The 114,074-nt window shown below is 59.1% G+C and carries 104 protein-coding genes, 2 tRNA genes, 2 pseudogenes and 1 riboswitch (1 of these 109 running past the window's edge); of the genes and pseudogenes, 60 read left to right on the plus strand and 48 right to left on the minus strand.

Annotation, left to right across the window (positions count from 1 at the left end; genetic code table 11):
- Window positions 1–689 (minus strand): ABC transporter transmembrane domain-containing protein (locus tag KUL77_RS03570; RefSeq protein WP_297143733.1); only part of this gene is annotated, 689 nt, incomplete at its 3' end.
- A gap of 51 nt (window positions 690–740) precedes the next feature.
- Here KUL77_RS03570 and polA point away from each other — a divergent pair.
- The 3 genes from polA (at window position 741) to KUL77_RS03585 (ending at window position 5,299) form a co-directional block, all read left to right on the plus strand.
- Window positions 741–3,491 carry a DNA polymerase I gene (gene polA / locus KUL77_RS03575; protein WP_297143735.1) on the plus strand — a complete coding sequence of 917 codons (2,751 nt, stop codon included), beginning with the start codon at window positions 741–743 and terminating at the stop codon, window positions 3,489–3,491.
- Window positions 3,492–3,854: 363 nt separating this feature from the next.
- A complete protein-coding gene (locus tag KUL77_RS03580) occupies window positions 3,855–3,989 on the plus strand; it encodes an entericidin A/B family lipoprotein (protein ID WP_297143737.1) in 135 nt (44 codons plus the stop codon).
- On the plus strand, window positions 3,989–5,299 hold the full coding sequence (locus tag KUL77_RS03585) for a tryptophan--tRNA ligase (RefSeq protein WP_297143739.1): 1,311 nt from the start codon (window positions 3,989–3,991) through the stop codon (window positions 5,297–5,299). The genes KUL77_RS03580 and KUL77_RS03585 overlap by 1 nt, the downstream gene beginning before the upstream one ends.
- 87 nt (window positions 5,300–5,386) lie before the next feature.
- Here KUL77_RS03585 and KUL77_RS03590 read toward each other — a convergent pair whose 3' ends face one another.
- Genes KUL77_RS03590 through pdhA form a run of 3 tightly spaced genes read right to left on the minus strand, consistent with a single transcriptional unit; the run spans window position 5,387 to window position 8,784 of the window.
- Entirely contained in the window at window positions 5,387–6,718 is a 1,332-nt protein-coding gene (locus tag KUL77_RS03590) for a dihydrolipoamide acetyltransferase family protein (RefSeq protein ID WP_297143741.1), read from the minus strand.
- A gap of 9 nt (window positions 6,719–6,727) precedes the next feature.
- Entirely contained in the window at window positions 6,728–7,714 is a 987-nt protein-coding gene (locus tag KUL77_RS03595; RefSeq protein WP_297143743.1) for an alpha-ketoacid dehydrogenase subunit beta, read from the minus strand.
- Complete coding sequence (gene pdhA, locus KUL77_RS03600) at window positions 7,711–8,784, minus strand: pyruvate dehydrogenase (acetyl-transferring) E1 component subunit alpha (protein WP_297143745.1); 1,074 nt, start codon at window positions 8,782–8,784, stop codon at window positions 7,711–7,713. Before pdhA ends, KUL77_RS03595 begins: the two co-directional genes overlap by 4 nt.
- Before the next feature lie 314 nt (window positions 8,785–9,098).
- Here pdhA and KUL77_RS03605 point away from each other — a divergent pair, with 314 nt between their 5' ends.
- The 4 genes from KUL77_RS03605 to KUL77_RS03620 all read left to right on the plus strand — a co-directional run bounded on the left by KUL77_RS03605 (window position 9,099) and on the right by KUL77_RS03620 (window position 18,657).
- Window positions 9,099–10,601, plus strand: coding sequence for an oligopeptide:H+ symporter (locus KUL77_RS03605; protein WP_297143747.1), 1,503 nt, complete (start codon window positions 9,099–9,101; stop codon window positions 10,599–10,601).
- Window positions 10,602–10,898: 297 nt separating this feature from the next.
- The gene (locus tag KUL77_RS03610) at window positions 10,899–14,162 is read left to right on the plus strand and encodes a TIM-barrel domain-containing protein (RefSeq protein WP_297144071.1); all 3,264 of its coding nucleotides are present in this window, start codon (window positions 10,899–10,901) and stop codon (window positions 14,160–14,162) included.
- 78 nt (window positions 14,163–14,240) lie between these two features.
- A complete protein-coding gene (locus KUL77_RS03615) occupies window positions 14,241–17,213 on the plus strand; it encodes a TonB-dependent receptor (RefSeq protein ID WP_297143748.1) in 2,973 nt (990 codons plus the stop codon).
- A 91-nt stretch (window positions 17,214–17,304) separates the two neighbouring features.
- Window positions 17,305–18,657 (plus strand): Gfo/Idh/MocA family oxidoreductase, encoded by a 1,353-nt coding sequence (locus KUL77_RS03620; protein ID WP_297143750.1) that lies wholly within the window; start codon window positions 17,305–17,307, stop codon window positions 18,655–18,657.
- Between the two features lie 17 nt (window positions 18,658–18,674).
- Here the strand turns inward: KUL77_RS03620 and KUL77_RS03625 are convergent, their stop codons facing one another.
- Complete coding sequence (locus tag KUL77_RS03625; protein ID WP_297143752.1) at window positions 18,675–19,145, minus strand: MarR family transcriptional regulator; 471 nt, start codon at window positions 19,143–19,145, stop codon at window positions 18,675–18,677.
- An 85-nt stretch (window positions 19,146–19,230) separates the two neighbouring features.
- Here KUL77_RS03625 and hppD point away from each other — a divergent pair, with 85 nt between their 5' ends.
- From hppD to nhaA, 3 genes are read left to right on the plus strand one after another with little or no spacing between them, the layout of a single operon-like run.
- Entirely contained in the window at window positions 19,231–20,316 is a 1,086-nt protein-coding gene (hppD, locus tag KUL77_RS03630; RefSeq protein WP_343231530.1) for a 4-hydroxyphenylpyruvate dioxygenase, read from the plus strand.
- A 20-nt stretch (window positions 20,317–20,336) separates the two neighbouring features.
- Entirely contained in the window at window positions 20,337–21,632 is a 1,296-nt protein-coding gene (gene hmgA, locus KUL77_RS03635) for a homogentisate 1,2-dioxygenase (RefSeq protein WP_297143754.1), read from the plus strand.
- A 36-nt stretch (window positions 21,633–21,668) separates the two neighbouring features.
- Complete coding sequence (nhaA, locus tag KUL77_RS03640; protein ID WP_297143757.1) at window positions 21,669–22,886, plus strand: Na+/H+ antiporter NhaA; 1,218 nt, start codon at window positions 21,669–21,671, stop codon at window positions 22,884–22,886.
- 2 nt (window positions 22,887–22,888) lie between these two features.
- Here the strand turns inward: nhaA and KUL77_RS03645 are convergent, their stop codons facing one another.
- The gene (locus KUL77_RS03645) at window positions 22,889–23,836 is read right to left on the minus strand and encodes a universal stress protein (RefSeq protein WP_297143760.1); all 948 of its coding nucleotides are present in this window, start codon (window positions 23,834–23,836) and stop codon (window positions 22,889–22,891) included.
- Window positions 23,837–24,013: 177 nt separating this feature from the next.
- Between KUL77_RS03645 and KUL77_RS03650 the strand changes: the two genes are divergently transcribed.
- Window positions 24,014–26,917 carry a TonB-dependent receptor gene (locus tag KUL77_RS03650; RefSeq protein ID WP_297143763.1) on the plus strand — a complete coding sequence of 968 codons (2,904 nt, stop codon included), beginning with the start codon at window positions 24,014–24,016 and terminating at the stop codon, window positions 26,915–26,917.
- An 82-nt stretch (window positions 26,918–26,999) separates the two neighbouring features.
- Here the strand turns inward: KUL77_RS03650 and KUL77_RS03655 are convergent, their stop codons facing one another.
- From KUL77_RS03655 to KUL77_RS03670, 4 genes are all read right to left on the minus strand, one after another.
- Window positions 27,000–27,284, minus strand: coding sequence for a hypothetical protein (locus KUL77_RS03655; protein ID WP_297143766.1), 285 nt, complete (start codon window positions 27,282–27,284; stop codon window positions 27,000–27,002).
- Between the two features lie 78 nt (window positions 27,285–27,362).
- Window positions 27,363–27,731, minus strand: coding sequence for a hypothetical protein (locus KUL77_RS03660; RefSeq protein WP_297143769.1), 369 nt, complete (start codon window positions 27,729–27,731; stop codon window positions 27,363–27,365).
- Window positions 27,732–27,854: 123 nt separating this feature from the next.
- The gene (locus KUL77_RS03665) at window positions 27,855–29,126 is read right to left on the minus strand and encodes an aspartyl/asparaginyl beta-hydroxylase domain-containing protein (RefSeq protein WP_297143771.1); all 1,272 of its coding nucleotides are present in this window, start codon (window positions 29,124–29,126) and stop codon (window positions 27,855–27,857) included.
- 53 nt (window positions 29,127–29,179) lie between these two features.
- Window positions 29,180–30,076 (minus strand): phosphoribosylaminoimidazolesuccinocarboxamide synthase, encoded by an 897-nt coding sequence (locus KUL77_RS03670; protein WP_297143774.1) that lies wholly within the window; start codon window positions 30,074–30,076, stop codon window positions 29,180–29,182.
- Window positions 30,077–30,145: 69 nt separating this feature from the next.
- Between KUL77_RS03670 and KUL77_RS03675 the strand changes: the two genes are divergently transcribed.
- Both KUL77_RS03675 and rpe read left to right on the plus strand, forming a co-directional pair.
- Complete coding sequence (locus tag KUL77_RS03675; RefSeq protein ID WP_297143778.1) at window positions 30,146–30,526, plus strand: DnaJ domain-containing protein; 381 nt, start codon at window positions 30,146–30,148, stop codon at window positions 30,524–30,526.
- Entirely contained in the window at window positions 30,523–31,200 is a 678-nt protein-coding gene (gene rpe, locus KUL77_RS03680; protein WP_297143781.1) for a ribulose-phosphate 3-epimerase, read from the plus strand. The genes KUL77_RS03675 and rpe overlap by 4 nt, the downstream gene beginning before the upstream one ends.
- On the opposite strand, the gene KUL77_RS03685 is transcribed toward rpe, so the two are convergent.
- On the minus strand, window positions 31,160–33,268 hold the full coding sequence (locus KUL77_RS03685) for a hypothetical protein (RefSeq protein ID WP_297143784.1): 2,109 nt from the start codon (window positions 33,266–33,268) through the stop codon (window positions 31,160–31,162). The genes rpe and KUL77_RS03685 overlap by 41 nt on opposite strands.
- Window positions 33,269–33,544: 276 nt before the next feature.
- Between KUL77_RS03685 and trpE the strand changes: the two genes are divergently transcribed.
- From trpE to KUL77_RS03725, 8 genes are all read left to right on the plus strand, one after another.
- Complete coding sequence (gene trpE / locus KUL77_RS03690; protein ID WP_297143786.1) at window positions 33,545–35,020, plus strand: anthranilate synthase component I; 1,476 nt, start codon at window positions 33,545–33,547, stop codon at window positions 35,018–35,020.
- Between the two features lie 117 nt (window positions 35,021–35,137).
- Window positions 35,138–35,350: a hypothetical protein gene (locus KUL77_RS03695; RefSeq protein ID WP_297143790.1), complete on the plus strand. Its 213-nt coding sequence runs from the start codon at window positions 35,138–35,140 to the stop codon at window positions 35,348–35,350.
- Between the two features lie 121 nt (window positions 35,351–35,471).
- On the plus strand, window positions 35,472–36,149 hold the full coding sequence (locus KUL77_RS03700; RefSeq protein WP_297143792.1) for a response regulator transcription factor: 678 nt from the start codon (window positions 35,472–35,474) through the stop codon (window positions 36,147–36,149).
- A complete protein-coding gene (locus tag KUL77_RS03705; RefSeq protein ID WP_297143795.1) occupies window positions 36,146–37,498 on the plus strand; it encodes a sensor histidine kinase in 1,353 nt (450 codons plus the stop codon). Before KUL77_RS03700 ends, KUL77_RS03705 begins: the two co-directional genes overlap by 4 nt.
- 74 nt (window positions 37,499–37,572) lie before the next feature.
- Window positions 37,573–38,151, plus strand: coding sequence for an aminodeoxychorismate/anthranilate synthase component II (locus KUL77_RS03710; RefSeq protein ID WP_297143799.1), 579 nt, complete (start codon window positions 37,573–37,575; stop codon window positions 38,149–38,151).
- A 2-nt stretch (window positions 38,152–38,153) separates the two neighbouring features.
- Window positions 38,154–39,191, plus strand: a complete 1,038-nt coding sequence (trpD, locus tag KUL77_RS03715) for an anthranilate phosphoribosyltransferase (RefSeq protein ID WP_297143802.1) — start codon at window positions 38,154–38,156, stop codon at window positions 39,189–39,191.
- A 41-nt stretch (window positions 39,192–39,232) separates the two neighbouring features.
- The gene (gene trpC / locus KUL77_RS03720) at window positions 39,233–40,021 is read left to right on the plus strand and encodes an indole-3-glycerol phosphate synthase TrpC (RefSeq protein ID WP_297143804.1); all 789 of its coding nucleotides are present in this window, start codon (window positions 39,233–39,235) and stop codon (window positions 40,019–40,021) included.
- Window positions 40,018–40,740, plus strand: coding sequence for a haloacid dehalogenase-like hydrolase (locus KUL77_RS03725; RefSeq protein ID WP_297143807.1), 723 nt, complete (start codon window positions 40,018–40,020; stop codon window positions 40,738–40,740). The genes trpC and KUL77_RS03725 overlap by 4 nt, the downstream gene beginning before the upstream one ends.
- A gap of 8 nt (window positions 40,741–40,748) precedes the next feature.
- On the opposite strand, the gene KUL77_RS03730 is transcribed toward KUL77_RS03725, so the two are convergent.
- Both KUL77_RS03730 and crp read right to left on the minus strand, forming a co-directional pair.
- Window positions 40,749–41,219, minus strand: coding sequence for a GNAT family N-acetyltransferase (locus KUL77_RS03730; protein WP_297143809.1), 471 nt, complete (start codon window positions 41,217–41,219; stop codon window positions 40,749–40,751).
- A gap of 25 nt (window positions 41,220–41,244) precedes the next feature.
- Complete coding sequence (gene crp / locus KUL77_RS03735) at window positions 41,245–41,925, minus strand: cAMP-activated global transcriptional regulator CRP (RefSeq protein WP_297143813.1); 681 nt, start codon at window positions 41,923–41,925, stop codon at window positions 41,245–41,247.
- Between the two features lie 129 nt (window positions 41,926–42,054).
- Here crp and speD point away from each other — a divergent pair, with 129 nt between their 5' ends.
- Complete coding sequence (gene speD / locus KUL77_RS03740; protein ID WP_297143816.1) at window positions 42,055–42,846, plus strand: adenosylmethionine decarboxylase; 792 nt, start codon at window positions 42,055–42,057, stop codon at window positions 42,844–42,846.
- 140 nt (window positions 42,847–42,986) lie between these two features.
- On the opposite strand, the gene coq7 is transcribed toward speD, so the two are convergent.
- A complete protein-coding gene (gene coq7, locus KUL77_RS03745) occupies window positions 42,987–43,631 on the minus strand; it encodes a 2-polyprenyl-3-methyl-6-methoxy-1,4-benzoquinone monooxygenase (RefSeq protein ID WP_297143820.1) in 645 nt (214 codons plus the stop codon).
- A 179-nt stretch (window positions 43,632–43,810) separates the two neighbouring features.
- On the opposite strand from coq7, the gene rplM reads away from it, so the two are divergent.
- The 6 genes from rplM to maiA all read left to right on the plus strand — a co-directional run bounded on the left by rplM (window position 43,811) and on the right by maiA (window position 47,514).
- Window positions 43,811–44,239: a 50S ribosomal protein L13 gene (gene rplM / locus KUL77_RS03750; RefSeq protein WP_297143822.1), complete on the plus strand. Its 429-nt coding sequence runs from the start codon at window positions 43,811–43,813 to the stop codon at window positions 44,237–44,239.
- 13 nt (window positions 44,240–44,252) lie between these two features.
- A complete protein-coding gene (gene rpsI / locus KUL77_RS03755; RefSeq protein WP_297143825.1) occupies window positions 44,253–44,645 on the plus strand; it encodes a 30S ribosomal protein S9 in 393 nt (130 codons plus the stop codon).
- A gap of 21 nt (window positions 44,646–44,666) precedes the next feature.
- Window positions 44,667–44,741, plus strand: a tRNA-Gln gene (locus KUL77_RS03760).
- A gap of 104 nt (window positions 44,742–44,845) precedes the next feature.
- On the plus strand, window positions 44,846–45,595 hold the full coding sequence (locus KUL77_RS03765; RefSeq protein ID WP_297143828.1) for a 2OG-Fe dioxygenase family protein: 750 nt from the start codon (window positions 44,846–44,848) through the stop codon (window positions 45,593–45,595).
- A 197-nt stretch (window positions 45,596–45,792) separates the two neighbouring features.
- Window positions 45,793–46,797, plus strand: coding sequence for a fumarylacetoacetate hydrolase family protein (locus KUL77_RS03770; protein ID WP_297143830.1), 1,005 nt, complete (start codon window positions 45,793–45,795; stop codon window positions 46,795–46,797).
- A gap of 54 nt (window positions 46,798–46,851) precedes the next feature.
- The gene (maiA, locus tag KUL77_RS03775) at window positions 46,852–47,514 is read left to right on the plus strand and encodes a maleylacetoacetate isomerase (RefSeq protein WP_297143831.1); all 663 of its coding nucleotides are present in this window, start codon (window positions 46,852–46,854) and stop codon (window positions 47,512–47,514) included.
- Window positions 47,515–47,521: 7 nt separating this feature from the next.
- Here the strand turns inward: maiA and KUL77_RS03780 are convergent, their stop codons facing one another.
- Window positions 47,522–48,619 carry a PilT/PilU family type 4a pilus ATPase gene (locus KUL77_RS03780; protein ID WP_297143832.1) on the minus strand — a complete coding sequence of 366 codons (1,098 nt, stop codon included), beginning with the start codon at window positions 48,617–48,619 and terminating at the stop codon, window positions 47,522–47,524.
- A gap of 68 nt (window positions 48,620–48,687) precedes the next feature.
- On the opposite strand from KUL77_RS03780, the gene KUL77_RS03785 reads away from it, so the two are divergent.
- From KUL77_RS03785 to KUL77_RS03820, 8 genes and pseudogenes are all read left to right on the plus strand, one after another.
- On the plus strand, window positions 48,688–49,938 hold the full coding sequence (locus KUL77_RS03785) for an OmpA family protein (protein WP_297143834.1): 1,251 nt from the start codon (window positions 48,688–48,690) through the stop codon (window positions 49,936–49,938).
- Window positions 49,939–50,218: 280 nt separating this feature from the next.
- Window positions 50,219–50,434: a YdcH family protein gene (locus KUL77_RS03790; RefSeq protein WP_297143836.1), complete on the plus strand. Its 216-nt coding sequence runs from the start codon at window positions 50,219–50,221 to the stop codon at window positions 50,432–50,434.
- A 176-nt stretch (window positions 50,435–50,610) separates the two neighbouring features.
- Window positions 50,611–51,006, plus strand: a pseudogene (locus KUL77_RS03795) (CBS domain-containing protein); the annotation flags it as partial.
- Between the two features lie 94 nt (window positions 51,007–51,100).
- The gene (locus tag KUL77_RS03800) at window positions 51,101–51,916 is read left to right on the plus strand and encodes an ABC transporter permease (protein ID WP_297143838.1); all 816 of its coding nucleotides are present in this window, start codon (window positions 51,101–51,103) and stop codon (window positions 51,914–51,916) included.
- Window positions 51,906–53,255 carry an ABC transporter ATP-binding protein gene (locus KUL77_RS03805; RefSeq protein WP_297143840.1) on the plus strand — a complete coding sequence of 450 codons (1,350 nt, stop codon included), beginning with the start codon at window positions 51,906–51,908 and terminating at the stop codon, window positions 53,253–53,255. Before KUL77_RS03800 ends, KUL77_RS03805 begins: the two co-directional genes overlap by 11 nt.
- Entirely contained in the window at window positions 53,252–54,478 is a 1,227-nt protein-coding gene (locus tag KUL77_RS03810; protein WP_297143842.1) for a hypothetical protein, read from the plus strand. The genes KUL77_RS03805 and KUL77_RS03810 overlap by 4 nt, the downstream gene beginning before the upstream one ends.
- Entirely contained in the window at window positions 54,475–55,596 is a 1,122-nt protein-coding gene (locus tag KUL77_RS03815; RefSeq protein WP_297143844.1) for a glycosyltransferase, read from the plus strand. The genes KUL77_RS03810 and KUL77_RS03815 overlap by 4 nt, the downstream gene beginning before the upstream one ends.
- A gap of 79 nt (window positions 55,597–55,675) precedes the next feature.
- A complete protein-coding gene (locus KUL77_RS03820) occupies window positions 55,676–56,524 on the plus strand; it encodes a glycosyltransferase family A protein (protein ID WP_297143845.1) in 849 nt (282 codons plus the stop codon).
- 117 nt (window positions 56,525–56,641) lie between these two features.
- On the opposite strand, the gene KUL77_RS03825 is transcribed toward KUL77_RS03820, so the two are convergent.
- Window positions 56,642–57,580, minus strand: coding sequence for an electron transfer flavoprotein subunit alpha/FixB family protein (locus KUL77_RS03825; RefSeq protein ID WP_297143847.1), 939 nt, complete (start codon window positions 57,578–57,580; stop codon window positions 56,642–56,644).
- A complete protein-coding gene (locus KUL77_RS03830) occupies window positions 57,580–58,326 on the minus strand; it encodes an electron transfer flavoprotein subunit beta/FixA family protein (protein ID WP_297143850.1) in 747 nt (248 codons plus the stop codon). Before KUL77_RS03830 ends, KUL77_RS03825 begins: the two co-directional genes overlap by 1 nt.
- A 188-nt stretch (window positions 58,327–58,514) precedes the next feature.
- On the opposite strand from KUL77_RS03830, the gene rfbB reads away from it, so the two are divergent.
- The 6 genes from rfbB (at window position 58,515) to KUL77_RS03860 (ending at window position 63,323) form a co-directional block, all read left to right on the plus strand.
- Window positions 58,515–59,570, plus strand: coding sequence for a dTDP-glucose 4,6-dehydratase (gene rfbB / locus KUL77_RS03835; RefSeq protein ID WP_297143852.1), 1,056 nt, complete (start codon window positions 58,515–58,517; stop codon window positions 59,568–59,570).
- Window positions 59,567–60,457, plus strand: a complete 891-nt coding sequence (gene rfbA / locus KUL77_RS03840) for a glucose-1-phosphate thymidylyltransferase RfbA (RefSeq protein ID WP_297143854.1) — start codon at window positions 59,567–59,569, stop codon at window positions 60,455–60,457. Before rfbB ends, rfbA begins: the two co-directional genes overlap by 4 nt.
- Window positions 60,454–61,011: a dTDP-4-dehydrorhamnose 3,5-epimerase gene (gene rfbC, locus KUL77_RS03845; RefSeq protein WP_297143856.1), complete on the plus strand. Its 558-nt coding sequence runs from the start codon at window positions 60,454–60,456 to the stop codon at window positions 61,009–61,011. Before rfbA ends, rfbC begins: the two co-directional genes overlap by 4 nt.
- Complete coding sequence (gene rfbD, locus KUL77_RS03850) at window positions 61,008–61,904, plus strand: dTDP-4-dehydrorhamnose reductase (RefSeq protein WP_297143858.1); 897 nt, start codon at window positions 61,008–61,010, stop codon at window positions 61,902–61,904. Before rfbC ends, rfbD begins: the two co-directional genes overlap by 4 nt.
- Before the next feature lie 70 nt (window positions 61,905–61,974).
- On the plus strand, window positions 61,975–62,694 hold the full coding sequence (locus tag KUL77_RS03855; protein ID WP_297143860.1) for a CoA transferase subunit A: 720 nt from the start codon (window positions 61,975–61,977) through the stop codon (window positions 62,692–62,694).
- 2 nt (window positions 62,695–62,696) lie between these two features.
- Window positions 62,697–63,323 (plus strand): CoA transferase subunit B, encoded by a 627-nt coding sequence (locus KUL77_RS03860; RefSeq protein WP_297143862.1) that lies wholly within the window; start codon window positions 62,697–62,699, stop codon window positions 63,321–63,323.
- A 283-nt stretch (window positions 63,324–63,606) separates the two neighbouring features.
- On the opposite strand, the gene KUL77_RS03865 is transcribed toward KUL77_RS03860, so the two are convergent.
- From KUL77_RS03865 to KUL77_RS03885, 5 genes are all read right to left on the minus strand, one after another.
- Window positions 63,607–65,271, minus strand: a complete 1,665-nt coding sequence (locus tag KUL77_RS03865) for an electron transfer flavoprotein-ubiquinone oxidoreductase (protein ID WP_297143864.1) — start codon at window positions 65,269–65,271, stop codon at window positions 63,607–63,609.
- Window positions 65,272–65,340: 69 nt separating this feature from the next.
- Window positions 65,341–65,973, minus strand: coding sequence for an ABC-type transport auxiliary lipoprotein family protein (locus KUL77_RS03870; RefSeq protein ID WP_297143866.1), 633 nt, complete (start codon window positions 65,971–65,973; stop codon window positions 65,341–65,343).
- Entirely contained in the window at window positions 65,970–66,896 is a 927-nt protein-coding gene (locus KUL77_RS03875; protein ID WP_297143868.1) for an MlaD family protein, read from the minus strand. The genes KUL77_RS03870 and KUL77_RS03875 overlap by 4 nt, the downstream gene beginning before the upstream one ends.
- Window positions 66,896–67,663 (minus strand): ATP-binding cassette domain-containing protein, encoded by a 768-nt coding sequence (locus KUL77_RS03880; protein ID WP_297144073.1) that lies wholly within the window; start codon window positions 67,661–67,663, stop codon window positions 66,896–66,898. The genes KUL77_RS03875 and KUL77_RS03880 overlap by 1 nt, the downstream gene beginning before the upstream one ends.
- Window positions 67,664–67,719: 56 nt before the next feature.
- Window positions 67,720–68,835, minus strand: a complete 1,116-nt coding sequence (locus KUL77_RS03885) for an ABC transporter permease (RefSeq protein WP_297143870.1) — start codon at window positions 68,833–68,835, stop codon at window positions 67,720–67,722.
- Window positions 68,836–68,917: 82 nt separating this feature from the next.
- Between KUL77_RS03885 and KUL77_RS03890 the strand changes: the two genes are divergently transcribed.
- Complete coding sequence (locus KUL77_RS03890) at window positions 68,918–70,150, plus strand: threonine/serine exporter family protein (RefSeq protein ID WP_297143872.1); 1,233 nt, start codon at window positions 68,918–68,920, stop codon at window positions 70,148–70,150.
- 59 nt (window positions 70,151–70,209) lie between these two features.
- On the opposite strand, the gene KUL77_RS03895 is transcribed toward KUL77_RS03890, so the two are convergent.
- From KUL77_RS03895 to KUL77_RS03910, 4 genes are all read right to left on the minus strand, one after another.
- Complete coding sequence (locus KUL77_RS03895; RefSeq protein ID WP_297143874.1) at window positions 70,210–70,584, minus strand: H-NS histone family protein; 375 nt, start codon at window positions 70,582–70,584, stop codon at window positions 70,210–70,212.
- Between the two features lie 100 nt (window positions 70,585–70,684).
- Window positions 70,685–72,394, minus strand: a complete 1,710-nt coding sequence (locus tag KUL77_RS03900) for a proline--tRNA ligase (RefSeq protein WP_297143876.1) — start codon at window positions 72,392–72,394, stop codon at window positions 70,685–70,687.
- 56 nt (window positions 72,395–72,450) lie between these two features.
- Entirely contained in the window at window positions 72,451–72,720 is a 270-nt protein-coding gene (locus KUL77_RS03905; protein ID WP_297143878.1) for a DUF4124 domain-containing protein, read from the minus strand.
- Window positions 72,721–73,125: a DUF4124 domain-containing protein gene (locus KUL77_RS03910; protein ID WP_297143881.1), complete on the minus strand. Its 405-nt coding sequence runs from the start codon at window positions 73,123–73,125 to the stop codon at window positions 72,721–72,723. It abuts the gene before it with no gap.
- A gap of 75 nt (window positions 73,126–73,200) precedes the next feature.
- Here KUL77_RS03910 and pssA point away from each other — a divergent pair, with 75 nt between their 5' ends.
- The 6 genes from pssA (at window position 73,201) to bfr (ending at window position 75,966) form a co-directional block, all read left to right on the plus strand.
- Entirely contained in the window at window positions 73,201–73,980 is a 780-nt protein-coding gene (gene pssA / locus KUL77_RS03915; RefSeq protein ID WP_297143883.1) for a CDP-diacylglycerol--serine O-phosphatidyltransferase, read from the plus strand.
- Window positions 73,977–74,264 carry a hypothetical protein gene (locus KUL77_RS03920; RefSeq protein ID WP_297143885.1) on the plus strand — a complete coding sequence of 96 codons (288 nt, stop codon included), beginning with the start codon at window positions 73,977–73,979 and terminating at the stop codon, window positions 74,262–74,264. The genes pssA and KUL77_RS03920 overlap by 4 nt, the downstream gene beginning before the upstream one ends.
- The gene (gene rimI, locus KUL77_RS03925) at window positions 74,261–74,743 is read left to right on the plus strand and encodes a ribosomal protein S18-alanine N-acetyltransferase (RefSeq protein ID WP_297143887.1); all 483 of its coding nucleotides are present in this window, start codon (window positions 74,261–74,263) and stop codon (window positions 74,741–74,743) included. Before KUL77_RS03920 ends, rimI begins: the two co-directional genes overlap by 4 nt.
- A gap of 35 nt (window positions 74,744–74,778) precedes the next feature.
- Window positions 74,779–75,132: a 6-carboxytetrahydropterin synthase QueD gene (gene queD / locus KUL77_RS03930; protein ID WP_297143888.1), complete on the plus strand. Its 354-nt coding sequence runs from the start codon at window positions 74,779–74,781 to the stop codon at window positions 75,130–75,132.
- An 80-nt stretch (window positions 75,133–75,212) separates the two neighbouring features.
- Window positions 75,213–75,416: a (2Fe-2S)-binding protein gene (locus KUL77_RS03935; RefSeq protein ID WP_297143890.1), complete on the plus strand. Its 204-nt coding sequence runs from the start codon at window positions 75,213–75,215 to the stop codon at window positions 75,414–75,416.
- Window positions 75,417–75,492: 76 nt separating this feature from the next.
- Window positions 75,493–75,966, plus strand: a complete 474-nt coding sequence (bfr, locus tag KUL77_RS03940; protein ID WP_297143891.1) for a bacterioferritin — start codon at window positions 75,493–75,495, stop codon at window positions 75,964–75,966.
- A gap of 7 nt (window positions 75,967–75,973) precedes the next feature.
- Here the strand turns inward: bfr and KUL77_RS03945 are convergent, their stop codons facing one another.
- Complete coding sequence (locus KUL77_RS03945; protein ID WP_297143893.1) at window positions 75,974–78,241, minus strand: ATP-binding protein; 2,268 nt, start codon at window positions 78,239–78,241, stop codon at window positions 75,974–75,976.
- Window positions 78,238–79,938 carry an EAL domain-containing response regulator gene (locus KUL77_RS03950; protein ID WP_297143895.1) on the minus strand — a complete coding sequence of 567 codons (1,701 nt, stop codon included), beginning with the start codon at window positions 79,936–79,938 and terminating at the stop codon, window positions 78,238–78,240. The genes KUL77_RS03945 and KUL77_RS03950 overlap by 4 nt, the downstream gene beginning before the upstream one ends.
- A gap of 258 nt (window positions 79,939–80,196) precedes the next feature.
- On the opposite strand from KUL77_RS03950, the gene erpA reads away from it, so the two are divergent.
- Together erpA and nudC are read left to right on the plus strand one after the other, a co-directional pair.
- Entirely contained in the window at window positions 80,197–80,562 is a 366-nt protein-coding gene (gene erpA, locus KUL77_RS03955) for an iron-sulfur cluster insertion protein ErpA (protein ID WP_297143897.1), read from the plus strand.
- Window positions 80,563–80,564: 2 nt separating this feature from the next.
- Window positions 80,565–81,482: an NAD(+) diphosphatase gene (gene nudC, locus KUL77_RS03960; protein WP_297143899.1), complete on the plus strand. Its 918-nt coding sequence runs from the start codon at window positions 80,565–80,567 to the stop codon at window positions 81,480–81,482.
- Here nudC and KUL77_RS03965 read toward each other — a convergent pair.
- From KUL77_RS03965 to purD, 5 genes are all read right to left on the minus strand, one after another.
- Window positions 81,479–83,383, minus strand: coding sequence for an MFS transporter (locus KUL77_RS03965; RefSeq protein WP_297143901.1), 1,905 nt, complete (start codon window positions 83,381–83,383; stop codon window positions 81,479–81,481). The genes nudC and KUL77_RS03965 overlap by 4 nt on opposite strands.
- A 47-nt stretch (window positions 83,384–83,430) precedes the next feature.
- A complete protein-coding gene (gene pnuC, locus KUL77_RS03970) occupies window positions 83,431–84,024 on the minus strand; it encodes a nicotinamide riboside transporter PnuC (RefSeq protein ID WP_297143903.1) in 594 nt (197 codons plus the stop codon).
- A 3-nt stretch (window positions 84,025–84,027) separates the two neighbouring features.
- Window positions 84,028–86,196, minus strand: a complete 2,169-nt coding sequence (locus KUL77_RS03975) for a TonB-dependent siderophore receptor (protein ID WP_297143905.1) — start codon at window positions 86,194–86,196, stop codon at window positions 84,028–84,030.
- Between the two features lie 62 nt (window positions 86,197–86,258).
- A riboswitch (TPP riboswitch) is annotated at window positions 86,259–86,354 on the minus strand.
- A gap of 49 nt (window positions 86,355–86,403) precedes the next feature.
- Entirely contained in the window at window positions 86,404–87,525 is a 1,122-nt protein-coding gene (locus KUL77_RS03980; RefSeq protein WP_297143907.1) for a phosphotransferase, read from the minus strand.
- 15 nt (window positions 87,526–87,540) lie between these two features.
- Window positions 87,541–88,827: a phosphoribosylamine--glycine ligase gene (purD, locus tag KUL77_RS03985; protein WP_297143909.1), complete on the minus strand. Its 1,287-nt coding sequence runs from the start codon at window positions 88,825–88,827 to the stop codon at window positions 87,541–87,543.
- Between the two features lie 118 nt (window positions 88,828–88,945).
- On the opposite strand from purD, the gene KUL77_RS03990 reads away from it, so the two are divergent.
- Together KUL77_RS03990 and KUL77_RS03995 are read left to right on the plus strand one after the other, a co-directional pair.
- Window positions 88,946–89,164, plus strand: coding sequence for a hypothetical protein (locus tag KUL77_RS03990; protein WP_297143910.1), 219 nt, complete (start codon window positions 88,946–88,948; stop codon window positions 89,162–89,164).
- A 16-nt stretch (window positions 89,165–89,180) separates the two neighbouring features.
- On the plus strand, window positions 89,181–91,604 hold the full coding sequence (locus KUL77_RS03995; protein ID WP_297143913.1) for a diguanylate cyclase: 2,424 nt from the start codon (window positions 89,181–89,183) through the stop codon (window positions 91,602–91,604).
- Between the two features lie 39 nt (window positions 91,605–91,643).
- Here KUL77_RS03995 and purH read toward each other — a convergent pair whose 3' ends face one another.
- From purH to KUL77_RS04050, 11 genes and pseudogenes are all read right to left on the minus strand, one after another.
- A complete protein-coding gene (purH, locus tag KUL77_RS04000) occupies window positions 91,644–93,230 on the minus strand; it encodes a bifunctional phosphoribosylaminoimidazolecarboxamide formyltransferase/IMP cyclohydrolase (protein ID WP_297143915.1) in 1,587 nt (528 codons plus the stop codon).
- Between the two features lie 27 nt (window positions 93,231–93,257).
- Complete coding sequence (gene fis / locus KUL77_RS04005) at window positions 93,258–93,518, minus strand: DNA-binding transcriptional regulator Fis (protein ID WP_297143916.1); 261 nt, start codon at window positions 93,516–93,518, stop codon at window positions 93,258–93,260.
- A gap of 117 nt (window positions 93,519–93,635) precedes the next feature.
- Window positions 93,636–94,145: a DUF3426 domain-containing protein gene (locus tag KUL77_RS04010; RefSeq protein WP_297143918.1), complete on the minus strand. Its 510-nt coding sequence runs from the start codon at window positions 94,143–94,145 to the stop codon at window positions 93,636–93,638.
- Window positions 94,142–95,071, minus strand: a complete 930-nt coding sequence (prmA, locus tag KUL77_RS04015) for a 50S ribosomal protein L11 methyltransferase (protein WP_297143920.1) — start codon at window positions 95,069–95,071, stop codon at window positions 94,142–94,144. The genes KUL77_RS04010 and prmA overlap by 4 nt, the downstream gene beginning before the upstream one ends.
- A 56-nt stretch (window positions 95,072–95,127) precedes the next feature.
- Complete coding sequence (gene accC / locus KUL77_RS04020; protein WP_297143921.1) at window positions 95,128–96,495, minus strand: acetyl-CoA carboxylase biotin carboxylase subunit; 1,368 nt, start codon at window positions 96,493–96,495, stop codon at window positions 95,128–95,130.
- Between the two features lie 6 nt (window positions 96,496–96,501).
- A complete protein-coding gene (gene accB, locus KUL77_RS04025; RefSeq protein WP_297144075.1) occupies window positions 96,502–96,981 on the minus strand; it encodes an acetyl-CoA carboxylase biotin carboxyl carrier protein in 480 nt (159 codons plus the stop codon).
- Between the two features lie 26 nt (window positions 96,982–97,007).
- On the minus strand, window positions 97,008–97,448 hold the full coding sequence (gene aroQ, locus KUL77_RS04030) for a type II 3-dehydroquinate dehydratase (RefSeq protein WP_297143923.1): 441 nt from the start codon (window positions 97,446–97,448) through the stop codon (window positions 97,008–97,010).
- 176 nt (window positions 97,449–97,624) lie between these two features.
- The gene (locus tag KUL77_RS04035; RefSeq protein ID WP_297143925.1) at window positions 97,625–100,798 is read right to left on the minus strand and encodes an efflux RND transporter permease subunit; all 3,174 of its coding nucleotides are present in this window, start codon (window positions 100,796–100,798) and stop codon (window positions 97,625–97,627) included.
- 38 nt (window positions 100,799–100,836) lie between these two features.
- A complete protein-coding gene (locus tag KUL77_RS04040; RefSeq protein ID WP_297143927.1) occupies window positions 100,837–102,027 on the minus strand; it encodes an efflux RND transporter periplasmic adaptor subunit in 1,191 nt (396 codons plus the stop codon).
- Between the two features lie 175 nt (window positions 102,028–102,202).
- A complete protein-coding gene (locus KUL77_RS04045) occupies window positions 102,203–102,598 on the minus strand; it encodes a phasin family protein (RefSeq protein ID WP_297143929.1) in 396 nt (131 codons plus the stop codon).
- A gap of 182 nt (window positions 102,599–102,780) precedes the next feature.
- Window positions 102,781–103,281, minus strand: a pseudogene (locus KUL77_RS04050) (RNA pyrophosphohydrolase); the annotation flags it as partial.
- 120 nt (window positions 103,282–103,401) lie between these two features.
- Between KUL77_RS04050 and KUL77_RS04055 the strand changes: the two are divergent.
- A tRNA-Met gene (locus KUL77_RS04055) sits at window positions 103,402–103,478 on the plus strand.
- Between the two features lie 96 nt (window positions 103,479–103,574).
- On the opposite strand, the gene KUL77_RS04060 is transcribed toward KUL77_RS04055, so the two are convergent.
- The 3 genes from KUL77_RS04060 to KUL77_RS04070 are packed head-to-tail and all read right to left on the minus strand — an operon-like array spanning window position 103,575 to window position 104,916.
- Entirely contained in the window at window positions 103,575–103,925 is a 351-nt protein-coding gene (locus KUL77_RS04060; protein ID WP_297143931.1) for a transcriptional regulator, read from the minus strand.
- On the minus strand, window positions 103,906–104,202 hold the full coding sequence (locus KUL77_RS04065) for a DUF6516 family protein (RefSeq protein WP_297143933.1): 297 nt from the start codon (window positions 104,200–104,202) through the stop codon (window positions 103,906–103,908). The genes KUL77_RS04060 and KUL77_RS04065 overlap by 20 nt, the downstream gene beginning before the upstream one ends.
- Window positions 104,203–104,250: 48 nt before the next feature.
- Complete coding sequence (locus KUL77_RS04070; RefSeq protein ID WP_297143935.1) at window positions 104,251–104,916, minus strand: glutathione S-transferase family protein; 666 nt, start codon at window positions 104,914–104,916, stop codon at window positions 104,251–104,253.
- A gap of 68 nt (window positions 104,917–104,984) precedes the next feature.
- Between KUL77_RS04070 and KUL77_RS04075 the strand changes: the two genes are divergently transcribed.
- The 3 genes from KUL77_RS04075 (at window position 104,985) to KUL77_RS04085 (ending at window position 111,288) form a co-directional block, all read left to right on the plus strand.
- The gene (locus KUL77_RS04075; RefSeq protein ID WP_297143937.1) at window positions 104,985–106,586 is read left to right on the plus strand and encodes an NAD(P)/FAD-dependent oxidoreductase; all 1,602 of its coding nucleotides are present in this window, start codon (window positions 104,985–104,987) and stop codon (window positions 106,584–106,586) included.
- A 187-nt stretch (window positions 106,587–106,773) separates the two neighbouring features.
- Window positions 106,774–109,578 (plus strand): bifunctional [glutamate--ammonia ligase]-adenylyl-L-tyrosine phosphorylase/[glutamate--ammonia-ligase] adenylyltransferase, encoded by a 2,805-nt coding sequence (glnE, locus tag KUL77_RS04080; protein WP_297143939.1) that lies wholly within the window; start codon window positions 106,774–106,776, stop codon window positions 109,576–109,578.
- Between the two features lie 45 nt (window positions 109,579–109,623).
- Window positions 109,624–111,288, plus strand: a complete 1,665-nt coding sequence (locus KUL77_RS04085; RefSeq protein ID WP_297143940.1) for a M28 family metallopeptidase — start codon at window positions 109,624–109,626, stop codon at window positions 111,286–111,288.
- Here KUL77_RS04085 and KUL77_RS04090 read toward each other — a convergent pair.
- The gene (locus KUL77_RS04090; protein WP_297143941.1) at window positions 111,285–112,229 is read right to left on the minus strand and encodes a mitochondrial fission ELM1 family protein; all 945 of its coding nucleotides are present in this window, start codon (window positions 112,227–112,229) and stop codon (window positions 111,285–111,287) included. The genes KUL77_RS04085 and KUL77_RS04090 overlap by 4 nt on opposite strands.
- A 115-nt stretch (window positions 112,230–112,344) precedes the next feature.
- Between KUL77_RS04090 and KUL77_RS04095 the strand changes: the two genes are divergently transcribed.
- The 3 genes in view from KUL77_RS04095 to KUL77_RS04105 are tightly spaced (at most 48 nt apart) and all read left to right on the plus strand, a layout consistent with a single transcriptional unit that may run on beyond the window.
- Window positions 112,345–112,935 (plus strand): malonic semialdehyde reductase, encoded by a 591-nt coding sequence (locus KUL77_RS04095; protein ID WP_297143943.1) that lies wholly within the window; start codon window positions 112,345–112,347, stop codon window positions 112,933–112,935.
- 48 nt (window positions 112,936–112,983) lie between these two features.
- Window positions 112,984–113,688 carry a YceI family protein gene (locus tag KUL77_RS04100; protein ID WP_297143944.1) on the plus strand — a complete coding sequence of 235 codons (705 nt, stop codon included), beginning with the start codon at window positions 112,984–112,986 and terminating at the stop codon, window positions 113,686–113,688.
- 4 nt (window positions 113,689–113,692) lie between these two features.
- Window positions 113,693–114,074, plus strand: partial view of a pirin family protein gene (locus KUL77_RS04105; protein WP_297143945.1) — the 5' portion only. Its footprint extends 323 nt past the window's final position; the window shows 382 of its 705 coding nt (coding positions 1–382); it begins with the start codon at window positions 113,693–113,695; its stop codon lies off the right edge, out of view.

A 114,074-nucleotide genomic window follows, 5' to 3' on the forward strand; every position in this document is an offset into this window, starting at 1 on the left:
ACAATCCGCCCGGTCATCACCGAGCGCGCATCGGCTTGGGTCTGTGAGACCTTACCCATACGCGGCACAAACCAGCGCATCAACAGCGCATAGCCCAGCAGCCAGCCCAAGAATGGCAGCATCAAGCGAATATCGGCGCTGGCCGCCACCAACAGCGTGCCGCCGAAATACACCAGCACATAGTTGCCAATATCAAACAATTTGACCACGGTCTCACGTACGGCCAGCGAGGTTTGCATCAACTTGGTGGCGATGCGCCCGGCGAACTCATCTTGGAAATAGCCCATCGACTGCCGCAGCAGATAACGGTGCACATTCCAGCGGATACGCATGGGGAAATTACCCAGCAGGGTCTGGTGCTGCACGGTGGAGTTCAGCCACACCAGCAGTGGCAACACCAGCAGCGCCAGCAAAGCCATGCCGACAAGTTTGGGTCCCTCGGCGCTTAAAAAATGCGTGACACCCAGCGCGTTCATACGATCCACGAGCTTGCCGATATAGGCATACAGCGCTACTTCACCCAAGGCAAACGCAGCCGAGGTGGCCGCCATCAGCAACAGCCACGGCTCTGCACCGCGCGTGAAGTGGCGACAGAACGCGAACAGCGTGCCCGGCGGCTGCGCCGGAGGGTCGTTGGGGAAGGGGTTTAGGCGGGTTTCAAACCAGCGCAGCATAGTGAACTCGGTCAAACGGCAATGGATGACCATTGTGCCAGCGCTGAGCCGCGTAGAATCTCCCTTATGAAACGCTTAGTCCTAATTGATGGTTCGTCGTACCTGTACCGCGCCTTCCACGCGCTGCCGCCACTCTCCAATGCTGAGGGTGAGCCAACGGGCGCACTGTTTGGCATTGTGAATATGCTGCGCGCGCATTTGAAAGATGCGCCGGAATACATCGCTTTTGTGCTTGATGCCAGCGGGCCCACCTTCCGTGATGCGCTTGATGCTAACTACAAAGCCAACCGTCCGCCGATGCCCGACGACTTGCGGGCACAGGTCGAGCCCATGCAGCAGATCGTGGCGGCACTGGGCCTGCCTATTTTGCGCGTAACAGGCGTGGAGGCCGACGATGTCATCGGCACACTCGCGCTGCAGGCGGCGGCCGAGGGCATTGATGTCACCATTTCTACCGGCGATAAAGATTTTGCCCAACTGGTGCGGCCGCAGGTGCGGCTGATGAATACCATGACCGGCAGCATGATGGCCACAGACGATGCGGTGATCGCTAAATTTGGCGTGCGTGCCGACCAGATCATCGATTACCTCGCGCTGATGGGCGACAAGGTGGATAACGTCCCAGGTGTCGAAAAATGCGGGCCGAAGACGGCAGCAAAATGGTTAGGCGAGTACGCCACATTGGATGGGGTGATCGCGCATGCCGAGGCCATCACCGGCAAGATTGGTGAAAACTTGCGCTCTGCACTGCCGCGTCTGCCGCTTAATCGCGAGCTGGTCACCATTAAGACCGACGTGGCGCTGGAGCAGGCCCCGACGGAGCTGCAGCTGCGTGCGCCCGATACCGACGCGCTGCGCGCGCTATACACCCGCTACGGCTTTCATCAAGCGCTGAAAGAATTAGACGGCGCGGCCGCTGCGCCAGGTGTCAAGCCGCCCAGTGCGGCGCGTGGGTTTGTCGCTACCGTGAAACCTGTGTCGCAAGCGCTAGACCCAGCGCTTGCCGCTGCGGGTGAGTATGAAACGGTACTCATCCCGGCGCAGCTGGATGCGTGGGTGCAGCGCTTGCACGCAGCGGCTGAATTTGCCGTAGATACCGAAACCGATTCGCTCGACGCATTGCGCGCGAATTTGATCGGCATCAGCTTCAGCGTTGAAGTGGGCAAGGCGTGCTATATCCCGCTTGGGCATCACTATCCCGGCGCACCCGCGCAGCTGCCGCGTGAGCAGGTCCTCAGCGCACTACGGCCCGTATTGGAAGACGCAAGCAAACGCAAAATTGGCCAAAACGGAAAATATGACCTGCATGTGCTGCAGCAGCATGGTGTTCATATGCAGGGCTATGCCGATGACACGCTACTAGAAAGCTTTGTGCTCGATGCAGGCATTGCCCGCCACGATATGGATTCCCTCGCGCAGCGGCATCTTGGCTATACCACTATCAAATACGAAGAGGTTGCGGGCAAAGGTGCAAAGCAATTGCCGTTCTCGCAAGTCGCGGTGGATGTGGCGGCGCGCTATTCCGCAGAAGATGCCGACATCACCTTGCGCTTGCACCGCGTATTGAGCGCAAAGCTGCAGGCCGAGCCAACCTTGCAAGAGGTGTATCGCACGATCGAAATGCCACTGGTGCCAGTGCTGGCGCGCATCGAAGACAACGGTGTATTGCTCGACCTAGACGAATTGCGCAAACAGTCGGCGGAGCTTGCGCGGCGCATGCTCGCTGCAAAGCAGCGTGCTACAGAACTTGCCGGGCGCGAATTTAATTTAGATTCGCCCAAGCAATTGGGCGCACTGCTGTTTGATGAGTTGAAGCTGCCTGTGTTGGTGAAAACCCCCGGTGGCGCGCCTTCCACCAATGAAGAAGCGCTGGAAGCGATCGCCGATCAGCACGAGCTGCCGCGCCTGATCCTCGACTATCGCGGCTTCGCCAAACTACGCAGCACCTATACCGAAAAATTGCCGGAGATGGTGAACCCCAACACCGGGCGCGTGCACACCAGCTACCACCAAGCCGGTGCGGCCACTGGGCGGCTGTCGTCAAGCGATCCCAATTTGCAAAACATCCCCGTGCGTAGCGAAGAAGGGCGGCGCATCCGCAAAGCGTTTATCGCGCCCGCGGGGCGTAAGATCGTGGCGTTCGACTATTCGCAAATTGAACTGCGCATCATGGCGCACCTCTCCGAAGATGCGGCGCTGCTCAGTGCGTTTGCACACGGCGATGATATTCACCGCGCTACTGCCGCCGAAGTATTTGGTAAAGCCTTGGCCGATGTGAGTAGCAACGAACGCCGTGCCGCCAAGGCCATCAACTTTGGTCTGATCTACGGGATGGGCGCGTTTGGCCTTGCGCGTCAGCTGGGTGTATCGCGCGGTCAGGCGCAAGACTACATCACGCTGTATTTTTCACGTTACCCAGGCGTGCGCGACTATATGGAACGCACCCGCGAGCAGGCGCGTGCGCAAGGTTATGTGGAAACGGTGTTTGGCCGCCGCCTGCAGCTGGAATATATCCACTCACGCAACGCCGCGCAGCGCGCTGGGGCTGAACGCGCCGCGATCAATGCGCCGATGCAAGGCACCGCGGCCGACATCATCAAGCGCGCGATGGTGGCCGTGGATGCTTGGCTTGCAGCGCATGCAGCACAGGCCAAAATGCTGATGCAGGTGCACGACGAACTGGTGTTCGAAGCCGAAGAAGCCTTTGTGCCCACCCTGTTGGAACAGGTGAAAGCGCAGATGGCGGGTGCGGCGGCGCTGCGCGTTGCCTTGGTGGTTGATGCCGGAATCGGCGATAATTGGGACGAGGCGCACTGAGGTTTCGTTTGCAATCTTAAAACTGTGATGCAAGTGGTTAAATTTCGTTAATTTGCATTTTGCAATGAATGAAAAGTGAACCGAACGGTTTTTTAACCGAAATCTTCACGAACCATCAAGGAAAAAAGTGGTCTTATACACGTAACAGGTGCAACGCCTGTTACTGGTCGATCACCGCCCCTCCCCTGGTGTGATCACCCCGGAAGATTTAGGTTCTCCCCAACCGATCTTCCTCGGCCCCGCAGCCCCCCCCTGGCTGCGGGGCTTTTTATTGCCTGTGATTCAGCTTTTCGTTGGTTTTCCTGTCGAAAGCCGGAGACAGCTGCCTTACCATGGGCAGACCATCATCTTGGGAAGACGATAATGAAGCAAACACTGAAGTTTGCCGCACTGGCGCTGGTCTGCATGGCGTTTCTGGCGGCATGCAATACGGTTGCAGGGGCCGGGAAAGATATCAAGAAAGTGGGTGAAAAAATCGAAGGCGCGGCGAAGAAGTAATGAGCAAAACCCGCGTTCTGACCGGCATTACGACGTCCGGCACCCCCCACCTTGGTAATTATGTTGGCGCCATTCGTCCGGCCATTGCCGCATCGCAGGCTGCCGATGCCGAGAGTTTTTATTTTTTGGCCGACTACCACAGTCTGATCAAGGCCCAAGACCCAGCGAAGACGCAGCGCTCTACGCTGGAGATTGCGGCGGCGTGGTTGGCCTGCGGTCTTGATCCACAGAAGGTGTGGTTCTACCGGCAGTCGGATATTCCAGAAATCCCGGAACTCACTTGGCTGCTGACCTGCGTCGCAGGGAAAGGTATTTTGAACCGCGCCCACGCCTACAAAGCCGCCGTGGATAAAAATCGCGCCGAAGGCGAAGACGATGATGCGGGTGTCACCGCAGGTCTGTTTATGTATCCGGTGCTGATGGCGGCGGATATTTTGATTTTCAACGCCAATAAAGTGCCGGTAGGGCGCGACCAAGTGCAGCACATCGAAATGGCGCGCGATTTTGGTCAGCGCTTCAACCATATTTATGGTGAAGAGTTCTTCGCCCTGCCAGAAGCGGCGGTGGACGATAACGTAGCCACTTTGCCCGGCCTTGATGGTCGCAAAATGAGTAAGAGCTACCACAACACCATTCCGATGTTCGTGCCGCGCGCCGAGCTGAAGAAGCTGATTGCGGGTATCCTCACCGACTCACGCGCGCCAGGCGAGCCGAAGAGCACCGAAGGCTCAGCCTTGTTCCTGCTGTATCAGGCGTTTGCGACAAAAACAGAAACGGCCGCATTTGCGCAAGCCTTTGCCGATGGCATTAGCTGGGGCGATGCCAAGCAGCAGCTGTTCGAAAAGATCGATGCCGAAATCACCCCGCTGCGCGAGCGTTACGAAGCACTGATGGCAAAACCTGCCGAGATTGAGGTGATTCTGCGCGACGGCGCGGCGCGCCTGCGTGCGCAGTATGCAACGCCCACAATCGCGCGCCTGCGCGAAGCGGTGGGCTTGCGCGATCTGTCCACAATTCAAGTAGCAGCAACCAAGGTGGGTAAGCGCGACGCAGCGGCATTGCCGGTGTTTAAGCAGTACCGCGAAGCCGACGGCCAGTTCTATTTCAAGCTGGTATTGGGCGAGCGCGTGCTCCTGCAAAGCGCAGGCTTTGCCTCGCCGCGGGATGCGGGGGTGCGTATCGCCTCGCTCAAGCACGGTGCGCTTGATGATGCGACGGATTTCGTATTGGGCGAAGGCGTCACCTCTGACGAGGTCAACGCCGCGCTGGAAGCCTTCGTGGCGGCGCAGCTAGAGAAGTCTGCGCAATAGCGTTGTGATAAAGCGCTAGCGCGTGTTAGCGCTCAGAAACAACAAAGCCGGGCGAACCCGGCTTTGTTGGTGTGGCGCTAAATTTGTTTACTGCGGCAGCGCTAGATCGTCGAGCAGCGCACGCAGGAAGCGTGCGGCTTCACCGCCGGTAATGGCGCGGTGGTCAAACGTCAGGCTGATCGGCAGGCGGCGGTGCACTTCAATCCCGCCCATCACGGCGACGACGTCGTGCGACAGTTTGCCCGCACCGATGATCGCCACGCACGGCGGCACCACCACCACGGTACCGTAGCGCCCGGCGAACACACCGAAGTTCGACAGCGAGATGGTGTAGCCCGACAGCTCACTGGCCGGAATCGAGCGATCTTCCACCTGCGTGCGCAGGCGGTTGATGCCTTGACGCAGGCCCGCACCGTCCAGCAGGTGCGCGTTGCGCAGCGCCGGTACGAACAGCCCATCGGGGGTGTCAACGGCGATACCTAAGTCCACATGCGGGTGCTTGGTGAGGCTGAGGTTTTCATCGTCAAACCACGCATTGAGCGACGGCTCGGCTTTGCAGGCGGTGACAATGGCGCGAATCAGGCGGCCAGTGATGTCTTGCTTGCCCAGCCAAGCGTGCAGATCGGCGTCGTCCACAATCGTGGTTTGCACCACGCGGTCGCGCGCATCGGCCATGACGCGGGCCATATTGCGACGCACGCCCTTGAGCTGCTCCGGCTGGCCGGTAGCGGGTGCGGCGCCCGGAGGGGTGGTGCGCATCGGCTTGCCTGCTTGCGAGAGCGTGCTGCGCGTAGCGGCGACGGGGGCTGCAACTGTAACGGCAGCTGCTGCTGCAGGTGCTGCGGCAACCGGCGCCGCGCTGAGCGAAGCCGGATTGGCAGCGGCTTGCTTCACGTCATTCATGGTGACGGTGCCATCCGGGCCGGTGGGGCGCACGCGGGACAGATCCACGCCCAGCTTGCGCGCGGTGGCGCGCACGGCGGGTACGGCCTTGACGCCGCCACTGGCGACGGCAGCCTCGGTGATCACCGCATTGCCGACCTGCATTGCGCCGACCACGGTACCCGCGTCTTCTTTTTCGGCCTTGGCCGGTGCCGCAGGAGCAGGCGCGGGTTCTGGTTCGTCGTGGCCGCCGTGATGGTGGCCGGTGTCTTGGCCTTCGGCGCGCTGTGGCAGGCTCGGGTCAATTTCGAACTCGACGAGCAGCTTGCCGGTGATGATCACATCGCCCGCAGCACCCGCCAATTTGATGATCTTGCCGGACACCGGCGAAGGCACATCCACCACCGCTTTCGCGGTTTCCATCGAAACGAGATTTTCATCCAAACGGATGACATCGCCTTCTTTGACATGCCATTCCACGATGGTGGCGTCTGGCAAGCCTTCACCGAGATCAGGGAGTAGAAACTTCTTGGTCATGGGGTGTCCTTACGAATAGGCCAAGCTGCGCTTGGCAGCGGCAATGATTTTGTCCACGCTCGGCAGGTATTTCATTTCCAGCCGGAACAGCGGAATGTGGGTGTCGTAGCCGGTCACGCGTTCAACGGGTGCCAAGAGGTCGAACAGGCACTCGTGGGCGATACGCGCGGCGATCTCGGCGCCGTACCCTGCCGTGCGCGGGGCTTCGTGCACGATCACACAGCGGCCGGTTTTCTTCACCGACTCGGCAATGGTGGGGAAGTCCAGCGGGGTGAGGGTGGCAACGTCGATCACCTCGGCGCTGATACCTTCTTTCGCCAGCGCGTCGGCCGCTTCTAGGGTTTCCTTCACCTGTGCGCCCCAAGTAACGAGGGTGATGTCGGAACCGTCGCGCAGCACATAGCACACGTCCAGCGGCAGGGCTTCGCCGTCATCGGGCACCAGTTCTTTGTACTGGCGGTAGATGCGCTTGGGCTCCATGTAGATCACCGGATCCGGGTCGCGGATCGCCGCCAGCAGCATGCCGTAGGCGCGCTGCGGGCTGGACGGCATCACCACGCGCAAGCCGGGCACGTTGGTGAAGATGGCTTCGTTGGCTTCGCTGTGATGTTCCGGGGCGCGAATACCGCCGCCCCACGGCACGCGCAGCACCATTGGGCAGGTCAGGCGGCCACGCGTGCGGTAGCGCATGCGTGCGGCGTGGCTGATGATGAAGTCCACCATTGGATAGACGAAACCGTCGAACTGGGCTTCGGCCACCGGCAGCATGCCTTGGCTGGCCATGCCCACGGTGAGGCCAGCAATCGTGGTTTCGTCCAGCGGGGTATCAAGGATGCGCTCCGGACCGAACACGGCCGACAGGCCTGCAGTGGCGCGGAACACACCGCCGTTCACGCCCACGTCTTCACCCAACACCACCACGCGCTCATCAGTGCGCAGCTCATAGGCGAGGGCTTGGGTAATTGCTTCAATTAGCGTAATGGGTTGTGCGCTCATGCTCGGCCCTCCCGTGCCAGTGCTTCTGCCCGTTGGCCCTGTAGATCCTCCGGCAGTTCGGCATAGAGGTAGTCAAACATGGCTTCCACCGGTTGCACCGGGGTGTTGAGATAGGCGTTGATTTCGTCGTCCACACGCTTGCCGCATTCTTCCACCCAAGCCTTTTCGGTGGCTTCGTCCCACAAGCCGAGGTCGGTGAGGTATTTGCGCAGGCGGATGAACGGTTCTTTCAGCCAGGCCGCTTTCACTTCCTCTTCGCCACGGTAGCGGCGCGCGTCGTCGGCGGTGGTGTGGTCGTGCAGGCGATAGGTCATGAACTCGATGACGCTGCCGCCGCCGCCTTCACGCGCCAGATCCAGCGCGCGGCGCATGGCTTCGAGCACTGCGATCATGTCGTTGCCGTCCACCTGCAGGCAGTGCAAGCCGCCGGCCAAGCCCTTTTGTGCCAGTGTTTCGGCGCCGGTTTGGGCGGCGCGCGGCACGCTGATCGCCCAGCCGTTGTTCACCACGCACAGCACCAGCGGCAGCTTGTAGGCGCCGGCCGAGTTCACGGCCGCGTAGAAGTCGGTCTTCGACGAGCCGCCGTCACCGCAAACCGCAACGGCGACATGGTTCTGCTGGCGCAGCTTGAAGCTCAGGGCCGCGCCCGAGGCCATCAGCATCTGGGTGGAGATCGGCACGCACCAAGGGTAGTCCTTGGGGGCCGCTTCAAACACGTTGCCGCGCTCGTCGCCGCCCCAGTACAGCAGCACGTTGCGCGGCAGCACGCCGCGTTCAAACTGCGCGCCGTATTCGCGATAGCTCGGCGCGAACACGTCATCCGGCTGCATCAGGGTGCCAATACCGATATGCGTGGCTTCGTGGCCAAGGCAGGCGGCATAGGTACCTAGTTTTCCGGTACGCTGCAGAGCGATGGCTTTGCCGTCGAAGGTGCGCAGGAACAGCATCTTCTTGAACAGTTCCACCAGCACGCTGTTGTTTGGCACCGCTGGCGGCAGCGGGCCATTGAGCGTACCGTCGGGTTTGAGATATTGCAGATATTCGATTTCGAATTTCGCGGCAGTAGTCATGGTTGCCTTTGAGTTGGAGCAATCACTCAATTATACCGGTGCCCTCGGTAGAAGCCGTTGCGCACTGCGGCATTGCAGCATGTTTGATCGTTATCAAAGACGTGAAGGCGGGAAGATGCGATAATCGCGCGAGAGGCTTGTTTTACGCGCTGCGCATAGGCAGGGAAATGCGCGCATGTTGCGCTGCAATAATTTTGTTCTATGCGGAAAAGGTTTGACGCCTGCCGCTTTTCTCAGCCATGCTCCTTAGGTTCCGCGCCCAACGTAGGTGCGGTGCATCCACTTCAATACCTGACGAGCACGGGGGATACCGCATGAGCGGAGCCGCTACAACAACACCGGCCACACCGCCGGAATTCAAACAAGTGATGGGCCATCCGCAGCCGCTGTGGATGCTGTTCATGACCGAGTTCTGGGAACGCTTCGCGTTCTACGGCATGCGCTGGGCGCTGGCGCTGTATATCGTGGCGCAGTTCTTCGGTGGCGATAGCGCCGGTGAAGCCTCGGCCAGCAAGCTGTACGGCGCGTATTTGGCGCTGGTCTATGCGGCGGCGCTGTTCGGTGGTTATGTGGCCGATAAAGTCATTGGCTATCAGCGTTCCATTTTGCTGGGCGCGGTGGTGATGGCGGCTGGCTTGTTCATGGTGGTGGTGCCCAACGAAACCATCTTCAAGGTGGGCTTGGCCACAATCATCGCCGGTAACGGCTTGTTCAAGCCGAATATTTCCACCATGGTGGGGCAGCTGTACGCCACCGGCGATGAGCGCCGCGATTCTGGCTTCACCCTGTTCTATATGGGCATCAACTCCGGTGCATTTATCGCACCGCTGCTCACCGGTTGGCTGGCTGAACATATGTTTGGCGGCTCGTCGGCGATGCCTGCGTATAAGGCGGTGTTTATCGCCTCCGGCGTGGGCATGCTGATCAGCTTGGTGTGGTTCTGGATTGGCCGTGCGCGCTTGAAGGGCATTGGCGCACCGTTGCCGGGAGCGGAAGGCATTGGCCGTGTGCTGATGGTGGCGCTAGGTGTCGTGGTGGCCATTCCGGGGATTTATTTCCTGCTGAGTATCGACGCCAATAATCTCCAGATTCTGCTCACTGCATTGTTTGTGGTGCTGTGTGTGTTGATCCTGCGCGAAGGTTTTGCCAATGGCGCTGTGGCCCGCGACAAGGCCATCGCGATGTTGATTATTTTTGCCTTCAACGTGCTGTTCTGGATGTTCTTCGAACAGGCTGGTAGCTCGTTCAACTTCCTCGCGCAAAATATCGTGCAGCGCGATTTTGGTGGTTGGACCTTCCCAGTGGGCTGGTTCCAGTCGGTGAACTCGCTGGCCATCATCACCTTGGCGCCGCTGATCGCCATTATTTGGGTGAAGATGGGCAAGGCCAATCCATCGATTCCGCGCAAGTTCGGCCTTGGCATCATCTTCAACGGCCTTGCGTTCCTGTTGCTGATGGTGGCGCTGTCGAGCATGGTGGATCCGCAGACCATGAAGATCCCGTTCTGGACGCTGTTTATGGTCTATGTGATCCAGTCGGTGGGTGAGCTGTGCCTGTCGCCCATCGGTCTGTCGATGGTGACCAAGCTGGCGCCGGTGCGCTTGATTGGTTTCGGTATGGGCGGCTGGTTCCTGTCCACCGCGATTGGTAACAATCTGTCGGGTATTTTCGCCAGCAGCGTCAGCGGCGAAGGCGGCATGACCACGGCCTCGGCGCTGTCGGGCTATACCTTCGGGTTCTGGGTATTGCTGGGCGCAGGCGTGCTGCTGTTCCTGATCGCACCGCTGATTCAAAAGCTGATGCACGGCGTGAAGTAAGCGCGAATAGATGTTGCAGTGCAGCGACGGCGGCCTTCGGGCCGCCGTTTGCATATTCAGCAGAAAATGTGAATGGGGAAGCGAAACTTTTCAAGGTAAATAAGTTTCGTTTTGTTAAATATTTCTATAATTTGCGTTGTTTTTTATTGACATCTTTCGAAACGTTTCTCTAGAGTGCGACTGTTCGTTTCGCCCACGCTAGAGTGCAGGAAGAAGATGTCTGTGAAATCGCCAACCTCTCGTTTCCTGTTGAAGCGACTTGCGCTCGCCTGTTTATGCGTTCTTGCTGCGCCCGCGATGGCCGATAGCGTCGGGCGCCTAACCAGCGTAGCCCCTGCAACAGAGCGCGCAAGCTGGGATGTTGTGACGGATAGCGGCGCGCTGTTGCGCATCGACGTGCTGCGCGATGATCTGATCCGGGTGCAGGCCGGGCGCAAGGGCGCGTTGACCGGCGAGGGCAGCAAAGCCGCCTCGATCGTGCTGGCGCAGCCGGTCGAGCAGGCGGGCGCGACGCTGGAGGAGGATGCGCACGAAATCCGCATCCGCACCGCAGCGCTGGTGCTGCATATCCAGCGCGCGCCGCTGACGCTGTCGCTGGAGCGCATTGAAGGCGGTAAGGCCATCCCGCTGTGGCGTGAACTGCAGCCGCTGGACCTGGCCGACAAGCAGAGCGTGCAGGTCCTTTCCAGCAGCGCCGACGAGCGCTTCTTCGGCGGTGGCCAGCAGAACGGCAGCTTCCAGTTCAAGGGTCGCGAGCTGGCGATTTCCTATTCCGGCGGCTGGGAGGAGGGCGATCGCCCGAGCCCGGCACCGATGCTGCTGTCTTCCAAGGGCTGGGGCATGCTGCGCAATACCTGGAGCGATGGCGACTACGACCTGCGCCAGTCGGATGCAGCCAGCCTGCTGCACGCCGAAGACCGCTTCGATGCGTACTACTTCGTTGGCAAGGACCTGCACGCGCTGCTCGACCGCTATACCGCGCTGACCGGCCGCGCTGGCTTGCTGCCGCGCTGGGCGCTGTCCTATGGCGATGCCGACTGCTACAACGACGGCGACAACCAGAAGAAGCCCGGTACCGTGCCCGCCGGCTGGAGCGATGGCCCCACCGGCACCACTCCCGACGTGGTCGATTCCGTTGCCAAGAAATATCGCGAGCACGACATGCCGGGCGGCTGGATCCTGCCCAACGACGGCTACGGCTGCGGCTATACCGACCTGCCCAAGGTGGTGAAGGGGCTGGCCCAGTACGGCTTCAAGACCGGGCTGTGGACCGAGAACGGGGTCGACAAGATCGCCTGGGAAGTGGGTACCGCAGGCAGCCGCGTGCAGAAGCTCGACGTGGCTTGGACCGGCAAGGGCTACCAGTTCGCGATGGATGCCAACAAATCCGCGTTCGACGGCTTGCACGACAATTCCGATTCGCGACCGTTCCTGTGGACGGTGATGGGCTGGGCCGGTATCCAGCGCTATGCGGTGGCCTGGACCGGCGACCAGAGCGGCAGCTGGGACTACATCCGCTGGCATATCCCGACCCTGATCGGTTCCGGCCTGTCCGGCTTTGCTTATGCCACTGGCGACGTCGACGGCATCTTCGGTGGCAGCGCCGAGACCTTCACCCGCGACCTGCAGTGGAAGGCGTTCACCCCCGTGTTGATGGGCATGTCCGGCTGGTCGGCGAACGACCGCAAGCACCCGTGGGCGTTCGATGAGCCGTATCGCAGCATCAACCGCGACTACCTGAAGTTGAAGATGCGCCTGACCCCGTACATGTACGGGCTGGCACGCGAAGCGGCGCAGACCGGCGCGCCGATCGTGCGCGGGCTGATGTGGGACTTCCCGAATGATCCGCAGGCCTTCAGCGAGAAATACAAATACCAGTACCTGCTTGGTCGCGACCTGCTGATCGCGCCGGTGTATCGCAGTCAGGCGGCGAGCCGTGGTTGGCGGCGCGGCATCCACCTGCCGGCCGGGCTGTGGTTCGACTATGCCGATGGTCGCCAGCTGAGCGCGCCTACTGGCGGTCGCGACATCGACTACAAGGTCGAGCTGAAAGACCTGCCGGTCTTCGTGCGCGCAGGTAGCATCCTGCCGATGTATCCGTCGATGAATTTCGACGGCGAAAAACCGCTGGACGAGGTGACCTTCGACCTCTATCCGCAGGGCGAATCGCGCTACGCGCTGTACGAAGACGACGGCAGCAGCCGCAAGTATGAGCAGGGCGCGTTCAGCACCCAGCAGGTCACGATGAGCGCACCCGCGCAGGGCAGCGACCCGGTGCAGGTGACGCTAAGCCCGGTGGAAGGCCAGTACCAGGGCCAGCTGACGCAGCGCCGCTACGCCCTGCGCGTGCTCAGCCGCAGCGCGCCGAAGGCGGTCACGCTGGGTGGCCGCGCGCTGCCGCAGCTGGCGGACAAGGCGGCGTTCGAGGCCGCCGCTGAAGGCTGGTATTTCGACGCGCAGGATCGTCGTGGCAGCGTGCATGTGCGCACTGCGGCGGTCGATATCCGCCAGCCGCTGCAATTCGCGCTGGCGATTCCCGTTGCGAAGGCGGTGGCCGATGACGCGTTCCCGGCCGCACCGGAGCTGGGCCGCGCGCTGCCGGCCGATAGTCTGCTGGTGGTTGCCCGTCCGGCCGAAGAGCCAGGCCATCCGCTGGAAAACGCGTTTGATGACGACCCCAAGACCTGGTTCCGCAGCGTGCGCAATCAGGCGGTGCGCAGTGGCGCGCACGAGTGGAGCGTGGCCTTCGGCGAGCGCAAGCTGATCGACGGCATCGAGCTGGCGCCGCGTACCGACCAGCACTGGAAACACGGCCAGGTCCGCGACTACGAAATCTACATGGCCGACAGCATGGGCGAATGGGGCGCACCGATCGCCACCGGCACGCTGAAGCTGGCGCAGGGCACGCAGACGATCCGCTTCCCCGCGCACGCCGGGCGACTGCTGCGCTTCCGCGTGCTCAGCGTGCAGAACCCGGACGGCGAGTCCGCCGCCGCCAATGACCCGATGGTGACCGCGGCGCAGGCCGGCAGTGCGCGTGCATTCGACGCGCAGCAGCCGCGCGACGTCGGCCCGATCACCCTGTCGCGCTTCCACATCTTGGAGCAGCAGGTCGACGTGCGCCCGCAGCTGCAGCGCTATCTGTCCGAACTGCTGCCGGTGGCGGACACCACCACGGCGCGCGACAAGGCGTTCGGCAACGTGGCCGAGATGCGCATGAACGGCCTGCTGTTCCGCCGCGGGCTGGGCGTGGGTGCCAACAGCCGGATCGACCTCGCGCTGTCCGGCAGCTGGAAGCTGCTGCGCGCCGATCTTGGCATCGACGATACCTGCCGCGCTGCTGGCGGCATGCAATTCCAAGTCTGGGGCGATGGCCGCCTGCTGTACGACAGCGGGTTGGTGAAAGCGCCGGGCGTGGTCAAACCCGAACTGGATGTTCGTGGTCTGCACACTTTGAGCCTGCGCACGCTGGGCGCGCAGTCACCCAAGGTATGTGGAAACTGGGCCAATGCGGCCTTGATTGGGCAGGAGGGCGACACCGCCAGCATTGTCACGCCCTAAGCCCCGCTGTTACTCCCCGACATCTTGTTTCAACCACCCCCATTTTCAGCCGTTCGGCTGATGAATAAGGATCGCTTTATGTCTTCGCACCGCCACCAACGTCGTATCGCCCTGAACGCTTTAACCGTTGCCATGTTCGCTGCCCTTGCTGCAGGCCCGCTGTCTGCGCAGCAGGCCAGTTCCGAGGCGGGGAAAAAGTCGGATCAGGTCACCGAGCTTGAGCGCGTTCAAGTTACCGGCTCCAACATCAAGCGCACCGATACCGAAACCGCCTCACCGCTGCAAATTGTAACGGCCAAGGAAATTGAAAACATGGGTGCGCGCACCCTGCTGCAGGTACTCGATAACCTACCGGCGGCGCGTCCGGCGCAGCAGGACTCGAAGTCGCTGTTCACCGGCTCCGACGGCGCTTCGCAGGCCAATCTGCGCGGCCTTGGCGCGCAGGGCACCTTGGTGCTGCTGAACGGTCGTCGCCTGTCCTACTACGGCGCGCCTGCGGGTTTCCAAACGCAGTTCGTCAACATCGACGCGATCCCGGCCGCCGCCATCGAGCGCATGGAAGTGCTGACCGATGGCGCGTCCGCCGTGTACGGCACCGACGCGGTGGCGGGCGTGATCAACGTGATCACCAAGCATGAGTTCCAAGGCTTGGAAGTGAACGTCACCAGCGACGTATCTTCACGCGTCAGCGCTTATGGCGAGCATCAGGCCAGCATCACCGGCGGCTTCGGTAACCTCAGCGATGATCGCTACAACGTCTATGCCAGCGTCAATTTGTACCGCCGTGATCCGATCACGCTGGGCGATTGGTACGACAAAAAACCGGCTCAGTTCTACGTCAATAACCCGAATTACATCAAAAATTTCCGCTTTGAAGACGGCAGCGCTCCGGGCGTGTTCAACCCCGGCAGCTATTACGCATTTGATGCCACCGGCAAGCAAGTGTGGGAAGCCGCGCCGGGCTGCAATAACGTTGCAGCCGTGTCTGGCGGCAACCGCTGCGTGTGGCAGACATGGATGAATAACGAGATCGACGGCGGCGCCAAATCCGAACGCATCACCGCCTATGTCAACGCGCATTTCTTGGTGGGTGAAACCAGCGAAATTTTTGCCGAAGCCACCTATACCGATATCGATCTAACCGCCAATGGCGGCACCCCGCGTACCTTCTACAGCACCGCAGGCAGCCCCAGTACGTGGTATTCGGCCAATACCGGCACCACGGTCAATAGCTTCCTCACCCCGTTTCTTGGGCCGAACAACGTTTACAACCACGCCAGCGACGAAATGAAGGCGATGATGGGCGGCGTGGTCGGCCTGTATTACTTGCTGCAAGACGTCGGCGGCAACCACTTCGGTCAGCGCAATACCGACAAGAGTTACCGTGTCCTCGGCGGCGCGCGCGGTTTCTTTGGTGACTGGAGCTGGGAAACCGCACTGGCCAGCGCCGGTACGCATTCCACCACCTACCAGACCGTCAACGTCAATCTGAAAGGATTTGAAAAAGCCTTCGGCCCGTACACCGTAGATCCGACCACCGGCCGCGTGATTATCGGTGACAACCCGGCGTACAAGTTCGGCGAAATTAGCGAAGCCAATGCCGCGCTGATCCGCGAGGCCTTCCCAACCTTCGACATTCAATCGTGGACGCGCCTGCACACCTTCGACGCCAAGGTAGAAGGCCCACTCGCCGAATTGCCTGCGGGCGAAGTGCGCGCGGCATTCGGTATCAACGCCACCCGCGAAACCTTCTTCACCCCCGGTAATAAAGATGCCGCCGACGGCTTGATCACTCAGCAGGGCGGCTCGTGGTTCAACGGTGCGCGCAATACCTACGCGCTGTTTTCAGAAGCCGTAGTGCCGCTGACCGAAAAGCTCGAACTCGATGCCGCGCTACGCCTCGACAAATACCCGAACTTCAGCGCTAACCTCGCACCAAAAATTGGCTTGAAATATCAGGCAACATCTAACCTCATTCTGCGCGGCACCTATTCGCACGGCTTCCGCGCGCCCAGCCTGGCCGAGTCCGGCAGCGGCGGCGTGTATGCCCAGCTGGGTGGTTATCGTGATGAGATCCGCTGCAATGAAACCAATGCCATTGCCAATCTGCTACGGCAGTCGAGCCATGCGGGTGATAAAGATCTAGGCAACTCGCTGCTCAATGCCGATTGCGGCCGCACCGTGGCGCGCATGACCCAGCCGAACCAAGATCTGCAGCCGGAAAAGGCCAAGATCGCTACGCTTGGGTTTGTATATGAACCGGCCAAGTGGCTGTCGGTCTCGGCGGACTACTGGTTCATTTACCGCCGCAACCAGATCGCCGCGCCCGACTATAACCGCCCAGAAGATGTGATCTCGACAACACGCGGTGAGATCACCGACGCCGATCGCGCCAACCTTGCCGCGCTGCAAGCGATGTGCGCCGACCCAAGCAGCGGTGTCACCTGCCCCAGCGTATTGCCGGGCTATAGCGTGGGCAACGTGCTGAGTGTGGTGGGGCAGTACAAGAACCAGGGCAAGACCTTGGTGGATGGCTTCGACATCGATGCGCGCAGCCGCTTCTCGCTGGGTGAGTGGGGAAGTTTGAATATGGGCCTCGCCGCCACCATCGCCCGCCGCAGTCTTGCCTATTACGACAATGACACAGGCTGGAGCTACGGTAACGCGATTGGCTATTACGGAAACTCACGCCTGCGCGCCACCTTCAATACCGACTGGAACTATCAAAACTTCACCACCAGTCTGTTTGTGAACTATGTTGGCCCCACCAAGTGGGCTTGGGATCAGATCGACGAAGCCGATAACAACACCGGCACCTGCACAGGCAGCTATGTAGCGGCGGCTCCCGGCCAGTGCGATGGCGCGCCGTCGTGGTGGACAGCGAACCTGTCGCTGAACTGGAAAGCCACAGACAAATTGAACGTGGGCTTCACCGTGAAGAATATGTTCAACCGCCTGCCGTTCTACGATCCGAACGATTGGATGGCCTTCTCCAGCTATGCCAACAACTTCGGCCGCGGTTATAGCCTCACCGTGGGTTATAAGTTCTAAGCCTACACTTGTTTTACATTGAGTCGGCCCCGTCTCGTGCGGGGCCGCTCTGCATTGATGCGCTTCTTTTTGTAATAGGAATACCAACACCATGAAACGTAGAGAGTTCATTGCCGCCGGTGCAGCACTCGGGGCCAGTGGCCTGCTGCCCGCCTTCGCCAAAAAGCGTGATCGCGTGCGTGTGGCCATGATCGGTACCGGCATGCGCGGGCAGTCGCAGCTTGGGCCGCTGCTCAGCCGTGACGACGTAGAGTTGGTGGCGATCTGCGACACCCAACGCGTGATGCTGGATCAAGCGCAGGCGATCATCGAGAAAGCCGGGCGCCGCAAGCCGAAGGAATACGGCGGTAATGGTGATGTCAACGCGTGGAAAAAGTTGCTGGCACGCACCGATCTCGACGCCGTGTTTATCGTTACGCCGTGGGAATGGCACGCGCCGCAGTCGATCGCGGCGATGGAAGCCGGTATTGCCGTAGCCTGCGAAGTCGTGGCCGGGATCACCCTGCAAGACCACTGGGACGTGCTGCGCACCCAGCAGCGCACCGGCACTCCTTACATGTTGCTAGAAAACGTTTGCTACCGCCGCGACGTGCTGGCCGTGTTGCAAATGGTGCGCGCCGGGCTGTTTGGTGAATTGATCCACATGCAGGCGGGCTATCAGCACGACCTGCGCGGGGTGAAGTTCAACTCGGGCAACCCCAACGAGCCCTATAACAGCGGCGTGGAATTCGGTGACAAGGGCTTCTCCGAAGCGCAGTGGCGCACCCAGCATTCCATTACCCGTGATGGCGAGCTCTACCCCAGCCACGGCATCGGCCCCTGCGCGATGTATGCCAATATCCATCGTGGCAACCGCTTCACCCACGTCAACGCGTTCTCCACCAAGGCGCGCGGGCTGCACGATTACATTCTCAAGCACCCCAAGGGCGGCCCCAATCACCCGAATGCGCAGGTCAAGTTCAAGCTCGGCGACATCGTCACCACAACGCTGCGCTGCGAAAACGGCGAGACCATCATCTTGCAGCACGACACTTCGCTGCCGCGTCCGTATTCGATCGGTTTCCGCGTGCAGGGCACCGACGGTATTTGGATGGACCTCAACCGCGGCCTCCATATCGAAGGCAAGAGCCCTCCGCACAAGTGGGAAGATGCGCAAAAGTATTACGACGAATACGACCACCCGCTGTGGAAGAGGTATGCGGAAAAGGCCGCAGGCGCGGGCCACGGCGGTATGGACTGGTTCGTGGTGCATGCTTTTATCGAAGCATTGAAGGCGGGTGAGCCGATGCCGATCGATATTTACGATGCGGTGGCGTGGAGCGCCATTACCCCGCTGTCGGAGCAGTCCATCGCCGAGGACTACAAGACCCTGGCCTTCCCCGACTTCACCGAAGGTAAGTGGAAGACGCGCACGCCGATTTTTGCGTTAGACGGCCGCTACTAACGGTAACGGTTGGCACATTAGACAGCGCGTGATGCGCTGTCTTCCGCGTGCAGCTCCAGCTCATCCAGGCGATCCAAGAGGCGGAACAGCAGCGTGCGTTCCGCCTCGCTCATTTTATCGAGGATGAGTTTTTCAAAGCCCATGGCCAATGGCACGATCTGGTCGTAGATCACATAACCTTTTTCTGACAGCCGCAGCACCGAGCGGCGACGGTCGTCTTCGTCGAACTCGCGCAGCAGTCGGCCGGTTTCTAATAGTTTGGCCACCGCGCGGCTCACCGCCACCTTATCCATCGCGGTGCGCTGCGCCACTTGGTTGGCGGAAAGATCCGGGTAGCGCCCCAAGATGGCCATCACCCGCCATTCGGTGACACTCAGCGCAAAGCGCTGCGAATACTCGCGCGCAATCGCTTCAGAGGTGCGGTTAGACAGCACGCTGAGGCGGTAGGGCAGGAAATTTTCGAGTTCCAACGTGGCGCGATTTGACATGGATAAATGATGTTTAAGGACGGGGACTTGAAACAGTTGCAAGTGTAACCATAGAATGCAGATTGTTGCCGCTCAGGAGATCCGCATGAACGCAGCCCCTAATCTTGGCATGCAGCCCACCACATTCGACAACCCCATGGGCATTCACGGCTTCGAGTTTGTCGAATATGCCGCGCCCAAAGGCCAGTCTGAAGCTATGGCCAGCTACCTACGTACGCTGGGGTTTACCGCGATTGCCAAACACCGTAGCCGCGCCATCACTCTGTTCCGTCAGGGTACGATCAATTTCCTGTTGAATGAAACAGAAAATTCGTTCGCCTCCGATTTTGCCGAAAAACACGGGCAATCGGCATGTGGGTTTGCCATTCGCTTCAAGAAGCCTACCAGCGAAGTGCTGGCACATGTATTGGCCAATGGGGGGGAGGAGGTCAGCTTCAAGCCCGAAACTGCGGCGGTGCAAACGCCGGTGATCAAAGGCATTGGCGATTGCATGCTGTATCTGATCGACGATAGCAGCAACGACATCTATACCGATTACGTGCCGCTACCGGGTGTGGATCAGCACCCAGTGGGCTTTGGCCTGACCTTCATCGATCACCTCACCCACAACCTTTATGTGGGCAATATGCAGAAGTGGTCGGACTATTACGAGAAGCTGTTCAACTTCCGCGAGATCCGCTATTTCGACATCAAGGGCAGTAAAACCGGCCTGCTGTCGAAGGCCATGACCGCGCCCGACGGCGTGGTGCGTATTCCGCTGAATGAGTCGTCCGACGACAAGAGCCAAATCAACGAATACCTGCGCGCCTACCACGGCGAGGGCATTCAGCATATCGCGCTGTTCACCGACGATATTTATGACTCGGTGGAAAAAATGCACGCGGCGGGGGTGCAGTTCCTCGATACGCCGGACACCTATTTCGATGTGATCGACCTACGCATTCCCGGCCATGGCGAAGACGTGCCACGGCTGCGTAAAAATTCGATCCTGATCGATGCCGACATGGAAACCAAAAAACGCCTGCTGCTGCAGATCTTCACCCAAAATGCGTTTGGCCCGATCTTCTTTGAGATCATCCAGCGCAAGGGCAATGAAGGGTTTGGTGAAGGCAACTTCCAGGCCTTGTTCGAATCCATCGAACGCGACCAGATCAAGCGCGGCGTGCTGTAATTTCCCAAAAGGATCAAACGATGCAATCCAACGGCTATCAAACGGGGTTTGGCAATGAGTTTGCCACCGAGGCGCTGCCAGGCACGCTGCCGGTGGGGCGCAATTCGCCACAGCATGTCGCGCATGATCTGTACGCGGAACAGCTCACCGGCACCGCGTTCACCGCGCCGCGCTATGCCAACCGCCGTAGTTGGCTGTACCGCATCCGCCCTGCGGCGGTGCATGGTCGTTTTGAACCGTTTGAACAGCCGCGTTTTCATAACGACTTTGGCACTGGCCCGGTCACGCCCGAAAAGCTGCGCTGGAGCCCGCTGCCCATGCCCGAGCAGCCGGCAGACTTCATCGAAGGCTTGTTCACCGTGGGCGGCAACGGTGGCCCGGCGGCGGCGAGTGGTGTTGGCATTCATGTGTATGCGGCCAACCGCGATATGCACGAGCGCTTCTTCTGCAATGCCGACGGTGAATTTCTGATCGTGCCGCAACAAGGCCGCCTGCATATTGAAACCGAGCTGGGCGTGCTGGATGTGGAGCCGCAGGAAATCGCGGTAATCCCGCGCGGGATTCGCTACCGCGTCACCCTGCCCGATGGACAGGCGCTCGGCTACGTTTGCGAAAACTTCGGCGCGCTACTGCGCCTGCCCGACCTTGGCCCCATTGGCAGCAACTGCCTTGCCAACCCACGCGATTTTCACTACCCCAATGCGGCCTATGAAGATGTGGATGGCCAATTTGAACTGCTGACCAAATTCCAAGGGGGGCTGTGGCGCAGCGACATTGGCCATTCGCCGCTGGATGTGGTGGCGTGGCACGGCAACTACGCGCCGTACAAATACGACCTGCGCCGCTTCAACGTGCTTGGCTCAATTAGTTTTGACCACCCCGATCCGTCGATCTTCCTCGTGCTGCATTCGCCCAGCGATACGCCCGGCACCAGCAATGTGGATTTTGCGATCTTCCCGCCGCGGATTTTGGCGATGCAAGACACCTTCCGCCCGGCGTGGTTCCATCGCAATGTGGCCAGCGAGTTTATGGGACTGGTGCACGGCATTTACGACGCCAAGGCCGAAGGCTTCCTGCCCGGCGGCTGTTCGCTGCACAACTGCATGACCGGCCACGGCCCGGATGCCGCTACTTTCGAGAAAGCCAGCGCGGTAGACACCAGCAAGCCGGACTATGTGAAAGATACAATGGCGATCATGTTTGAAACGCGTGCGGTCATTCGCCCTGTGGCGCAGGCGTTAGACGCGTCGCACCGGCAGATGGATTACCCAAACGTGTGGATGGGGCTGCGCAGGCGCTTTACACCCGGCGCGTAACCTTCTGTACAAGTGGAGTCGTTATAATCGGGCGTAATGAATAGTTCCCCGAGCGTTTTAGCGCGCGCTGAGCGTTTTTTCAGCGCCTTTTTTCGAATGCAGTCAGCCAGTGGTGTTTTGCTGATCGCAGCTTCGATATTGGCGATGATCGCTGCCAATTCATCACTGGCCGAAACTTATGTCGCGCTACGCGATACGCCGGTGGGTAGCGGCACGTGGGCAAAGTCACTGCATTGGTGGGTCAATGACGTACTGATGGTGATCTTCTTCCTGCTGGTTTCGCTCGAGATCAAGCGCGAAGTGGTGTCCGGCCAATTGTCCGACCGTGATCAGCTGATGTTGCCGGTGGTGTGTGCGTTTGCAGGTGTCGCCGTGCCAGCGCTGCTGTTTACCGCGCTCAACTACGGCAACCCCGAGACCATGCGCGGCTGGGCCATTCCCACGGCCACCGATATTGCTTTTGCGCTGGGGGTGCTGGGGCTGCTCGGCAAGCGCGTGCCACTGGGAATGACGCTGTTGCTCTCCACCATCGCTGTGGTGGATGACTTGATCGCCATTGTCATCATCGCCTTCTTTTATTCGCAGGGTCTGCATTGGGGCATGCTGCTGGGTGCAGCCGTGGTGGCCTTAATCATGCTGGCTCTGAATCGGCGCAAAGTCACCTCACTGGTGCCGTATCTGCTGCTGGGCGTGCTGCTGTGGTTCTTCGTACTGAAATCGGGCGTGCATGCGACGGTGGCGGGCGTGATCACCGGCTTGATGATTCCGCACGTGGACAAAACCAACGCTATTGACGATGCGGTAGAGCATTCGCCACTGGAGACACTGGAGCACGCGCTGCACCCTTGGGTGGGCTTCGGAATTCTGCCGCTGTTTGCCTTTGTCAATGCGGGGTTGGCGCTGGCAGGGCTGCGCGCCGAACATTTGATGGCGCTGCTCCCGGCCGGTATTTCGCTTGGGTTGGTACTCGGCAAGCCGGTGGGCATTGTGGGGGCGGCCATGGCCATGCGCGCGCTGGGGTTTGCGCGCTTCCCGCAAGGTATGGATCTGCGCAGCATGCTGGGCATGGGCATGCTGTGCGGCATCGGTTTTACGATGAGTTTGTTCGTATCGTCGCTGGCGTTTGCCCAGCAGCCGTTGGAATTTACCGAAAGCGTGCTGGGTGTGCTGGGTGGGTCACTGGTGGCTGCGGTGCTTGGCATGTTGTGGCTGTCGTGGACATTGCCGAAGACGCCTACAGTTGCGCGCCCCTAGGCTTAGCTGCGCTGCGGGCGCACGATCAATAGGTCGGTACTGACCGTTTCCAGCAGGCGCTCGGCCACGCTGCCCATCAGCTTATCCATCAAGGCGGTACGGCCATGCGAAGCGATCACGGTTAGGTCGGTGGGGGTTTCGCGTGCGTGTTCGCGCAGTAGCCGCACGGGGCCGCCGGCGCGAATGGCACTGGTCCAGCCGCTGTCGGCTTGGTCTAAAGTCGAGGCAAGGTAATCGCTAGCTTGCTGCTTGGCTTGCTGCTGCAGTACGGAAAGTGCCTGCTCACGGGGCGCGTCGTTTAGCGCAAGCGTGGCGAGGGGGATGGTGTAACCGTGCAGCAGCGTGCGCCGCGTGGCATCTGCAAACCAACGGGAGCATAGGCGCAGCGCATCGCTGGCGTCTTTCGAATAATCGCTGGCAAGGGTGATTTGTTGGTACGGTGCGCGCACGCGCTGATTGACCGCAAGTACCGGCACTGAGGCGTGGCGCGCCAGCCAGCGCAAAGTCGAGCCGGGGTCCATCCGCATCACTGCTTCGCTGCGCGAATTGCCGGTAATGATTAATCCACAGCCATGGCGCTGAGCAGTTTCCGCGGCCACCGGCCCCGGAAAGCCAATTTCCACCACCACGTCCACCGGAACACCCGCATCTGCAAAGACCTCGCGTGCCTGTTGCAGTAACAGGTCCTTCGGTGAAGGCGCCGCTGCGTGCGCGTCGTCGGCCTCTTCTTGCGCGGCATTGGGGCGAGCGAGTAGAACGTCATGCGACATCGCAACCGCTACCACCAGCTTGGCCTGCCAGTACTGAGCCAGTTGAATGGCGCGCGCCTGCGCACGGTCCGAACGCGCCGAGAGGTCGGTGGCAAGAAGAATGGCAGAGGGCTTGGCGGGGAAGTCCATGTAGAGCAGGCACTGTTGAGGGTAGGGGCCAGTGTAGCTTGCTTGTGTCATTGGTTGGAGATCGGGAATTGTTAGCGGGCGCTTAACATTTCGTGCGACCTGTGCTAAAAGTCACTTGTGCTTTCAGGGGGCACTTAAGAGGTCAGCAAGTGCTCAGTTTGCATAGTGTGCAAAACACGGACTGTTGTTCTTCATCATTCCTAATCAGTAACTGGGGAGTTACATCAAATGAAATCGAATAGATTGCGTGATGCGATCATGGCTGTCTTGATCGGCAGCATTGGCTTTATGGGTACGGCTGCTGCACAGCAGGCGGATACGAAAGAAACCGCAAGCCAAGAAGCCGCTAGCCAAGCGAAGACGCTCGATACGATCACGGTGACCGGGTCGCGCATCAAGAGCCAAACATTCACGGCGTCCAGTCCCATCACGGAAGTGAACGCGGAAGAGTTCAAGGTTTACGGTGCTACCACTGTTGAAGATTTGGTCAACCAGTATCCGCAGATCGACCTGAGCTTCGACAACTTCGCAAATAACGGATCCTACGGTCACGCGACCATTTCGATGCGCGGCCTGGGTCCGGAACGTACCTTGACCTTGGTCAACGGCCGCCGTTTACCGGCCAGCCGCAACGAAGTGACCGACCCGTCGATTATCCCGGCGGCGGCGATCAAACGAGTGGACATCCTGTCGGGCGGTGCCTCGGCAGTGTACGGCGCGGACGCCGTGGCGGGTGTGGTCAACTTTATTTTGGATGACAAGTTCGAAGGCGTGAGCCTCAACTACGGCTACTCCGCGTACCAGCACAATAACGACAATAAGGAAATTCAAGCGCTTAATGATGCGCGCGGCTTCCCTTACCCAACCGGCAACTCCGGCTTTGACGGCATCAGCCGTAGCGCCGATTTGGTGATTGGCGGCAGCTTTGCCGACAATAAGGGTCACGCAATGGGGTGGCTGACGTGGCGCGAGAACGATGCGCTGTACCAAGGGCAGCGCGACTACTCCGCTTGCGCGGTGTGGTTCGATACCCCCGCTTGCGGTGGTTCCGGTACAGCCGATCCGGGGCGCTTTACGGTGGCCCAGTACGCCAATGGTGCGGTGGTTCCGTGGGCACAAAAGGATAAGAACGCCAACTACATCTACAGTGGCGGTCAGTACGTTAACGGCACCTACGTATATAACTACGCACCGATCAACTTCTATCAACGCCCTGATAAGCGCATGACCGCAGGCCTGATGGCTAGCTATGAAGTCAACGAGCACTTCACCCCGTATATCGAAGCGATGTTCCTTGAGCGCACGTCGGATATGCAGATTGCTGAATCTGGTGCCTTTGGTATGCCGATCGTGGTGGACTGCACCAATCCGCTGATTGGCACACTGTGTGCCGATGCTGGTGTGACCACCGCGCAAACCCGCATTACCATGTGGAAGCGTAACGTGGAAGGTGGCCCGCGCGCGCATCGCTCCGAGGACAGCACCAGCCGCATCACGGCCGGTGTCCGCGGCTACATTCTCGATTCGTCGTGGAGTTACGACGCTTCGGCGGTGTTTGGCCGGACTTCGACTGTTGATATTGGTAACAACGACTTCCTGAACACCCGTATCGCTGCTGCCGCAACGGGTTGTAACGATCCTGTTTATGGCACCTTCCCGGGCTGCCAACTGTGGAATATCTGGACCGATAGCATTACTCCGGAAGCTGCGGCTGCGATGGCGGGCACCAGCTTTAGTATTTACAAGACCACGTATCGGGCACTGTCTGCCGAAGTCAATGGTTATCTTGGCTGGGGCTTCCCGAGCGCTGATGGTGAAGAGATCGGCCTAGCTGTGGGTATGGAGCGTCGCGACTACTCCTACACCACCGAATATGACGGTGACTCGCGTGCCGGCAACTTTGCCGGTGCCGGTGCTGCGGACCTGCCTGTGGATGCACGCAATACGGTGACCGACTTCTTCCTCGAAGCGGCATTGCCGGTTTATGTGGGTGAAGGGCTGTTCAATCGTCTTGACGCTTCGCTGGGTTATCGCTACTCAGACGACGACACCTCAGGCACCTATGACACCTATAAAATGGGTCTGAGCAGTGCGCTTTGGGACAATAAGCTGTTGCTGCGCGCCGGTTATAACCGCGCCGTGCGTGCTCCTGGGCTGAATGATATGTACTACCCGCAGCGTATCGCCCTAAGCGGTAGTGGTACTGATCTTTGCGCTGGTCCGGCCCCGACCTACACAGCGGCTCAGTGCGCCCTGACGGGCGTTCCGACCTCGATGTACGGTCTTGTGCCGAAAAGCACGGCGAACCAGTACAACGTCAGGACGGGCGGCAACCCAAGCCTGAAGCCGGAAGTGGCCGATACCTACACACTCGGTTTCGCCGTTGAGCCGATCAAGGACTTGAACCTGTCGTTGGACTGGTACAACGTCAAGGTCGAAGGTGCGATCGCAGGTATTGGTTACAACACCATCCAGATCCTGTGCATGGAGCAAAGCCTGTACTGCGACCGAATCCATCGCGATGCTCGCTCGGGTCAGTATGACCTGTGGGTGGGCTTGGCTTCGGATCCGGGCACCGGTCACGTCAACAACCTCGCCGGTAACCTCGGTGTGTACAAACGCTCCGGTCTTGATTTTTCGGCAGCTTATTCTTTCGATCTCGGTCCGGGTCGTTTGAATACCAGTTTGGCGGGTAACTTCATTCTGAAGGACTTCACCCAGACACTGTCCAGTGCACCGAGCACGGCTTACGACTGTAAGGGCTTGGTCAATGACACCTATATGTGCCAATCACCCAAGTGGCGCCATATCGCCTCGGCGCGTTACTCGTGGGGGCGCTACACCGCAGGCCTGCGCTGGCGCCATATCGCCAGCATGGACTACAAGGACGTAGATGGCACCCAGTTGTCGGATGTCATTTGGCTTGGGAAGGGCGTGCCTTCGTTCAACTACATCGATCTGAGCGGCAGCGTGAATGTTGGGCCGGCGGTGGTGAACTTTGGCGTGAACAACGTGTTCGACAAAGAGCCGCCTTTCGTCGGTGACAGCGGTCTTGCCGCCAACGCCAACGCCTTGGGCGGATACGACCAAGTGGGTCGTTATATCTTCGGTAGCATTACGCTGAAGTTCTGATCAACGCGGTAATTGTTTTAATGTAGAAAAAGGCGGCGGGTTTCGACCCGCCGCCTTCTTTTGTAGCGGCCTTTCGGCTAATTCAACCGCCTTGCCCATCTTTGGGTATCGGCTTGCTGTCCATCTCACGCTTAAGCTCCTTACCCGCTCTTTCGCGGGCCTCCCATTGCTCTGGCGTCAAGCACACGCGTTTCTTCATGCGGCTGCCGGTGACCTCTTCGGATTGGCAGACCTTGCCGTTTTGTTTATCGGGTTTGCTGGGCTCGTGCTGTTCTGCTGCTTGCGGCATAGCGTGTGCGGTTCCAAGTGACAACAGCGCGGTGATTACTGCGGCCAACAAGATGCGATAGCTGGGTTGAATAGACATGGTTGAATCCTTAGAGACATTGAGTGATAGGGCCGGTGCGGCGTATGTCGCGTTGCGCACGCAATCATCCCCATGTGGTTACCGTATGCGACGTACTCGTAACGTCACGCCGCTGGGGGTAACCAAGACATAGCCGGAAAGAAGGCCTTTACGCACCTCTACAGGGTCACCTGGCTTCACATGGCCGCCGCTGCTTGACTCTGTCATCGTCCAAACCTGCCCGTTTTCAAGATTGAAACTGCGCTGCCCGCCGCTGGCATAGTCAACCGTGGTGATCCGGCTCTCGACATGTTCTGGAGAGGCAGATTGGCTTGGAGTGAGTGCAGCATCTCGCGGCTTATCTAAGCCAAAAGAGGCGCGTGCCTTGGCCTTTGCGGCTTCGATCACTTCAGGTGGTGGTGGATATGCCTTGTCGTAGCAGGCCAGTCGCGCAGCAGGTTCGGGCACGTTGGCGCAGTGATGAGGTGCCTGCTGTGCAGCAAGCGGAAGCGCGAATAGTGTGAGAAGCGAAGGTATAAGGAAGCGCATCATCATTATCCGTTCGGTGAATTAGCAGATTGCCCTGTCGGATCACACATTGCTGCCTTGTCCGTGCCAGTCGCGCATGGCTTCTTCCAGCGCAACTACGGCCTCACGCTCCGCGTGTGATAACAGGGGGTTCCAGACGTCGAACATTAAGATGACGCGAAGCTGCTGGCTGTCGTTGCGGGCCTCGTGCTCTAGAGTGTCGTCAAACACCCAGCATTTGCCTTCGCGCCATGGTTTCCAGTCGTAGCCCACCCGAAAGTTACAGCCCTCCGGTACCACCAGTGGCAAATGCGCAACTAGGCGTGCGTTGGTCTCACCTGTGTGCGGCGGAATATGGGCGCCGGGTGCAAGTGCAGAGAACATGGCATTCGGGCAAAGCCCGGCAATTCTTGCGGTGTCCACCATCGCGAGCACTTCGGCCGTGTGCGGGCATTGTGCGAGGTGTTCGTGAACCGGTGCGCCATGCGAATACAGGTGAAAACCGCTCCAGTTGCGTGAATGATTGAGCTTGTCCCACTGGTTAACTGGATCGCCCGGCTTGTACTGGATATAGGGCACGAACTCTTCGCCACGGCTGGCGAGCATGGCCTGTAACTCTTCTTTGATGGCGTCTGTGCGCGCTTCCACTGCTTGCATCCACGGGAATAGCGCATCGTCGTAATAAGTGATTGCGGGGAGACGCGGTATCTGCAGGCGGTTGCACTCTGAATGATAGGGGCGTGTTTTTCCGGCCAAGATAGACGCCGCCTCATCCCAGCGGCCTTGTAGGGTTGCATCCATCGTGCCGCGTTGTGCCGCCACCTTTTGGCGAAGAAAGTCGAAAAGGTCTTCGGAGTTACGCCGCACTATATCGCGCGCGTGCTGTAAGCGGCGCTGTAGTGCGCTGGGCCACTGTGGTTCGGGCGGGGCAACCTTTAGCACGTCACGGAACATCGTTGCCGCTAAGGGGACATTGCCCTGTCGCTCCATGAACTCAGCTTTCCCAAGTAACCCAGGCAGGAAGTAAGGATCGCTGATTAGTGCCGCATTGATCGCCTGCCATTCCGCATCCACATTGCCAGCATCGCGGTGCACGCGGCTTAGCGTGATATGGATCATTGGGTCTTGCGGCGCGTGGTTGCGTGCGGTGTCTAGCATCTGCAGCGACGCCGCTAAATCACCGCGTTGATACGCGTGGACGCCAAGGCTAAACAAAGCTTGCACATTGCCCGGATCGCGCGATAGCACCTGCTCCCACGCGCACTCTGCATCCCCCCAACGCCCGGTTGCTGCAGCGTTGCCTGCCGCCTTGATAAGGCTCTCTAAGTTGTCCACAAATTCCCCGGAAATGTGTTGCGTATCGCGATGATACTTAACCCCGGGTCATCCTAGCATGACCCAATCCCCGCCAACTTCTCCAACGCTTCTGCGTACTTGGCGCGGGTTTTTTCAATGATCTCGGCGGGCAACTTGGGGCCGGGTGCGGTTTTGTTCCAATCCAGCGTTTCCAGATAATCGCGCACGAATTGTTTGTCGTAACTGGGCGGGCTGATGCCAACGGCGTAGTGCTCGGCTGGCCAGTAGCGGCTGGAGTCGGGGGTGAGCATTTCGTCCATCACATACAGCTTGCCGTCTGCATCCGTGCCAAATTCAAATTTGGTGTCGGCCAAAATAATGCCGCGTTGCGCCGCATAGTCGCGGGCGAAGCTGTAAATGGCGAGCGTGGCATCACGTACGGCTTCGGCCAGCTCGCGGCCAACTAAATTCACTGCGGCGGCGAAGTCGATGTTTTCATCATGATCGCCTACTGCGGCCTTGGTGGATGGGGTGAAGATCGGTTCGGCCAGTTGTTGCGCCTGTTGCAGGCCTGCGGGCAGTGCGATGCCGCTGATCGCACCGCTGCGCTGGTAGTCTTTCCAGCCGCTGCCGATGATGTAGCCGCGCGCGATGCATTCCACAGGAACAGGTTTGAGTTTTTTCGTCACCACTGCGCGCTTGGCGTACAGCGCAGCGTTCACACCCGTTGGAAGCACGCTGGCAACATCCGTGCCGGTGAGATGGTTGGCGATGATGTGCTGGGTTTTATCGAACCAAAAATTGCTGATCTGGCAGAGCATCTCGCCCTTGCCGGGGATCGGGTCGGGCAGCACCACATCAAATGCAGAGAGGCGGTCGGTGGCCACCATCAGCAGGGTGTTATTGCCAAGGTCGAATACGTCGCGCACTTTGCCGCGGTGGATCAGGTTTAGGCCGGGGAGATCAGATTGCAGCAGGGTGGTCGGCATAAGGGGAGGAATAGAGGATCGGGTTGCATAGTGTAAGCCCGTTAGGCATTTGCCCTGTAAACTGACGCCATGCGCCGCTGGTACGGACAATTTTTAGGCTTTCTCGCAGGCTGGATGCTGCTTCGGCACCCGGTGGGGGGCTTTTTGGGGTTTTTGATCGGCTATGGCTTTGATCACGACTGGTTTTCATCCCAGCGCAGCCGCCCATCACACGATCAGCAAAACGCCCCTCCGCCCGGCAACGCCGATATCGACTGGGCTTATCAAGTCTTCGAGCTGCCTGAAAATGCCAGCGATGCCGACATCGACCGTGCCTACCGCCGCCTGATGAGCCAATACCACCCCGACCGCGTGGCAGGGGCCGCCCCGGACATTATCAAGCTGGCGGAACAAAAATCCCGCGAGATCAACGCGGCTTACGACCGCATCCAGAAATTGAGGAAATCATGAGCACGCAATCCACCGTCATCGCCCCGTCGATCCTGTCCGCCAATTTCGCCAAGCTGGGTGAAGAAGTGGACAACGTGCTGGCCGCCGGCGCCGACTGGGTGCATTTCGACGTGATGGACAACCATTACGTGCCTAACCTCACTATCGGCCCGCTGGTCTGCGAGGCGCTGCGCAAGCATGGCGTGACCGCGCCGATCGACGTGCACCTGATGGTAGAGCCGGTCGATGGCCTGATCCCGATGTTCGCCGATGCTGGCGCCAGCCATATCAGCTTCCACCCCGAGGCCAGCAAGCACGTGCATCGCAGCGTGCAGCTGATCAAGTCGCGCGGCTGCCAGGCCGGGCTGGTGTTCAATCCGGCCAGCTCGCTGGACGTGCTGGAGGTGATGCTGGATGAGATCGACTACGTGCTGCTGATGTCGGTCAACCCCGGCTTCGGCGGGCAATCCTTCATCCCCTCCGCACTGAAGCAGCTGCAAAAAGTGCGCGCGATGATCGACGCCAGTGGCCGCCCGATCCGACTGGAGATCGACGGTGGGGTCAAGCCCGATAACATCGCCGAGATCGCCAAGGCCGGTGCCGATACTTTCGTCGCTGGCAGCGCGATCTTCGGCAAGCCGGACTACGCCAGCATCATCGCGCAGATGAAGCAGGCGGTGGCTGCCACGCGCTGAGGTAGCCGTTAAGCCCTTCTGTGTTCAAGGTCTGTGCGGCCTTGTTCCAGTTGAGGTCAGCGCCGCCAGCGAGTTTTTCAAGCACGGCGACAATGGCAAGCTCGACTTCCGGAAGCTGCAAGTCTTTTGGTAGTTGGCTGCGTTGTTTGATCGCTTCAAAAACGGCGGCGTTGGCTTCTGCGTAACTGAGTTCGGGTGTTGCGCCATGGGCGCGCTGCCAGCGCTCACTGCTCAGTACGCTGTTGACGTGTGATTGAAGTAAATACGTCGCACGGCCGATCAATTTCAGGTTGCCCGGTTGTACCGCCGTCATGGTATTGCCCACGGTGCGGCCAAGCCGCGCCATCACCGCCGTAGAGTGCGCGTTGAGTAGCATCTTCAATGCCAGTGTGCGGCCTAAGTTCAGCGGGTCATTGGTCTTGGGAAGGTCTAGGGTGATGCGGCGCACAGACGGTGCCAGCGTTTGAATGGCGGCAAGGTTTGGTGCCGATGCGGCATGCTGGCCCACAGAGACCACGATCAAATTCGCTTTGGCCGCGTTGAAGGCTTTGATCCAGTCGGAGGTGAGCGTGCTCACGGATTCGTCGGGATACGTGAGGTACACGCCGAGATCACCTGCAGCGGGGGCGATGCGCTGGCGGTTATTGGCCGACCACGACAGGTCATACAGTGTTTGCTGCTCACCGCCTGCGCGCTGCAGGCTGCGTAAGGCAGTATCCAGCAGCGATGGGTCATCGACTTGGGTTTCGAAGGCAGGCTTGTACTGACGGGCATCAAGGCCGTGGAAGGGGCGGTGCAGCAGGGCGTCCCAAGCGCGTTCGCGGCTATCGGTGGGGCTAACGACGCGAATCCAAGAGCTAGGGGTAAGCGCCGAGGTTGGATCCAGCGGAGCAAGGCGGAATGTCGGCGCGCGCTCAGTGACATCCACAAACACGGGCATCAGCGCTGCATTAGCAAGATAGGTGGCACGGTGCGCCTGCTGATAAGTGGCAGCTTCTGTGCGCGTCCACGCTTCGACCTGCTCCGCGCTTGATGCGACGGTGCGCTGCAAAGTTTGGAACGAGCGCAACCGTGATTCCAGCGTATCGCTATGCGCGAACCCCAAGCGTTTGGCGGTGGCCGTATCAAGCTGCGGCAGTAATAGCGCACGCAGCGCATCTTCTAAAACCAGCCCCAGCGCATACAGACTTGTCGTGGTGGCTTGCATGCGGGTTGAGCCGGTGATGGCTTGCGGGCCAGTGGGCAGTGCAATCTTTTGAATGCGTGGGTCGTCCAATACTTTGCGGCTACGGTCAAACGGGCGCAGCACGTCGTCGGGGTTGTTGTACACAAACCAAACCCGATCTGGCGTTGCTCCTGCTTGCTCGGCGGCGGCCAGTGCAGTACCAATCACCGCCGAAGTTTCGCCGCCTTCGGTGACCGCGAACACCACATCTTCTTTACCAATGCCGTTATCGTGTAGCTGCAGCGCACCGATCAGCTGCAAGTCTTCAAAGCCTTCCAGTGAACTAATCAAAGCGCGATCACCGCCGGTGATTTCACCGCGCACGCGATTTAGTAAATCGGGCGGCAATTTCTTCGCAAGCGCAGGCCAGGCGGGGTCTGCTTGTAAGCGCAGCCAGAATGGCCGCCAGATGCCGCTTTCCAGCGTTTCTGCGAGCCGCCCGGTGGAGCCTGTGCCATAAAAATAAATGCGATGGCCGTTGCGCAGTGCATTCTGTACGGCCGCAGACGCCGCATGCAGTTTGGCCATGCGCGCAGGATCTTGCGCCACTTCTTGAAAGGTGCGTGCTACGTCTTCATCCACCGAAAAAAGCTGCTCAAGCGCGGCTTGCGGATCTGCTTGCGCTGCGCTGCTGAGGTTCCATGTTTTTGGATGACGCTGCTCGGTGAGCAGCGTATGCAGCTGAAATTGGGTGCGCTTATGAACGAATTCATCTGATGCGGGCGAAGGCGGTAGCCCTAAGCGATCTGCCGCAGCGCTAGAGCTAAGGCTGGCTACGCCAAGCGATAGGGAGCAGGCGATCTGCACAGCGAGGCGGGACATCGGTTGTGCTTTGTGATTCATGGGAGCACCTAAGCCGAAAAGTAGGCTGAATAATTTATTCCAAACATGTAATTACATGTAATTTTGCATTTTTGCAAATCACGTTGCGTCATGCCGCGCGCTTAAAGAAGGCAATAAAGCGATATACACATGCCTTGCTGCGATTGCGAAACGCTGCGCTTTACCAGTACAGTGAGGGGATGAACCGAGTGATTCCTTCTTTCGAGCATGGCTGGCGATGGTGGCGTGGCAATGCCGCCGCAATCGCTCATACGCCTGTTTTGAAGGACGCACCGCATGATGACGCACGCCCAGTTCAACCAATACGCCGCTGACGGCTACACCCTTATTCCCGTTGTGCGCGAGGTGCTGTCCGACCTCGATACCCCGCTTTCGGTATATCTGAAGCTCGCCGACGGCCCACATACCTATCTATTTGAATCGGTGGAAGGCGGCGAGCGTTTTGGTCGCTATTCGATCATCGGTTTGCCCGCGCGCCGCGTGTATGAATTTCGCGGCCATACGCTGCAAGTGCGTGAGCACGGGGATGTCATCGAAACCCGCGAGGTGGCTGACCCACTTACGGAAGTCGAGCGCTTGCGCGCCGCGCATAAAGTGCCGCAGTTGGCCGGACTGCCGGGCTTCAACGGCGGCTTGGTGGGTTGGTTCGGGTTTGAATGTATCGAATACATCGAGCCTCGGCTAAAAGCCAACGCGAAGCCAGATGAATTAGGCACGCCCGATATCTTGTTGATGCTGAGCGATGAATTGGCGGTGTTTGATAGCCTCAAAGGCCGGCTGTATCTGATCGCCCATGCTGATCCGAACCAACCGCAGGCATGGGCGCGTGCAAATCGCCGCTTAGATGCGTTGACGCATCGTATTCGCCACGGCGGTGCGCCTTACCCGGAAACGTTGCAGCCTGCGGCACTGGATGAAGCGGATTTCGTGAGCGGCTTCACCCATGATGGGTTTATCCATGCGGTTGAGAAGTCCAAGGAATACATCCGTTCGGGGGATGTGTTCCAAGTGGTGCTGAGCCAGCGCATGAGCGTGCCATTTCATGCGCGCCCGGTGGATGTGTACCGCGCCTTGCGCGCGCTGAACCCTTCGCCCTATATGTATTTCTTGGACACTGGGGCGACCCAAGTGGTGGGCTCGTCGCCAGAAATTTTGGTGCGTCAGCAGGCCGGAGCGGTAACGGTGCGGCCGATTGCAGGCACGCGCCCGCGCGGTGCCACGCATGAGGAAGATCTGGCGCTGGAAGCGGAACTGCTGGCCGACCCGAAAGAACGCGCCGAGCATTTGATGCTGATCGACTTGGGGCGCAATGACGTAGGGCGCGTCAGCACTGCGGGTAGTGTGGCCGTGGGCGAGCGCTTTGTGATCGAGCGCTATAGCCATGTGATGCATATCGTGAGTGAGGTCACCGGGGCGCTGCAGCCGGGGTTGAGCTATGCCGATGTGCTGCGCGCCACGTTCCCCGCAGGCACGGTTTCTGGCGCACCGAAAATCCGCGCGCTGGAAGTCATTCGCGAGCTTGAGCCCATCAAACGCAATGTTTATTCCGGTGCGATTGGCTATATCGGCTGGCACGGTGATGCCGATACCGCCATCGCCATTCGCACCGCTGTTATTCAAGACGGACGCCTGTACGTGCAGGCAGGCGCGGGCATCGTGTACGACTCGGACCCGCAGAAAGAGTGGGAAGAAACCATGAACAAAGGCCGCGCACTGTTTCGCGCCGTGGCGCAGGCAGCGAAGGGGTTGTAAAGCCACTCGCAAGATTAAAAAAAGTTCATCCTGTGGAAACCTTGCGGTGAGGTGCACTGGCGCATCCTGATCCTGCGCTGGGGATAGGCCCCACCGAAATCAACCAAGGACACTGCCATGAACACCTTTCGTAATGCACTGGTCGCCGTTGCTTTGACTGCACTGGCGGGGACGGCATTTGCCACAACGCCGACGACACCGGCCGCTGCACCAGCGGCTAAAACTACAGCCGCGACAGCGCCAGCAAAGACATCTGCAAAGGCCGTGCATCACAAGAAGCAACATAGCGCCCCGGCTGCGGCCAGCGCTGCAGCCCCCGCTAAGAAGTAATAAAAAGTCGCGCTGGTTGACCCGCTTAATGGGTCGCCCGTTTCTCCGTCGTGCGCAGTTGCGCAAGCCATACCCCGCAGACCTACCGCTGCGGGGTATGCTTTTGTAAGGAGAATCGACGATGCGCATACTGCTGATAGAAGACGATGGCCACACCGCGAGCTTTATTAGCAAAGGTCTGCGCGAAGAAGGGCATGCCGTTGATCAGGCCAGTGATGGAAAACAAGGGCTGTTTTTAGCCAGCACGGAGCCGTATGACGCGGTGGTGCTGGATCGCATGTTGCCAGGGCTCGATGGGTTAACCCTGCTGCGTACGCTGCGCGGCGCAGGCAGCCGTGTTCCCGTGCTGCTACTCACGGCACTAGGGGATGTCGAGCATCGTGTGGAAGGGCTGCGTGCGGGTGCGGAAGACTACTTGGTAAAACCCTTCGCGTTTGCTGAGCTTAGTGCAAGATTGGAAAGCCTTATGCGACGTGAGCGCGGTGGTAGTGAACGGCAGGAAACACGCCTTGTGGTGGGGGATTTGGCGCTAGAACTGCTTGCGCGTGAGGCGCGGCGTGGCACGACGAAAATTGAACTTCAGCCACGTGAATTTCGTCTTCTGGAATATCTGATGCGCCACGCCGGGCAGGTGGTGACACGTACGATGCTACTGGAAGCGGTGTGGGACTATCATTTTGACCCGCAGACCAATGTCATCGATGTGCATATCAGCCGCTTACGGCAAAAAATCGACCACGGCTTCGACAAGCCAATGCTGCAGACCGTGCGCGGCGCGGGCTATCGGTTGGCCATATGACACGGTGGCGCGTTTCTGCAACAACGCGCCTCGCGCTGGCGGTAGCAGCAGGGTTTTTGCTGTCCAGTATTTTGCTTGGCACCAGTGTGTACTACGCCGTGTCCACACAGCTGCTGCAGGATGCGCGCGTGCTGGTGCGCGCCGACATGGGGGCGCTGCGCGATATTTATCGCAGTGGCGGAGGCACGGCACTGCTAGGCGAACTCAATGCACGCATTGAAGACGAAGGCGACCCCGATGCTGTCTATGCCATGGCGGATGCAAAGGGTAGGGCGCTGCTGGGGCGTTTGCCTAAAACTTTAGCGCCTGATGTGCATCGCCACTGGGTTGAGTTCAATGAAGAAAATCCCGATGGTGGTGCACCGCTACGCGTGATCGCGGTTGAACAGCGGTTGTCGCATGGTGAAACTGTTTTGGTTGGGCAGCGTCTACGCGCGCAAGATCGGTTTTTATCGTTGATGCAAAAAACGGCGCTGATGGCGCTACTGTTTGCCGCGGCGCTTGGGGCACTGGTGGGGTGGATCACCTCGCGCTGGGTTGCGCGGCGTCTGCGTCACCTAGATGCCACCGCCGCGCGCGTCGGATTGGGGGAGCTAGGGCTGCGTGTGCCGCTGGATCATAGTGGCGATGCGTTTGATCAGGTAGCGCATCGGTTCAATATTATGTTGGACCGAATTGAAGAACTTCTCGATGGTGTGCGTCATGCAACGGATCATATTGCGCATGATTTGCGTACGCCGCTTACGCGCTTACGTAATCGCTTAGAGCGCGTGCGCCAACGAGTATCCGAGCCCAATGAACAACGAGCGCTCGATCAAGCGCTGTTGGAGACGGATCAATTACTGCAGACGTTTTCTGCACTCTTGCGCTTGGCCAGAATCGAGGCCCAACCGCTCGCTGAAACTGCGCCGCTTTTGGATTTCAAAAGGCTCATTGAAGACGCGGTGGAGATGTATGCCCCGGTGGCCGACGAACGTGCGCTTCAGCTAGTGACGGCGTTGGCGCCGGTGTGCCTGCGCGGAGACCGTGATCAGCTCTTCCAGCTAATTACCAATCTTCTGGATAACGCGCTGAAATTTGCACCTACAGGAAGTGCGATACAGGTTGAATTGCACGTGCTTCAAGCCAATGTGCAATTAGTGGTGGCCGATCGTGGGCCGGGCATTCCGGAGGCCGAGCGGGAGCGTGTGTTTGACCGTTTTCAGCGGATCGAGCCACACCGCGGCACGCCGGGCTTTGGGCTGGGCTTAAGTCTGGCGCGTGCGATTGCCAAGCACCACGGTGGACGCATCGAATTGCACGACAATGCCCCCGGGCTGCGCGTCGATGTCATATGGCCATTGCCATAAATTCCGCCACGAGCGTTTGCTTGCGTTATCCTGCAAGGCCCTACGTGAGCCGCCTGCCATAAGCGCAGATCACCATGCTTTTGATGCTCGATAACTACGACAGTTTTACCTACAACCTTGTGCAGTACCTGCAAGAGCTCGGCGCTGATGTTCGCGTGGAGCGCAATGATGCGCTGAGCGTTGCACAAATCGCGGCGCTGGCGCCAAGCAAAATTGTGATCTCCCCGGGGCCGTGCACACCCAATGAGGCCGGTGTTTCGCTGGACGTGCTGCGTGAGCTTGGGCCACACATTCCAATTTTTGGCGTCTGCTTGGGCTATCAGGCGTTAGGCCAAGTCTATGGTGGGCAGGTCGTGCGCGCGGGGCGCATCATGCACGGCAAAACCTCGCCCATCCATCACAACGGAGGCGGTGTGTTTGCCGGGCTACCAAGTCCGTTTGAAGCCACGCGTTACCATTCGCTGGTGGTGGAAAAAAACAGCGTGCCAAAGTGTTTGGAAGTCACCGCGTGGACGGAAAATGCCGACGGCAGCGTGGAGGAATTGATGGGCCTACGCCACCGTGAGTTCCCGGTGGAGGGCGTACAGTTCCACCCCGAATCCATCCTTACCCAGCACGGCCACGCCATGCTGAAAAACTTTTTGGAGCGCTGAGCGTGGGCATCACACCACAAGAGGCGCTACAGCGCGCCATCGAGCACCGCGAAATCTTTTTTGATGAAATGGTCGATCTGATGCGTCAGATCATGCGCGGTGAGGTGAGTCCGTTAATGACCGCGTCGATTTTGACGGGGCTGCGGGTGAAAAAAGAAACTGTAGGAGAAATTGCTGCAGCCGCAACGGTATTGCGCGAATTCGCGCGCCCTGTTGCTGTGGCCGATCGGCACAATATGGTGGATATCGTCGGCACCGGTGGCGATGGTGCGCATACCTTCAATATCTCTACCGCTTCCATGTTTGTGGTGGCGGCAGCGGGGGCCAAGGTTGCCAAGCACGGCAACCGCAGCGTGTCGTCGAAGTCGGGAAGTGCAGATGTGCTGGAAGCACTCGGTGCGAAAATCGAGCTGCAGCCCGAGCAAGTGTCCGCCTGCATCAATGAAATTGGCATCGGTTTTATGTTTGCGCCGGTGCACCATCCGGCGATGAAAGTCGTGGCGCCAGTGCGTCGCGAAATGGGCGTGCGCACCATCTTCAATATCCTTGGCCCACTCACCAATCCTGCCGATGCGCCAAATACGCTGATGGGTGTGTTCCATCCAGACCTAGTAGGCATTCAGGTGCGCGTCTTGCAAGAGCTCGGCGCGCAGCGCGCGCTGGTGGTGTGGGGGCGCGACAATATGGATGAGTTGTCGTTGGGGGCGGGTACGCTGGTGGGTGAATTACGCGACGGCAAGGTGCGCGAGTATGAGCTGCACCCGGAAGACTTCGGCATTGCGATGGCGCATAGCCGCAATCTGAAAGTATCCGATGCGCAAGAGTCGAAAGTGATGCTGCTAGATGCGCTGGAAAACCGTGATGGGTTACCGCTGCAGATCGTGGCCTATAACGCCGGTGCCGCGCTGTACGTGGCGGGCGTGGTGGAAGACATTGCCGAAGGCATTACCCGTGCGCGGCAAGTGATTGCTAGCGGCGCGGCGCGCGCCAAACTGGGCGAGTATGTCGCCATGACCCGCGCTTTGGCCGCAGCGTCGTGAAACTCGTTACACTGCGCATCCCTTGAGGCGGTGATGGCCCCATGCACGACGTGTTGAAGCGCATTCTTGCGCGCAAGCAAGAAGAAGTAGCCGAGCGCCGCGCTCAGTTGGCGTTAGACGCGGTAAAAGCGCGCGCAAACAGTGCGTTGCCACTGCGTGGTTTTGCTGATGCGGTAGCGGCCAAAATTGCGGCAGGCCAATCGGCGGTGATCGCCGAGGTAAAAAAAGCCAGCCCCAGCAAAGGTGTGATCCGTGCGGAGTTTGATCCTGCGGCCATCGCCCGCAGTTACGAAGCAGGCGGCGCGGCGTGTTTGTCGGTGCTCACCGACGTGGATTTTTTCCAAGGTAGCGATGCCTATCTGCAACAAGCGCGTGCGGCCTGCGCACTGCCGGTGTTGCGCAAAGATTTTATCGTTGACGAATACCAGCTTTATGAGGCGCGTGCGCTGGGCGCGGACTGCGTGCTGTTAATTGCCGCGGCGCTGGATGATGTGCAGCTGGCCGAGTTTGCATTCATTGCTGCCGAATTGGGTATGGATGCGCTGGTGGAAGTGCACGATATTGATGAATTGGAACGCGCCTTACCGGTGCCTGCGCGCCTGCTGGGAATCAATAACCGCAATCTGCGCACGTTTGAGGTGTCGCTGCAAACCACACTGGCGCTAAAGAGTGCAGTGCCCGCAGACCGCATCTTGGTAACGGAAAGTGGCATCTTGGCGCATGAAGACGTGGCGCTGATGCGCTCGGAAGGGGTGCATGCCTTCCTCGTTGGCGAAGCCTTTATGCGTCAGCCGGAGCCGGGGCAGGCGCTTCAGGATCTATTCGCATGAGTGAGGCGTATCCGTCGCCAAGTGCCGATGCGCCGTTGGTGGTGTTTGACTTTGACCACACCCTCTACGACGGTGATTCTGGCAGCCATCTGTTCAAGTGGCTGATCGGGCGCGCGTGGTGGCGACGCGTGTTGGCGCTACTCATCGCACCTGTCGCGGGGCCGTTGGTGGCGTTTTTGCCCACGCGTCGCCGCGGTATTTCGGCGTTTGTGTGGGTGGGTACGTTCGGAATTTCTACACGCACAGAACTTGACGCGCTGATCGATCGCTACGTACAAACGCACGCCCCCGCGATCCGCGCGCGGCTGCTACCGCAGGCGCTCGAAGTATTTCAAAAGCATCGCGCAGCGGGGGATCGTGTGTTGGTGGCCACCGGCGCGCCACCGGAGCTGGCACGTGCCATTTTAGCCTTCGTCGCCCACCAAGACGTGCCGGTGATCGGTACGCTGCTCGGGCCGAAGCTGGGTGCGATGGGGGTGCTGCGCCACTGCCATTACGCGATGAAGATGACGATGATCCGCGAAGCGGGTTACGCCCAGCCGGTAGCCAGCGCTTATTCGGACAGCAGTGCCGATTTGCCTTTACTGCAGGCCGCGCAGCAGCCGGTGGTGGTAAACCCCAAGGCCGGGCGCGTGGCGATGTTCCAGCGCGTGCTGCCGCAAGGTACGCCTATTTTGAACTGGGGCTGCCCCGGCCGCGCTGGCGCAAAAGCCGCGTAAGGGGAGGCTTAGGCCGAGCCGAGTGGCTTGACGAAGCGCACCGAGCTGCCGCTGTAGCCGCAGGCACGATAAAACGCATGTGCCTCCACGCGCTGCACACCCGATGTCAGTTCGATGCGCGCCGCGCCCCCGCTGCGTGCGCGACGTTCGGCTTCTTTGAGCAGATGGCGGCCGACACCTTGGCCTTGTGCACTCGGGGTGACCACCAATGCAGTTACGCGGCAGGTCGTGGTGCCAAGCGGAAGGTAATACATAAAATCGAGCGCCACCAATCCACAAACCGCGCCCTGCCTGCGCGCCACCACAAGGGCTTGGCGGTCATTGGCCAGAATCGTGCTGATCCGTTCGGCGGCGTCATGAATGTCGCAGGGGTAGCCAAGCTCGGCCAGCAGGTGCGCCACATCATCGGCATCAGCGGGCACGGCATTGCGTAAATCCACGTCCAACGCGCGGTGGCCGGGAGAAAAAGCGTGGCTCATGCGCGCGAACTCCTAAACCGTTGAATTACCGGGTACCGTACACGACAACGGTCTTGCCGCGCGCGTGCAGTTTGCCGTCCACCTGTAGTTTTTTCAGAACGCGCCCGGCCATCTCCCGCGAGCAGCCCACCAGCCGCGCCAGCTCTTGCCGGGAAACACGTAGCTGGGTGCCCAGCGGGTGGCTCATTGCATCGGGTTCTTTGGCCAGGTCAAACAGGGTGCGGTAAATGCGGTCAGATACGTCCAAAAAGGCCAAGCGCCCGGCCTTGCGGCTGGTATCCAGTAGGCGCTGGCTGATTTGCGCGCCAATGGAGTACAGCAGGCGCGTGGCATCGTTGGCTTGGGCAGCGAGCAGGGTTTGCAGGCGCTCATAACTGATTTCTGCCAGTTCGCAGGCCGTGCGTGTGCGCAGCGCAACGTCGCGCTTCTCGCTTTCTACAAACAGCCCCATCTCACCCACGAACTCGCCCGCGCCGATATAGCCCAGCACCAGCTCACGCTCGTCACTTTCGCGGGCAATGATGCTCACCGAGCCAGAAATGATGTAATACACGGTGCCAGCGGGATCACCCGGATGAAACACGTCGGTTCGCGCCGGGTATTTGCGACGGTGGCAGTTGGTGATGAACCGCTCGACGGTGGCAAGGTCTGCGCCGAGAGGGCTGGCAGTGCGCGGCATGACGGGCTTCGAGAATTTATTGCTCATTCGGGATTGGGCACTCTTGAATGCGCTAGCTTAGGCCGAAAACGTGACCAAGAGCAAACTCTGCCGCGCGCATGGGGGCGGTTTGTCGCATAATGCGCCTCTTGTCTTGTTTCCGTTGGATCCAATGCCGTGGTCAAACCGCTGCCGCGCCTGAAACTTCAGGGCTTTAATAACCTCACCAAGTCGCTCAGCTTCAACATCTACGACGTGTGCTACGCCGCGTCGGAAGACGAGCGCAGGCGCTATATCGAATACATCGATGAAGAATATAACGCCGACCGGCTAACCCAGATTTTGACCGATGTGGCTGAGATCATTGGCGCCAACATCCTCAATATCGCGCGCCAGGATTACGACCCGCAGGGCGCGTCGGTCACGATTTTGATCTCCGAAGAGCCGGTGATCGACAAGGCCGACGCCAAAGGCGTGATTTCCGACGCTGTGGTGGCGCATCTGGATAAATCGCACATCACCGTGCATACCTACCCGGAAACCCACCCGGACAATGGCATTGCCACCTTTCGCGCCGATATCGATGTGTCTACCTGCGGCGTGATCTCGCCGCTGAAGGCGCTGAACTACCTGATCGAATCGCTCGAGTCCGACATCGTGGTGATGGATTACCGCGTGCGTGGTTTTACCCGCGACGTGAAGGGCAAGAAGTTCTTTATCGATCACAAGATCAATTCGATCCAAGACTATCTAGCGAAGAACATTCGTTCGCGCTACGAGATGCTCGACGTCAACGTTTATCAAGAAAACATCTTCCACACCAAGATGCACTTGAAAGACTTCGACCTTGATCAATACTTGTTCGAAGAAAAGGCGCGCAACCTGTCATTCAAAGAGCGCATGAAGATTGAAGCGCGGCTCAAGCGCGAGATCGAAGAGCTCTACCACGGCCGCAATTTGGTTGATTGACGACGTTGAGGTTGTGTCACCAAGGGCGTTTGCCATTGAGCGACACGCCGTGAATACGTCCATGTAGGCTTCTCGGCGGCATCCATGCCGCCGAAAGTCGCTCAATGGCAAACGCCCTTGGCGACACATTGGTGTGCATTTCAAAGGCGGTAGGCAACGGCTTTCATTACTTTTGAAGCCCCAGCCATCAGCGTAGGAATAGGCGGCGGTAGTGTGCGCGCACCTGCTGCTTGCGCGTTGTCGGCGTGACGCACTTCGTCGTCTTTCATTACGCGCAAAATAGCGCGGCTGCGCGTGTCGGCTTCGGGTAGCGTTTCAAGGTGCTCGGCTAAATGCGCTTCCACCTGACGCTCGGTTTCCACCACAAAGCCAAGATTCCAGCCATCGCCGCGCAGGCCAGCGGCAACGCCAATGGCGAAGCTGCCTGCATACCACAGCGGGTTGAACAGGCTGGGGCGGTCGTTGAGCTCACGCAGGCGGTCGGCGCACCAAGCGAGGTGATCGGTTTCTTCCTGCGCGGCTTCCAGTAAATGTGCGCGGGTAGCCGGGTCGCGTGCTACGGCGGCTTGGCCGATATACAGCGCCTGCGCGCACACTTCACCCACGTGATTGATGCGCATCAAGCCGGCCGCGTGCTGGCGCTCGGCAGCGTTCAAGGCGGGGTCGGGTTCGGTAAGCCCTGGGTTTTCACGCTGCGCGCGTGGCTGCCCGCATACGGTCATTAGCGCGTTTTGCGCGGAATCAAGCAGACGGTCGAGCGGGCTGAGCTGGCGTAAGGTGTCCATAGCAGGGATTCTAAGCAGGAAGTTCCGGGTAGGAAACCCGCCGCTTGCATCCGCTGAAATGGGCTGCTATAGTTCCGCCTCTTTCCTGCCCGTGGGCTGGAAATACAACGCGAGGCAACGTTCCGGCTAATCAGCATTAGCGGAATTCGCCCGACTAAGCACCCCTAATCGAGTTTTTTATGAAGACTTTCATCGCCAAAAACGAGACCGTCCAGCGTGACTGGTACGTCGTTGACGCCGAGGGTAAGACCCTAGGTCGTCTGGCCGCAGCATTGGCCTATCGCCTGCGCGGCAAGCACAAGCCCGTTTTCACCCCGCACGTTGACACCGGCGACTACCTCGTCGTGATCAATGCTGACAAAATCGCGGTGACCGGTAAGAAACTGCAGGACAAGATGTATCACCGGTTCACCGGTTACATCGGCAACCTGAAGACCGAATCACTGGCACAGGCGCTGGAGCGCCACCCGGAACGCGTGCTCGAAATCGCGGTCAAGGGTATGTTGCCGAAGGGCCCGCTGGGCCGCACCATGTACCGCAAGCTCAAGGTGTATGCCGGTGCCGAGCATCCGCATACCGCCCAGCAGCCGCAGCCGCTCGATATCTAAGGTCAGACCAATCATGGCTATCACTCAGAATTACGGCACCGGTCGCCGCAAATCCTCCACCGCTCGCGTATTCCTGCGCAAGGGCAGTGGCACCATCACCATCAATGACCGTCCGCTGGACGAGTTCTTCGGTCGCGAAACGGCACGCATGATCGTGCGTCAGCCGCTGGAATTGACCAAGAACACCGAATCCTTCGACGTGTACGTCACCGCTGCTGGCGGCGGCACCACCGGTCAGGCCGGTGCGATCCGTCTCGGTATCGCCCGTGCACTGGTCGAATACGACGAAACCCTGAAGTCCGAGCTGCGTAAGGCTGGCTTCATGACCCGCGACGCCCGTGAAGTCGAGCGTAAGAAAGTGGGTCTGCATAAAGCACGTCGCGCCACCCAGTTCTCCAAGCGTTAATCGCGATACAATTTGCTGCATAGCCCCGTCGCCAAGCGGTAAGGCACCTGACTCTGACTCAGGCATTCGGTGGTTCGAATCCATCCGGGGCTGCCATATACAAAGTTGTACTTTCTTCAGAACCCGCCGTCAGGCGGGTTTTGTCGTTTTGATTGCAGGCGTGGTGCGACAATACGGAACTGTTGAGAAGTGAGAGTGCAATGCCCGCCGTCGCCAGTTTTTCACCGCCTGTACTAGCGCTTACGCAGTTGGATACCGCCCTGCGCGAACGCGGCTATGTGCTGCTTGCGCCCGCTGATGTGGCCACATTTGCAGGCGTGCGCCTACAAGCGCTGGATGCGCTGACACCAAGCTGGAGCGCGCTATGTCTGGATCACTATTTGAAAGATGGCGGACGTTACCGCAAGCGTCGGCATTCCTGCTTTATTGTTGAAAACGGCGTGTTGCAGCCGGTGCCGCACCGGATGCATTACCAGCCTTTGGAATACAACGCCCTACACGGCGGGATGGAGCGTTGGTTCGAGCCAGTGGCTCCCGAAACCGCGGCCCAGCCCGCATGGCGCGCCCTGATCTTGGCGCTCACCGCGGCCTGTCAGCGGCAAAAGCCAGCAGCGCGCTGGTACGTGGAAGCGCATCAGTTCCGCATTGATACCAGTGATGGGGTGGGCCGCCCCACACCGGAAGGCGCGCACCGCGATGGTGTCGATTTTGTCGCCGTGCTGTTGGTCGCAAGGCATGCCGTGAAAGGTGGCGAGTCACGGGTATTTGAAGCACAGGGGCCGAATGGGCAGCGCTTCACCTTAACCGAGCCATGGTCGCTGCTGCTGATGGACGATACGCGGGTGATCCATGAATCCACCCCGATCCAGCCACTAGACGCCGAAGGCGGCTACCGTGACACCCTTGTGCTGACCTTCCGCGCTGCGGGATTTTTGGGTGAAAATGCGTAATTAGCCCCATGGCAACACTTTCCTACCCATGGCCTTAACGCGGACTTTCGGCGGCATGGATGCCGCCGAGAAGCCTACATGGATGTATTTACGGCGTGTCCGCATTAAGGCCATGGGTAGGGAAGTGGTGCAGCGGGATACGCTACTTTGAATATCAAGTTACAATTGCAACTAATAACGAAAGTATTGAGGTTGATATGAAGCTGGGTTCACTCAAAGAAGGCGGGCGCGACGGCACGCTGATCGTGGTGTCGCGCGATTTGACGCGCGCCGTGCGTGCTACAGACATTGCGGCCACCTTGCAGCGCGCGTTGGAAGATTGGGAAGACGCGGCGCCGCGGCTCAATGCACTTTACGAAGATTTGAATGCCAACCAAGCGACGGGCGCGTTTGATCTTGATATGCACGCACTGGCTGCGCCGTTGCCGCGTGCTTACGAATTTGTCGATGGCAGCGCCTACCTGCCGCACGTCGAGCGCGTGCGCCGCGCGCGTGGCGCGCAGGTGCCAGAGAGCTTCTACGTCGACCCTCTGATGTACCAAGCCGTAAGCGCAGGCTTTCACGGCCCGCGTGATTCGGTCAAGGTGGTGAGCGAAGACTATGGCATCGACCTTGAAGCCGAAGTGGTGATCGTGACCGACGATGTGCCGATGGCGGTCACTCCCGACCAAGCCGCCGAGCACATTCAGCTGATCGGGCTGGTGAACGACGTGAGTTTGCGCGGGCTGATCCCGCCGGAATTAGCCAAAGGCTTCGGCTTTTTGCAGTCCAAACCGCGCAGCGCGCTTAGCCCGGTCTTTGTGACCCCAGATGAGCTGGGCGAAGCCTGGCAAGACTGCAAAGTGCATCTGCCCATGCTGACCCATATCAACGGTAAGTGGTTTGGTGCGCCGCTGGCAGGGGTGGATATGCAGTTCAACTTTGCCCAGTTGGTGGCGCACGCGGCCAAGACTAGGCCGCTGTCGGCAGGCACCCTCGTCGGCTCGGGCACGGTGGCAAACGAAGACACTTCACTTGGTGCTTCTTGCTTTGCCGAGCAGCGCACCGTAGAAACCCTACGTGATGGCAAGCCCAGCACGCCGTTTATGGCGTTTGGCGACGTTGTGCGCATCGAAATGCTGGATCAGGCCGGGCATAGCGTGTTTGGCGCGATCGAGCAAAAAATTGAACAGCAGCCGCTGCCACGCGGCGCAGGCGGTTGATTTCAGGCCATTAGCGGCGCGCCACGCCCGTCGTGGTGCGCTAAGGTGTCTTCTATGAGCGAGCCGTTGACCCTGTATTCCTATTGGCGCTCCAGTGCAGCCTACCGGGTGCGTATTGGGTTGAATCTAAAGGGGCTGGAATACAACATCGTTCCGGTGCATTTGGTCCAAGGGGGCGGGCAGCAGCACGCGGAAAGCTATCGCCAAATGAATCCGCAAGAGCTGGTGCCAACACTTAGCCACGGCCAGCGTCAGCTCACTCAGTCGCTGGCCATCTTGGAATATCTCGACGAAGTTTGGCCGGAGCCTTCGCTACTCCCGGCCACCGCACGCGAGCGCCAGAGGGCGCGTGAATTGGCGCTGCTGGTGGCCTGCGATGTGCATCCACTGAATAATTTGCGGGTGCTGCAGTATTTTGACCGCGAGTGGAACGTGCCGCAGCCGGAGCGCGATGGCTGGGTGCGGCACTGGATCGAAACCGGGTTTGCGGCGCTGGAAGCCATGTTGGATGGGCACCCGTCAACCGGTGAGTTTTGCGAAGGGAATGCGCCAACACTAGCCGACTGCTGCCTAGTTCCACAGGTCTATAACGCTAGGCGCTATGGCGTTGAGATGGGCGCGTATCCCACGATTGCGCGCATCGAGGCGCACTGCCTCACACTGCCGGCCTTTGATGCGGCGCGCCCGGAACATCAGCCGGACGCGCCTGCGGTGTAGCGCGAGGTTAGAACACGTCGGCGTAAGGGTCGTGTTCGGCGCCAGAGCCTTCGGATAGGCGGAACTTCAACGCGAGGCCATCGCGTGAATCGGCCGCTTTGAGCGCCTCTTCCATTTCGATACGGCCTTCCTTGTAGAGCCGGAACAGGCACTGATCGAAACTCTGCATGCCGTCTTGCAGCGAGTTTTCCATCGCCAATTTAACTTCATGCACTTGGCCGCGGCGCAGTAGGTCGCGGATCATCGGCGTGTTGATCAGTACCTCGGTGGCGGGCATGCGGCGCCCGTCAACGCCCACTACAAGGCGCTGGCTCACCACGGCCTTTAGATTGAGGGCGAGGTTCATCAGCACGTTCTTGTGCGCACCTTCGGGGAAGAAGTTGAGCACGCGCTCGATGGTCTGGTCGGCGTTATTCGAGTGCAAGGTGGCAAGGCAGATATGCCCGGTTTCAGCGAACGCGATCGCCGCCTCCATCGTCTCCGCGTCGCGGATTTCGCCGATGAGGATCACGTCGGGTGCTTCACGCATCGCATTTTTTAGCGCAGCGTGGAAGCTGTGCGTATCCAGCCCCACTTCGCGCTGGTTAACGACCGAAAGTTTATGCCGGTGCAGGTATTCGATCGGGTCTTCGATGGTCAGAATATGGCCGGGGCTGGTGCTGTTGCGGTGGTCGATCATCGACGCCAGCGTGGTGGATTTACCCGAGCCGGTAGAGCCAACGATCAGCACCAATCCACGCGGTGCCATGATGATGTCCTTCAGCACCGGCGGCAGCTGCAGCTCTTCAATTGTAGGAATGACGCTGCGGATGGTACGAATCACCATGCCCACCTCACCGCGCTGCTGAAACACATTCACGCGGAAGCGGCTGCAGCCGGGTACCGAAATCGCCATGTTGAGCTCTTTTTCGCGCTCAAACTCGTCGATTTGCGCCTGATCCATTAGAGAATAAGCAATGGCTTTGCATTCCCCGGGTGCCAGTGGTGCATCGCTCATGGGCTGCAGGATGCCTTCCACCTTGATGCCAACGGGCGCACCGGTGGACAAAAACATGTCAGAGGCGTCTTTTTCCGCCATAAGCTTGAAGTAATAGTTGATATCCATTCTTGTCCCCAAATCATCATTGACGTTGCATCAGCGGCGGCGAGTTTCCACAATGGGGCATCTGCCGGATGAAACGACTTCCCATGCCAATTAGCTTCGCACAATTTCGCGTCACGCTGTATGCCCCCCTCGTCAGCACTGCGCTGTTGGTCACAGGTTGCGCCACACTGCCGCCGCCAACAGCCGAGTTGAGTGCGGCGCAGCAAGCGGTGATGCGCGCCGAGGCCGTGGATGCCGACCAGTACGCGCCGGAGGCGCTGCAACAGGCGCAGACAGCGCTACAGCAGGCGCAGGCGGCGTTTACACGCGGCAAGAACGACGATGCGCGCGGCGCGGCTGTGGAAGCCTCAGCCAGTGGCGATATGGCACGTGTGCGCAGCGAAGCGGCGCGGGTGCGGGCGGAATACCAGCAACGTTTCGATGAAGTGGCCACCCTGCAGGCGCGTTTACACCAAGAAGTGGCGCAAACAGGCGGCGTTCCGCTGGATATTGCGGTGGCGGGGGCGAGTGATGAGCAGAAACTGCAGGCCTTGGATGCCGACCCTCGCTTGAATCCGTTTGCTCAGTTTGAACGATTACAGGCGCGGCAGGCGGTGGCGGCACTAGCAACCGTGAAGCGCCGTGATCTAAATGCCGCACTGACGCTGGCGCAGCGCCGTGTTGAAGTAGCAGGGCTGGCCGCACGCGTAGAAGCCACGCGGCGCGAGATTGAACGGCTTGAGCGTGAGCGTAGCGAGCTATTGGTGGAGGCGAGCCGTCGCGATGCCGATAAGGCGCGCGCTGAAACGGAGAAACTGCGCCTGCAGGCGCAGCTGGACGCAGAAGAGGCCGCCCGCCAGCAGGCGCAGGCCGAACAAGCCCAACAGCAAGAAGAAGTGCGCGCGGCACGGGCGCGTGAAGAAGCATTGGCCCGTAAAGAAGCGGAACTGGTCTCGGGGGCGAAATTGCCGCCGATGCAGGCAACCGATCAAGGCAACGTATTCACCTTTTCAGGTGCGGCCTTTGCCAGCGGAAAAGCGCAGCTCACCAAGGCGGCCGCCGCCAGCGTCAAGGCGCTGGGGCTGTATGTGAACGCGCTGCCGGGGCGCACGGCGCAGGTGGTTGGGCATACCGATAGCCAAGGCGACGCAGCGGCGAATCAGAACCTATCAGAGCAGCGCGCGCAGCAAGTGCGTGCGGGGCTTGTGGCAGCGGGCCTGAAGCGTGATCGGGTCACCGCACGCGGGGCAGGATCGGCCGAGCCGGTTGCCGACAACACCACGGCTGCAGGCCGCGCGAAGAATCGCCGGGTGGAAGTGGTTGTGCAAAATAATCTTTGAGAACAATAAGTTAACTTCTTGGGAAGGAAAAGTTTAGGCGCACTGTTTTTGTTGCAAAAAGGCTTGCCAAGCCTCCGCAACAGGCGTAGGGTCAGATACCCGGACGGTCTCATTTTCCTGCACCGTTCGGCCGGAGGTCGGCCGATGCCAGATGTGTTCGACAATTTCGAAGAATCGCTTTCAAAAACGCCCCGCGCGCTCGTGTGCCGGGGCGTTTTTGTTTCCCCACGCGCAGCGCCGAATTCCGGCAAGCGCATTCTTGAGTCAGGAGGTTTTCATCATGTTCGAAGCGCAACCGCAGGCTGATGTCGAGGCGTTGATGAAGGTAAACAGCGAATTTCGCCAACTGTACTTCAGGCACAAAGAGCTGGATAAGCAGGTGATGGATGCAGAGCTTGGCGTACTGCCAATTGATGACACCACGTTAGGCCAGATGAAACGCGAAAAGCTTGTGGCCAAGCAGCGTTTGCTGCAAATGTACGAACGCGCAAATTAAGCGCACGCGGGGCGGCGCAATGCCGCCTTGAGCTTCGCCTGCGGGTGGTGGCGGTGTCCTCGTTCGCCGTCGCCACTCGCGGGGTGATGTTCAGATCAAACGGGCGGCGGATGGTAACCTATGCAGGTTTCATCACAGGCACCGCCATGAGCACAATTTCTTCGGATCAAACAACGCCGCAGCACGGCGATTTGCGCGACTTGATCCCGCACCCGTTTTCAGCGGCGGGCACCGTTGTAGTGGGGCCGCAAGACACCTTGATTGCGGCATGGCAGAAGATGCAGCAGCACGGCATCAGCCAGCTGCCGGTGATGGAAGGCGAACGCATCGTGGGCATGTTGGATGAGTCCGACGTGCTGCTGCATGTCTATGGCGATGAAGCGCGCTTCCACGAACCGGTGGTTGAAGCCATGGTCAGTAAGCTTGATAAGGTCAATATGGCCGCCCCCATAGAAGTGCTGCTGCCGGTATTCGACCGTGGGCATGTCGCCATCGTGATGAACGGCGAGCAGTTTGTGGGGTTGGTGACCAGGATTGATTTGCTGAATTATTTGCGTAGCAAAGTCGGTTGACGGAGCATTTTCTTTTTATGCAGCTTGACTGTGGTGATAGTTGCGAGCAAGGCAACATCGTTATTGATTCTTCGGCTCGGGAAGGATACGGGTGGTGAAATATCTCTCAGCACTTCTGGCGCCGTTTCTGGCGTTGGTTAGGGACAGGGCGTTGATCTTGGAGTTGACTCGTCGCGAAGTGGATGGCCGCTACCGCGGCGCCAGCCTAGGCGTGCTCTGGTCCTTGGTCAGTCCATTTTTGCTGTTATGCATCTACACGATCGCTTTTGGTACGGTGATGGGCGGGCGCTGGCCGGAAGTACAGGCGGCTGGGACGCCGTTTTCCATCATCATGTTCGCTGGGATGATCCCCTATTTCGTGCTTTCCGAATGCATGATCCGTTCGCCGGAACTGGTGGTCGGCAATCCTTCCTATGTGAAGCGTGTGGTGTTTCCGCTGGAAATCCTGCCATGGCCGATGCTGCTGTCGGCATTGTTCCACTGCCTGATGAATGTGCTGGTATTCGTGATAATGCGCTTGGTGATGCAACATGATTTTGAATGGACGATTATCTATTTGCCATTTGTCATCCTGCCGATTGCAGTGCTTGGGTTGGGCATGGCTTGGTTCCTAGCATCAATCTCGGTGTATTTTCGCGACGTGCGGCAGGTGGTCGGGCTGGCAAGCATGGCGCTACTGTTTCTGTCGTCGGCAATGATTCCAACGGCGACGGTACCAGAGAAATACCGTGTGATCTTCCAGCTGAATCCGGTTTCGTTCATCGTGGATCAGGTGCGGGCCGTGTTGATCTGGGGTACCCAGCCGGACTGGGCAGGGCTAGTCGGCTACATGCTGGGAGCAGTTGCGTTCATGTATGCAGGCTATACCTGGTTCATGTCGACGAAGCGTGGGTTCGCCGATGTCCTCTGATGCAGCCGTCAAGATTTGTGGGGTCGGCAAGGTCTTTCCGATTTATGCCAAACCGCACCACAGGCTGCTGGAGATGCTGTCGCCGCGCGGCATGGAGCGTTTCCGCAGCGATTTTCATGCGCTGAAGGGTATCGACCTCGAAATTCGCAAGGGTCATACGGTTGGTATTGTCGGCCGCAATGGTTCGGGCAAGTCGACGTTACTGCAGATAATATGCGGTACCTTGGCGCCGACAACGGGTAGTGTGGAAGTAGTCGGTCGGCTTGCCGCGTTGCTGGAACTGGGGGCGGGTTTTAATCCTGAATTCACCGGATTGGAAAATGTCTACCTTAATGCGACAATCTTAGGCCTCGGGCGTAGTGAGATAGAGCAGCGACTAGATGATATTCTTTCATTCGCTGACATTGGCAATTTCATTAACCAGCCTGTCAAGAATTATTCCAGCGGCATGTATGTACGGCTGGCTTTTGCGGTGGCGATCAATGTCACACCGGAGGTTCTGGTGGTGGACGAGGCGCTGTCGGTTGGCGACGAGGCATTTCAGCGAAAGTGCTTTTCCCGAATCGAGAAAATTCGTGAAGCTGGGGCCACTGTGTTGTTCGTTTCGCATTCAGCGGGCACAGTGGTGGATCTTTGCGACCAAGCGATTCTGCTAGACGGTGGTGAGCTGTTGATGCAAGGTGCGCCTAAGCGAGTGGTGTCACTTTATCAGAAGCTGATCTATGCTCCCACCGAGCAGCAGTTGGAGATTCGTGAAGCCATTCGTTCCGACACGGAATCAGTAATCGCTGCCCAAACTACCGAGTCGACAGCTGTGCCAGAGAAGGCGGTTAAAGAATCCACGAAGCTTGAGGCTTGGTACGATCCGCACTTGTTGCCGGCATCGGTGATTGCATATCAAGATCGCGGAGCGACTATCGAAGACGCACACCTGAGCACGTTGAATGGAAGACGGGTCAATATGCTGGTCCATGGTGAGGAGTATCTCTACACCTATAAAGTGAAGACCCGTCGGACGCTGTCGCGGGTGCGTTGCGGTATGATGATCCGGACGACCACCGGCATTGAGGTGGGGGGGGCGGCCACTGATCCGGCGATGCCGCAAATGCAACTCGTATCTGCGGATGCGACGATCGAAGTGTGCTTCCGCATCCGATGTCTGCTCAACCCAGGTACGTATTTCCTCAATGCGGGTTGTCTGGCTGACACTGGTGCAATGGAGGAGTACATCGATCGGCGAGTGGATGTGGCGATGTTTCGTGTTATGCCCGACCACGCGATCCGGGCGACGGCACTAGTCGATCTTGTGATTGATGACAGCATAGAGTGGCGTACATGAGCGGCAATACGGCCATCGCCCTTCTCATTGTTGGCATGCACCGCAGTGGCACGTCAGCAGTTGCTGGCAGTCTTGCGCGGCTGGGTATGCCATTGGGCGAACGCCTGCTTGCGGCTGGCGAAGATAATCCAAAGGGCTATTTCGAGCATGAAGATGCTGTTCGTCTAAACGATGCGCTGCTGGATGGTTTGAATCGAAGCTGGGATGACCCGCGTAACCTGCCGGATGACTGGATGCAGATGCCCGCCGCAGACGAAGCACGCATCGCGATTGACCGCTTGCTTGGGCGGGATTTTTCCGGTGTCGCGCTGTTCGCGTTGAAGGATCCGCGGATGTGCCGACTGCTCCCGCTGTGGCTTGAAGTATTACGAGCGGCGAATGTGGAGCCTCGTGTGCTGCTGGTGGTACGTCATCCGTTCGAAGTTGCAGCATCTCTGAGTAAACGAAATGCTTTTGCGCCTGCACTTTCCGAAATTCTTTGGCTGGAACACATGTTGGCGGCGGAACGGGATTCACGCGATTGCAGGCGTGCTGTCCTTAGTTATGACGAGCTGATGGCAGCACCTCAAGACGCACTTCGTCATGTGGCGTCGGTACTTGATTTGGATGGGTTTTGTGCTTTGCGAGGCGGGGCTCTTTCGGAATTCGTGTCCGCCAATGACCGGCATTTCTCCGGGGGAACGTTGCTGTCGCCGGGTAGCGATTACGACGATATCGCAGTTGATGCATTCAAGCTATTCACGCAGTTACCGCTGGACGTCTCGGATTTCGATGCTTTGCAGGCTCGGTTAAGCCTGAAAGTGTCGTCGGCATTGGAGCTGGTGAACGCATTGGCGGCACATGCATTGCAGTCGAAGCGGGAGGCTGCAACTGGGATGGAGGCGTTTTCTAGGCTGGAGTCGCAGCTTAATGCGCAGATCGCATGGTCGAATGCTGCAGTGGTGGAGCGTGAAGCCTTGCAGGTGGAACTTGCGGAAACTCGTTCTTCATTGAACGCCCAGATCGCATGGTCGAATGCTGCAGTGGTGGAGCGTGAAGCCCTGCAGGCGGAACTGGCGAAAATGTGTTCGGTGCTGGCTGCACAGACCAAACGAGCCGCGAACCTAGAACTGACAATTTCCCGCTACGAGGCGACGCTGATCGGTCGCCTGCAACGCCGTTGGTTGATGTGGTGTGGCAACCGTCGGAATGGCAAAAAAACCAATAAGGACACGATGCAATGATTTTCTATACTTCTATCTGTACGAACTACTTGCCGAAGGCGATGGCGCTTGCCGAGTCGGTTAAGGCACATTGTCGTGATGCGACTTTCGTGTTGTGCCTCGTGGAGCGGGAAATTCCGCAGATCGCTCGCGATTTCCCGCATTTCGATGACATCATCCTTGCCAAGGATGCGGGCTGGGATAACTTCGATCAGTTCATGTTCCGGCATTCCATCGTCGAAGCCTCCACCGCCGTCAAGCCACAATTCCTGCGGTACCTGATCGAAGCGCTGTTCCCGGAACAGGATAAGTTCGTCTATCTGGATCCCGACGTGTTGGTCTATGGCGAGTTCGTCGAGCTGGAGGCGTTACTGGATCGGGAATCGATCGTAGTCTGTCCGCACCTGCTGCACCCAGGCAACATCGATATGGAGATCAGCTCGCTGGCACATGGCAGCTACAATCTAGGGTTTCTAGCCGTCAGGCGCAGCGGCAACGCGAAGCGTTTTCTGGACTGGTGGGCCGAACGTCTGTTCCTGTTCTGCTATGACGACAAGAGCCGTGGCATCTTTACCGACCAGAAGTGGATCGACTTGGCGCCGTCATTCTTCGACGTGCATATCTTCAAGCACCACGGCTACGATTTTGCTACGTGGTCGCTGCTTGGCAGCGATTTGCGCGTGACGGATGGCGATGGCTATGTGGTAAATGGAGATCCGCTGCGTTTCATCCATTTCTCCGGGTTGGATTCGGGCACCATTGATAAGGCGATTAGCTGGTGGCTGACACCGGATAACCGTGATACGTTCGTAGCGCTATATGCGGAATACCGCGCATTGCTGAAGCGACATGGCCAAGCAAGTCTGGGTAAAACGCCATGGAGCTATGCAAATTACGCTGATGGTCGGGCAATTGCGAGAGAAGCGCGAGTGGCCTATCGCGCGTCAGACCTGTGGGTGCGTATTCCAGAACCGTTCTCTGCAAGTGATGCGGCGATCATGGATGCTGCGCCGACTGACGTTAGGAATGGAGTAGTAGACGTTGAGTTTGGCATTCTCGATCGCATCAGTCGATCGGTACGTGAGGTTGGCCTAGGGGCTACGGTGGGGAAGGCTGTTCGCAAGGTTTTCGGCCCCTGATTAGACATGACGGTGATGAGATGCTGCGAACGAAGAGGAGTACGTCATTGGGTCGCTCAATTGAAGCTGGTGGCGTAGGGTGAGTAAGGTCTCCATCATTATTCCCTGTTACAACGCCGGGGCAACATTAGAGGCATCGGTGCGCTCCGCGTTGGAGCAAACTTATTCCGACATTGAGATCGTGATCGTCGATGATGGTTCCGATGATATAGAGACACTTGATCTGTTGCGACGCTGCTCATGGCCGCGTACGCGAGTACTGCATAAGGAAAATGGTGGTCCGGCGGCAGCGCGAAACTTGGCGATTTCAGAATCGTCTGGGCGTTACATTCTGCCGCTGGATGCTGACGATCTAATTGCCCCGTCCTATGTGGAGAAGGCAGTGGCGGTGCTCGATGCTGAGCCGCAAGTTGGTATCGTTTATTGCAAGGCGACCAAATTTGGGGCGGGAAATGGCCCGTGGAATTTGCCCGATTACACGTTGCGCGAGTTGGTGATCGACAATGTGATTTTCGTTACAAGCCTATTCCGTCGCGATGACTGGGCGAAGGTGGGTGGATTTAGCGAGTCCCTGAAACTGGGCGTCGAGGATTATGATTTCTGGGTCAAGATTGTTGCTTCGGGTAGTGAAGTGCGGCAACTGGATGAATTCCTGTTCCACTACCGCGTCGGTCATGCGTCGCGCACTACGGGCTTCAGCAGTAACCGAGATGCGATGGTGAAAACCTATGCCGATATCTTCAGGAACAATCTGGCATTTTTCGGCGAGCATGCGGAATACCTGTTCGAGCACAGATTTAGGCTGTACGATGAACTGGCGCGCTATCGCGCAATGCATTGCAGAGTGGAAGCGTTTCTGATGCGGTGGCCGTGGTTGGAGCGCGTTGCTCGACGGTTTTATCGTTGGTTGGTGCGGCACTCCAGCTGATGGATATAGCGTGGTATGCGCGGGTATTCGGAAAAGTATTTAGTCGCAGCAAAGTCGGTTGATATAGCAAACGGCAGCGCCACCGTGATGACGCTGCCGCATATGTGACTTGTGCTGTTACAGCGCCGCTTCCAGCTCCGGCAGCACTTGGAACAGGTCGCCCACTAGGCCGATATCGGCAATTTCAAAGATCGGCGCGTCGCCGTCTTTGTTGATGGCCACGATGGTTCCAGCGTCCTTGATACCGGTGAGGTGTTGAATGGCGCCTGAAATGCCCACGGCGACATACAGTTCGGGGGCAATAATTTTGCCGGTCTGGCCCACCTGCAGGTCACTGGGGACGTAGCCTGCGTCCACAGCCGCGCGTGAAGCGCCTACGGCGGCACCGAGTTTGTCGGCCAGCTTGTAGATGATCTGGAAGTTTTCTTCCGAACCCACGCCGCGGCCGCCGGAAACCACGCGCTTGGCGCTTTGCAGGTCCGGGCGGTCGGATGCGCCGGAGGCAAGGCCCACATAGCGGGTGTGGGTGGGAAGCGCTGCATCCACGGAAACCGCTTCAACGCTGGCGCTGCCACCGCGTGCGGCTTCTGGCCACGAGGCGGTGCGTACGCTGGCCACCACGATTTGGTCAGCAGGTGCTTCAACGGTGATGATGGCGTTGCCGGCGTAGATCGGGCGCTTGAAGCTGTGGCTGCCTTCAACCGTCATCAAGTCAGAAATCTGGTTGACGCCAAGTAATGCGGCCACGCAGGGCAGCAGGTCTTTGCCGAAGGTGGTGGACGGCGCGAAGACGTGGCTATAGCCCTTGGCGATCTGTGCAATTTGCGGGGCCAGTACTTGCGCAATTGCGTGCGCGTTGACGGTGTTGGCAACGGTCAAGACCTTGGTGACACCTGTAATTTGCGCCGCGTCAGCGGCAACGGCGTCAGGAGCGTCAGCCAAGACCAGTACATCGATGCTGTCGGGGTTGAGCGCGGCAGCAGCCGAGACTGTCTTAGCGGTAGAAGCGTTGAGTTTGCCGCCTTGGTGTTCGGCGATGACAAGTACCTTGGCCATTACAGGAGCCCCTTCTGCTTGAGTGCGGCCACCAATTCGGCGGCGTCTTTCACCATTACTCCGCGACTGCGCTGCGCGGGCGGTGCGTAATGGGTGGTTTTGAGTGAATCGTTGGCTTCAACGCCAAGATCCGCAAATGCAATGGTTTCCAGCGGTTTGCTCTTGGCCTTCATGATGTCCGGCAGCTTGATGAAGCGCGGTTCATTGAGGCGCAGGTCGCTGGTGATTACGGCGGGAAGATCCACTTCCAGCGTTTCAAGGCCAGCATCCACCTCGCGGGTGACTTTGGCTTTACCGTTTTCAATCTCAACTTTGGAGGCAAACGTCGCCTGCGGGCGGCCCCATAGCGTGGCCAGCATCTGCCCGGTTTGGTTGGCGTCGTCGTCGATGGCCTGCTTGCCCAGAATAACCAGATCGGGCTGCTCTTTTTCAACCAGTTTCAGCAGGGCGCGCGCAGCGGTGAGCGGCTGCACGGCGGCGTCGGTCACCACGTGGATGGCGCGGTTAGCGCCCATGGCCAACCCGTTGCGCAGATGCGGTTGGGCGTCGGCGGGGGCGAGTGTGGCCACCACCACTTCCGTGGCAATCCCTTTGTCGCGCAGGCGCAGGGCTTCTTCTAGCGCGATTTCATCAAACGGGTTGGGCGATAATTTAACGCCGTCGGTCACGACGCCGGAGCCGTCGGGCTTAACCTGGATGCGGACGTTGAAGTCCACCACGCGCTTGTAGGCGACGAGGATTTTCATGAGCTGCAGACCTTAATAAATGGCAGGGAGGCGGCAAGTGCCGACGGTAAAGTGTTGATTTTAACTGTTGAACAGTATCTATGCGAATGAACGCAGCCCATTTGACCTGAATCATTTCGTACCAAAGCACTGGCTACTTGCCTGTATCCTTACGGGTTCTCTTGTGTAATCGCGAACTGGAGCAAGCTATGTCCGTTTGGCTGGTGACCGGCGGAGCCGGGTTTATTGGCGGAAATTTCGTGCTGGAAGCAGTGCGTCGTGGGGTCAAGGTGGTCAATCTCGACGCACTGACCTATGCCGGTAATCGCGACACCTTAGCTGCGATTGAACATGATCCGAATCATGTCTTCGTGCATGGGGAGATTGGTGATCGTGAATTGGTCGCTACACTTTTGGCCGAACACCGGCCCGACGCCGTATTGAACTTCGCCGCAGAGAGCCATGTCGATCGTTCGATCGACGGCCCCGCGGCCTTTGTGCAAACCAATGTGGTGGGAACACTCAGCCTGCTGGAGGCCGTGCGTGATTATTGGAAGTCGCTAGAAGGCGACGCGAAAGCCGCGTTCCGCTTTCTGCATGTCTCTACCGATGAGGTCTATGGCACGCTGGGTGAGACTGGTAAATTTAGCGAAACCACTCCCTACGCACCCAATTCGCCATATTCGGCCAGCAAAGCGGCTTCCGATCATTTGGTGCGTGCGTTTCATCACACCTACGGCCTACCGGTGCTGACCACCAACTGCAGCAATAACTACGGCCCTTATCACTTTCCAGAAAAACTCATTCCCTTAGTAATCGCCAAGGCACTCGCTGGTGCGCCGCTGCCGGTATATGGCGATGGTAAGCAGGTGCGCGATTGGCTGTTCGTCACCGATCATTGCGAAGCCATTCGTACCGTGTTGGCCAAGGGGCGCGTGGGCGAAACCTATAACGTGGGCGGCAATGCTGAGATGCAGAATATCGAGGTGGTCAAGGCCATCTGCGCGCTACTCGACCAACGCCGCCCGCGTGAAGATGGGCAGCCGCGTGCGTCACAGATCACTTATGTGGCCGACCGCCCCGGCCACGATCGCCGTTATGCGATCGATGCCAGCAAGCTGCGCAATGAACTGGGCTGGGAGCCTGCATATACCTTCGAGCGCGGCATCGCAGAAACGGTGGACTGGTATCTGGCAAACCAAGCATGGGTACAGCGCGTTTTGGACGGCAGTTACCGCCTAGAGCGGATTGGCGGTGCGGCATGAGTAAGCAGCGCAAAGGCATCATTCTTGCTGGCGGTTCCGGTACGCGGCTGTATCCCATTACCCAAGCGGTGAGCAAGCAATTGTTGCCGGTGTACGACAAGCCGATGATTTACTACCCGCTGAGCGTGCTGATGTTGGCTGGGATTCGCGAAGCGCTCATCATCAACACGCCGCACGAGCAAGCGCTATTCCAGCGTCTGCTAGGTGACGGTTCGCAGTGGGGCATGAAGATCGAATACGCGGTGCAGCCGAGCCCTGATGGGCTGGCGCAGGCATTTGTGATTGGCCGCGAGTTTTTAAACGGCGCACCATCGTGCCTCGTGCTTGGGGATAATATTTTCTATGGCCACGGCCTGACCGATCTGCTGAGCCGTGCCAACGCACGTGCGCAAGGTGCAACCGTATTTGGTTACTGGGTGCGTGACCCAGAGCGCTATGGCGTGGCTGAGTTTGACGCCACGGGTAAGGTGGTGGGGCTGGAAGAAAAGCCGACCAAGCCAAAGTCTAGCTATGCCGTAACCGGACTGTACTTTTATGACGAACGCGTTTGCGACTATGCCGCAGCGCTGAAACCTTCCGCCCGTGGTGAGTTGGAAATCACCGATCTCAACCGCTGCTACTTAGAAGATGGCAGCCTGCATTTGGAAAAAATGGGGCGCGGTTATGCGTGGTTGGATACGGGCACACATGAATCGCTGATTGAAGCCGCCACCTTTATTGAAACCATCCAAATGCGCCAAGGTTTGCAGGTGTGCTGCCCTGAAGAAATTGCGTTCAATCAGGGCTGGATTGATGCCGCACAGGTGCGTGCATTGGCTCAGCCACTGGCAAAAAATGGCTACGGGCAATATCTGCTGAGCTTGATCGGCCAAGGCCACATCGCATGAAAATTATTGAAACAAAAATCCCTGGCTGCGTAGTGATTGAGCCTGCCGTGTTCGGCGATGCGCGCGGTGCTTTTTACGAAACATGGAATGCTGAGCGGTTTGCAGAACATGGGCTGCCGACGCGCTTTGTGCAGAGCAATGTGTCCACATCGAGCCAAGGCGTGCTACGCGGTCTGCACTATCAGTGGCCGCGTCCGCAGGGCAAGTTGATTAGTGTGCTAGAAGGCGAGGTGTATGACGTGGCGGTGGATATCCGGCATGGATCACCTACGTTTGGGCAGTGGGAGGCGGTGATCCTCAGCGCAGAAAACAAACGTCAGTTGTGGATTCCCGAAGGTTTTGCGCACGGTTTTGTGACGCTCTCCGAGCGCGTGGTGTTTCACTATCTGTGCACCGATGTGTACGTGAAAGAGGCCGATGCCGGGCTGCGCTGGAACGATGCAGAGCTTGCAATTGATTGGCCGGTCGTTACGCCGCTGTTGTCGGACAAAGATGCGCGTGCGCCCTTCTTAAGCGAGATCGCGCCTAATCGCCTGCCGCAGTATTTGCCATGAAACTCCTGCTGCTGGGTGGCAATGGACAGGTTGGGCGCGAACTGCGGCGCAGTTTGGCGGCGCTGGGCGAGGTGGTTGTTGCAACCCGCGATGGCGCTCATGCGGAGGTCGCCGCCAATTTTGATGCGCCCGATACACTTGTCGCATTGGTGCAGCGTGTAACCCCTGATGTTGTAGTCAACGCGGCGGCGTACACGGCCGTCGATAAAGCGGAGACCGAGCCGGATGCGGCGTTTCGAGTCAATGCACTGGGGCCAGCAGCCTTGGCGCAGGGCTGTAAGTCGGTCGGTGCGCTACTGCTGCATTACTCCACCGACTACGTGTTTGCAGGAAACGGCCAGCGCCCCTATCGCGAAGATGACATCACCGCGCCGCTGGGTGTGTATGGTGCAAGCAAGCTGGCGGGCGAAGACGCGATTCGTGCCAGTGGCGCGCAGCACGCTATTTTGCGCACGGCGTGGGTGTATGCCGCGCATAGTCAAAACTTTTTGCGCACGATGCTGCGGTTGGCTGGTGAGCGCGAGGTCTTAGGTGTGGTGGCCGACCAAATCGGCACGCCCACGCCTGCGTATGTGATCGCCGATGTGACCGCCGAGATACTACGCCAAGGGCTGCCGCACTCTGGCACATGGCACCTGACCGCAACAGGGCAAACAAGCTGGCACGGCTTTGCCGAAGCGATCATGGCCGAGGCGCTCGCGCTGGGTGTTATCACTCGCGCACCGCGCGTGGATGCGATTGCCACAGCCGATTATCCAACCCCTGCACGGCGCCCGGCGTATTCGGTGCTGGATACGCACAAATTGCACCAAGACTTCGGCATTGCACTGCCCAGCTGGCAAGCCGGTTTGCGGCATGTGCTACGCACCATGGCAGAACAACCCTTGCCCTAAGGTACACAGGGCTTTGATCTCAGAAACGTTAGAATAGGGCTTTCACACTTCTACGTTTGGAGATGTGCCTGTGGCCGCCGCCAAGAAAAGTAAGTTGTACCCCAGCGCCGCCGCCGCCCTTGAAGGGCTGGCAAAAGACGGTCAAACCTTTGCCGTTGGTGGCTTTGGCTTGTGTGGAATCCCCGAAGCCCTGATTGCCGCATTGCGCGATTCTGGGGCCAAAAATCTCACTGTCATTTCGAACAATGCAGGCGTGGATGGTTTTGGCCTTGGCCAGTTGCTCGGTACACGGCAGATCAAAAAAATGATCTCGTCGTATGTCGGTGAGAACAAAGAGTTCGAGCGCCAGTTTCTCGCTGGTGAGCTGGAATTGGAGTTCAACCCACAGGGCACACTGGCTGAGCGTCTGCGCGCCGGTGGCGCGGGGATTCCCGCCTTCTTTACCGCCACAGGTTACGGTACGGTGGTGGCTGAAGGTAAGGAGACTCGTGAGTTCAATGGTCGCATGTATGTGATGGAAACCGCGCTCAATGCCGACGTGGCTTTGGTAAAGGCGTGGAAGGCCGACACATCAGGGAACTTGGTGTTCCGCAAAACTGCACGAAACTTCAATCCGGCCTGCGCAATGGCCGGTAAGGTCTGCGTGGCGGAAGTGGAAGAGTTGGTTGACGTGGGGCAGATCGAGCCAGACCAAGTGCATTTGCCGGGCATCTTCGTTCAACGCATCGTGGTAAACGCCACGCCCGAAAAGCGCATTGAGCAGCGCACCATTCGTCAGGAGGGCAACTAATCATGGCTTGGTCGCGTGAACAAATGGCGCAGCGCGCCGCGCAAGAACTTACCGATGGTGCGTATGTGAACCTTGGGATTGGTCTTCCCACCATGGTGGCCAATTACATCCCGGATGGCGTGAACGTGTGGCTGCAAAGCGAAAACGGTTTGCTGGGGATCGGCCCGTTTCCCACCGAAGCTGAGCTAGATGCGGATCTGATCAATGCTGGTAAGCAAACAGTAACCGCGCTGCCCGGTGCGAGTTTCTTTGGCAGCCATGATTCGTTTGCGATGATTCGCGGCGGGCACATCGATCTTGCCATCCTCGGTGCGATGGAAGTCACCGATAAGGGTGATCTTGCCAATTGGATGGTGCCCGGCAAGATGGTCAAAGGCATGGGTGGAGCGATGGACCTAGTGGCTGGCGTGCGCCGTGTGGTGGTGCTGATGGAGCATTGCACGAAAGCAGGTGCGCCCAAAATCATTCCGCAGTGCACTTTGCCGCTCACCGGCGTGGGCGTGATCAGCCGCATCATCACCGAGCTCGGTGTGTTTGATATTACGCCAGAGGGCTTGAAGTTAGTGGAGCTAGCAGCGGGCGTAAGCCGCGAAGAAGTTGCGGGTAAGACCGGTGTGCCGCTGCGCTGATCTTCTATCTCGCAGCTAGCTCAGGGCGGCTTATCCCTTCCGCGGATGTCCCCCGGTAGCAGCAAAAAACGCTGCTACCTCCTCCTTGATTCCGCTACAGGGACAAGCCACCCTAAGCTAGCGAAGTGGGTCTTTCGCTTTTTTTGGCGCGCACTGTCACCACGGGCATCCGCCGGTTACTCCCTGTAGCGAAATCAAGGGGGAGGCAGCGGCCGCAGGCCGATGCCGGAGGACATTCGCGGAAGGGGGTAACCGGCGGATGCCTAGCTAGCTAGATTTGGTGTTACATATTTTGATAATTCGGCCCGCCGCCACCCTGCGGCGCCACCCAAACGATGTTCTGCGTGGGGTCTTTGATATCACAGGTTTTGCAGTGCACACAGTTGGCCGCATTGATCTGTAAACGCTCGTGGCCGGGTTCACCCACATACTCATACACACCTGCCGGGCAGTAGCGCGCTTCCGGCCCAGCGTATTTTGCGAGATTGACGGACACGGGAATCGTGGCGTCTTTCAGCGTCAAATGACTCGGCTGGTTCTCGTCGTGGTGGGTGCTGGAAAGAAACACCGAACTCAGGCGGTCGAAGGTGAGTACACCGTCGGGCTTGGGATATTCAATTTTTGGTTGCGTGGCCGCAGGCTGCAGGCAGGCGTGGTCCGGCGTGCTGTGATGAAGTGTCCACGGCGGGTTGCGGATACCCAGCTTCGGCAATAACCATTGCTCGATGCCGGTCATCAGTGTGGCGAAATTACGGCCCTTCTTGAACCACTGCTTGAAGTTCTTCGACTGCTGCAGTTCGGCATGCAGCCAGCTCTTTTCAAACGCTTCTGGGTAGGCTGTAAGTGCATCGTGCTTGCGGCCTTCCACCAATGCCGCCGCAGCGGCTTCAGCGGCCAGCATGCCGGTTTTGATTGCTGCATGGCTGCCCTTGATGCGGCTGGCGTTGAGGAAGCCAGCCTCACAGCCCACCAGTACGCCGCCGGGGAAAATAGTTTTCGGCAAACTCAGCAGCCCGCCCACGGTGAGCGCGCGTGCACCGTAGCCAATACGCTTGCCACCTTCTAAGTGCTTACGAATAGATGGGTGCGTTTTGAAACGCTGAAATTCGTTGAACGGGCTAAGCCATGGGTTTTTATAATCCAACCCAACAACAAAGCCCACGGCGATCTTGCCGTCCTCGGCGTGGTAGAGAAACGAGCCGCCATAGGTATCGCTTTGCAGCGGCCAGCCAGCGGTATGCACAACGAGGCCGGGCTGGTGTTTGGCTGGGTCGGCTTGCCACAGCTCCTTGATACCGATGCTGTAGCTCTGTGGGTCTTTGCCCTCATCCAGTTTGTATTTTTCGATTAGCTGACGGCCAAGCTGGCCGCGCGCGCCTTCGGCAAAGATCGTGTACTTGGCGTGCAGCTCCATACCGCGTTGGAATTGGTCGGTGGGCTGGCCGTCTTTGCCAATGCCCATATCACCGGTGGCTACGCCCTTTACAGCGTTATTTGCGTCATACAGCACTTCGGTGGCAGCAAAGCCGGGGAAGATTTCAACACCCAGTGCTTCGGCTTGCTGCGCCAGCCAGCGCGTCAGTGCGCCGAGGCTGACAACATAATTGCCGTCATTATGGAAACATTCCGGCAGCAGCCAGCCGGGGGTTCCGCGCGCACCAGTTTCACTTAAAAATAAAAACTCATCGCGGGTCACGGCTTGCTTGAGTGGTGCGCCGCGTTCCTTCCAATCTGGAAAAAGTTCGGTGAGCGCTTTCGGATCGACAATCGCGCCCGACAAAATATGCGCCCCCGGTTCCGAACCTTTCTCCAGCACGCAAACGCTTAGGTCTGAGTTGAGCTGCTTGAGGCGAATGGCGAACGACAGGCCGGCAGGGCCACCGCCAACGGTGACGACGTCATACTCCATCGCCTCGCGTTCGATGGCGTCAGGGCTGGTCTGGTTCATGCAGCGCTCCTAAGATCAAGCCTGTTATTGTCGTTGGTTTGGTTAGCGTGAACAATCTAAAGCGCTGCGTTAGCGCGCTTTTTGCGTGCGCGCCGGGCCGGTTTGCAGCACCCACGCGCTCACGTCGCGGCCAAGCTGGGTCAGCAGTGGGGTGAATGTTGCAGAAACTTGCGCAACCTCGCTGCCTTGGGCGGGCTGTTCAAGCACAAAGGTGCGGTTTCCCACGAGGCTGAGGTCGGAGAGTTTGAGCAGTTTTGCGTTCACTTCGATACGTGCAAAAGGCATTTCTTTTCCGGCGTAATCGGCCTTGAAATCACGCAGGTCGAGTAGAAGCCTGTAGTCGCTGGTGGCTCCGCTGTCTTGACGGGTGACCGACGCAATTTTGCCGCTGTCTTCCAGCGTGCGCAGGATGATGTCCTCTACCATGCCGCCGGGTGCGCGCGCCCAGGTGGCTGCGCGATAGACCTGCAGTTCACCGGGTGTGGGGCTAACCACGATACGGTTACTTTCCAACATGCGTGGCACTTGTGGCGGTGCCACTTCCAGCGACCAACCGACCTGCGGCCAAGCGGCATCGGGTTGGGTGGTGGGGGCAGGCGCGTAAATCGAAGACGATTGTTTCGGCCCACCAATCAGGCTGCTGCAACTGCTCAGCAGTAGCGTAATAAAAACGCAGGCGGAAGTTGTGAGTAGGCGGCTCATTTCGGATCAAACTCCTTGGGGGCGTCGCGGCCAAGCAGATAGCGCGCGGGGTTGTCTTCAATGCGGCCACTCAGCTCGCGCAGATCGCGCACTAGGGCGCGTAGTTCAACCAGCGTAGGGCCTACTTGGCCCAGCCCGTCGCGGGTGAAGTTTTTCAGTGCGGGGCGGTTTTCAGCCATCAGCGCATCGGCATTGCCAGCAGCGGAGTCGAGTTTAGCAATCGCACTATCAAGCCGCGTCAGCAGCGGCGGAAGTTTTTGCACGAGGTTGCTATCTAAACCTTGCAATGTGCCGTTAGCAGTTTGCAGCGTGGTCTCTAGCGTGGTGGAGGCGTTACGTGCGTTGATGATGAGCGCGGAGATGTCTTCACGGCGCTGCGCTAATCCTTGCGTGGTGGTTTCAAGGTTGGCCAAGGTGGCCGATAGGTGGCGGATATTGTCTTCGCTGAGCATTTGATCGAGCCGCGCGATCAGCCGGTTGCTGGCGTCGGTGATGTTTTGCAGTGCGGAGGGTTCGGTTTGAATAATCGGTGGGCCGCCGTCTTCCGCAGGCTGCAGCGCCTCGGCTTTCGGGCTGCCGCCGCTAAGCTGGATGAAGGGCACGCCGGTAATGCCCTGCTGCGAGAGCTTGGCGCGGGTGTCGGCCTTCACAGGGGTATTGGCGCGTAGTTTCACCAAGGCGATCACGCGCCGCGCGTCGCGGTCATCAAGGCTCAAGTCTTCGACCGTGCCTACCGCCAGCCCGTTGTATTGCACGCTGCCGCCTTCGGTAAGACCGGTGACAGGCTCATTGAAGATCACCTGATACTCGCGCCAGTTGCGTGAAGACGAAAAATTACTGGCCCATAGTGTGAATAAAAGTAGGCCAATCACTGTTGCCAGCGTAAAGGCACCAATCAGCACATAGTTGGCGCGGGTTTCCATTACATACCTTCCTTTGCCGCAACATGGGCAGAACGCCCGCGCGGCCCGTTGAAATACTCCTGCACCCACGGGTGGTCGAACTTTTCCAACTCGGTCAGTGGCGCTGCGGCCACCACGGTGCGGTCGGCTAGCACTGCGACACGGTCGCAGATTGTGTAGAGCGTGTCGAGATCGTGGGTAATCAGAAACACCGTTAACCCGAGCGCGCTGCGCAGGGTCAAGATTAAATCGTCGAATGCGGCAGCACTGATCGGGTCAAGCCCGGCGGTGGGTTCGTCCAAAAAGAGCAGCGGCGGGTCCAGTGCGAGTGCGCGGGCAAGTGCGGCGCGTTTGCGCATGCCACCAGACAGCTGAGATGGCAGTTTATTGATTGCATCGGCAGGCAGGCCGGCCAGTTTGATTTTCAACAGCGCAAGTTCGTAGCGCAGCGAGCTGGGCAGGTCGGGGTAATACTCTTTCAGCGGCACCTGCACGTTTTCGCCCACAGTAAGCGAAGAAAACAGCGCACCGTCTTGAAACAGCACGCCACTATTGCGTTCCACATGACGCCGGGTAGTGGCGTCATCAGACAATGCATTCACGCCAAGCACATGGATCTGCCCCGCGTTGGGGCGGCGTAATCCAAGGATCGAGCGCATGAGCACCGACTTGCCCGAGCCAGACCCGCCTACAACGCCCAGGATCTCGCCGCGACGAACGTCTAAATCAACGCCATCGTGGACGACCTGCGCGCCAAACCGATTCACGATTCCGCGCAGATGAATCATTGGGACGTCGCCAATATCTGCGCCGTCGAGGGTGCGAAATGCCGTTGCGCCCATGGCTAGTAATCCATCTGCATAAACCACAGGGCGGCGAACGCGTCGATCACGATCACCATGGAGATGGCTTGCACGACGCTTGAGGTGGTGCGTTCGCCCAGTGATTGCGCCGTACCTTTCACCTGCAGGCCTTCCAAGCAACCGATCAGCCCGATGACCATGGCGAAGACAGGGGCCTTCACCATGCCAACGACGAAGTGGCGCACGTTCATCATCTCGTGCATGCGCGCAAAATAGGCCGCCGCTGGGATGTCTAAATTGAACGCGCCCACGGCCATGCCGCCCAGCAGACCTGCCATCATGGCGATAAAGGTAAGCAGCGGCAGCACGACCAACAGGGCGAGGATACGCGGCAAGACCAGCAAATCGACGGGGTCAAGACCCAGTACGCGAATGGCATCCACTTCTTCGCGGTTCACCATCATGCCGATCTGCGCAGTAAAGGCGCTGGCGGTGCGCCCGGCCAGCAAGATGGCGGTGAGTAAGACGCCAAATTCGCGCAGAAAGGCGGCGCTGACCAGTTCCACCACAAAGATCGTTGCGCCGAAGTCGGCCAGCACCATCGCACCTAAAAAGGCGATCACCGCGCCCACCATGAAGGACAGCAGCGCCACCAAAGGCACGGCATCCAGCCCAATTTGTTCCATATGGTGGACGGTGGCCGTCATGCGTAAACGGCTAGGCTCGCGCCCAAGCCGCACGAGCTTGCTGAGCACTTCACCCATAAAGCTCAGTAACGCCATGGATTCGTGCGCGGCATCGCTGATGGCAAAACCAAGACGGCCTAGCGCCTCGCTCACGCCATAGCTGCGCGGCGGCGCAGGGCGATCGTCGTGGACGTTTTCGATCGCGTTGGCTAAAGCCTGCTGGTCTTCGCGAAACAGCAGAGCGTTGAAGGCCAGCCCGCGGCGTTCGGCGAGCCGCAGCAGTTGCAGTACACCAAGTGTGTCAATGCGCTCGCAGGCGCGCGCGTCGATCGCAGCGATATCAGGCGGCGCCTTTGCGAGCGACGCACTGATGGCGGCCGCATAGCGCAGCGTCCAGCGGCCTTGCAGCAGCAAGGTGCGGTTTTCTCCAAGTTGCGCAACGGGCAAAGCGCTGCTGTCGGGGGAAGCCATATGCCAAGCTTACTGAATCTTGCAGTGATATGTGAATGCGGAAGCGCTCGTGGCATTCTTATGTAAAGCCGTGTGAGATGCCATGACCGAAGCGACCTATACCGAACGCATTGCCTTTGTCGTCGATTTGGCGCGGCACCTGCATGCCTATGGCACCACCTCGCAGCGTATGGAAGCGGCAATTGAGTCGGCCGCCAAACGTCTTGGGCTGGAGTGCGAGCCGTGGTCAAACCCCACGGGCATTATCTTGGCGTTTAGCGACCCCTCGCGGGCACCGGGGGAGTCGGACACCACGCGCATCGTGCGGCCGGGGCTGGGAGATACCAACCTCAGCAAGCTATGTGAAGCCGATAAGATCGCTGAAGATGTGATCAATGGGCGGCTGGGCGTGACAGAAGGGCGCGCCGCACTGCGCGCGTTGGATCGCCCCTCCGGTCGGCGCGCGCGCTGGATGTTGGCATTGGGCTTTGCACTGGCCTCCGGGGCTGTGGCGGGGCTGTTGCGCCTGCCGTGGCTGGATATTGCCACCGCAGGGCTAGTGGGCTTCCTGATTGGCGGTTTGGCGCTGGCGGCGCAGTCGCGGCCACGTTTGCACGAAAGTTTTGAGGCCCTATCTGGGTTGATCGCCGGTGGAATGGCGATTTTGGTGAGCATTGTGATTGGCCCGCTGAATCTCAATACCGTGATTATTGCCTCGTTGATCGTGCTGCTGCCGGGGATGACGTTAGCGCTTTCAACCAATGAACTCACCAGCCGGCATTTAGTCTCCGGCACCGCGCGCTTTGCCGGTGCGCTGATGACCATCGTCAGTTTGACTATTGGTACCGCTATTGCCTTAGGCGCAGCGCACTTGATCGGTATTGACCCGCAAGTGCGCGCGCTGCGCCCGCAGCCAGAATGGGTGGTGTGGAGCGCTTTGGCGTTGGCGTCCTATGCGTTTGCGGTGTTATTTCAAGCGCAGAAGCGTGATTACCCGCTGGTGATGATGGCGGTGATCGGCGGCTATATCATTTCTCGCTTCGGTGGCGAATGGTTGGGGCCACAGGCGGGCGTCTTTCTCGCCGCACTGGCCGCCACCGCAGCAGGTAATGCTTATGCGCGCTGGTTTAATCGCCCCGGCGCGCTCATTCGCCTGCCCGGCATCATTATCTTGGTGCCCGGAAGTATCTCTTTGCGGGGGGTGATCTCGCTGGTGCAGTCGCAAGACATTGGCGCGGGTGAAGCCGCTGCAATGGCCGCGCTGAATACCCTAATGGCCCTTCTGGCGGGGCTGGTGTTTGGTAATTTGCTGGTTACGGCAAGGCGGAGTTTGTAGCCGATAAACAAAACGCCGGGAATATCCGGCGTTTTGGGGTGCATAAATTAACTGTGCACTTACTTAATCAAAAACTCTTCCAGTGCGCGTCCCTTGGCCGTTTCAGCAGCCAGCCAGCGCGGTTGACGGCCGCGGCCGCTCCATTCTTCGCTGGGGTTGGCAGGGTTGCGGTACTTCGCTGCAACTTTGCCTAAGACGCGGCCTTTGAGGGATTTGCGTCCCTTTTTGGCTTTCGGTAGTGCTGGGGCAACAGCACCGCCGGTTTTGCCGAACAGTTCTTCAAACGTCCAGCCAGAGGCTTTCAGCGCTTTGGCAACGGCGGCCTTGGCCTGAGATGCGGGTTTGCGCTTGGACAGCACCTTGCGGCGGCTGTTGGCGCGCTTGATCAGGGCCGCTAGCTCTTGCGGATTTAGGTTATCGATATTGAGGCTCATAATTTTAATTCTCGCCAGTGAATGATTAGGGTATCCATATCCTTGGATGCCCTAATCATATTCCCATTGGAATTAAAAATTCAATTCCAAGCTTAATTGATTAAAGGCCGAGTTTTGAAAGTAACGCGCTGTGGTCAAGGTTTTCCGCTTCGGCAGCGCTGCGGGCGCGGTATTCAAACGTACCTGCTTCTAGGCCGCGCCCAGACACGACGACGCGGTGCGGAATGCCGATCAGTTCCATATCGGCAAACATAGCGCCAGGGCGCAGGCCACGGTCATCAAGCACGGTATCAATACCGGCAGCATTTAATTCATCATGCAGTGCTTCGGCGGCCGCGCTCACCGTAGGGTCGTTTTTGGGGTTGATCACGCACACCGCGACTTTCCACGGCGCCATCGCATCAGGCCAAAGAATCCCGGCGTCATCGTGATTTTGTTCAATAGCGGCCGCCACAATGCGCGAAACGCCAATGCCGTAGCAGCCCATTGCGGGGTTTACGGCTTTGCCATTGGCATCGAGTACGGCGCATTTCATTGCTTCCGAGTATTTGCGCCCCAGTGCGAAGACGTGGCCCACTTCAATGCCGCGGCATAGCCCCAAGGTGCCCTGGCCATCGGGAGAGGGATCACCTTCCACCACATTGCGAATATCGGCCACTTCCGGCTCCGGCAAGTCGCGGCTCCAGTTAACCCCTGCAGTATGGAAGCCAGGTTTATTGGCGCCCACTACAAAATCGGCCATCACCGCCACGCTGCGATCCGCAATCACGCGGATCGGCTGCAGGCTGCGCAATGGGCCTAGGAAGCCAGGTTCGCTGCCGAGTGCAGCGCTGATTTCGGCTTCAGTCGCAAGGCGGTAATCGGCCAATCCGGCGAGTTTGGAAAGTTTAATTTCGTTGACCATATGGTCGCCGCGCACCAGCGCCAAAGTAAACTGCGCTGCGCCTTCGCTATCGTTACCGATAATGGCAACCGATTTAACCGTGTGGGTGAGCGGAATATTGAGCAGCGCGGCCACCTCTTCGCAGGTTTTTTGCGTAGGTGTGGCGACATCGCGCAGCGCTTCTTGTGCTGCGGGACGCTCGGCGTGCGCAACGGCCTCGGCCAGTTCCACGTTCGCGGCGTAGTCAGAATGATTCGAATACGCGATGGAATCTTCGCCAGAATCGGCGAGTACATGGAATTCGTGCGATGCGCTGCCGCCAATGGCGCCAGTATCAGCGGCCACGGCGCGAAACTTCAGCCCGAGGCGGGTAAAGATGCGCGAATAAGTGGCGTACATATTGCGATATTCATCGTGCAGCGAGGCCTCGTCGATATGGAACGAGTAGGCATCTTTCATGATGAATTCGCGCGCGCGCATCACTCCGAAGCGGGGGCGAATTTCATCGCGAAACTTGCTGGTGATTTGATAGAAATTTAGCGGTAGCTGCTTATAGCTGGCGATTTCTTGGCGGAAGAAATCGGTCACTGCTTCTTCCGCGGTGGGCGTGAAGCAATAGTCCTGATCTTTACGGTCGCGGATTTTCAGCAGCTGCGGGCCGAACTTGCCCCAGCGCCCGGTTTCTTCCCAAAGCTCTTTGGGTTGAATGGAGGGCATCGCCATTTCAATCGCGCCAGCGCGGTTCATTTCTTCGCGCACCACGGCTTCGACCTTGCGCAATACGCGCAGCCCTAGCGGCGACCACGTGTAAAGGCCCGCGGCGAGTTTGCGGATCATGCCCGCTTTGAGCATCAGCTTATGGCTGACGATCTCGGCGTCGGACGGGGTTTCTTTTTCAGTGCGGAGATGAAATTGCGACAGGCGCATGGCAGTTTGAGGTGACGAAAACGCCCATTCTGCCACGCCCCGCGCAGGGCGCGCGCTTATTGGCGCTCGCCGTGCACTTCAATTCCCTCTTTGGGGGTTTTACTTACGCGCTCGTAACGCTGGTCTTTGGGCGGCTCTTGGCTGATGTGCAAGGTGCCGTTGGCGTCGTGCCAGCGGTACAGCGCATTGGCGCGTTCGGCTTGGATAGCGGCCGCTTGTGTCGCTGCCTGCCGCGCCTGTTCGCGGCGCGGCATTTCAATGGTGAGCCACCACCATGCAGCGGCGGCGAGGCCCACGGCGAGGATCAGCATGCCGAGAATGCGCATTTACTTGCTCGGCACGCAGTAGGCCTTCACAGCGGCTTGATTGAGATCGAGCTGGGCTTTGCGCTCGTCCGCGCTCATATTGCGGTCGGCCTTGCCGTCGCCGTTAGTGTCCACGCCCACTGAGTCGCTGCTCTGCAGACGAAGTAAGTTTGCGCGGGCGTTGCGGCACTGCTCGCTTTCCGCTGCGGGCTTAGCCGGACCGGTTTCTGCGGGCGAGCCGGTTTTGGTGTCGATGTCGCGGGTTTGAAAGTTCTGTTTGGGCTTTACGTCGGTGAAATGGGGAACGCCGTTGGCGTCTTTCCACTGATAGACGCGCTGCTGCTGGCTATTTTGTGCCGCAGGCGCCGCGCTGGCGATAGCCGTCACCAGCAGGAGGGGGGTGAGAAAAGCGACAAAAAGGCGCATGGTGATGGCTCCGGTAAAAGTATGCTGATTGCAACACTGCGCCGCCGCCGCTGCAACCCCGTACACTATGGAACTATGGACGACAATCTCCCTATCGAATCCCGGCCGCGCGCGCGCGGCATCTATTTGCTTCCCAATCTATTCACCACGGGCGGCCTGTTTGGTGGTTTCTTCGCCATTATCGCGGCGTCGCAAGGGCGTATTGAGGCGGCCTGCGTGGCGATTTTTGTGGCCGCAATTCTCGACGGGCTGGACGGCCGCGTAGCGCGGTTGACCAATACCCAGAGTGAATTCGGCGTGCAATACGACTCACTCGCCGATTTGGTGAGCTTTGGCATGGCCCCGGCCATGCTGATGTACCACTGGGCGCTGCTTTCTCTGCGCCTTGATGGGGTGACCCAAGGCAAGATTGGCTGGCTCGGCGCTTTCCTCTACGCGGCTTGCGCGGCGCTGCGCTTGGCGCGGTTTAACAGCCAAGTCGCGGTGGTGGATAAGCGCTGGTTTATTGGCCTTGCAAGCCCTGCGGCGGCCGGCTTGGTGGCCAGTGCGGTGTGGGTCAGCCATGAGTTTGGCTGGACGGGCGAAGAACTGCGTTACCCGGCACTGGCGCTAACGGTGATTGCCGGCCTGCTGATGGTGAGCCGGATTCGCTATAACAGCTTTAAGGGCAGTGGCCACGGGCCGAAATCGGATCGCGTGCCGTTTTTCGCATTGCTGATTCCGCTGGCGGTGCTGATTGCGCTGTGGATTGCGCCCGCCATTACCCTGCTGACCGCAACGGCGCTGTACGCGCTGTCTGGGCCGGTGCTGTGGTTCAAACGGCGACACCTGCCGGGAGCTGACCCTGCGCCATGAGCTGGGACCCGTTTCAGCGCGCTGTACTGGCTGAGCTGGATGTTGCGCTGTATCGCGTGGCGGGCGCGCCCGTCGCGGCGCATGCAGACGCAGCTGCTAAGCCTATTCCGGCTGCGGGTGATAGCGGGATGTTGATGGTGCTGGCGCGAGTGCTGCAGCTGCCTGTTGAAGCCCTGCAGCCGTATCCTGACGTGGTGGCCGCAAGTGCAGGCCTGCGTGGGAGTGCCGCGGCCAAACGCGCGCTGTGGCCGCGCCTGCGGGCGCTAAGACGCGCATTGCGATGAGTACCGGGGTGCAGGCGTACGGGGCCTCGGCGCGCCCCGATCTGCGGCCGATGCGCGAAACCGATTTAGATGCGGTGATGGCAGTGGAAGTGCGCGCCTATCCATTTCCGTGGACGCGCGGCATTTTTCGCGACTGTCTCGACGCGGGTTATGCCATGTGGCTACAAGAGCGGCAGGGCGATCTGGTGGGCTACGGCGTGCTGAGCATCGCGGCAGATGAGGCGCATATCCTGAATCTCTGCACCGCGCCGGGGAATGAAGGGCAGGGCTTGGGACAGCGGATGCTGCAGTCGTTGCTCAAAATTGCGCGTGGGCACGGTGCACAGCGCGTGTTTTTGGAAGTACGCCCGTCCAACACGCGCGCGATTACACTGTACGAGCGCAGTGGATTTAACGAAATTGGCCGCCGCCCGCGCTACTACCCGGCACAAAATGGGCGCGAAGATGCCATTGTCATGGCGATGGAATTGCTCGATTGACGAATTGTTCGGCCTGCGGCGCTTAGAATGCGCGCATGGATATCTTCAAAATTTTTACCGTCGAAGCCGCCCACCGCCTACCGAACGTGCCGGAAGGGCATAAGTGTGCGCGTTTGCACGGGCATTCGTTCCGCATCGAGTTGCACGTCAGCGGCGAGCCCGACCCACATACCGGCTGGGTGATGGACTTTGCCGAGCTCAAAGCGGCCTTTCAGCCCGTGTATGACCGCTTGGATCACCATTATCTGAATGAGATCGAAGGGCTGGAGAACCCCACCAGTGAGCGTCTGGCGCAGTGGCTTTGGACGCAGGTGAAGCCGCTGGTGCCGTTGCTTTCTGAAGTTGTGGTGCACGAGACCTGCACCTCGGGCTGCCGATACCGTGGCTGAATAACAATCACCCGCCATTGACAACGATTCTCGATTGCGATTGAATCGCACTCGTGTTCGATTGAAAGTGGGTGTTGTCCATGTACGTGTGCATTTGCAACGGGGTCACGGATCGCCAAATTCTGGAAGTGGCCGAAGCCGGTTGCGATAGCGTTGCTGAAATGACCATGCGCACCGGCGCGGGTTCCAGCTGCGGCTCGTGCTTAGGCTTGGTGGCAGAGATGATCGAAGAAGTGCGCGCACGCCGTGCGCTACCGATCCCCGTGTTGGCGGAAGCCGCTTAAAGCGGGTGATTCCCGTTTTCCCCTAGCCAAGTCGGTTAGCGGTAGAGTGGGGCGTTTTCATAAAGGACGCTTCACGATGAAAGGCGACGCCAAGGTTATTGGATATCTCAATAAGGCGCTCTACAACGAGCTAACCGCCATCAATCAGTATTTCTTGCACGCCAAGATGCTGAAAAACTGGGGGCTGCTGGCGCTGGCCGCGCATGAGCATCACGAATCCATTGATGAAATGAAGCACGCCGACATGCTGGCCGAGCGTATTTTGTTTTTGGACGGGCTACCGAATTTTCAGGCGCTGGGTAAGCTCAAAATTGGTGAAACCCCGGCGGAGATTTTGCGCTGTGACCTAGCCCTTGAGATGGAAGCCGTGCCGCTGCTGCGCGAGGCAATTGCCTATTGTGAATCGATTGCGGATTTCGGCAGCCGCAAGATTTTTGCCGATATCTTGGACTCTGAAGAAGAGCATATCGACTGGCTGGAAACGCAGATTTCGCTGGTGGATCGACTGGGTGAACAAAACTATCTCGCCCAGCAGATGGAAAACAGCTAAGCAAGCATCAATGACCCGCGCTGCTCGCCAAGATGGCCTGCAGCGCGGCGCGTGTCTTGGAGAACTCGCCCACGATCTTGGCCACCGCGCTGGCAGGCTGGGTTAGGGTGCCGTCGCGTGCGGCGTGCTCCAGTTCGCGCGCGGCAACAGACAGCGGCATTGCGCCCACGTTGGCACTGGATGACTTCAGCGAGTGCGCGGCAACGCGTAGAGCAATGGGGTCATTGGCCACAGCCGCGCGCTCCAGCTGCGCTACAAGGCGCGGAGCGTCTTCCAAATACACGCGGATGATATGGTCCACTTCCGAGCCGAGCAGGTCGCGCAGCTCGCCTAAGATCGCCTTATCCAGTACGGCATCTGCGGGCGCTTCTGGGGCGGCTGGCGCAGCAGCTACGGCTGGCGCGGCAGACGGGAGTGGCATGGCGGCGTTCTTCCAGCGCTGGATGCATTGCTCCAGTTCGCTGCGGCTCACTGGTTTTGCCAAATAGTCATCCATTCCCGCGTCGAGACATTTGCGGCGGTCGCCGGCCATCGCATTGGCGGTCATCGCCACAATCGGCAGGCGGCGACTGACGTTGCGCTCTTGCTCCACCTCGCGCCAGCGGCGGGTGGCGCTGTAGCCGTCAAGTACCGGCATTTGGCAGTCCATCAGCACAAGGTCATAACTGCCGACGTCCATTTTCTCCAGTGCCACTTGCCCGTTGCCGGCGGTTTCGCACTCGGCACCCAAGACCTGCAGCAGGCGCTGGGCCACCATGAGGTTTACCGGGTTGTCTTCCACCAGCAAAATGCGCGGCACGCGCGTGCTGTCTTCGGCTTGGGCGTGCAGTGGCGGCTGCGGGTGCAGCTCTTGCTGCGACCACGAAACGCCAGAGGCCGACAATGTGGCGCGTAGGTCAGAGTCGCTGACGTTGCGCGGAATGATGGTGGAGGCCATCGGCAGTTCGAGCGAGGTGATTTCATCGCTGCGCAAATAGACCAGGCGCACTTCGCCATACTGCTGGTGGCGCTCCATATTGCGTGCCAGCGAAAGCGCGGTGCTGCGAATGCTGGAAAGATCAGCTAGCACCACCGAGAACGTCCACGGCTCGCCCTGTGCGTGCGCTTGGCGCAACCGCTCCAGCGCGTCGTGGGTGTTTTCCACAGCGGTGATACGCAGCCCCCAGTTGGGCAGCAGCATGGTCAGGCGCATGCGCAGGCGCGCATCGGTGGTGATCAGAAGGACGCGGCCACCGTGTAGGTCTTCCTGATGGCTGGGCATATCGCCCTGCGCTTTGAGCAGGGGGACTTCAAACCAGAAGGTCGAGCCGCTGCCGGGGTTGGAGTCCACGCCGATGTGGCCGCCCATCAACTCAACGATACGCTGCGAAATGACCAGGCCAAGGCCGGTGCCGCCGTAGATGCGGGTGGTGGAGGTGTCGGCTTGGCTGAAGGGCTGGAAGAGCTTTTCCCGCTTTTCGTGGGAGATGCCGATGCCGGTGTCTTGTACTTCAAGCCGCAGTTGGTGCTGCGAAGCGGTTTCGCCGGTTTTACGCACGGTAATGGTGACACTGCCGCGCTCGGTAAATTTGATCGCATTGCTGAGCAGGTTGCTCAAAATCTGCCGCAGGCGCACCGGATCGCCGCGTACCGGCAGGCGTACCGAAGGGTCGATATACAGCAGCAGGTGCAGCCCCTTAGCCTGTGCGGGGCGCTCCATCAGGGTGATGACGCTTTGCAGCAGTTCGCGCAAGTTGAAACCGGTGGTTTCAAGTTCGAGTTTGTCGGCTTCGAGCTTGGAGTAGTCGAGGATGTCATCCACGATACGCAGTAGCTGCTGCGCAGAGGCGGTGGCGGTCTTCAAAATTTCCTGCTGATCAACGCCCAGCCGGGTCGAGGCGAGCAGGTCGAGCATGGGGATGATACCGTTCAGCGGGGTGCGGATTTCATGGCTCATCGTGGCCAAAAATTCGCCTTTGGCCATCACGGCCGATTCGGCCGCCTGTTTGGCGCGGGTGAGTTCGCCTTCCATTTGCGAATGGTGGGTGAGCTCTTGCTTGAGTTCGTTGGCTTTGCGTTCTGAAAGCTGCAGTTGGTCGCGCTTTTCGGCCAGTAGCTGCTCTTGCCGCCGCATTGTGGTTAGATGGAAAACGCTGGCAGCAAGGGTAACAACGATAAGAATTGCGGCGATAAGAAACCACGGGCCGGAAATGCCGAGCTCCCCAGCGGCAAGTGCCAGAAGCGCTGCGGTTGCGGCGCCGGGAGCCAGCCAGGAGGGGAGGGGCGATTTATTCACAAAGTAGCACTCTGGAAGTCGAAGTCGAGGGCTTGGTCTGGCCGCTGGACGAGGTTGCCTTGGATAAAGTCGATGCCGCCTACCCATAGCGCAGCGGCGGCCTGTGGGTCTTCTACGGCTTGGCCGATCACCTGCAAGGCGAGGCGGTGGGCGCGCTCGATGGCTACCTTCATTTCATCGTGCAGCTCCGGCGGCAGCGGCTGCTGGGCGAAGTCGGCAGACAGGCGCAGATAGCCCAGCGGCAGCTCTTGCAACAGTTGGTTGGAGTCTTCGTTGCTACGGTATTGGCTGAGGCAGAACTGCACGCCTGCGGGCACCATTTGTTCGCAGAATTGCTGCAGCGACACCACGTGCACGATGGCGTCGTTCAAACGCAGGTCGATGATGAGCGAGGGGCCTTCGACGTTGTAGCGCGCAAGCGCTTCTTGCAGCCAGCCCGCGTAGCTGTCTTGGCCTAGGGTTTGCGGTGCTTGCGACACCAATAGGCGCATCGGGCGGCTTTCCGAACGGCGCTTTTGCAGTAGCTCCAGCGAGCGCTCCATCACCCAGCGATCCAGCTGCGGCATCAGGCCCGCGGTTTGCGCCACAGCGAGAAATTCACCCGCACGGCGCACCGTGCCATCGGGGCCGAGCATGCGCACCAGCACTTGGAACTGGGCGTCTTCGCCTCCAGCCACGGCGACAATGGGCTGGAATGCAAGATACAGACCTTCACCGCCGTTGAGTGCGGCGCGCAGCTCGTCGGCAAGGCCACTGGTTTCCACCTTTTCAGGTGGAACGTAGGCGGCAATGCCAATCGGAGAACCGTGCGCTTCACGCGAGGCTTCTTCAGCGGCCGCAAGCGCGGCGCCCGCGTCTTGGAAGTCGTGGTTCAGCTGGGTGTAACCAACGGTGCAGCGCAGACGCAGAGTTTCTTCTTCAATTTTGAAGTCTTGATAGCCCACGCCATCACGCAGACTGCGCGCATAGGCGTCGAGTTCGCCTTGCGCTTTGCCATTCACCAGCACCAAGAACGCCGTGTCACTGAGGCGGGCGGTGGGGTTGTCGCCTGCAAGGTTACCGAGGAAGCGGCCTGCGTCGTTGATGAGGCTTTCAAATGCGGCGTAACCGTAGCGATTGCGCAGCGCGGTTGGGTTGCCCATCTCCAGCATCAGTGCGCCGCCAACGGTGTTGCTGGCCAAACGTGTGCCAAGTTCGCGCAGCAAGGCGGGGCGGGTGAATAGCCCTGTCACTGGGTGGCGATCGGGGTCGGCCACGGTTTGCCGTGAGCTGTTTTGCGCACGCGCGCGGCGGATGCGGTTTTGTACCGCGGCGATCAAATGGCGCGGGCGTACCGGTTTTAGGATGTAGTCGTCACCGCCGTGCTCAAGCGCTTCTAGCTCGCGTTCGGGGTCGTGATCGCCGGTGAGAAACACCACCGGGGTGTATTCGAAGCGTGGGTGCTGGCGGATATGAGTGGTGAGGGTCGTGCCGCTGATGCCCGGCATATGCAGATCCATCAGCACGAGGTCTGGCTCAAACCGCTCCATGGTTTCCAGCATGCGCTCGGGAATGGCGACTACTTCAGCCTGAATACCCGCACCGCGCAAAATGGCCTCGGCGAAGACCGCTTGGCTGCGGTCATCTTCGACGATCAGGACGCGAAATGGCGCTGAATTTTGCGAGTTTTCGCCTGTTTGAGTTTGTTCCGCACTCATGGCCGCCCTCCGAACCCTAAACCGCAAGCAGGGCTGACCTTGGCTGGCCGCGTGCGGGAGGTATTGATGGACAGGACGGGCTTGACGGGCATGAACTCAAAATGGGCGTGCATGTAATGAATTGTGACGTAAATCAAGAGAAAAAGCGGCCTTTTCCCAAACTATAGAGGGAATCTGGCTGAATCAGGAGTGTCTTGTTCAGTCTAGCGCGGGAAGGCAAAGGTTGAAACGTGGAGGCGGGCGCTTCATCCTTGGCGGATGGATATGGCCTTACACGACGCATTAAAAGCACTGATGCCCGTAAATCCGCTGCATTTCACTGCGGCGGCGGCGGCAAAAGTGCATGAATTGGTGAGCGAAGAGGGCGAGGAAGACCTCAAGCTTCGCGCGTATATTCATGGTGGTGGCTGCTCTGGGTTTCAGTATGGCTTCGAGTTTGACGAAGGCCGGAACGAGAATGACATCGCCATCGTGAAGGATGGCGCCACCCTGTTGGTGGATCCGCTGAGCTTGCAGTATCTGGCGGGAGCGGTGGTGGATTATGTGGAATCACTTACGGGGGCGCAGTTTGTGATCCGCAACCCCAATGCCAAAACCACCTGCGGCTGCGGGAGTAGTGGCTGACGATGCCCGGCCGTTCACCATTTGCCTTTGTTGAAGGCGCGCTCGATCGCGCCGATGCGCTGCGAGATGATCAGGCCGCACTGGCCCGGCTATGGCCACAGGCAGGGGTGATCGTTTTGAATGAGCGCGGTGAGGCGTTGACCGATGCCCATGCGGAGCTGCTGACGCCCTCTAGTGATGCGCTTCGGTGTGGGTTGGATGCGGCGACGTTTTTGGGGGTGCAAGGCGAGCGTGCGTGGTTTTTTGTTGAGGCAGCGGCTGCGGGAATGCCGGGTGCGGCGAGTATCGACTTGCGTAAAGCGGCGGCGCAGTGGCCTGCTTGGCAATCGACGCTCTTTGCACAGGCGCGCGCGCTGCAGCACTGGCACCGACGCTACCGTTTTTGTTCGGCCTGCGGCGGGCGCTTGCGCTACGAACGTGCGGGCTGGTTAGGGCGTTGCGAGGGCTGCCAAAGCGAACACTACCCGCGCACCGACCAAGCCATTATCGTGGCGGTGACCGATGGTGAGCGTCTGTTACTTGGGCGGCAGGCGGGCTGGGCGCCGCGCCGCTGGTCGGTGGTAGCGGGGTTTGTGGAGCCGGGAGAAACGCTCGAGCAAACCGTTGCGCGCGAGGTGATGGAAGAAACAGGGGTGCGGGTGCGGCCGCAAACGGCGCGCTATCTTGCCTCACAGCCTTGGCCATTCCCCGGTTCGCTGATGCTGGGGTTTCTTGCCCACGCCGAGCCCGATTTGCCGCAGGCCAGTGAGGAGCTCGTAGAGGCCCGCTGGTTTAATGCGGAAGAAGTGCGTGCTGGATTAGCGCGCGATTGGAGCCACGCCGATGAGGCGGGCGACGGCATTGTGTTGTCGTCGCCCATCTCGATTGCGCGCTTTGTGATGCGCTGTTGGCTTGATGCGTACGACGCGGGTGCGCTTTAGGCACACCCGCCGCGAAGATGGCGCACGCGCTGTTCGAGTAGCTCAGCGCTGGCGGTATTGCCAGCGATAGCGTCACTGGCGAGGACCTCGATCGGTGCGCGCAGGCGGCGCGGCATGCGCATACGGTGTAGGCGCGAGTCGCGCTTACTCCACATGCTGCCCCACATGTTTTGCAATGCCATTGGCACTACAGGAACTTCCTGACCACGTGCGGCGGCGCGCTGCAGTATCTTTTCCACACCCGACTTAAACGAGGCGATCTCACCGTCTTTTGTCAGTGCGCCTTCGGGGAAAATGCACACCAGCTCGCCTTCCGCCAGCGCGGCGTCCACTGCATCAAACGCGCTTTGCATCACCTGCGGATTTTCACGTGCGCCGGCGATAGGGATGGCTTTCGCAGTTTTGAAAATCCAGCGCATCACGGGGATGTTGAAGATTTTGTAATACATGACAAAGCGCGCCGGGCGCGGAATACAGGCCGACAGAATCAGTGCGTCCATGTAGCTGACGTGGTTGCACACCAAAACTGCGGCGCCCTCATCTGGAACGTGTTTTTCAATGCCATGCAGTTTGAGCCGGTACAGCGTGCGCACCAGCAGCCAGCTGAGAAAGCGCATCATGAACTCGGGGACGATAGTGAAAATCCACAGTGCAACGAGGGTATTGGCAATGGCGAGTGCTAAGAATAGTTGCGGGATCGTCCAGCCCAGATAGCGTTGTACGGCGATGCCGATGACGGCAGCAAGCACAATGAAAAATGCGTTCTGAATATTCATACCCGCAATCACGCGCGCAAGCTCTGACTTGGGCGTGCGGCTTTGAATGAGCGCAAACAGTGGGACGACAAAGAACCCAGTGAATAAGCCGACGCCTACGAGGTCTAGAATGATGCGTGCTGTTCCGGGCTGATGAAGAAATTGCGTAATACTCATGCCTTGCGCAAGCGCTTGGCCGGGACGCGCGAAATACAGATCAAGCAAGAACGCGCTAATGCCAAAGGCACCCAAGGGGACAAGGCCAATTTCCACGGTGCGGCCAGAGAGCTTTTCGCACGACATCGAACCGACGCCTGCACCAATCGAGAATAGGGCTAATGCAAAGATGTAGAGGTTTTGCGTGCCGCCAAGATTCGACTGCGCATATACCGGCAGCTGTGCGGTAAGAATGGTGCCAACAAACCAAAACCAACTAACGCCGAGCACGGCATTGCGTACAGCGAGCCGCTGCCGAGTGAGTTGCCAAATCTGCCAGCTCACGCGAACGATATTCCAATCCACTTTAAGCGTTGGATTACCCGCATCAACGGTGGGAATGCGGCGCGCCACGGTATTGCCTGCAATCGCCAGCGCAATGATGAAGATGGCCGCAACCTGTGGGCCATGCGCGCCCGCGATTTGAAAAATCAAACCGCCGCAGATCATGCCGAGCAGAATGGCAATCGATGTACCCATTTCCACCAAGCCATTGCCGCCGGTGAGCTCCTCGGGCTTGAGCACTGAGGGAAGAATGGAATACTTCACTGGGCCAAACAGTGTTGATTGCACGCCGGTGCAGAACAACGCCACCATCAGAATTGGCATGCTTTGCAGCAGAAAGCCGACGGCGGCCAGCGACATGATGGCGATTTCCATCATGGTGGTGATCACGATGAGCTTTTGCTTCTCCAAACGCTCGGCAATTTGCCCAGCACTGGCGGAAAACAAGAAGTAAGGAAGGATGAAGATAGCGGGAGCGAGATTGGAGTACAGCCCCATTTCACTCTGGCTTACCGCCATATAAGCAAGCAGGCCAATGAGGGCTTGCCGATACACATTGTCATTAAATGCCCCCAGCGCCTGCACGATGAAGTACGGCAAAAAGCGGCGCTGGGTAAGCAGGTTGAACTGGCTATGGCCGGGCATTCAAGCGATCCTTGCGGAAGAATCTGGCAAGCATAGCGAAGAACGGCTCAATAGTTACCAAAGCTCTCGGTACTCAGCCTTTGCGCGCTTTTGTAGGCCCTACGCCAGCTGCGTAGACCGGCGATGGCTATACCAACAAACACCAAATACAGCACCGCAGTGATGTGTAGGCCTTTGTAGAGATATTCCCCCACGTAGAGCACGTCCACGGCGATCCACATCCACCATGCGGCGGCGTGGCGTTTGGCCTGCCACCACTGCGCAACGAGGCTGAACGCGGCAAGGGCCGCGTCTAGCCAAGCGAGGTCGGCATCGGTTTGGTGGTGCATGAATGCCCCCAGCGCAAGTGCGCCAAGCGCGCCAATTCCGATATGTCGCCAAGCGCGTGCTACAGGAAGCGCGGCCACGCGCACATGCCCGCTGTCATCGAGGTGCTGCATCCAGCGCAGCCAGCCATAGACGATCATGATGCCGAACGCGCCCTGCAGCAGGGCGTCGGAATAGAGCTTGGCGTCGATAAAGACCCACGCATAAGCAATCACCGATACCAAGCCCAGCGGCCAGCACAGCGGGTGCCGCCGCGCGGTAAGACCGACGGCCAGCAGGCTGACAACGGCAGAGGCGAGTTCGAACAAGAGCATGGTTTACAGTCCAACAGTCAACGACAGGCGCGCTAAGCGTGGAGCGCCGGGGAATAGATAGCTATCGCCGCTGACGCTGCCAGTATCGCGCCAATAAAATTTGTTGAATACGTTGTCCGCCGAGAGTTGCCACACAAGTGTGCGCTGGTTCCATTGGCTGCGGTAGCGTAGGCCAGCGTCGAATACGCTGTACGCAGGCACGCGTACGGTGCCATCGGAGGTGGCGGTATTGGACGAGGCGTAGCGCCAGCCGCCGATAAGACCAAGTGCCGGTGCAGAGGGGAGGCTGTAGTCCACGCTGAACGCGGCGCGGACACGTGGCACGTTTACGATCTGGTGGCCTTGCAGTGCGGCCACACCAGTGCCCTGTAGGCGGGCATTGATAACATTCACGCTGGCGTCTAACTGTAGATGCTCGATGGGGCGGCCGTGTGCACCTAATTCAACGCCGGTGTGCACTTCTTCACCTAATTCAATAAAGGTGAAGCCTGCGGATGAAGCATCCGGTTGTGCAAACTGTGCGGGCTGGTGAATACGGTATAGCGCGGCGGTGAGGTCAAATGTATCAGCAAGGCGGTATTTCGCGCCCAATTCAAGCTGCCGCGAAAGCCGAGGTCCCAGCATGGCGCCGTCATTGCTGGCCCAGAAGGGGGCTTCCTTGCCCAAAGATAATCCCTTACTAAAACTGGTGTAGAGCGTCAGTGCGTCATCGGGCTGCCATAGCAGCGCCGCTTGCGGCAGCGTTTTGCTCAGGCGTGTGCTGCGCTCCGGCACGCCGCGCTTATTCCAAGCGCGTTCGTCGATGCGTGCGTGTTGCAAGCCCAACACCAACTGCCACGCGTCATTGAATGCGATGCGGTCTATCGCAAAAACGCTGCGCTGCCAGCTATCAAGGCGGCGCACTTTGGGGCCTGGCTGTTTGGGTGAAGGCGTAAATACTGGCGGCTCAACATCTGCGATATTGCCCGAACCAACATAGGCATTGACGCTGGCGTGGCGGTCGATGCTGCGGTGGAGTGTGCTGCCGCCAATACTGATGCTATGGCCTACATTGCCGGTATCAAATTCGCCTTCCAGCGTGGCGCGTAACTGATCGGTAATGCGGGTGTCATCGGGGTTACGGTAGTCGTAGATGTCGTATTCGCCATTGGGCCCGAACGCATTGCCGGGCACACCGCTGGCGCAGGCGGCCACGTAGTAGCAGCCGTAAGCAAAGGTCACGCTGTCATCAATCACACTACGGCTTTTGCCACCGGCGATGCGCAGCGCCCAATCATCATTAAAGGCATAGGAAAAACGCAGACTGGTATTGCTAGAACGCATCGCAACCGGCTGTTGCCAAGGCTGGTGGCCAAGCAAGCGAGTGGGATCCGCGTTACCGGGAATAACGCTACCGCCCAGTAGTTGATAGCCGGAGACCGAAGGCTGTGCGCTGGTTTGGTAGCTGGTGTCGAGGGCGAACGATGCGTTCGGCGTGATCATCCAGTCGGCGGCGATGGCATACAGATTGCGACGACCATCGGCATGCTGCACGTAGGAATGCGTGTCTTCCCAAGCAAGATTGGCGCGCAGGCCAAAATTGGGCGTCAACCACGCGCCAGCATCTACGGCGACATAGCGCGAACCGTGCGAGTCGGTGCCGAGGGTCAAGTTGCGCACGTCTTCTGGGCGCTTGCTGACATAGTTGATTAACCCGCCAGGCTCCATGATGCCCGCCTGCAAACCCGCTAGGCCTTTGAGCACTTCGACCTGCTGCTTATCTTCCAGCGGCATGATTTGCTCACCCACCACGGTTAACCCGTTGCTGCGATAGCCGGTGCCAAGATCCAGCGCGTAGCCGCGGCTGGCGATGTTCTGGTAGTAGCCTACGGGTGCGTAGCTGTCGCCGAGGCTGGCATCGCTGCGGATGAGCTCGCTGAGCGTGCGCACATGGCGGCGTTCGATCTGCTGGCGATCAATGACGGTGATCGACGCAGGAGTGTCGCGGGCATCTGCTTGGCCCCACGTATTCACAGAGGCGTCGGTGGCGGTCGTTTCGCCTTTGACCTCCACCGCGCTTAGGGTGGTGGTGCGGCGCACCGCATCGTCTTCATCAGCATGCGCATGCGCATGCGCGTAAGCAGGCAGCGCTGCGAGCAGGGCGATGAGAAGGGGGGTATGGGAGATGGGCATCGTCGGTCATCGTCAGTATGGGGGAGCGAAGCGACGGCCGGACGCACGCCTCTTAAAGGCGCATGTCTGCAATACAAGCTCCCTACGCCGGTGCAAACCGGATCAGGTTCCAAGGGACTCTCTCAGCCTAGCCACGCTAGGCACCCCCGCTTCAAGGGCGCATTGAACCACAAAACGCCGTGAATTGCAGGTGAGGGTGAAATGGAGTTATGCGATGGCGCGCAAGAAAGACTGCCCGTGTGATGTTCTAAACCACGCGGCATGCCCGCGAAGAAATACATCCCAGGCAACATCGGCATGCGCTCTAGAGCGCAAGATGCCGTAAAAATATTCCACTTCAGAGATGGCGAAATCCAGGTGCACAACAGGCAGTAGCGCGACAAGTAATTCGCGTTCTGCGCGGCTCAGTGGGCGAGCTTGCGCATAGCCTTCAATAAGCGCGTTTGCGATCAGTGGTTGTGCACGCTGATCGTCTGGCTGCAGCCATGCAATCGCGCTACGTTCGATGGCCGTAGCTAAATCAAATAGCGCAAATGTGCGTGCAGAAAGACTGAAATCCAGCACGCTGGTGATGTTGGCCTGTGCTGAATCATCGCTCCAAAATAAATTGGACGCGTGCCAGTCGCCGTGCGTCCATAGCCGCGGCTGCGCCGCAAAGACGCATCGCACGTCGGCAGGCAAAGGGAGCAGTGTGTGATGCAACTCTTCTTGCCAATTGCGCTGTGCGAGGTACTCAGCAAGCAACGGACGCTGCTGTAATTGAGCTTGCAATGTTGCAATGGGGGCGCTTGCTTCCAGCAATTCGCTGCGTGCAACGAGAATATGAGTCGTGCGCTGCGCAGCGTGAAAGCCTTCTGCGGCAAGGTGTAGCTGCGCCAGCATGCGCCCTACGGTGCGTGCGTGGGCGAGGTTGTGTAGCGGCACCCACGACATCGTGTCGCGGTGTAGGTCAATGCCTGTGGCGAGGGCGTGCACTTCATACGTCCAGCCTGCATGCGCGATGGCGCTTTCACCGGCAGTGTTATGCAGGATTTCCGGGGTGGGAATGTGCTGCGCACGCAGCCACTGCGCGAACACGTGCTCTTCGGTCAACGTGGAGGCGCTGCGCACGTTTTCGCTATGACGTTTGACGAAAGTCGGCCCGTTGTTCGTTTCGATCAGTGCCGCCGCCGAGAGCGGGCGTGGGCTGTTCCAGAGGATCGTGTGAGCGTGGCCCAGTTGTGCAAATTGGGCCAGTACAGGCTGCAGTTCTTGCAGCGTGAGTGGCGGCCAATCGGGCGGAACTTCATCCGCCGTTAGGCCGTGCACTCGGTGCGCGGAATGGCTCATGGAAAAACGAAATGATCAGCCTTGCTCGCGTGCAATCGCGCGCCAGCCGATGTCGTTGCGGTGAAATTCGTGCGCCCAGTGAATAGCCTTCACTCCTGCATAGGCATTGCGTTGCGCCTCGTGTACCGATGCGCCGAGTGCGGTGACACACAGCACGCGGCCGCCCGCGCTGATGGTATTGCCACTCGCGTCGAGCGCTGTGCCGGCATGAAACACCTTGGCCGTTTCTGGAACATCGGCCAGCCCGTCGATGCGGTCGCCGGTAATCGGCGCTTCTGGATAGGGCTTGGCGGCCATCACCACACCCAATGAAGGGCGTGGGTCCCATTGCGCTTGGGTTTCGTGCAAACGTGCATCGATCCCGGCTTCGATGAGATCAACGAAGTCCGACTGCAGGCGCAGCAGCACCGGCTGAGTTTCTGGGTCACCAAAGCGCACATTGAATTCAATCACTTTCGGCGCACCGCTGGCGTCGATCATCAGGCCTGCATACAAGAACCCGGTAAACGGAATGCCATCTTTGGCCATGCCCTGCACGGTGGGGTTGACGATCTCACGCATCACGCGTGCATGGATCTCGGGCGTCACGACGGGGGCGGGGGAATAGGCCCCCATGCCGCCGGTATTCGGGCCGGTGTCGCCATCACCCACGCGCTTATGGTCTTGCGAGGTGGCCATTGGTAGTGCGGTTACGCCGTCCACCATCGAAATAAAGCTGGCTTCTTCACCGTCTAAGAATTCTTCGATCACCACGCGCGCGCCCGCATCACCAAACGCATTGCCCGACAGCATGTCGCGCACGGCGGCTTCAGCTTCGGCAAGCGTCATGGCCACGATCACACCTTTGCCTGCAGCGAGGCCGTCAGCTTTGATGACAATTGGTGCACCCTTGCTGCGCACGAAGGTCAGCGCTGGTTCAACCTCGGTATGTACCTCGTAAAATGCGGTGGGGATGCCGTGACGGGCGAGGAAGTCTTTGGCGAACGCCTTGCTGCCTTCTAGTTGCGCTGCAGCAGCGGTGGGGCCAAAGATGCGCAAGGATGCGGCGCGAAAGCGATCCACCACGCCTGCTACCAGCGGCACCTCTGGCCCAACCACGGTAAACGCGACGCCTTCGTCTTGCGCCAGCGCCAGCAGGCCGTCGATGTCGGTGACTTTCAGCGCCACGTTGCGGCATTTGTGCTCATTGGCCGTGCCGGCATTGCCGGGAGCCACGAGCACTTCAGAAACACGTGGCGACTGTGCAAGCTTCCACGCCAAGGCGTGCTCGCGGCCGCCGGAACCGATAACGAGAAGTTTCATAAATCAAAATATTGTGCGGTAAAGGAAGGACGGTACGCGGTTTCAACAAGAGCTTTGTGCTAGTGTTGGAGGTTATGGCATAACGCTGCTGGATGCAGCACAGCATACAGGGAATGGCATGTCGAAGCTGCTGGAATTCATGCGTAACTTGGGCCGCGACGCTGTGCTCGCCGAAGAGTATGCGCGGCGACCGGAGGTTGTGATGCGGCGCGCAGGGCTTAATGCGGAGGAACGCAAAGCAATGCTGGCGCAGGATTATGAGGCCATTAAAGCCCTGAGTGGATTGAAAGACGGTCAGTTTGCAACGCAGCAAATTATTTTTGCTTACGACGAGTAATTGGAACCACATTGGTATGCCGTTGCTGCGCTGCTTGATCGCATTGATGCTTTTCCTTGCTGCGGCAGGGGCAGCTGCGGTGGGCAACCCGCCGAGCGCGGCGCAGATGCAGCACGATGAGACCGAATACCAGCGCTTGCGCGGTTTGGGGCTAAAAGGGGAAACGGATGCTGCATTGCAGGGCATGCAGCAGCTTCTGCAGCGTGAGCTTGATCCTGAACTGCGTGTGCTTGCTTATACCACCGGGATTAGCATGGCGGCGGGCGTTGAGCGCTGGCAGCAAGCCTTCGTTTGGGCCGATGCTGGGTTGAATTTTATCGAAGAGGCACCGAAGAACTCGGCGCTGCTTTTAAGCGTGTCTAGCTATCTTTATGCGCTGGTTGGTGATTTAGAGCGTGCGCAAGAATTTGGCCAGCGTGGACTGGTGCAGGCAGAAGCAGGGGGCGACCTTTTTGTGCTGTGTCGGGCCTTATCCACCCATGCCATCGTGCAAGAGCTGCGAAAGGATCTTACGGCGTTGGAGCCACTGCGCCGCCGCCAAATCGATGTTTGTGGGAAGGCCGGGGACAAGATTTTCGTTGCCAACGGCACGCAAGGGATGGGCATGTATTTTGCGGGACGCAAACACTATGCCGAGGCCTTGCAGTGGTTCCGCCGGGCGCTGCAGCTTTTTCAAGCAGAAGGCTTTGACGGGGGCGCGCAGGGCGCAAAATTAGAAATTGCAAAAAGCTTGGTGGCGCTCAATCAAGAGGCTGCACAGGCGAGTGTGTTGCTAAGGGAGGCCGGCCGTTACTACGCGCGTCAGCGTTTAGCGCAGCCGTTGGTCGATGTGGAGCAGTTTCAGGCCGAATTGGCCGAGCGGCGAGGCGATATTGCCGACGCGCTGCAGCATACACAACACGCATTGCAGCACACCAAAGAGCTTGATCGACGCATGCAGGAGCGGCGATTGCTGTTGATGCAGCTACAGTTCGACTCGCGTCTGAAAGAAGAGCAGATCCAATTGCTAGAGGCTTCCACAGAACGGGCCAAGGGCGAAGCAAAGGCGGCGCGCAAACAGCAGCAATTGATTGCGATTGCGGCACTGAGTCTGCTGGCCGCAGCCGCCCTATTGCTGGCGCTTTTGCGGCGCGTGTTTCGAGATCGCCAGCGTTACCGTTTTCAGTCCGAGCATGATGGCTTGACGCGGCTGTTGAATTATCCTGCGCTGCTTCACCAAGGCGCGCAGGTATTGGCGCAGGCGCGTGCCAAGGGGGCAGCGTTTACTGCGGTGGTCGTGGATATCGATCACTTCAAAACGATCAACGATAGCCATGGTCATGCCGCGGGTGACGAAGTGCTGCGCATGCTGGCGCGCTGGATTGGCGAGGCCATGGGACAGCGCGGCTTGGCCGCGCGGCGCGGTGGTGATGAATTTACCTTGCTGCTGAATATGGATGAGCCGCAGGCGGAGGTGTTGCTGCAGCATCTTCGTGGGCTGATACAGCCCGTTCGTGCGCAGGGTACTACGCCTACGCTGCGCTTTTCGGTCAGTATGGGCTTTTGCCAAAGCGATGCCGAAGGCGAGACCTTGGAGCAGTTGATTCATCGGGCGGATTTGGCCTTGTATCGTGCTAAGCACGAAGGGCGAGATCGCCTTGTTTCTGCGCATCACGAAACGAGCCTTCCATCAAACTCCGGCTTGGTTGTGGTGGGGAGTGGTATCCAGTTTGGACGCCACGCTAGCGAGCGCTGCTTGTCGGAGATTCGCCGCGCAGAAGTGCTGTTCTGTTTGACCGACCCTGCAACGCTGGCGATGATTCAGTCTATGCGTCAGGACGTGATCAATCTCGGGCGCTATTACGCGACAGGAAAAGATCGAAGACAGACCTACCGTGAAATTGACGCGACGATCATGGCCGAGGTGCGTGCGGGAAAACAGGTCTGCGCCGTGTTCTATGGCCACCCCGGTGTGTTTGCCGATGTGCCGCATCGCGTGGTGAATCAAGCGCGCGCGGAAGGGTTTGCAGCACGTATGGAGCCAGGCATTTCGGCAGAAGCCTGTCTTTATGCTGATCTTGGTATCGACCCTGGACGGCGTGGTGTGCAGTCGCTTGAAGCCACGCATTTTCTTTATTACGACCGCCAGATCGATCCGGCAGGTTTGCTGCTGCTCTGGCAGGTGGCGCTGGCGGGGGATTTGAGCTGCAGTCGCCGTGAGGCTGATCCGGCTGGCCTGCAGGCGTTGGTGGATAAGCTTCTGCGCTGGTATCCAAGTGACCACGAAGTCATTTTGTACGAAGCTGCGCAGCTTCCCGTGTTTGCGCCGCGCATGGGGCGGATGCGTTTGTCTGATCTGCCCGCGGCACGCTATGAGGAATACACGACGCTCGTTATTCCGCCGCTAGATGTACTGCGGGAAGACCCATGCTGCGGGTTAGCAAGCGCTGTGGCTGAATAAGGCCGCGGGGTTCCCCCCGCGGGTCTTGTGGATGCTCAGTTAGTGCCGGAAGTGGCGCACGCCGGTGAACACCATGGCGATGCCGTGTTCGTCGGCAGCAGCGATCACTTCGTTATCACGCATGGAGCCGCCCGGCTGGATCACCGCCTTGATGCCCGCTGCTGCAGCGGCGTCGATGCCGTCGCGGAACGGGAAGAAGGCGTCGGAGGCCATCACCGAGCCCGGCACAATCAGGCCTGCATCTTCGGCCTTGATGCCGGCGATGCGCGCTGAATACACGCGGCTCATTTGGCCTGCGCCCACACCAATGGTGCGGTTGTCTTTGGCATAGACAATGGCATTGGATTTGACGAACTTGGCCACTTTCCACGCAAATAATAGGTCGGACAGTTGAGCATCGGTCGGCGCAAGCTGAGTCACCACTTTAAGCGCGTCGCGCTGCACAACGCGATCATCGGCGGTTTGCAGCAGTAGGCCGGAATTCACACGCTTGGTGTCGATAAAACCGGGTGCGGTTGGGGCGAGTGGAATGCGTAGCACGCGCACATTGGCTTTTTTCTTCGCGTATTCAAGCGCGGCGTCGTCGTAGTCGGGTGCAATCAGCACTTCAACAAATTGGCGATCCAAAATGGTCTTGCAGGTGGCCGCATCGAGCTTGGTATTGAACGCAAGAATGCCGCCGAAGGCGGAGGTTGGGTCGGTGGCATACGCGGCTTCGTAGCTGTCTGCGCAGCCGCTGCCGACGGCCACGCCGCAGGGGTTGGCGTGCTTCACAATAACGCAGGCCGGTGCGTCGAACTGGCGCACGCATTCCCAGGCGGCATCGCTATCGGCGATGTTGTTGTAAGACAGCTCCTTGCCCTGCAGCTGAGTGAAGGTCGCCAGTGAACCGGGCGCGGGGTACAGGTCGCGGTAGAACGCGGCCTGCTGGTGCGGGTTCTCGCCGTAGCGTAGATCCATCACTTTGATGAAGCTGCCGTTGGTTTGCGCTGGGAACTCGGCACGCGTGGGCACGGCGCTATCGGTGGCGGTGATCGAGGAGAGGTAATTGCTGATCGCATCGCCGTACTGCGCCACGCGGTTGAATGCAGCAACAGCCAATTGAAAGCGGGTGGCGGCAGAGAGTGCGCCGTTGCCGCTGGCAAGTTCAGCCAGTAGATGGGCGTATTGGTCTGGTGAGGTGACAACCGCGACACGGGCAAAGTTTTTCGCCGCGCTGCGCAGCATGGCCGGGCCACCGATGTCGATATTTTCTACCGCATCTTCGAGCGTGCAGTCGGCGTTTGCGGTGACGGCTTCAAAGGGATAGAGATTCAGCACCAGTAGATCAATTTTGCCGATGCCGTGTTGTTCCATCACCGCATCATCAAGCCCGGCGCGGCCCAGAAGCCCGCCATGAATCAACGGGTGCAGAGTTTTGACGCGGCCATCCATCATTTCGGGGAAACCCGTGACTTCGCTCACATCTTTAACCGCAAGCCCCGCATCACGCAGTGCTTTGGCGGTGCCGCCGGTGGAGAGTAGTTCAACGCCACGCGCGGCGAGCGCTTGGGCAAGTTCAATCAGGCCGGTTTTATCGGAAACAGACAGAAGCGCCCGGCGGAGGGGCAAAAGATCGGCAGCCATGGGTACGCAAGAGGTGTGGGGAGCCCTCTATTGTAGACCGTATTCCTTCAGCTTCTTGCGTAGCGTGGCGCGGTGAATGCCAAGCAGTGTGGCGGCACGGCTTTGGTTGCCGTCGCAGTGCTTGAGGACTTCCGAAAATAGCGGGATTTCCAGCTCGCGCAGGGTGGTGGTGTACAGGTCGTCGGTGTCACAGCCGGCCAAATCGCTTAGGTAGCGACGAACAGAATGTGCCACGTGGTCGCGCAACGTAACGCTGCTGGCGTCCTGACGAATGCCGGAAGGAGTCAAAGGGTGTGTCCTCTAAAAAACTGCATCGGTGGTACGTCCTCGATGCAGGGCATCAGTCTAGCGCGTTCTGTGCGAACGTGTGAGCCCCGATGCGTATTCAGTTCATAAATTTGATGGTTATTCGAAGCGAAAGTCGAAGGACACGACGGCAGACGACGGCTCGTGCAGATCGAACGCGATCTGATTGGCTTGATTCGGCAGAATGCGCTGCACGTGTGGCGTGCTGCCGAGGTATTCAGCGGGCTGAAAGCGGCGTGCACCAAGGCTTTGACCGTTGACGTCAGTAAGGTTGAGTACCAATACGGGCCAGGCTTGCGGCCAGTGCGCATCGTTGCGGAAACTGGCCTGCACGCGCAGCACGCCGCGCTGGTCGGGCGGTGCGATGACATCGCGCGAAAGCATGGTGAAGGATGTGGGGTCGTGCCATGTGGGGAGGCTGCAGGTCAGCGCACTGCACAGCGTTTCCAGCATCGGGCGCAGGCGGGAGCTGGCGGCAAGCGCGTCGCGTTGTAGCCAAATAAGTTGCGCAATTAAAACGAGCGCAAGCAATAACGCGCCGCTCCATTCTTTGCGATGCGGGTGGCGGGGCGCACTGTGGTCACTGGCGAAGCTGGGTGCTTGGGTCATTGGCTCACTTTAACGTGATTACGCACGCCATCAATACGGATCCAGTCTTCTTCTTGGCAGATGTGCAGCTGCTCAAACCATGGCGCGTAGCGCTGCAGCAGTTCCTCTTCTTGGCCGCTGAGGATGCCAGACATGGCAAGGCGGCCGTTTGGGGCAACGCGCGCTGCAAGGGTCTCTGCAAGTGCGTCCAGCGCTGTGGCCAAGATGTTGGCGACCACGATGGGATAGCTTGCCGTGGGCGCGTCTTGCGGAAGATAGGTGTCGATATGCACGCCGTTGCGCTGCGCGTTATCGGCGGTGGCGATGATGGCCTGCGGATCATTGTCGATGCCGATCGCTTGCACGGCGCCGAGCTTCAGCGCGGCCAGTGCAAGAATGCCGCTGCCGCAGCCGAAGTCGAGCACGGGTGCGCCTTGCAATACGCCTTCTGCCGCCAGCGCGTCTAACCAGCGCAGACAAAGCGCCGTAGTGGGGTGGGTGCCGGAGCCAAACGCAAGGCCGGGGTCGAGCCGGATAATCGCCGCTTGCGGCGTATTCGCGGCCTCAGGAAGGGCGTGATCCCACGGGACGATCCAAGTGCGCTGGCCAAACTGCATCGGTTGGAACATATCCAGCCAAGCGCGTTCCCAGTCTTGGTCTTCAACCTTTTCGAAGCGCGTTTGCGTCCAATCCAGCCCGGGGTCGAAGGCTTCCAGCGCGGCAAGCAACAACAGCGCGTCGGTATCGTCTGGAAATAACGCGGTGAGCGTCATTTCGTTCCAAAGCGGAATTTCGCCAACACCGGGCTCAAAAATCGCTTGTTCGTCGGCCGCATCAAGATGCGCGTCTTGCAGGGTTACGGCCAGCGCACCCACGTCTTCAAGCGCGCGTTCAATACGCGGCTGTAGCGTTTCCGGGCAAGGTAATGAAATTTGCAGATAGGGCATAAAACAATGGCGTGGGAATACCACGCCATTGTCGCAGGTTCGTGCGCTGTCGGTGTTTACAGGATGGAAAGCGCCTTTTCTTTACGCTCGGCCAACTTCTTTTCCAAGTAGTGAATGTTCTGACCACCTTGGGTGAAGCCGCCATCGGCAAGAATGCGCTGCTGCAGCGGGATATTGGTCTTGATGCCGTCGATCACCATTTCCGACAGGGCCACGCGCATGCGCGCAATCGCCTGCGCACGATCTGCACCGTGCACGATGAGCTTGCCGATCATCGAATCGTAGTTCGGCGGCACGCGGTAGCCTTCGTACACGTGCGAATCGACACGCACGCCGGGGCCGCCCGGTGGGTGGTAGTGCTGGATCAGGCCGGGGCAGGGGAAGAAGGTGTCGGGGTCTTCGGCGTTGATGCGGCACTCGATCGCGTGGCCGGTGAGTACCACGTCGCTTTGCTTGATCGACAGCTTGTAGCCGGAGGCGATCAAGAGCTGCTCGCGCACCAGATCAATGCCGGTGACAAGCTCCGTTACCGGGTGTTCCACCTGGATACGGGTGTTCATTTCGATGAAGTAGAAGCGTCCGTTTTCATACAAGAACTCGAACGTGCCCGCGCCGCGATAGCCGATGCGAATGCAGGCATCGACGCAGACCTTGCCGATCTCATTGCGCTGCGCTTCGGTGATGCCGGGGGCCGGGGCTTCTTCCACCACTTTTTGATGGCGGCGCTGCATCGAGCAGTCGCGTTCGCCTAAGTGAATTGCGTTGCCTTGGCCGTCGGCGAGCACTTGGATTTCCACGTGGCGCGGGTTTTCCAAGAACTTTTCCATGTACACCATGTCGTTACCAAACGCCGCCTTGGCCTCGGCCTTGGTGGTAGCGATGGCATTGGTGAGTGCAGCTTCGGTATAGACCACGCGCATGCCGCGCCCGCCACCGCCGCCTGCGGCTTTGACGATCACCGGGTAGCCGATCTCGGCGGCGATTTTGACATTGGTGGCTGGGTCGTCGCCCAGTGGGCCGCCGCTGCCCGGTACGCAGGGCACACCCGCAGCCTTCATCGCGCGAATGGCTTCCACCTTGTCGCCCATGAGGCGGATGGTGTCGGCTTTCGGGCCAATAAAGACAAAGCCAGATTGCTCTACGCGCTCGGCAAAATCAGCGTTCTCGGAGAGAAAGCCGTAGCCGGGGTGGATGGCCTGTGCGTCGGTCACCTCGGCGGCAGCGATGATCGCCGGCATGTTGAGGTAGCTTTCGCTGGAGGGTGCCGGGCCAATGCAGACGGATTCATCTGCCATGGCGACGTGTTTGAGGTTGCGGTCGGCGGTGGAGTGCACCGCCACGGTGCGAATGCCCAGCGCGTGGCAGGCGCGCAAAATGCGCAGCGCAATTTCCCCGCGGTTGGCGATGACGACTTTTTCGAGCATGTCGGCTTACCCGATCACGAAGAGTGGCTGGTCAAATTCCACCGGTTGCCCGCTTTCGCACAGGATCGCGAGCACGGTGCCGGAGACTTCGGCTTCGATCGGGTTAAACATCTTCATGGCTTCAATGATGCCCAGCGTGTCACCCGCTTTCACGGCTTGGCCCACGCTGACAAACGCAGGCTTGTCGGGGGCGGGGCTGGCGTAGAAGGTGCCGACCATCGGTGCGCGCATGACGTGGCCGTCGGGCAGGTCGCTGCCTGTGGGCTTGGGGCTGCCGCCGGTGGCGGCCTGCACGGGGGAATTCATCGGCATGGCCGGTGCCGCGGCGGGCAGCGCAACTTGCTGGATGGCCGGGGCGGCCATCGCGAGCCCACCCTTAGGCAGGCGTGCGAGGCGTACGGACTCTTCGCCTTCTTTAATTTCGATTTCAGCCAGGTTCGACTCTTCCAGAAGGTCGATGAGCTTCTTGATCTTGCGCAGATCCATGGGCATGTGTCCTCTCTTTTTGTAGGTTAGGCAGGCAGCCGTTTGAGTGCGGCCGCGAGTGCATAGCGGTAGGAATCTTCACCAAAACCACAGATCACGCCCACCGCCTTATCGCTGAAATAGCTGGTGTGGCGGAAGGGTTCGCGCGTGTGCGGGTTGGAGAGATGAATTTCGATAAAGGGGATGGCAACACCGGTTAGCGCGTCGCGCAGGGCCACCGAGGTATGGGTGAACGCGGCGGGATTGATGAGGATGAAGGCCGTGCCGTCTAGCCTTGCGGCTTGGACGCGGTTCACCAACTCGTGCTCGGCATTGGACTGGAAGGCTTCCAGCGTATGCCCGGCCGATGCGGCATGCGCAATCAAATCGGCGTTGATGTCGGCCAAGGTGGCGCGGCCATAGACCTCCGGCTCGCGCGTGCCGAGCAGGTTGAGGTTGGGGCCGTGTAGGAGCAAAAGTTTTGCCATGAAGCCGTTGGGGCGGTCCCCGGGTAGTCGGTGCGCAGTGTCCCGCGAAAGTGGATTGCTGTCCAGTTCGGCGAACTTTAGCGCTATACCGGCATTTTAGCAGATATTGGAGCGACTGCTCTAAATGCAGACGCCCGGGGTGGCCCGGGCGTCTGGAGTGCAGCTGGTGTAGCGGTTTAGCTGTGCTGCGGCAGGCTTTCTGGAGCGGCCGCGGGGATACCTGCCTTTTCCCGATCGTGTGCGTGATCGCGCGCGAGATACAGATAGAACGCGGGCAGCACGAACAGGGTGAACAGCGTGCCGATGGTCATCCCGGAGGCGATCACCACGCCCATCGAGAACCGTGACGCCGCGCCCGGGCCCTTGGCCATCAGCATCGGGATCATCGCGAAGACCAGCGCGGCGGTGGTCATCAGCACCGGGCGCAGACGGATGCCCGCAGCGGCTTCGATGGCCTCACGCTTGCTCATGCCTTCATTGAGCTGCAGCTTGTTGGCAAATTCCACAATCAAGATGCCGTGTTTGGAGATCACCCCGACCAGCGTCACCAGCCCCACTTGGGTGTAGATATTGATACTCATGCCGGGGAAGGCTTCGATCTGCATCACCTGCAAGATTTGCGACACCAGCGCCAGTACGTTCAGTGCCAACAGTGCGCCGCAAATCGCCATGGGCACTGTGAGCAGCATGATCAAGGCGTCGCGGAAGCTCTCAAACTGCGCGGACAGCACGAGGAAGATCACGACCAGCGCCAGCGCCAAGGTCATCAGCATGGCCGAGCCTTCCTGCTTGAACTGCCGCGACTCGCCGGAGTAGTCCACGCTATAACCCTGCGGTAGTACTTCTTTCGCCGCTTGATCGAGGATGGCCAGCGCCTCGCCCTTACTCACTCCGGGGCGTGGGGCGAAGGTGATCGACACGGCATTGAGCTGCTGGAAGCGCTTGAGCGACTGTGGCTGGGTGCTTTCTTTCAGTGTCACAAGGGTGGACAGCGGAATCAGCTTGCCGTCGCGGGTGCGGGTGTAATAATTCTCTAGGTCGCTGGCATTTAAGCGGTCGCTGCGCTGCACCTGCGGAATCACGCGGTAAGAGCGGTTCTGCATCGAGAACAGATTGCTATAGCCACCCGCCAACATGGCCGACATATCGGCCGCCAGCGTGCGCATATCAATGCCCAGCGTGGCCGCTTTGTCGCGGTCGATATCCACTTCAATACGCGGCTTGTCGATCTTCAAGTCTTTATCCAAGAAGATGAAGCGCTTGCTCTCATACGCTTTGGCGAGAATGGCGTCGGATAGTTCCGACAGCTGTTCAAGGCTGCCGATACCGCCCACGATAAATTCGCCGCCGCCTTCGCCACCGGCGCTGGGCAGCGAGGGCGGCACAAGCGCAAACATCTTCAGCCCGGTGATCTTGTCGAACTCGGGCTGCAGTGACTGCTGTAAGACTTGGTTGGTGGAGCGCGTGCGCTGGCTCCACGGCTTAAGCACGAAGCCCGCCATGGCGCTGGGGCTAGCGCCGCCACCGCTACCGCCAAAGCCGCCGTTGAACAGGAAAGACTCCTGAATCTCCGGGACTTTCTGCGTGGCTTTGGCGATCTCTGCGGTGTAGCGTTCCACATAGTCCAAAGTGGCCGTGGGGTCGGCGCTGGCGATGCCGAAGATAAATCCTTCATCTTCCAGCGGCGCCGGTTCTTTCGGTGCACCCATGTACAAGAACGCGCAGCTCACCAACACGATCAAGCCAAATGCTGCGATCACCGACTTGGTGGCCAATGCGCCGTGCAGTTTGCGCTGGTAGCTGTGGTGGAGTTTGTCGAAGCGGGTGTCGAGCCAATGCTCGAACTTGCCCTTCGGGTGCTCAGGGTCGTGCGCCGTGAGCATCTTCGAGCTCATCATCGGGGTGAGCGTCAGCGCGATCACACCCGAGAGCAGCACCGCACCGGCGAGGGTGAAGGCAAACTCGGTGAACAGCACGCCGGTGAGGCCGCCTTGGAAGCCGATCGGTAGATACACGGCAATCAGGGTGGTGGTCATCGCCACCACTGGCCAGGCCAGCTCTCGCGCACCCTTGAGCGCGGCATCGAACGGGCTCATACCTTCTTCAATATGGCGATGGATGTTTTCCAGCACGATGATCGCGTCGTCCACCACGATGCCGATCGCCAGCACCATCGCCAATAGCGTGAGCAGGTTGATGGTGAAGCCCATCAGCAGCATCAAGAACAGCCCACCGATCAGCGATAGCGGAATGGTGACGGCTGGAATAATGACGCTGCGCAGTGAGCCAAGGAACAGATAGATCACCACGATCACGATGAGCAGGGCTTCCACAATCGTGCGGATCACTTCGCTGATCGCGTCTTGAATCGCCTCGGTGCTGTCGTAGGGAATCGTAGCCTCAATACCCTGCGGCAGCTGCGGCACGATTTCGTTATCCCACACCTTGCGCACCGCGCGGACCACGTCGAGTGAGTTGGCATCTGGGGCGACATAGATACCCATAAACGTTGCCGCGTCGCCGCCGTTGATGCGCACCGAGGTGCCGTAGCTTTCTGAGCCCAGTACGACGTCGGCAATGTCGGATAGACGCACGATTGCGCCGTCCTGCTCGCGCACCACCATGTTGCGGAAGTCATCGACGTTGCGCAGGTCGGTACGCGCGGTCATGTCGATCGCCACCATCTGGCCTTTGGTTGAACCCACCGCGGCCAGCACGTTATTCGACTGCAGTGCGTTGCTCACGTCGCTGGCGGTTACTTTCAGCGCGGCCATCTTCTCCGGCTTCAGCCAGATGCGCATGGCGAAGGTGCCTGCACCCATAATGTCGGCACGCTGCACACCCGGCACCGTCACCAGCTTGGGCTGGATCACGCGGGTGAGGTAGTCGGTGATCTGGTTATTGCTCAGCGTATTGCTGGCAAACGAGACGTACATCGCCGCGATCTGTTCGCCCTGCTGCAGGTCGATCACCGGGTCTTCCGACTGCGGCGGCAGCTGGCCGCGCATCTTGTTGACCTTGGCAGAAATCTGCGTCAGCGCTTCGCTGGGGTCTTGATCCAGACGGATATAGGCTTGGATCGTACTCATGCCCGCCGCACTGGTGGAGGACAGATAGTCGATGCCCTCGGCGCTAGCGATTTCACGCTCTAGCGGGGTGGTGATAAAGCCTTGGATGAGGTCGGCGTCGGCACCGAAATAGGTGGTGCTGACATTGATGACCGCATTGCGCATCTCCGGATATTTGCGCACGTTCATTTCACTAAACGCACGCAGCCCGAACAGCAGGATAAACAGGCTGACGACCATCGCCAGCACCGGCTTCCTGATGAAGATGTCGGTAAATTTCATGGGGAATCCTCTTGCAGGTCAGACAGCGCTGCCGGGTATTAGCGGTTTTCGACCTTGGGCTGAGCGTCGGCAGTTGGAGTTACGGCATTGTTTACCGTTACCTCCGCGCCGTTGCGCAGTTTGAGCAGGCCCGAAGTCACAACCTGTTCGCCGGTTTTAAGTCCTTCCGTGACGGTGATTAGGTCGCCACGCGTCGCGCCCGTTTTAATAAAACGCTGAGTCACGGTGAACTTGTCGCCGGTGAGCGGCTTGCCCTGCATATCGGTTTCGCCCGCTTTACGCGCGCTTTTACTGATCACAAAAACGGCATTGCCGTAGGGGTTGAAGCTCACCGCGGTTTGCGGGATCACTACGACATCGCGCATTGAACCCAGATCGAAGGCCACTTTGGCGAAGCTGCCGGGGCGCAGCAGGCCGTCGGGGTTACGCAAGGTCGCTTGGGCCTTGAAGTTACGGGTGCTCGGGTCCACCTGCGGTTCGATGGCGCTGATTTTGCCTTCAAACACCGCGCCCGGTTGCGCATCGATACTGGCACGCACCATCACGCCTTCTTTAATCGTGCCGATCAACTGCTCCGGCAGAGTGAAGTCGACATAAATCGGATCGAGTTGTTGCAGGCTCACCACAGGCGCGCCCGGTGCGATGTATTGGCCGAGGCTGACTTTGCGAATACCAAGGACGCCGGAGAACGGCGCATACACCGTTTTTTGTGCGATCAGTGCGCGCTGGGCCTCCACTTGGGCTTGCGCAGTGGCGGCGCCCGTGAGTTTGGCCTGTACGTCATCCAGTGAAACCAGCTTGTCTTTACCCAGTTGCTGCCAGCGCTCGGCCTGAGTCTTGGCGAGCTTGGCCGACGCTTCGAGCGCTTTTAGGCTGGCCTCCTCGTTGGCGCTATTGAGACGCACCAACACCGCTCCAGCCTGCACCGGTTGGCCCGCGTCAAATTCGATGGACTTCACTACACCACCGGATTCTGCGGTGACGTCGATACCGTTGATCGCCACGAGTGTGCCCACGGCATCGCCGCCATCGGCCCAGCGCTCATTGCGCGCGGCATCGGCTGAAATGGCGACCGCAGGTTGCGGCATATTGTTGAAGAATTCATTGGTCTTCTTGGCAAACATCGCCTTCAGGGCAAAAACGCCACCGAAAACAACGACAACACCAACCAGCATCAGGGCCCAGCGCCGTGATGGATTGGGCTTGCGCTCGGGGGAAGCAGGGGACATAGGGGGAGACCTTGTGAGGGGTGCGAAGAGAAAGACGCGCAGTGTACCACTGTTAGTGAACTGATCGGTATAGCATTTGTGCGCGGAACATAAAAAAACCCAGCCGCAGTGCGGCCGGGTTCGTGCCAGTGGAGAGGCTGGCGAAGCCCTAGCGAGGGGTGCTAGGGCAGGGGGATTACTTGCTGGCTTTCGAAGCGGCCTTGGTGGCCTTTTCAACTTCGGCCTTGACCTGCGAGCTAGCCTGCTCGAACTGCGCCTTGGTCAGCGAGCCGATGGCTTCACCAGCCTTGAGGCTGCCTGCGAAGGCTTCCTGCGCGGCACCGAAGCTGCGCTCGGCGTTGGCGCGAGCAATCTGCAGGCCCTTCGGCCAAGCGGTCTTCAGGCCGTCGGCGTCACGCACGCCCACGAGTTCGCCGGCAAAGGCAAAGGTGGCGTTGGCGTTTTCTTCAAACGCGGCCAACTGCAGGCCGAACGCCTTCTCGGCATTTTCAAGCGCGAGGCGATTGATGGCGGTCGCAGCGTCGATGAACTGACTGGCAGACTTGTTGAACTGATCGTTGAACTGGTACATGGCGTTCTCCTGCTTTTATATCCGGCGGGTTTTGCCGGTTTGTGCGGTGCAGCATAGGTCGTCGTATGTTGCAATGCAACATTTGTCCGACGAACGGTTGCAGCGCATTCAGAATTCAGGCTGAAAAACGCTTAACGGTGGCGTAAATGCTGGGGGCGCAGCAGCGGGAACTGTGGCAATGCCAGCGCGGGAACGGCTTGCGCACCGGCGATGGCGCGCGCAAACGGGGCGAGATGATCCAGTGCGCGGGCATAGACGCTACGCTTGAAGGTAACGATGTGCTGTAGTGGGTACCAAAAATCGACCCAGCGCCAACCGTCGAACTCGGGCGTGGTGGTCACGTCTAGGCGTAGGTCAGATTCGGCGCCTTTGAAACGCAACAGGAACCAAACTTGTTTTTGACCGATGCACACCAAACGTTCGCGTTGGCGAATGGCGTGTGCGGGCAGCCGATAGCGCAGCCAGCCCGGTGTGGCGGCCAGCACTTCGACGTGTTCGGGCAGCAGCCCAGTCTCTTCGCGCAGCTCGCGAAACATGGCCTCAATCGGGGTTTCATCGGTATTGATGCCCCCTTGCGGGAACTGCCAGCCGTCCCGGCGCACGCGACGTGCCCAGAACACCCGGCCATCCTCGTGCATCAGCACGATGCCCACATTGGGGCGAAAGCCGTCCGGATCGACCACGATGCGGACTCCTAAAAAATCTGTCTTCCCCGACTCTGCCAGTCTTGGCCAATTCATACAAGCCGATAAGAAAAAATTGACGTGACTAAAAAATACTCAGATAATGGAGGGCTACACGCTGGCTATGTAGCTCAGCCGGTTAGAGCACAGCACTCATAATGCTGGGGTCGGTGGTTCGAGTCCACCCATAGCCACCACTGCGTGTTATTCAAATATCCCCGCCATGAGCGGGGTTTTTTGTGCCTTTAAGTCTCCAGCAATTCCCAGCAGTCCCCATGCCTGCGCGTGCGGCTTCACGCGGCCTTGTGTAGTTCAAATTGCACCTTAACCCGATCAAACGGGAATTCATATTTCCCCGCTTCGCTTCGGTCAATTACCCCGGCCATGGTGAGCGCGGTTAAGTCTGTATGCACGGCCTTTGCATCACGGCCTAAACGCCGTGCTAGCTCACGCACACCAAGTGCGCCCGCGCCTGTCATGGTTTCCAACATTGCCCAGCGTAGCGGGGTAAGCGTGCGCGCCATCGCTTCGGCAGTATCGAATGAAATATGCGCGTATTTCTCTGGCTTGCCTGATGCTAGCGAAGCAAGCAACCGCGCCTGCACTTCGGCTTGTGTAGCTACTTCAATCAATACCGTTTTCATCTTTCCACCTTTGGATGTCTGCAAAGAAGTCTGCAAGCAATGCAGGAACATCAGCGAACGCGTAGGGCAATTCCAGCGCGCCTATATGCTTGTGATCGCCCTTACCTGTTTCGTTGTCGTAGCGAATAACGCATTCATCGTGAATCACATAAGCGAGCCTGTACTTAAACAGGTGCGCCGAACCTGCCACCGGATGCGGAAGCCGCCAAACAACCGCCGACCAGAAAGAAACGTCACTGTCTGGCTTGCGCTGCTGAAAGAGTTTTTCGGCTTTCATGTTGTCCATGCTGACAACAAAGTGGGTAGCCGTCAATCAAAACACCCCTCACCCCCTCACGCCACCTACTTGGCAATTCGGATGCAGGCTGGCAGCGGCGGAAGGGCGCGCGGCCACGCGGTCGAACCAATGGGGTAGGTGCGCGAGCGTGCGGTCGAACGGTTGGCCAACGGAATCGGCAAAATCCAGCCAGACGTAGAGCCAAATATCGGCAACGGTGAAGCGATCACCGGCCAAATACGGATGCTCACCCAGCATGGCATCTAGCCATGCGATGCGGTCTTGGGCGATGCACTTCAGCCCCGGCGCGGCTTCTGGTGCCACTGGGATGCGCTGTTCAAAACGTTTGAGCCCTTCGGCGTAGTGGTAGGCGTTATGGATGAATTCGGTGATATTGAGTTCAGCGCGGCGCTGCCATTGCCGGGTTTGCGCGCGTTCTTCCGCAGTGCTGCCTATGAGCGGCGGTGTGGGATGCAATTCTTCCAAATACTCCATGATGGCAATCGCCTCGCCAAGCGTTTGCCCATTCGCTAATTGCAGCGCTGGCGTTTGCCCAGCAGGATTGAGCGCGAGATAGGCAGGGGCGCGGTTTTCGCCGGAAAAAACGTCGATCTGCTGCGTGGGAAGTACAAGCTGTTTTTCAGCAAGATACATGCGCACCGTGCGTGGTGCGGGGCTTAGGGCATCGAATAAAAGAAGTGCAGGCTCGCGCATGACGCTACCGGTAAGCGTGAAGACCCCGCTATGCTGCCGTTGAGCGTGTAATCAATAGGTGATGCAGCGTGGTGCACAAAGACGATGTGCTGGTTCTAGGCGGCGGCCATAACGGGTTGGTGTGCGCGGCTTATCTTGCTGCGGCGGGGCTGCAAGTGCGCGTGCTGGAGCGGCGCTCTATTGTGGGTGGCGCGGCGGTGACGGAGGAGTTTTATCCGGGGTTTCGCAACTCGACAGCCAGTTACACCGTGAGCTTGCTCAATCCGCAGGTGATTGCCGATTTGCGCCTGCACGAGCATGGGCTGCGCATCGTGGAGCGGCCGTTCGCCAACTTTTTGCCGTTACCCGATGGGCGCAGTTTCCGCTTGGGTGGCGAGCTTACCTTGCCCGAGGTGGCGAAGTGGTCGGCGCGTGATGCGCAGCGGCTTCCGGACTACTACGCCATGCTTGACCGCATCATTACGGTGCTGCGCGCGCTGATCGCACAAACGCCGCCGAATGTGAGTGAGCACTTCGTGCTGGCTGACTGGATCAACTCGATAGCTGTTGGCAGGCAGCTGAAATCGCTGGATATGCGCGGGCGCCGCGATCTGTTGGATTTATTCACCAAGTCGGCGGGTGAACTCTTAGACGATTGGTTTGAGAGTGCGCCACTGAAAGCGGTTTTGGGCTGGGACTCTGTGGTGGGCAATTTTGCCAGCCCGTACACCCCGGGAAGTGCGTATGTGCTGTTGCATCACTTGTTTGGTGAAGTGAACGGTAAGCCGGGAGCGTGGGGGCATGCCATTGGCGGAATGGGCGCGATTACCCAAGCGATGCGGAAGGAGTGCGAAGCGCGCGGTGTGGTGGTTGAAACCGAAGCAGAAGTGCAGCAGCTGTTGACTGAAAACGGGCGCGCCGTTGGCGTGCGGCTGGCCGATGGCCGCGAGCTGCGTGCGCGGACTGTGGCGAGCAACCTCAACCCGAAGCTGCTCTACACACGCCTCACAGCGCCCGGTCAGCTGGATGCCGACACCGAGCAGCGCATGCGTCGCTACCGCTGTGGATCGGGGACGTTTCGCATGAATGTTGCCCTCTCGGAGCTGCCGAACTTTACCGCCGCGCCGGGTACCCAGCTGCAGTCGCATCACCAGTCCGGCATTTTGATTGGGCCGTCGCTGCAGTATTTCGAGCAAGCGTATTTCGATGCGAAGTCCAAATTCTACAACCCCGGCTGGGCGCGCAAACCCATTGTGGAAGTGGTGATTTCGTCAGCGCTCGATGACACTCTGGCCCCACCTGGGCAGCATGTGGCCAGCCTGTTCTGCCAGCAGGTCAACCCGGAGGTGGAGGGCGGTTGGGAGGCGCATCGTGAAACGGTTGCGCAATTGATGATCGACACCGTAACGGAATATGCGCCCAACTTCGCGGGCAGCGTATTGGGCTATGAGGCGCTCAGTCCGCTTGATCTAGAGCAGCGCTTAGGACTGATTGGGGGCGATATTTTCCACGGCGCGCTGGGGCTGGATCAGATGTTTAGCGCCCGTCCGCTACTCGGGCAGGGCAGCTACCGCGGGGCGCTGAAGGGGCTATATCTGTGCGGCTCCGGGAGCCATCCCGGTGGCGGGGTCACGGGGTTGCCGGGACGCAATGCTGCCCGCGAGATTTTGCGCGATTTACGCAGGCTTTAATTCAAAAGTGAGAAGTTGCTCACATAACTGAAAGGAATGTTGCGGTGCAGCGTGCGCCTCCTTCAGCTTTCCTTCACGATCCATTGGCGTCCCGACGTGGGGGAGGGAGCAGGCCCGCTGAGACTTCGGTCGAAGCGGGCTTTTTATTTAAACGATTTGGGCTGGGCAGGAATGCCACAATGCGTGGATGAGCCAATCCACCACAGACACCATTCACACCATGATCAACCGCGCGCTCCAGCGTTTGCGTGCAGCAGGTTGTGAAATCGGCGATGAAGCCGCACTCGCGCAGTTGGTACAGGCAAGTGATTTTGCTGTTGATGTGCTGAGTCGGCAGCCAGAACTGTTAGCACACCTTCAGCAAAATGCGGCATCAGCGTTGCCGCTGCCGGAGTTGACGCAAGAGAACCGTGGCGACTGGCCGCGCTTACTGCGCCGCTATCGGCTGGCAGAATCCACCCGCCTCGTGTGGCGTGACGTGGTGGATGCTGCGCCGGTGGAAGAGATTTTGGCGGGCAGTACCCAGTTGGCGGAAGTGTGCCTGCACCTGGCGCTCACTGCGTTGGAAGGTGAGTTCGAGCAGCGCTTTGGCGTGGTGCGTGACGCGCAGGGGCAAGCACAGCGTTTGGTGGTGTTTGGTCTTGGCAAACTGGGTGGATGCGAGCTGAACTTCAGCTCTGATATTGATCTGGTCTATGCCTACGAGAACGAAGGCGAATCGGACGGCGCACGCTGCCTGCATGCACAGGACTATTTCGCGCGGCTGGGCCAGCAGTTGGCCAAACTCTTGGATGAAGTCAACGCCGATGGGTTTTGTCATCGCGTGGACCTGCGCCTGCGCCCGTTCGGCAACGCGGGACGCATCGCGCTTTCATTTGCGGCGATGGAGCTTTATTTTCAGCGTGAAGGCCGCGATTGGGAGCGCTATGCGTGGCAGAAAGCGCGCCCGGTAGCGGGTGATTTAGAGGCAGGGCAGCGTCTGCTTACGCTGTTGCAGCCGTTTGTATATCGCCGCTATTTAGATTACGGCGCGCTCGATGGGCTGCGTGCAATGAAGGCGATGATCGCCGCCGAGGTCGCGCGCAAAGATATGACGGACGACATCAAGCGCGGGCCGGGCGGCATTCGCGAAATCGAGTTTTTGGCGCAAGCCTTGCAGCTGATTCGCGCAGGGCGAGAACCGGAATTGCGCTGTCGGCATTTGCTAACGGCGTTGCAGCGATTGGCACAGGTTGGGCATTTGCAGAAAGAGGCCGAACAAGCATTGGCTGCGGCGTACCGATTTTTGCGCAGGTTAGAAAACCGCTTGCAGATGCTAGGTGATGCGCAGACCTATGCGCTGCCGGAAGAGGCGCTCAGTCGCGCCCGAATCGCGGCAGGGCTGGGGTATGCCGATTGGGGGGCGCTGTTGCAGGTGTTGGAGAAACAGCGCACACGGGTTGCGGAGGAGTTTGACGCACTGCTGGCGCCGCGGCGGCGGGTGCAGGCGGCCAGTGATGACTTGCGTGGCTACTGGCTAGCACTGCCTGAGTATGCCAGTGTTGAAACGCTGGAGTCGGTAGGGTTTGTGTCTGCAGCAGAACTACACGCACAGCTACGTGATTTTGTGCGCTCCCCAGGCGTGCGTGACCTGTCGGATGCGACGCGTGCGCGCCTAGATCGTGTATTGCCCGCGTTGTTGCAGCTTGCGGCTGCATCTGATCAACCGGACCTTGTGCTGCGGCGCGTGTTGCCACTGTTACACAATATTTTGCGGCGCACGAGCTATCTCGCCCTGTTGGATGAGCAGCCGGCCGCGCTGCAACGTCTTGCGAATACACTCGCGCGCAGTGCGCTGCTGGGGGAACGCCTTGCGGCCTATCCACTCTTGCTTGATGAGCTGCTTGATGTGCGCGTGGGTGGCGATATTCCTGACCGAAAGGGAATGCATACGCAATGCTTGGCGGCGCTGCGCGAAGACGATGTTGAGGCCTCACTTGATGCATTAAATGAGGTGCGCCAGGCATTGAGTTTTCGCTTCGCACTGGCCCTGCTGGATGGGCGGATGGATGCAGGCGCCTGCGCACAGCACTTAGCGCAACTGGCCGATGCGGTGGTGGCCTGTGTATTGAAGCTGGCCGAAGCGGAACTGCACTCGGCACATGGCGTGATACCGCAAGGGCGTTTTGCCGTACTTGGTTATGGCACTTTGGGCGGCGAAGAGCTGGGTTTCGGTTCGGATTTGGATCTGGTGTTTTTATTCGACGCACCAGCAGAGGCGGTGTCCGATGGCGCTCGCCCGCTGGATGCAACCCGCTGGTATGCCCGACTGGGGCAGAAAATTGTGGCGCTACTCGGCGCGCGCACCAGTGCGGGGCGGTTATTTGATGTTGATGTTCGGCTGCGCCCGGATGGGGCGAAGGGCCTATTGGTTTCAAGTCTTGCAAGCTATAGCGATTACCAGCGCAACCGGGCGTGGACGTGGGAGCACCAGGCGCTTATCCGGGCACGTGTCATTGCAGGTGACACCGCGTTGCAGGAGCGCTTTGAAGATGTGCGTGAAGAGGTAATTGCAATGCAGCGCGATGCGGTCAAGCTTGCAGAGGATGTGCAGCTGATGCGTACAAAGATGCGTGCCGAGCTCGATCGCAGCGACGCCCTGCAATTGGATTTGAAGCAGGGTGAAGGCGGTTTGGTGGACCTTGAATTTTTCCTGCAATATCTTGTGCTGCGTAATGCCTATACGTATCCAATACTGGCGCTTCCACGTGCGACAGTCGATATCTTGCAAGCTGCATACGCGGCGCAACTACTACCCCTCGATACATTTAATGCGCTGAATGAAGCGCATGCTGCATTGTTGGATACGGGGTTGCGCTGCACGCTGGATCGGCGGCCACGGCGTGCTGAATTGAATGAAGCGCTTGATGCAGCGCGGTGCAGTATTCGAAACGCAATTTATGCGCAGGGTTTGAATTTTGCGGATGCAGCAGCGCTTGCGCTATCGCGCTAATGCAGCCACATTGCACATAGGTCATAACGACGAAGCGAGATTTTCATGAAGCCTACATTGCTTGCGATCGGTGTTGTTTTGGGGGGTGCTGTGCAGGCTGCAACGCCCGTTACGTCGGCAAAAATCGATCCCAATGCCCTTGTGGAGCATGTGCGGGTGCTGGCGTCCGATGCATTTGAAGGGCGCGCTCCGGCTACGCCGGGTGAGCAAAAAACGGTGGATTATCTCATCGCCCAATTTCAGAAAGACGGCCTGCAGCCGGGTGGCGAGCATGGTAGCTGGGTGCAGAACGTGCCGCTTCAGCGCGTGCAAGTAGAAGGTAAGGCCACGGCGACATTGCAGCTTGGCGAGCAGCGATCCACCTTGGTTAATGGCGAAGATGTGACTTTGCAAAGTTTGCAGCCGTTGAATGAGGTCAATATCGATGCCGCTCCGCTGGTGTTTGTAGGCTATGGCATCCGTGCCCCAGAGCGGAAGTGGGACGACTATAAAGGTGTGGATCTGCGCGGAAAAATCATGGTGGTATTGGTCAATGACCCTGATTTTGAAAGTGATGCGCCGGGGGCATTTGATGGTCGCGCGCTGACTTATTACGGGCGCTGGACGTATAAGTTTGAAGAAGCGGCGCGGCAGGGGGCTGCGGGGGTGTTGATCGTGCATGAAACGGCGCCAGCGGCCTACCCTTGGGCAACGGTGCGCGCCTCCGGTACGTCGCCAGTGTTTGATATTGAGCGTAGCCCGCAAGATGCAATGGCCGCGCATACACCGCTACGTGGTTGGATTCAGCGGGAGTGGGCGCAGCGTTTGTTTGCGCATGCGGGCTTGGATTTTGATGCGGAAAAACGCAAAGCTATGCGCGCGGATTTCAAGCCTGTGGAACTGGGTGATGCGCGCTTATCGACGCGGTTCAAGCTCAAGCACGAGCAGGTTGTCACACGCAATGTGGCGGCCAAGCTGGACGGCGCGAAGTATCCCGATGAAACGGTGATCTTTTCCGCACATTGGGATGCATTTGGGCTGAATCCGGGCGTGGCTGGGAGCGATGGCGTACGCCATGGTGCGATTGATAACGCCACGGGTGTTGCCTCAGTTTTGGAGCTGGCGCGTGTATTCGCAGCGGGGCCAAGGCCGCAGCGCACGCTGTACTTTCTTGCGCTTACTGCCGAGGAAAAGGGGTTGTTGGGAGCGAGTTACTACGCCGAGCACCCGCTGGTGCCATTGGCAAAAACAGTTGCTGATCTGAATATCGAAATGTTTAGCCCCGACGGCGAAACCAAAGATATTGCGACTTGGGGCAATGGCCGGGTGTCGCTGGAAAAAGATATTGACCGCATCGCACAGGCGCGTGGCCGCTATCGCTCGCTCGATCCTAATTTAGAAGCCGGGTTTTTCTATCGTGCCGATCATTTTGCGTTTGCACGCAAAGGTGTACCGGCGATTACGTTTGGCGCAGGCTTAGACAAGCGCGACGGTGGCGTGGCCGCGGGGCGCGCGTTGCGCGATACCTATTTCGCCAATTGCTACCATCAAGCGTGTGATGCATGGACTGCGCAGTGGGATGGGCGCGGTCTGGCGGCGGATACGCAACTGGTCTATGACCTTGGCGCAGAACTCGCTAATAGCCGTGTTTGGCCACAGTGGCAGGCTGGGTCAGAGTTTGCGCCAGTGCGCCTAGCGACGGAGACTCAGCGCAGTAACCTTGCTGATTAAGGTAGCTGTAGGCGTGTGCGGAGTAGTTCCGCGACGCGCATAGTTTCACGCAAGGGCGGCGCACTGAATGGCGCGAGTGTGTCGTCGAGTGGATGAATGCGGCCACGTTCAAGCAGGGTGTCGATAAACGTGCGCGGCCTGCCGTGCACGCTATCGGCCGACCACACGAATACAGGGGCGTGGGTCGCTGCGGCTTCGCTCAGCATATTCACTGAATCTGGCGTGCAGATCAGGCGGTCGGCGCTGGCGAGTAGGCCCGCATAGGGATTGGCACCATCGCTGCTATCGCACCAGCGTAGGCCGGGAAGCTCGGTGGGGAGCGCAGTGATGGCCTGCCGCCACGCGGGTGGCGTGCGCCGAGAAGCGATCGCGCTGAAGCTGCCACCTTCTGCTTTGGCGTGCGCGCTGAGTTGTGCAAGTAATGCGGCAAAGGCCGCATCTTCAAGCGGCGCGTGGCGGCTTGGGCCACCCACCAGCAGCACGGTATGCGGGGTGGGTAATAGTGCAAGTTCGGGAAACCCGGCAATGGCGCGCAGCAGAAAATCATCGTCCACCGGATGCAGGCTGCCGAGTGTGGTGATGACATTACTGCCGCGCAGAGCATCATGTTCGGGAACAACCACAGCGTCCCAGTGTCGCGCGTCGATTCTAGGGTCTAAAACTTGCACGGCCAGACTGCCGCGCTGCCGCAGTAGCCGGGTGGCCAGCGCCGCCTGCCGTCCACAGCCGATGACAAGCGGCGGGGGCAGGCGCAGATAGGCGGTAAATGCGCTGCCAAACGCGCGCGTGGCTCCTGGCAGTAACAGAGGCGCAAATCTGCGCCATGGTGATTGCGGCTCAAGCGTCCACTCTTTGGCCCCCGGGTCGAGCGCCTGTGCTAAGGCCAGTGCTTGGCGTGCGTTACCCGCGCGTCCATCGTGCAAGGCAAGGCTGGCCGTCATGGGACGCGCCACCTTTGTTCCATAATTTGAGCCAATTCGTTCCGAAGATGGCGCATACAAGACACTCGCGGAACACTACACTACCCATCTTCGCACGAGAACGAGACCAGAAACCATGCAGTCACCGCTTAATGACGCAGCTTTAGATCAGTTGTTCCGCACAGCGCGCACCTATAACGCGTTTAGCGGTGAAATATCGGACGAGACCTTGCGCAAGTTGTATGACCTGATGAAGTTTGGCCCTACTGAGGCCAATACCTGCCCCGCGCGTGTGGTGTTTGTGAAGTCGGAAGCGGGCAAGGCAAAGCTTGGCCCGGCGCTGGCGGAAGGCAATTACGCAAAAACAATGGCGGCGCCGGTGGTGGCGATTGTCGGTTACGACCTGCGCTTTTTCGATAAGCTGCCGGTGCTGTTCCCGCATGCCGACGCCAAGGCGTGGTTTGAACACCGTGAGCAAGACAATTTGGCGTGGGTGGCTATGCGCAGCAGCGCGCTGCAAACGGCGTATCTGATCACCGCCGCGCGTTCGTTGGGGCTCGACTGCGGCCCAATGAGTGGGTTTGATAATGCGAAGGTCGATGCTGCATTCTTTGCTGGTACATCCATCCGTTCGAATATTCTGGTCAACCTTGGGCACGGCGACCCGGCGAGTATTTATCCGCGTTCGCCAAGATTGGGGTTTGATGAAGCTTGCCGTATTGAGTAAGCCATAAGGTTTTATCTTTTCTTTCAAATTATTTAAGGAATCATGTCCATGAAGAAGCTCTCTGTTCTCCTGCTTCCACTTGCCATCGCCGCTGCCGTTGCGGCGTGTAGTAAGCCTGCTGAACCGGCTGCAGCCGCACCTGCCGCGGCCCCGGCGCTTGAGACACAAGCGGCCGCACCTGTGGAAGCCGCGGTAGCAGAAGTGAAGCCGGTGTCTGGTGCGTATCAGCTCGACCCAGACCACAGCGGTGTGTTGGCGCAGTGGACGCACTTTGGTTTTTCCAAGCCGTTGGCGCATTTCCGTATTAGCGAAGCCACGCTGACCTACGACGCCGCAGATGTCAGTAAGTCCAGTGTTGAAGTGACCCTGCCGATCGCATCGATCGACACCTTCGTGCCTGCACTGGATGAGCATTTGCAGAAGGCCGATTTCTTTGACGTGGCGAAGTTCCCCAATGCCACCTTCAAGAGCACCAGCGTGCAGGCAGCGGGCACCAACAAGCTCACCGTGGTGGGTGATTTGACCATCAAAGATCAGACCCATCCGGTGACCTTGGATGTGACGCTCAACGGCGCGGGTAAGCATGCGATGACCGGCCAAACGGCGATGGGCTTCTCGGCTACTGGGCAGATCAAGCGCAGCGATTTTGGCGTGGGTGCATTCGCGCCAAACGTGAGTGATGAAGTGGCGCTGCAGATCACCGGCGAAGGTGCGCTGGCTGAAGCGCCAGCTGAGAGCGCAAGCAAGGAGTAATGTCATGATCGTAGAACGTCCGGCAGCCGAGCGCGGCGATGTCGCGCTGGATTGGCTGCATAGCCATCACACGTTTTCGTTTGGTCATTATTACGACCCAGCGTGGATGGGGTTTGGCGTTCTGCGCGTGATTAACGACGATACCGTCGCTCCCGGCGGCGGTTTCGCGCCCCACCGCCACGCCAATATGGAAATTATTAGCGTGGTGCTGGAGGGGACGTTGGCGCATCAAGACAGCACAGGCAATGCGGGCGTGATCCGCGCCGGTGACGTGCAATGGATGAGCGCCGGGCACGGTATTGAGCACAGCGAATACAACGGCTCCAATACCGAGCCGGTGCACTTTCTGCAAATTTGGATCCAGCCGGACCGCCTGAACTACGCGC

The sequence above is a fragment of the Thermomonas sp. genome, from assembly GCF_019104945.1.
Lineage (GTDB): Bacteria > Pseudomonadota > Gammaproteobacteria > Xanthomonadales > Xanthomonadaceae > Thermomonas.

Bases quoted from the DNA above. Each gene is read 5' to 3' on its own strand.
- KUL77_RS03825 (WP_297143847.1), bottom strand. From the start codon at position 57,580: ATGGCCAAGGTACTTGTCATCGCCGAACACCAAGGCGGCAAACTCAAC.
- pdhA (WP_297143745.1), bottom strand. From the start codon at position 8,784: ATGACTACTGCCGCGAAATTCGAAATCGAATATCTGCAATATCTCAAA.
- pssA (WP_297143883.1), top strand. From the start codon at position 73,201: ATGGACGACAATCTCCCTATCGAATCCCGGCCGCGCGCGCGCGGCATC.
- KUL77_RS04010 (WP_297143918.1), bottom strand. From the start codon at position 94,145: ATGACCCAAGCACCCAGCTTCGCCAGTGACCACAGTGCGCCCCGCCAC.
- erpA (WP_297143897.1), top strand. From the start codon at position 80,197: ATGGATATGGCCTTACACGACGCATTAAAAGCACTGATGCCCGTAAAT.
- KUL77_RS03580 (WP_297143737.1), top strand. From the start codon at position 3,855: ATGAAGCAAACACTGAAGTTTGCCGCACTGGCGCTGGTCTGCATGGCG.
- KUL77_RS04070 (WP_297143935.1), bottom strand. From the start codon at position 104,916: ATGCGCGAGCCTGCACTTCTTTTATTCGATGCCCTAAGCCCCGCACCA.
- KUL77_RS03865 (WP_297143864.1), bottom strand. From the start codon at position 65,271: ATGAACCAGACCAGCCCTGACGCCATCGAACGCGAGGCGATGGAGTAT.
- KUL77_RS04035 (WP_297143925.1), bottom strand. From the start codon at position 100,798: ATGAAATTTACCGACATCTTCATCAGGAAGCCGGTGCTGGCGATGGTC.
- KUL77_RS03785 (WP_297143834.1), top strand. From the start codon at position 48,688: ATGAAACGACTTCCCATGCCAATTAGCTTCGCACAATTTCGCGTCACG.
- KUL77_RS03920 (WP_297143885.1), top strand. From the start codon at position 73,977: ATGAGCTGGGACCCGTTTCAGCGCGCTGTACTGGCTGAGCTGGATGTT.
- KUL77_RS03725 (WP_297143807.1), top strand. From the start codon at position 40,018: ATGAGTGAGGCGTATCCGTCGCCAAGTGCCGATGCGCCGTTGGTGGTG.
- rfbB (WP_297143852.1), top strand. From the start codon at position 58,515: ATGTCCGTTTGGCTGGTGACCGGCGGAGCCGGGTTTATTGGCGGAAAT.
- aroQ (WP_297143923.1), bottom strand. From the start codon at position 97,448: ATGGCAAAACTTTTGCTCCTACACGGCCCCAACCTCAACCTGCTCGGC.
- rfbC (WP_297143856.1), top strand. From the start codon at position 60,454: ATGAAAATTATTGAAACAAAAATCCCTGGCTGCGTAGTGATTGAGCCT.
- KUL77_RS03880 (WP_297144073.1), bottom strand. From the start codon at position 67,663: ATGATTCATCTGCGCGGAATCGTGAATCGGTTTGGCGCGCAGGTCGTC.
- KUL77_RS03700 (WP_297143792.1), top strand. From the start codon at position 35,472: ATGCGCATACTGCTGATAGAAGACGATGGCCACACCGCGAGCTTTATT.
- KUL77_RS03685 (WP_297143784.1), bottom strand. From the start codon at position 33,268: ATGAATCACAAAGCACAACCGATGTCCCGCCTCGCTGTGCAGATCGCC.
- rpe (WP_297143781.1), top strand. From the start codon at position 30,523: ATGAGCACGCAATCCACCGTCATCGCCCCGTCGATCCTGTCCGCCAAT.
- purH (WP_297143915.1), bottom strand. From the start codon at position 93,230: ATGGCTGCCGATCTTTTGCCCCTCCGCCGGGCGCTTCTGTCTGTTTCC.
- KUL77_RS03605 (WP_297143747.1), top strand. From the start codon at position 9,099: ATGAGCGGAGCCGCTACAACAACACCGGCCACACCGCCGGAATTCAAA.
- rplM (WP_297143822.1), top strand. From the start codon at position 43,811: ATGAAGACTTTCATCGCCAAAAACGAGACCGTCCAGCGTGACTGGTAC.
- KUL77_RS03705 (WP_297143795.1), top strand. From the start codon at position 36,146: ATGACACGGTGGCGCGTTTCTGCAACAACGCGCCTCGCGCTGGCGGTA.
- maiA (WP_297143831.1), top strand. From the start codon at position 46,852: ATGAGCGAGCCGTTGACCCTGTATTCCTATTGGCGCTCCAGTGCAGCC.
- queD (WP_297143888.1), top strand. From the start codon at position 74,779: ATGGATATCTTCAAAATTTTTACCGTCGAAGCCGCCCACCGCCTACCG.
- KUL77_RS03905 (WP_297143878.1), bottom strand. From the start codon at position 72,720: ATGCGCATTCTCGGCATGCTGATCCTCGCCGTGGGCCTCGCCGCCGCT.
- glnE (WP_297143939.1), top strand. From the start codon at position 106,774: ATGAGCCAATCCACCACAGACACCATTCACACCATGATCAACCGCGCG.
- KUL77_RS03900 (WP_297143876.1), bottom strand. From the start codon at position 72,394: ATGCGCCTGTCGCAATTTCATCTCCGCACTGAAAAAGAAACCCCGTCC.
- KUL77_RS03710 (WP_297143799.1), top strand. From the start codon at position 37,573: ATGCTTTTGATGCTCGATAACTACGACAGTTTTACCTACAACCTTGTG.
- prmA (WP_297143920.1), bottom strand. From the start codon at position 95,071: ATGCCCTATCTGCAAATTTCATTACCTTGCCCGGAAACGCTACAGCCG.
- KUL77_RS03990 (WP_297143910.1), top strand. From the start codon at position 88,946: ATGTCGAAGCTGCTGGAATTCATGCGTAACTTGGGCCGCGACGCTGTG.
- polA (WP_297143735.1), top strand. From the start codon at position 741: ATGAAACGCTTAGTCCTAATTGATGGTTCGTCGTACCTGTACCGCGCC.
- KUL77_RS03615 (WP_297143748.1), top strand. From the start codon at position 14,241: ATGTCTTCGCACCGCCACCAACGTCGTATCGCCCTGAACGCTTTAACC.
- KUL77_RS04040 (WP_297143927.1), bottom strand. From the start codon at position 102,027: ATGTCCCCTGCTTCCCCCGAGCGCAAGCCCAATCCATCACGGCGCTGG.
- KUL77_RS03645 (WP_297143760.1), bottom strand. From the start codon at position 23,836: ATGACACAAGCAAGCTACACTGGCCCCTACCCTCAACAGTGCCTGCTC.
- KUL77_RS03890 (WP_297143872.1), top strand. From the start codon at position 68,918: ATGACCGAAGCGACCTATACCGAACGCATTGCCTTTGTCGTCGATTTG.
- KUL77_RS03655 (WP_297143766.1), bottom strand. From the start codon at position 27,284: ATGTCTATTCAACCCAGCTATCGCATCTTGTTGGCCGCAGTAATCACC.
- KUL77_RS03815 (WP_297143844.1), top strand. From the start codon at position 54,475: ATGATTTTCTATACTTCTATCTGTACGAACTACTTGCCGAAGGCGATG.
- KUL77_RS03910 (WP_297143881.1), bottom strand. From the start codon at position 73,125: ATGCGCCTTTTTGTCGCTTTTCTCACCCCCCTCCTGCTGGTGACGGCT.
- coq7 (WP_297143820.1), bottom strand. From the start codon at position 43,631: ATGGACACCTTACGCCAGCTCAGCCCGCTCGACCGTCTGCTTGATTCC.
- nhaA (WP_297143757.1), top strand. From the start codon at position 21,669: ATGAATAGTTCCCCGAGCGTTTTAGCGCGCGCTGAGCGTTTTTTCAGC.
- rfbA (WP_297143854.1), top strand. From the start codon at position 59,567: ATGAGTAAGCAGCGCAAAGGCATCATTCTTGCTGGCGGTTCCGGTACG.
- pnuC (WP_297143903.1), bottom strand. From the start codon at position 84,024: ATGCTCTTGTTCGAACTCGCCTCTGCCGTTGTCAGCCTGCTGGCCGTC.
- KUL77_RS03620 (WP_297143750.1), top strand. From the start codon at position 17,305: ATGAAACGTAGAGAGTTCATTGCCGCCGGTGCAGCACTCGGGGCCAGT.
- KUL77_RS03765 (WP_297143828.1), top strand. From the start codon at position 44,846: ATGCCCGCCGTCGCCAGTTTTTCACCGCCTGTACTAGCGCTTACGCAG.
- KUL77_RS03950 (WP_297143895.1), bottom strand. From the start codon at position 79,938: ATGAGTGCGGAACAAACTCAAACAGGCGAAAACTCGCAAAATTCAGCG.
- KUL77_RS03995 (WP_297143913.1), top strand. From the start codon at position 89,181: ATGCCGTTGCTGCGCTGCTTGATCGCATTGATGCTTTTCCTTGCTGCG.
- KUL77_RS03810 (WP_297143842.1), top strand. From the start codon at position 53,252: ATGAGCGGCAATACGGCCATCGCCCTTCTCATTGTTGGCATGCACCGC.
- KUL77_RS04045 (WP_297143929.1), bottom strand. From the start codon at position 102,598: ATGTACCAGTTCAACGATCAGTTCAACAAGTCTGCCAGTCAGTTCATC.
- purD (WP_297143909.1), bottom strand. From the start codon at position 88,827: ATGAAACTTCTCGTTATCGGTTCCGGCGGCCGCGAGCACGCCTTGGCG.
- bfr (WP_297143891.1), top strand. From the start codon at position 75,493: ATGAAAGGCGACGCCAAGGTTATTGGATATCTCAATAAGGCGCTCTAC.
- KUL77_RS03895 (WP_297143874.1), bottom strand. From the start codon at position 70,584: ATGAGCCTCAATATCGATAACCTAAATCCGCAAGAGCTAGCGGCCCTG.
- KUL77_RS03695 (WP_297143790.1), top strand. From the start codon at position 35,138: ATGAACACCTTTCGTAATGCACTGGTCGCCGTTGCTTTGACTGCACTG.
- KUL77_RS04090 (WP_297143941.1), bottom strand. From the start codon at position 112,229: ATGACGGCCAGCCTTGCCTTGCACGATGGACGCGCGGGTAACGCACGC.
- KUL77_RS03980 (WP_297143907.1), bottom strand. From the start codon at position 87,525: ATGAGCCATTCCGCGCACCGAGTGCACGGCCTAACGGCGGATGAAGTT.
- KUL77_RS03650 (WP_297143763.1), top strand. From the start codon at position 24,014: ATGAAATCGAATAGATTGCGTGATGCGATCATGGCTGTCTTGATCGGC.
- trpE (WP_297143786.1), top strand. From the start codon at position 33,545: ATGATGACGCACGCCCAGTTCAACCAATACGCCGCTGACGGCTACACC.
- KUL77_RS03975 (WP_297143905.1), bottom strand. From the start codon at position 86,196: ATGCCCATCTCCCATACCCCCCTTCTCATCGCCCTGCTCGCAGCGCTG.
- trpC (WP_297143804.1), top strand. From the start codon at position 39,233: ATGCACGACGTGTTGAAGCGCATTCTTGCGCGCAAGCAAGAAGAAGTA.
- KUL77_RS03585 (WP_297143739.1), top strand. From the start codon at position 3,989: ATGAGCAAAACCCGCGTTCTGACCGGCATTACGACGTCCGGCACCCCC.
- KUL77_RS03595 (WP_297143743.1), bottom strand. From the start codon at position 7,714: ATGAGCGCACAACCCATTACGCTAATTGAAGCAATTACCCAAGCCCTC.
- hppD (WP_343231530.1), top strand. From the start codon at position 19,231: ATGAACGCAGCCCCTAATCTTGGCATGCAGCCCACCACATTCGACAAC.
- accC (WP_297143921.1), bottom strand. From the start codon at position 96,495: ATGCTCGAAAAAGTCGTCATCGCCAACCGCGGGGAAATTGCGCTGCGC.
- KUL77_RS03790 (WP_297143836.1), top strand. From the start codon at position 50,219: ATGTTCGAAGCGCAACCGCAGGCTGATGTCGAGGCGTTGATGAAGGTA.
- rfbD (WP_297143858.1), top strand. From the start codon at position 61,008: ATGAAACTCCTGCTGCTGGGTGGCAATGGACAGGTTGGGCGCGAACTG.
- KUL77_RS03875 (WP_297143868.1), bottom strand. From the start codon at position 66,896: ATGGAAACCCGCGCCAACTATGTGCTGATTGGTGCCTTTACGCTGGCA.
- KUL77_RS03805 (WP_297143840.1), top strand. From the start codon at position 51,906: ATGTCCTCTGATGCAGCCGTCAAGATTTGTGGGGTCGGCAAGGTCTTT.
- KUL77_RS03730 (WP_297143809.1), bottom strand. From the start codon at position 41,219: ATGAGCCACGCTTTTTCTCCCGGCCACCGCGCGTTGGACGTGGATTTA.
- nudC (WP_297143899.1), top strand. From the start codon at position 80,565: ATGCCCGGCCGTTCACCATTTGCCTTTGTTGAAGGCGCGCTCGATCGC.
- KUL77_RS04095 (WP_297143943.1), top strand. From the start codon at position 112,345: ATGCAGTCACCGCTTAATGACGCAGCTTTAGATCAGTTGTTCCGCACA.
- KUL77_RS04060 (WP_297143931.1), bottom strand. From the start codon at position 103,925: ATGAAAACGGTATTGATTGAAGTAGCTACACAAGCCGAAGTGCAGGCG.
- KUL77_RS03610 (WP_297144071.1), top strand. From the start codon at position 10,899: ATGGCCGATAGCGTCGGGCGCCTAACCAGCGTAGCCCCTGCAACAGAG.
- rpsI (WP_297143825.1), top strand. From the start codon at position 44,253: ATGGCTATCACTCAGAATTACGGCACCGGTCGCCGCAAATCCTCCACC.
- KUL77_RS04085 (WP_297143940.1), top strand. From the start codon at position 109,624: ATGAAGCCTACATTGCTTGCGATCGGTGTTGTTTTGGGGGGTGCTGTG.
- KUL77_RS03935 (WP_297143890.1), top strand. From the start codon at position 75,213: ATGTACGTGTGCATTTGCAACGGGGTCACGGATCGCCAAATTCTGGAA.
- KUL77_RS03885 (WP_297143870.1), bottom strand. From the start codon at position 68,835: ATGGCTTCCCCCGACAGCAGCGCTTTGCCCGTTGCGCAACTTGGAGAA.
- KUL77_RS04100 (WP_297143944.1), top strand. From the start codon at position 112,984: ATGAAGAAGCTCTCTGTTCTCCTGCTTCCACTTGCCATCGCCGCTGCC.
- accB (WP_297144075.1), bottom strand. From the start codon at position 96,981: ATGGATCTGCGCAAGATCAAGAAGCTCATCGACCTTCTGGAAGAGTCG.
- KUL77_RS03870 (WP_297143866.1), bottom strand. From the start codon at position 65,973: ATGAGCCGCCTACTCACAACTTCCGCCTGCGTTTTTATTACGCTACTG.
- KUL77_RS03675 (WP_297143778.1), top strand. From the start codon at position 30,146: ATGCGCCGCTGGTACGGACAATTTTTAGGCTTTCTCGCAGGCTGGATG.
- KUL77_RS03965 (WP_297143901.1), bottom strand. From the start codon at position 83,383: ATGCCCGGCCATAGCCAGTTCAACCTGCTTACCCAGCGCCGCTTTTTG.
- KUL77_RS03780 (WP_297143832.1), bottom strand. From the start codon at position 48,619: ATGGATATCAACTATTACTTCAAGCTTATGGCGGAAAAAGACGCCTCT.
- rimI (WP_297143887.1), top strand. From the start codon at position 74,261: ATGAGTACCGGGGTGCAGGCGTACGGGGCCTCGGCGCGCCCCGATCTG.
- KUL77_RS03590 (WP_297143741.1), bottom strand. From the start codon at position 6,718: ATGACCAAGAAGTTTCTACTCCCTGATCTCGGTGAAGGCTTGCCAGAC.
- KUL77_RS04065 (WP_297143933.1), bottom strand. From the start codon at position 104,202: ATGAAAGCCGAAAAACTCTTTCAGCAGCGCAAGCCAGACAGTGACGTT.
- KUL77_RS03625 (WP_297143752.1), bottom strand. From the start codon at position 19,145: ATGTCAAATCGCGCCACGTTGGAACTCGAAAATTTCCTGCCCTACCGC.
- KUL77_RS03830 (WP_297143850.1), bottom strand. From the start codon at position 58,326: ATGAAAATCCTCGTCGCCTACAAGCGCGTGGTGGACTTCAACGTCCGC.
- KUL77_RS03670 (WP_297143774.1), bottom strand. From the start codon at position 30,076: ATGCCGACCACCCTGCTGCAATCTGATCTCCCCGGCCTAAACCTGATC.
- KUL77_RS03770 (WP_297143830.1), top strand. From the start codon at position 45,793: ATGAAGCTGGGTTCACTCAAAGAAGGCGGGCGCGACGGCACGCTGATC.
- hmgA (WP_297143754.1), top strand. From the start codon at position 20,337: ATGCAATCCAACGGCTATCAAACGGGGTTTGGCAATGAGTTTGCCACC.
- crp (WP_297143813.1), bottom strand. From the start codon at position 41,925: ATGAGCAATAAATTCTCGAAGCCCGTCATGCCGCGCACTGCCAGCCCT.
- KUL77_RS03860 (WP_297143862.1), top strand. From the start codon at position 62,697: ATGGCTTGGTCGCGTGAACAAATGGCGCAGCGCGCCGCGCAAGAACTT.